This window comes from Antiquaquibacter soli (genome assembly GCF_030580675.1).
GTDB classification, from domain to species: Bacteria; Actinomycetota; Actinomycetes; order Actinomycetales; family Microbacteriaceae; genus Rhodoglobus; species Rhodoglobus soli.
This window is the reverse complement of record NZ_JAUQUB010000003.1, coordinates 1-111148: the sequence shown is the minus strand read 5'-3', so window position 1 is coordinate 111148 and position 111148 is coordinate 1. Positions and strand designations below refer to the sequence as shown.

The following is a 111148-nucleotide window of genomic DNA, read 5'->3' as shown; positions in this document are numbered from 1 at the left end:
CGAGCTCGGCCTTCAGTGCCTTGAGGGTGCGGGCCGCGTCATCCACCCGCTCGGCGATCGCGTCGCGCGCGCGGATCGCATCGGCGACCACGCGCTCCGCCTTCTCGTGCGCCGACTCCGCCGCCTCCAACGCACGCTGCGCCTCCGCGCGGCGCTCCTCGTCTTCGGCCCGCTTTCGCGCGCGCTTCGCCTCGAGCTCGTCGACCGGAGCGACCCGCGCCCGCTCGATCGGCGAGCCGGCGACCGCCCCCTCGAGGTCGACGGAGAGCCCGACGGCCTCGAGCGAGCGCACGAGTACGCCGCTGCGGACGGCGGCCGCGGCATCCGCGTCCGACATGCCGGCCTGCAGGGTCTGGGCGACCTCGTCCACGACGGCGTCCGAGACGGGCTTGCCCGCCACATCGGCGAGCGCCGCGCCGTTGCGGGCGAGCGCGCCCACAAGCTGGCGGCGCTGCCGAGTGAGCTCGGCGAGGGCATCCCGGTCGAGTTCCGACTGGGCCTCGCGCAGCTGCGCACCCAGCTCGAGCACCTGGTCGATCTGATCGGGCCGCTGACGCACGAGCAGGTTCACGACCCACGCAGCCACCGACGGCCGGGGGAACGCCATCACGACGGCGCGATCGGCGGGCTCGAGCGACTTCGCCGCCGCGTTGCGGGCCGCGGTGAACTCGGTCGGGATAAGCCCGTACAGCTCGGCGGCGATGGCGTCGGTCTCGCGCGTGGTCATGCATCCATCTTGACGCTCGCGGGATGATGGGGGGATGACCGACCTCGACCTCTCCGCGCTGCGGCGGTGGCCGGACGTCGAGTCGCCCGAGCTCGTCGCCGTGGATGCCACGGACCGGCTCATCCTCGACACCGCCGCCGAGGCCATCGCGGCGCACCCCGACGGCGTGCTCGTGATCGACGACAACTACGGGGCGCTTACCCTCGGCGCCATCGCGCTCGGTGCGCGCGGCGTGCGGGTGCACCAGGACTCGATCGTCGCCGAGCGGGCGCTCGCCGCGAACGCGGGGGAGCGCGCCCGCGAGTACCGCACGGTAGCGCTCGACGACGAGGGCTTCGCCGGAGCGCGTGTCGTGCTGTGGCAGCTGCCGCGCTCCCTCGACCGGCTCGACGACGTCGCCCACCTCATCTCGGACGCCGGTGGCCCGGAGACCACGGTGTACGCCGGCGGTCGCATCAAGCACATGACGCCGCGGATGAACGAGGTGCTGGGGCGCTACTTCGACCGGGTCGATGTGACGCACGCGCGGCAGAAGTCCCGCGTGCTCGTCGGGAGCGAGAACGCCATGGTGTCGTGCCGCGGCATGCTGCCCGACGTGCGGGACGAGGGCGCCGTGCGGTACCTGGCCGCCCCCGGAGTGTTCAACGGCGGCCGCCTCGACATCGGCACCCGGGCGCTCCTTGCCGTGCTCGACGAGCTGCCGGATGCCCGCACCGTCGTCGATCTGGGCTGCGGGTCGGGCATCCTCGCCGCGAGGCTCGCGCAGCGCTACCCCGATGCGGACGTCATCGCGACGGATGTCTCTGCGGCGGCGGTCGCGGCCGCGGCCCGCACCGCGGAGCTCAACGGCCTGCCGAACGTGCGGGTGCTGCGGGATGACGCGGGGCAGGGCATCCCGGACTCGAGCGTCGACCTCGTGCTGCTCAACCCGCCGTTCCACGACGGAGGGGCGGTGCACACCGGCATCGCGTCGAAGCTTTTCGCGTCGGCGGCCCGGATGCTGCGTCCCGGCGGCGAGCTCTGGACCGTGTACAACTCCGCCCTCGCGTACCGCGGGGAGCTGCAGCGCGTCGTGGGGCCGACCCGGCAGGTCTCGCGGACCCCCAAGTTCACGGTGACCTCTAGCACTCGCCAACCCTGAGTGCTAAAATTGAGCCAGAACGACTCAAGTTTTCAGATCGGCGCAACCGCGCTAGAAAGGGCCTCATGGCCAACATGCAGGGCGCTCCCGGCACTGACGAGGAGCAGAAGACCGCGCTCGAGCAGTACGGGGTCAACCTGACCGCCATCGCGCGCAGCGGCAAGCTCGACCCCGTGATCGGGCGTGACGCGGAGATCCGCCGAGTCAGCCAGGTGCTGACCCGGCGCACCAAGAACAACCCCGTGCTCATCGGCGAGCCGGGCGTCGGAAAGACCGCCGTCGTCGAGGGGCTCGCCCAGCGCATCGTCGCCGGCGACGTCGCCGACTCGCTCAAGGACAAGACCCTCATCGCGCTCGACCTCGCCGCCCTCGTCGCCGGCGCCAAGTACCGGGGCGAGTTCGAGGAGCGCCTCAAGGCCGTCCTCAAGGAGATCAACGAGTCCGACGGCCAGATCATCACGTTCATCGACGAGCTGCACACCCTCATGGGCGCCGGTGGAGGCGAGGGGTCCGTGGCTGCGGCCAACATGCTCAAGCCGATGCTCGCGCGCGGCGAGCTGCGGCTCATCGGCGCCACGACGCTCGACGAGTACCGCCAGTACATCGAGAAGGATGCTGCGCTCGAGCGCCGCTTCCAGCAGGTGTTCGTCGGCGAGCCCAACGTCGAAGACACCGTCGCGATCCTCCGCGGCCTCAAGGAGCGCTACGAGGCGCACCACAAGGTCGCGATCGCCGACTCCGCCCTCGTTGCGGCGGCCACGCTCTCCAACCGGTACATCTCCGGGCGCAAGCTCCCCGACAAGGCCATCGACCTCATCGACGAGGCCGCGTCGCGGCTCAAGATGGAGATCGACTCCTCGCCCGTCGAGATCGACCAGCTCAAGCGAGCGGTGGACCGGCTGCGGATCGAGGAGCTCGCGCTCAAGAAGGAGAAGGACGAGGCATCCAAGGCCCGGCTCGAGAAGCTGCGCGAGGACCTCGCCGAGCGCAGCAAGGAGCTCGAGGAGCTCGAGAAGCGGTGGAAGGCGGAGAAGTCGTCGCTCACCGGGGTCGGCGACCTCAAGACCCAGCTCAACGACGCCCGCATCCAGCTCGACCGCGCCATGCGCGAGGGCGACTACCAGAAGGCGTCGAAGCTCAACTACGAGACCATTCCCGGCATCGAGGCCGCCCTCGCGACCGCCGAGCAGTCGGAGCCGACCGGCCCGCGCATGGTCAACGACCAGGTGACGGAGGAGGACATCGCGGCGGTCGTCGCGGCGTGGACGGGCGTTCCCGTCGACAAGCTCACCCAGGGCGAGACCGAGAAGCTCCTGCACCTCGAGGCGGAGCTCGGCAAGCGGCTCATCGGGCAGAAGGATGCCGTGGCCGCCGTATCCGAGGCGGTACGCCGCACCCGCGCCGGCATCTCCGACCCCGATCGGCCGACGGGCTCGTTCCTGTTCCTCGGCCCGACCGGCGTCGGCAAGACCGAGCTCGCCAAGGCGCTCGCCGAGTACCTGTTCGACGACGAGAAGGCCCTCGTGCGCATCGACATGAGCGAGTACGGCGAGAAGTTCTCCGTCTCGCGGCTCGTCGGAGCCCCTCCCGGCTACGTCGGTTACGAGCAGGGCGGCCAGCTGACCGAGGCCGTGCGCCGTCGGCCCTACTCGGTGATCCTGCTCGACGAGGTCGAGAAGGCGCACCCCGAGGTGTTCGACGTGCTGCTGCAGGTGCTGGATGACGGCCGCCTGACCGATGGGCAGGGGCGCACGGTCGACTTCCGCAACGTCATCCTGATCCTCACGTCCAATCTCGGGAGCCAGTTCATCACCGACCAGTCGCTGCCCTGGGAGCAGCGCAAGGAGGCGGTCGGCGAGCTCGTGCGGCAGGCGTTCAAGCCGGAGTTCGTGAACCGCCTCGACGACATCGTCGTGTTCGCGCCGCTGTCGACCGACGACCTCTCGCAGATCGTCGAGCTGTACATCGATCGGCTATCGCGCCGGCTCGCGGCCCGCCGCCTCGAGCTCGCCGTAACCCCCGATGCCCGTTACTGGCTCGCGGAGCGCGGCTACGACCCGATCTACGGCGCCCGGCCGCTGCGGCGGCTCATGCAGCGCGAGATCGACGACAGGCTCGCGAAAGCGCTGCTCTCCGGCGAGATCCGCGACGGCGAGACGGTGTTCGTGACGGTCGCCGACGACGGCGACGGACTCTCGGTCACGCGGCTCGGGGAGTAACCCGCCAGCAACACGGGAGGCGTAGCCTGAAACCATGCTCGCCACCGTGATCTCCGCCGCCCGTGACATCCGCGTCGAGGAGGTCGCCGACCCGGCGGTCCTCGCGCCCACCGACGCCGTCGTCCGCGTCGTCGCCGCGTGCGTGTGCGGCTCCGACCTCTGGCCCTACCGCGGGGTCACCCCGACAACGAAGCCTCGGCGTATCGGCCACGAGTTCGTCGGGATCGTCGAGGAGGTCGGCTCCGACGTGTCGAAGGTCTCGGTCGGTGACTTCGTCATCGCCCCGTTCTACTGGTGCGACATGACGTGCGCGAACTGCGTCAACGGCGTCAGCACGAGCTGCCTCAACGGCGGCTGGTGGGGTGCCCCGGACCGCCACGGCGACTTCGTCGACGGCGGGCAGGGCGAGCGAGTGCGGGTGCCGCTCGCCGACGGCACCCTCTACCCGACGCCCGGGACGCCCGACCCGTCGCTCATCCCCTCTCTCCTCACTCTCTCCGACGTCATGGGCACGGGTCACCACGCTGCCGTGTCCGCCGGAGTCGGCCCCGGCAGCACGGTCGCCGTCGTGGGCGACGGGGCGGTCGGGCTGTGCGCGGTGCTCGCCGCGAAGCGGCTCGGGGCATCCCGCATCGTCGCGATGTCGCGGCACGCCGACCGCCAGGCGATCGCGCGTCAGTTCGGTGCGACGGACATCGTGGAGGAGCGCGGCGCCGAGGGCATCGCGCGCATCAAGGAGCTCTTCGACGGCATCGGCCCGGACTGCGTGCTCGAGTGCGTCGGCACCGCCGAGTCGATGGATCAGGCGCTGCGCTCCGCCCGCCCCGGCGGCATGGTGGGCTATGTGGGCGTGCCCAACGGAGGCGCCGAGCTGCCCATCCAGACGATGTTCGGCACCAACGTGGGCGCGAACGGCGGGGTCGCGCCGGTGCGCAACTACGTCGCCGAGCTGCTGCCGGAGGTGCTCGACGGCTCCCTCAACCCGGGGCTCGTGTTCGACCTCGAGCTGCCGCTCTCCGAGGCCGCCGAAGCCTACGCCGCGATGGACGAGCGTCGCGCGACGAAGGTGCTGCTGCGGCCCTAGCCGTTCGCGTGAGCCTGTCTTGCCCCCGCACGGGCTCGTCTCAATGGCAGGAGCGCGTCTACTTCGCCGCGCCCTAGCGACTGGGGTATGCCCTTGTCGCTGGGCGATCGACGTCCGGGCCTCCTTCGACGGGGTAAACCTACGCTGACAACTCGCGCGCGATCGCCGCCACGAACGCGTCGATGTCGCCCTCGGTGGTGTCGAACGCGGTCATCCAGCGCACCTCGCCGGTCGCGGGGTTCCAGTCGTAGAAGCGGAAACTCTCGCGCAAGCGGTCCGCGACGCCGGCGGGCAGGGTGGCGAACACGGCGTTGGCCTGCGTGGCCTGCGTGAAGCCGAGGCCGGGGAGCGCGGCATCCTCGAGGGCCGACCGCAGGCGCGCGGCCATCGCGTTCGCGTGACCCGCGGAGCGCCGCCACAGGTCGTCGGTGAGCAGCGCGATGAGCTGCGCCGACACGAACCGCATCTTCGACGCGAGTTGCATGTTCAGTTTGCGCAGGAAGACGAGGCCGTCGGATGCCTCGGGGTTAAGAACCACGATCGCCTCCCCGTACAGCAGTCCGTTCTTGGTGCCGCCGAAGCTCAGGATGTCGACGCCCGCGTCGGTCGTGAACTCGCGGAAGCCCGTGCCGAGCGCCGCCGCCGCGTTGGACAGCCGCGCTCCGTCCATGTGCAGCACCATGCCGCGCTCGTGCGCGTAGTCGGCGATCGCCCGAACCTCCTCGACCGAGTACAGCGTGCCGAGCTCGGTGGTCTGCGTGATGCTCACCGCGAGCGGCTGCGCGCGGTGCTCGTCGCCCCAGCCCCACGCCTCGGTTCCGATGAGCTCCGGGGTGAGCTTGCCGTCGGGGGTGTCGACGGTGAGGAGCTTGAGGCCGCTCACCCGCTCGGGGGCAGCGTTCTCGTCGGTGTGGATGTGCGCCGTCGAGGTCGCGATCACCGCTCCCCAGCGCGGCAGCACGCTCGTGAGCGCGGTCACGTTGGCGCCCGTGCCGTTGAACACGGGGAACGCCTCGGCCCGCTCGCCGAAGTGCGACTTCATCACGTCCTGGAGGCGCGCGGTGTACACGTCCTCCCCGTAGGCGATCTGGTGTCCGCCGTTCGCCTCCGCGATCGCGGCGATCACCTCCGGGTGCGCTCCCGCGTAGTTGTCGCTCGCGAATCCTCGGTACGTCGTGTCATGCAGCTGGGTCACGTGGTCAGTCTCTCAGGAGCGAGCGGGATGCGGGTGCCGTTGAGCACCGCGGCGGGGTCGTCCCACAGCGTGGAGATGCGATCGGCGAGAGCATCCACGCCCGTCGCGCCGTCTCCCTCGCCGAGCGAGCGGACCACGAGGATCACGGATGCCGCGGTCCCGCCCTTCGCGAACCCCGAGGCCGCGGCGCGCGCCCACGCCTCCGCCGCCGCCTTGGCCGCGGCGTAGTTCGCGTTCGACCACGTGGGCTTCTCGACGGTCGAGCTCGACACCATCACGAGTCGGCCCGCGGGGGCGGCGGCGAGGTCGGGGTGGAACTCGCGCGACACCAGCCGGAAGGTCTCGATCACCCGCGACTCGAGCCACGCCCAGTCGTCGTCGGCGCGACCCGCGCGCCAGCCGCCGACGAGGTGGACGAGGCCGTCGATCGTGCCGTGCTCGGCGCGCACTCGAGCGGCGAGGGTCTCGACGGCCGACGCGCTCGACAGGTCCGCCTCGTACCTCGCCGTCGCCGGGGTGTCGGCGAGCTGCCAGAGCCGGGAGCCGACCGCGAGGACGCGCGCGCCGTCATCCATGAGCCGGGCGCACACCGCGCGGCCGGAATCACTCCCGGCGCCGGCGACGAGGACGAGCCGGCTCACACCGCGCTGCCGACGATTCCGCGGGTGGACTCGATGACGTCGCCCATCTTCTTCGACAGCGCCTCGTAGAACATCGAGAGCGGGAACTCGTCGTCGAGCACCTCGTCGGTGTAGCCCTTCGGCGGACCGGCGAGCACCTCCTTCGGCAGCCCCGCGGCCCAGTTCGACGCCGGGTTCGGGGTGAGCGTCGAGGACACGAGCTCGTAGGCGGCGAGCCAGTGCGCGACCTTCGGGCGGTCGATCGACTTCCAGTACAGGTCGTTGATCGCGTCGGAGAGCGCGACGACGACGTCGGGCACCTCGGCCCAGTCGATCGCGAGCGACGTGTCCGTCCAGTGCAGCACGTGGTGCTGGTGCAGCCACGCGAACAGCAACTGGCCGCCGAGGCCGTCGTAGTTGCGCACTCGCGAGCCGGTGATCGCGAATCGGAAGATGCGGTCGAAGATCACGGCGTACTGCACGAGCTTCGCGTGCTCGCGGGTCGTGTCATCCGTGTCGTCCGCCCGCTCCAGCCGCACAGCCTCGCGGAAGGCGGTGAGGTCGCAACGCAGCTCCTCGAGGGAGTACAGGAAGTAGGGCATCCGCTGCTTGATCATGAATGGGTCGAACGGCAGGTCGCCGCGCATGTGCGTGCGGTCGTGGATGAGGTCCCACATCACGAAGGTCTCCTCGGTGAGCCGCTGGTCGTCGAGCATGCGCGCGGCGTCCTCCGGCAGGTCGAGGTGGGTGATCGCGGATGCCTCGCGCACGACCCGGCGGAAGCGCGCGGCCTCGCGGTCGGCGAAGATCGCGCCCCACGTGAACGTCGGGATGCTGCGCATCGCCACCGTCTCGGGGAAGAGCACCGCCGAGTTGGTGTCGTAGCCGGCCGTGAAGTCCAGGAAGCGGATCGGCACGAAGAGGGCGTTCGAGTACTCGCCCGCCTCGAGGGCCGCGACGAAGTCGGGCCAGACGACCTCGACGAGCACGGCCTCCACGCGGCGGTCGGTGCTGCCGTTCTGCGTGTACATCGGGAACACCACGAGGTGCCGGAGCCCGTCCACGCGGTCCCGCTGCGGCTGGAAGGCGACGAGCGAGTCGAGGAAGTCGGGCACGCCGAAGCCCTCGTCGGCCCAGCGCGCGAAGTCGGCGTCGAGGGCGCGGAGGTACTCGGCGTCGTGTGGCAGGAGCTCCGCGAACGCGGGCAGGGCAGCGCGGATGCGGTCGACCTGCTGCCGCGCGACACCGTGGCTCGCGGCATCCTCGATGCTGCCGTCGTGCGACTGCAGCGGCTGGAGCGCGGTCGCGGCCGCCTTGATCTCGAGCCAGTCCGGTCGGGTCTCGAGTGCCCGGTCCTCGAGGACCTCGGGTTCTCCAATGATGGCGCTCTGCGTTCGCGACATGGGTCACCTCCGTCCTCGAAATCGGTTGTCCATTCGAGGCTAACCGCGAGGTTGAGGCGTTTGGTTGCGATTCACGACGGAATCGTGCGTCACGCGGCGCAAGCGCGCGCTTTTGTTGAGTCGCGGCTCAGTTCTGCGGAATTCGGATGCTCCGCAGCACGCGCATCGCCTCGAGCGCGACACCGAGGTCGCGCGACTCGCACGCGGTGATGAGCAGCGACTGAGCCCGGCTGATCGACTCCACATCGACGTACTCCGGAAGGTGCAGGCTGCCGAGCCGAATGATGTGCACCACGGAGACGAGCGCGCGCTGCAGCACCGCATTGCGCGAGTGCTCCGCGATGTGCTGCACGAACAGGAAGTTCGCCGTCGCCATGTGCTGAGCCGAGTGGTCGGCGAGGCCCGCGAGGAAGTCCTCGTGCGCGGCACGCAGCGACTCCACCTGCTCCGGGACGAACCCGGGCACGACCTCCTCGAGCACCGCGGTGAAGAGCGCTTGCCACACGATGTACGCCTGCAGGGTCTGCTGCGGCGTGACGTCCGCGACGCGGGTGAAGCGGCTCGCGGATGCCTCGATCACCCCGATGTCGCGCAGCCGCTGGAGGGCCTCGCGGACAGGCGTGCGGGAGACGCCGAACCTCTGGGCGAGCTCGGCGTCGCTGATGCGCTGACCGGGCAGCAGGTCGCCCCGGTTGACGGCAGCGAGGATGTCGTCGAACACCTTCGTCACGACGGGGCTCGAGGAGATGCGGGGGTCGGTCCCCGCGTCCGGAACCGTGGTGTCGCTCATTACTCGATACTATGGTGCGGCGCTCCCGCGGTCGCTCGAGTTGCGCCTGTCGACACCGCGAGGGGAATCGTGATCGGGGTCCTCATCGGTTTCGCGGTCATCGCGACGATCATCCTCATCGGCTACATCGTCGGCCGCTCCGGCGTGCTGGGCGAGCACGCGCAGTTCGTCCTCGGGCGCTTCGCGTTCTACGTCGCGTCGCCGTGCCTGCTTTTCACCGTGCTCGCCGACGCCGACATCCACGTGCTGTTCTCCTCGCAGCTGCTCGTGTCCTTCGTCGCGGCGGTGGGCTCCGGGCTCGTGTTCTTCACGATCGCGAGACTGCTCTGGCGCCGCGAGCTCTCGGAGTCGATCATCGGCTCGCTCGGCTCGGGCTACGTCAATGCGAACAACATGGGCATCCCCGTCGCCGTATTCGTGCTCGGGGATGCCGCGTTCGCCGCCCCGGTCGTGCTCCTCCAGTTGCTCGTGTTCGCCCCCGTCGCGCTCACCGCCCTGGACGTGCAGCAGCACGGTGGAGGGTCCATCGGCCGCATCCTGCTCCGCCCGTTCCGCAATCCGATCATCGTGGGCTCCGCCCTCGGCGTGCTCGTATCGGCGCTGCAGTGGACGCCGCCCGACGAGGTCATGCAGCCGTTCCGCATCATCGGCGCCGCGGCCGTCCCGGTGATGCTCGTGTCGTTCGGGATGTCGCTGCACGGCCAGCGGCCCCTCGCGCCGGGCTCGTCCCGCCGCGACGTGCTGCTCGCGTCATCCCTCAAGCTCGCCCTCATGCCGACGATCGCGTGGGCGTTCGGCTACTTCGGGGTGGGCCTCACCGGGCTTCCGCTCTTCGCGGCGGTCGTGCTCGCGGCGCTGCCGGCCGCCCAGAACGTGTTCAACTACGCCCAGCGCTATGGCCGCGGCGTGATCATGGCGCGCGACATCGTGCTCATCACGACGGTGCTCTCGCTGCCCGCGCTCGTGGTGGTGGCGGCGCTGCTCGCCCCCTAGAGGAACATCGGGCGGTCGTCCTCGTCCTCGGTCTCGAGGTCGAGGTCGACGACGACGGGAACGTGGTCGCTCGGGGCGTCGCCCTTGCGCTCGTTGCGGTCGATGCGCGCCTCGAGCACGAGGTCGTCGAACGGCTTCGAGCCGAGGATGAAGTCGATGCGCATCCCCTCGTTCCGCGGGAACCGCAGCTGCTGGTAGTCCCAGTAGGTGTAGCCCTCGACACCGCGCTTGCGGACGACGTCGACGAGGCCGGCCGCTTCGAGCGCGGCGAACGCGTCCCGCTCGGGCTGGCTGACGTGCGTCTTGCCGGCGAAGACGCCGATGTCCCAGACGTCGTGGTCGAAGGGGGCGATGTTGAAGTCGCCCATGAGCGCGAGCGGGGTGTCCGGATGCTCGGCCAGCCAGTCCCTCGTGTCCGCTGCCAGACCGGCGAGCCACTCGAGCTTGTACGGGTAGTGGGGGTTGTCGAGCTCGCGCCCGTTGGGAACGTAGAGGCTCCACAGCCGCACTCCCGCGACGGTCACGCCGAGCGCTCGGGCCTCCTTCGGAAGGCTGCCGTCGTCGAGCGCCTTGCCGAAGCCGGGCGCGCGGTCGAAGCCGACCGTGACATCCTCGAAGCCCAGCCGGCTCGCGAAGGCGACGCCGTTCCACTGGTTGAGGCCGTGCAGCTCGACCTCGTAGCCCGCCTCCGCGAACGCGTCGAACGGGAACTGCGCCTCCGTGCACTTGATCTCCTGCATGGCGAGCACGTCGACGTCCTCGCGGCCGAGCCAGTCCACGACGCGGCCGACTCGGGTGCGGATCGAGTTCACGTTCCAGGTCGCAACACGCATGGGATCCACGCTACAAGCATCGACCGACGCGGGAACCACGGCCGGTCCTCCCCTCTACTGGGGCAGGACGATGTCGGTAGTGAGGTTTTATCCTTCGAGGGTGACGAAGTGGGACGAGCTGCTCGACGAGGATGTCGCGGCCAACCGCACGGACGCGAAGCGCGCCGTGGTGATCTCGATCGTCGCCTTCGCCGTGATGGTTGCTGCGAGCGCGCTCATCGTGCTCGCGGGCATCCCCTCGCCCTGACTCCTCAGTAGGCTGGCTGGGTGACCGACGCGAAGCAGCAGCTCATCGACTACATCTCCGCCGATGCCGTGTTCCACGGGGACTTCACGCTCACGAGCGGCAAGAAGGCGAGCTACTACGTCGACCTGCGCAAGGTCAGCCTCGACCACCGCGTCGCACCGCTCATCGGGCAGGTCATGCTCGATCTGATCGCCGGAGTTCCGGATGTCTCCGCCGTCGGCGGCATGACGATGGGGGCCGACCCGATCGCCTCCGCGATCCTCCACCAGGGCGCCGCGCGCGGACTCTCGTACGACGCGTTCGTCGTGCGCAAGGAGCCGAAGGACCACGGCCGCGGCAAGCAGGTCGAGGGCCCCGACCTCGCGGGCAAGCGCGTCATCGTGCTCGAGGACACCTCCACGACGGGCGGGTCGCCGCTCGCCGCGATCGAGGCGCTGAAGAAGGTCGGCGCGCAGATCGCCGCCGTCGCCGTCGTGGTCGACCGGGCCACGGGCGCCCGCGAGCGCATCGAGGCCGAGGGCTACCCGTACTTCGCCGCGATCGGCCTCGACGATCTGGGGCTCCCGCGGACATGAGCGAGAGGGACAAGGACGAGCTCGACGGCAGCGACTGGCTGTCGAGCCAGTTCGACACGGATGCGACGCCGGTGCAGTCCGAGCCCCCGGCTGCCCCCGTTCCGCCGGTGCCCCCGACCCCGCCCGCGCCTCCCGCAGCACCCGCGGCTCCGGTGCCCCCGGTCGTCCCTGAGCCGCCGGTCGCGCCGCCCGCTCCTCCCGTTCTGCCGCCGGTCGCCCCGCTCGTGGCTCCCTCTCCTTCTGCACCGAGCGCGGGTGCCCCGTTTCAGTGGGGACTGACTCCGGGCGACGCCGTCCCCGCGCCTCCGACCCCCGCCGCGCCGGAGCCGCCTGCGCCGCCCGTGCCGCCTGCGCCGCCCGTCACCCCGTCGGCGCCGCCCGCCGCGCCCGTGCCCCCCGTCGCGCCGCCGGTGCTCCCCGATCCTCCGGTGATCCCGCAGCCGACGCTGCCGTCGTACTCGCCGCCCGTCGCACCGCCGGAGCCGAGCATCCCGCCGCCCCCGCCGCCCACGCAGGCGTTTCCGACCGAGCCGCCGACGCAGGCGTTCCCGGTGGACGCGCCGACGCAGGCGTTCCCGGGCCAGGAGATGGAGCAGCGGCCCTGGGATCCGTGGCAGGCTCAGCCGGTCGACTCCTCGCTCGAGGGCGTCACCGAGGTCATCGAGGCCGAGATCGTGGGCCTCGAGCCTCCCGCGGGCGAGTCGAATCCGACCCCGACCCCGTCGTCGATCGACGACCTGTTCGGCGACTCGCAGTTCCGCGAGTACGACGGCGACCAGGTCTTCAGCGGTCCGCCGCCGACACCGCCGCAGCCCCCGGGGGAGAAGCCACCGAAGCGCGAGCGCGCGCCGATCTCGACAACGCAGAAGATCCTCATCGGTGTCGCGCTCGGCCTCGTCGCGGTGCTCGCGCTCGTCGCGCTGTTCCTCGTCGGCCAGCGGCTCGCCTCGACCGCGCCCGCGCCCGCCGTGACCGCGAGCCCGAGCCCCACACCGACCGCGACGGCCGGACCTCTCCCGGTCGGGCCCGTCGCCCCCGGGGAATACCAGTGGGACGAGCTGCTCGGCGGCGAGTGCCTCGACCCGTACGAGTCCGCGTGGCAGGACCGCTACACCGTCGTGGACTGCGCGACGCCCCACACGGCGCAGATGGTCTACCGCGGCACATTCCCGGATGACGCGACCGTCGCCTACCCCGGCGTCGAGGAGCTCACCAAGCGCATCAACCTGCTCTGCACCGCTCCGACGGTCATCAACTACCAGATCGCGGGTACGGCGGCCGACATCCAGGTGACGGCGAGCTTCGCGGCAACGGCCGCGGAGTGGGATGACGGCGATCGCACCTTCTACTGCTTCGTGAGCCGCGCATCCGGCGAGAGCCTCACCGCGTCGGTGGCGCAGCCGCAAGCGCCCGCGCAGTAGCGACGCGTCAGATCGCGTCGGTCTCGTACGGCTCGGTCGCGAGAAGGTCGGCGACGGAGTCGATGATCTCGTCGGGACGGAACGGGTAGCGCTCGATCTCCGCCTGGTCGCTGATGCCGGTGAGCACGAGGATGGTGTGCAGTCCCGCCTCGATGCCCGCGACGATGTCGGTGTCCATGCGGTCGCCGATCATGCCGGTGTTCTCGGAGTGCGCGCCGATCTTGTTCATCGCCGAGCGGAACATCATCGGGTTCGGCTTGCCGACGACGTACGGCTCCTTGCCGGTCGCCTTGGTGATGAGGGCGGCGACGGCGCCCGTGGCGGGGAGCGGTCCGTCGGCGCTCGGGCCCGTGGCATCCGGGTTGGTGACGATGAAGCGCGACCCGCCGCCGATCAGCCGGATGGCTTTCGTGATGGCCTCGAACGAGTAGTTGCGGGTCTCGCCGACGACGACGTAGTCGGGGTCGGACTCGGTCATCACGAAGCCGGCCTCGTGGAGCGCCGTCGTGATGCCGGCCTCGCCGATCACGAACGCGCTCCCGCCCGGCATCTGCGACGCGAGGAAGTCGGCGGTCGCGAGGGCAGAGGTCCAGATCGATTCTTCCGGCACGTACAGGCCGGACGCCTTGAGGCGAGCGCTCAGGTCGCGCGGCGTGAAGATCGAGTTGTTGGTGAGCACGAGGTAGGGGTTGCCCTGGTCGCGCCACTGCTGCAGCAGATCGGACGCACCCGGGATCGGGTGGTTCTCATGGACGAGCACGCCGTCCATGTCGGTCAGCCAGCACTCGATCTCGCCTCGGTTGCCCATGCGACCAGAGTACCGGGGTGCTGTTACGGGCCGGTCACGGCCTTGGTCACGGCCTTCGGCCGCCGCCGCCCGGTCCAGCGCTGCACTGCAAGGGTGAGGATGCCCGCCGTGACGATCGCCGCCAAGTTGATGCCGAGCTGACCGGCGGAGCCCCAGGCCTCCTCCGGCGCGCCGTAGGCGATCGCGACGGCGATGTTGCCGGCCGCCGGGACGGTGGTCACCGAGATGAGCACGCCGACCAGCGCGCCCGACTTGGCCGTCGTGAGCGACAAGATGCCCGCCACACCCGCGAGGAACCCGACGATCCACGACAGCGCGTCCGGTCGCCAGATGAAGTCGGTGAGGGGGCGGGGGTCGAGGAGCATCTGCCGGTCGATGAGGCCCAGAGCATCCAGCCCCAGGGTCGACAGGATGGTCACCGCGACGGCGACCGCGAACCCGACGACGAGCGCGATCACCGAGCGCAGGATGACGCGCGGCCGACGGCGGACGACGCCCACGCAGAACGCCGCGAGCGGTCCGAACTCCGGCCCCACGACCATCGCTCCCACGATGAGGATCGGCTGATCGAGCAGCACCCCGATTCCGGCGATGATCGTCGCGATGGTGAGGAAGAGGAGGAACGTCACCGAGAGTCGCGACTCCTCACCGGTGCGCTGCTCGATCTCGTCCCACACGACGGCGTCGCCGCCGTCGCCGGGGGCCGCGTGCTCCGCTTCTGCGCCGCGGTGCGACAGCGCCACGGCGACGGCGTCGAGGGCGATCGAGCCGCTCGAGGCGATGCCGAGGCGCTTGAGCGCGGTGACGACCTCGTCCGCGGACTCTCGAGCGACATCCCCGATGACGACGTCGCCAGCGGGGTCGATGGCCGCCCCGCGGTGCACCACGAGGTTCGCGACCGCCGGGTCGCGGGTCAGCAGATCGAGCACCTCATCCGTACGGTCTGCGGGCGATATGACCCTCAGGTGCATCATCCGAACACCACCTCCTCGCCCAGCCTGGCCCGCATGACCTCGACGGCGTCGGGGTTCTCGTCCACGAGCACGAAGCGCCGCCCGAGCGCGGCGGCGACGGCGCCGGTGGTGCCGCTGCCGGCGAAGAAGTCGAGTACCCAGTCATCCGGCGCGCTGGAGGCCTGGATGATGCGGCGCAGGATCCCCTCCGGCTTCTGCGTCGCGTACCCCGTCTTCTCGCGACCGGTCGGCGACACGATCGTGTGCCACCACACGTCCGTGGGGAGCTTGCCGAGCGCGACCTTCTCGGGGGTGACGAGCCCGGGCGCCATGTACGGCTCCCGATCGACGGACTCGCTGTCGAAGTAGTAGCGGGCCGGGTCCTTCACGTAGACGAGGATCGTGTCGTGCTTGGCCGGCCACCGGCTCCTCGTGCGGGCGCCGTAGTCGTAGGCCCAGATGATCTCGTTGAGGAAGTTCTCGCGACCGAAGAGCGCGTCGAGTGCGACCTTCGCGTAGTGGGCTTCCCGGTAGTCGAGGTGCAGGTAGAGGGTGCCCCGGTCGTCGAGCAGCCGCCACGCCTCGGCGAGCCTCGGCTCGAGGAACTCCCAGTAGTCCTCGAAGCGGTCGTCGTAGCGGTAGAGCGTGGTCTTGACGACGTCGTAGCGCTCGCCTTTGAAACCGCCGCGGGTGCCCTCCGGGTTGCGCGTGGTCGTGATCGTCTGGCGTCGCTGGGTGCGGCCCGTGTTGAACGGCGGGTCGAGGTAGACGAGTCGGAAGCTCGCGTCCGGCAGCGCGCGGATGACCTCGAGGTTGTCGCCCCGGATGACTCGGCTCGGGCCATCGGGCGACCAGGGCTCGTGCATCCCCCGACATTAACAGAGGGCTACCCTCGGAGTCGTGACCGACAACCCCAGCCACGAGCTCACGACACACGGCGTCGGACCGTGGCAGGGGCAGTGGCCGGACGACCCGCGCTACGACCCCGAGCTGCTCGAGAAGGGCGACACGCGTAACGTCGTCGACCGGTTCCGGTACTGGAGCGTGGAGGCGATCGTCGCCGACCTGGATGAGCGGCGGCATCCGTTCCACGTGGCGATCGAGAACTGGCAGCACGACCTCAACATCGGCTCGATCGTCCGCTCGGCCAACGCCTTCCTCGCCGAGGCGGTGCACATCGTGGGTCGCCGACGCTGGAACAAGCGCGGCGCGATGGTGACCGACCGGTACCAGCACGTGCTCCACCACCCGGACATCGCCGATCTCGTCGCGTGGGCGCGAGAGCACGAACTGCCTATCGTCGCGGTCGACAACGTCGAGGGGAGCGTGCCGATCGAGTCGACGGTGCTGCCGGAACGGTGCATCCTGCTCTTCGGCCAGGAGGGGCCGGGACTCTCCGCGGAGGCGCTCTCCGCGGCAGACATGGCAGTGGAGATCACCCAGTACGGGTCGACGCGCAGCATCAACGCGTCGGCCGCGGCGGCCATCGTGATGCACTCATGGGTGCGGGAGCACGCTCGGTAGGCTCGACGAACGGGCACGACGCGGTGCCCGACGTGCGAGAGGCTCCCGTGAGCGAACGAACCCCCGTCCTGGTCGACTGCGACACCGGCGTCGACGACGCCATGGCCCTGCTGTACCTCCTGCACCGCGATGACATCGACGTCGTCGGAATCACGAGCGTGTTCGGCAACAACACCGCCGCTCAGTGCGCGCACAACTCGATCCGCGTGCTCGAGCTGGTCGGCCGTGAGGACATCCCCGTCGCCATCGGGGCGGAGAACCCGCTCGTCGGCGAGGTCACCTACCTCGCCACGCACGTGCACGGCGGCGACGGGCTGGGCGACTCGGGGTTGCCCGTGGAGGTGTCGACGAGCGTGTCATCCCTGTCCGCGGTCGAACTCATCGACCAGCTGTCGGCGCGCTACCGCGGTCGGCTCCGGATGCTCGCAGTCGGCCCGCTCACGAACGTCGCGCACGCGCTCGACGCGATCGATGACCTCACCGAGCGCGTCGTCGACCTCGTCATCATGGGGGGAGCGGCGGATGTCGCGGGCAACCAGTCCCCCGCGGCGGAGGCGAACATCATCCACGACCCGGAGGCGGCGCGCCGCGTGCTCGGCGCCCCGTGGCCGACGACGCTCGTGCCCTTGGATGTGACGATGACGGAGATCGTCACCGAGGAGCACCGCGAGCGGCTCGTCGCCGCCAACACCCCCGTGACGCGGTTCGTTGCCGCGACGACGGACTTCTACTTCGGCGGATACGGTTTCGAGTCCTACGGACGGCGGTGCTCCCCCTGCCACGATGCGCTCGCGGCGGGCATCCTCACCGGGGAGATGGTGCCGAGCGTGTTCCCGCTCCTGCACGTCGAGGTCGACTGCAGCGACGGGCCGGGACGCGGTGCGACCATCGTCGACACGCGTGGTCGCTACCGGGGCTTCCCGGACCAGCCCGGGGCCACCTGCCGCGTCGCGCTCGTGACCGACGGGAGCTTCCCCGACAAGCTCGTCGCCGCGCTGGGAGCGTGAACGCTGAGCGCCGCTATCGGTGGGCGTCGACCCGCCGCTAGGCTCGGCTCGACCGCAGCACCCTTCGGACCCGAGAGGCCACCGTGCGCCGATTGATCGCTCTCAGCACCGCCGCCGTGATCGGCCTCGGCGGGGTCGTCCTCGCCGCGAGTCCCGCGTCGGCCGCGTGCACTCCCGCACTGCCCGACCCGTCGACGACGATGATCGAGGCCGCGGCCGGGGGTGAGGCGACGTTCGCAATCCCCGGGTTGTGCGTGGGGCCGAGCGGCTCGCTCGCGGTGACGAACAACCCTTCCGCCGCGGACGTCTCCTGGACGGAGACCGCGGGGTCGATCCCGAGCATCACGGTGACGGCAGCGAACGACACCCCCGCAGTCGCTCCCGTCACCCTCGTCGCCGACCTGGGCGACGGCACGCAGCGCTCCTACTACCTCGCCGCGTACTTCGGCGTCTCGTCGGAAGTCGTCTGGCCGGCCGCGGCCGTGCCCGCCCAGATCGCGATCCCCGCGGGCGGCGGCATGGGCGAGTTCGAGCTGCCGGGCCTCTACTGGCCGCGCTACTCCGAGTGCGAGATCCGCGTCACCTCGGTGCCGGAGAACGACGATTTCGTGGTCGGGCCGCCCAACGGCACCGGTGGTCCCATCCAGATCGGGTTGAAGGAGGGCACCGAGTTCGTCGGCGTCCTCGACGTCAGCTACGCCCTCGCGTGCACCCCGCCGGGCGGCGAGCGATCGGGCGCCACCTACCGCATCCTCCTCTACGTGGGCGTGCCCATCCCGGTCGCGCCCCAGCTCGCGGCGACCGGGTCGACTCCGTGGGCGCCCGCGGCGCCGATCGCCGCCCTGCTCGCACTCGGCGGCGTGCTCGTGCTCCTGCAGTCGCGTCGCACGGCCCGCCGGTAGACTGAGGCGTAATCCCCACCCGCATCGGCGTCGCCCGATGCCGCCGCGACCACCACCGCGGCCCGACTCAAGGGAGCCCCCGTGCCAGCAATCGTCATCATCGGCGCCCAGTGGGGCGACGAGGGCAAGGGCAAGGCCACCGACCTCCTCGCCGACCGCATCGACTACGTCGTCAAGTTCAACGGCGGTAACAACGCCGGGCACACCGTCGTCGTCGGCGACCAGAAGTACGCACTCCACCTGCTGCCGTCGGGCATCCTCACCCCCGGCGTCGTTCCGGTCATCGGCAACGGCGTCGTCGTCGACATCGAGGTGCTGTTTGACGAGCTCACCGCGCTCGCGAGCCGCGGAGTGGATGTCTCGAAGCTCGTCGTGAGCGCGAACGCCCACGTCATCACGCAGTACCACCGCACCCTCGACAAGGTCACGGAGCGCTTCCTCGGCAAGCGCCAGATCGGCACCACCGGCCGCGGCATCGGTCCGGCCTACGCGGACAAGATCAACCGGGTCGGCATCCGCATCCAGGACCTCTTCGACGAGAACATCCTGCGCCAGAAGGTCGAGGGCGCGCTCCACCAGAAGAACCACCTGCTGGTCAAGATCTACAACCGTCGAGCGATCTCCGTCGATGAGATCGTGGACGACCTGCTCTCCTACGCCGACCGCCTGCGCCCCATGGTCGCCGACACCGGGCTCCTGCTCAACCAGGCGCTCGACGCCGGCAAGACCGTGGTCTTCGAGGGCGGGCAGGCGACGATGCTCGATGTCGACCACGGCACCTACCCGTTCGTCACCTCGTCGAACTCGACCTCGGGCGGGGCATCCACCGGCTCGGGCGTTGCGCCGAACCGCATCGACCGCGTCATCGGCATCGCGAAGGCCTACATCACTCGCGTCGGGGCGGGCCCGTTCCCGACGGAGCTGCACGACGAGTCGGGCGACTGGCTGCGCACGCGCGGCTTCGAGTTCGGAACGACGACGGGTCGCCCGCGCCGCACCGGCTGGTACGACGCCCCGATCGCCCGGTACTCGGCGCGCATCAACGGCATCACCGACTACGTCATCACGAAGCTCGACATCCTTACCGGCCTCGAGACGATCCCCGTGTGCGTCGCCTACGACGTCAACGGTGAGCGCTTCGACGAGATGCCCGTCAACCAGTCCGACTTCCACCACGCGAAGCCCATCTACGAGGAGTTCCCCGGCTGGTCCGAGGACATCTCGGGCGCCCGCTCCTTCGAGGACCTCCCGAAGAACGCGCAGGACTACATCCTCGCCCTCGAGGCCATGAGCGGGGCGCGCATCTCGGCGATCGGCGTCGGGCCGTCGCGAGACGCGATCGTCGTGCGGCACGACCTGGTGTGACCGACCGGTTCGCCTATCCGCTGTTCGCAGCGGTACTCGTCGCGCTCGCGGTGTACGGGGTGGTGCGTGCCATCACCCACGCGCGCGGTCGTCGCCTCGCGTGGGCGGCAGTGGTCGTGTGGATGCTCGCCACCGTGTTCATGACGGTGCGCCCGGGCACCGGTCGCGGCGTGCGCCTCAACCTCGTGCCCTGGCCCGACGGTCGCGGATCGGCGTTCGACGCGATCCTCAACACCGGGGTCTTCGTGCCGCTGGGGCTGCTGCTCGCGACACTCGGGTGGCGGCTCGTGCTCGCGCTCGCCGCGGGACTCGCGGTCTCGCTCACGATCGAGGTCGTGCAGTACGTGTCCGATCTCGGGCGTACGGCCGACGTGAACGACCTCATCACGAACACCCTCGGCGCGGGGATCGGGTGGGGTGCGGCGTGGCTGCTGATGTCCTTGCGATCCCGCCCGCGCGGGGGCTAGTGCCGCGCGCTGGTGCCGCTGCTCCCGCGGTCGGCAGCACCTCCCGCGCGCGTCGAGCTCTGCGAGTCACCCCCGCCGGTTCGCCGCGCGCCACTGCGACGGCGTGACGCCCGCCACCCGCACGAACGTCTCGTGGTAGGCGCTCAGCGACTGGAAGCCCGCGCGCCCGGCGACCGCCGCCGACGTCAGGTCGGTGGTGAGCAGCAGCCGCTGCGCCTCCGCGACCCGGAACTGCCCGAGGTACGCCGTCACCGAGGTCCCGAAGACCGACCGGAACAGTGCGGATGCTCGGTTCTGGTGAAGCGGGATCGACGCCGCGATGTCGGCGAGCCGAATGTCCTCCCCGGCGTGCTCGGCGATGAACGACGCCATGCGGCTCGCGCGGTCGAGGTCGCGGGATGACCGATCCCCCGCCGGAACAGTCGATGCCCACGTGCCCCCGGCCATCCGGTAGAGCAGTGCCTCCACCTCGAGGGCGGCGGCGCGGTGCCCGAGCGCGGACGGCGAGCCGAGGTCGTGGGCCCAGCGTTCGAAGGAGTCGAGCAGCGGCATCCGGTCGTCTCCGATCAGGAGTGCGCCGTGCAGGAGGCCGTCCGCGATCGACTCGTGCACGCCCCACGACATGAACTGCGCGAGCGGCACGGTGACGAACGCGAAGTCGTCGCCCGCCTGGATGAGCTGGTGCGGTCGGGCGCCCCAGAACGCGCACGGCACCCCGGCAGGGAAGACGGTCGTGCGGCCACCGGACTCGTAGACGAGCTCGTCGGGGCACACGTTGATCTCGATGTCGTTGTGCGCGTGCGGCGCGGGCATCACCCACGGCCTCCCGCGCCACGCGGAGAACCCGAACGTGTCGCCGTGCTGGGCGGGTTCGACGAGATCAGGCACGGTGGTTTTCCGGAATCGTCGGGGCGGAAGCCGGATGCTCCGCGGGAATCCCAACCCTACTGTGGCTGCATGACGACCACCATCTCCCCGTCGACGCCGACGGTCACGCCCCGCGACTACCACCTCACCCCCGAGGAGATCGCCCACTTCGACGAGCACGGCTACGTGATCCTGCGCAACCGCATCCCCGCCGACCTCCTCGCCAAGCTGCAGGATGCGAGCACCCGCTGGATCGCCGACGGACACGCCCTCGAGAACGAGACCGACGGCGACGGCGACTACAACTTCGCGACCCGTCCCTCCGGCCGAGTGCTGTTCCGCATCAACTACCTGCACAACAAGCAGGAGGCCGCGTCGCTCGAACTGCTCGGCAGCCCCGAGATGCTCGGCATCGCGGAGAGCCTCGCCGGTCCCAACTTCGTGCCCACCTACGAGTCGCTCGTCTTCAAGAACACCGGCGATGGCGCCCCCATCGACTGGCACCAGGACGCGGTGCACCCCCGCAACTTCCGCATCTTCAACGTCGACGTGTACCTCGACGAGAGCCGCAAGGGGGCGGGATCGCTCCGCGTCGCCCCGGGGTCGCACAAGCAGATCGTGGACGTGTGCCAGCTGCAGGAGGAGTACGGGTGGGATGCGCCCGGTGTCATCCAGACCGAGCTCAACCCCGGCGACGTGCTCGTGCACGACGTCATGCTCGTGCACGGCTCGGAGGCGACGCTCGCCAACAAGCTGCGCCGCACCATCTACTACGAGTTCCGCTCGGCCGAGCAGATCCTCGCGGAGGGCCCGTGGGATGCCTCGTTCGTCGACCAGCGCCTGCGCCTCATCGCCCTCGGCCGCGCCGAGTGGCAGCGCCAGAACCCCGGCACCCCGGGCTTCGCGTGGAACGTCTCCGAGCGCTTCGAGCCCGAGCTGACCGACGACGCCGAATTCGAACTGCGCGTCGCCCACGGCGTGCACAGCCCCGGCTCGTACTGCAGCGCCGGCAACGTCGCGACGAAGCCGAACGGGCGCCCGGTCTGAGCGATCGGCTCGTCCTCGGCATCCACACCGACACCCTCGCGGACCTGCCCGAGCACTCGGAGCTCGGGCAGGTGCCGCCGTCGGAGCGCTATGCGGCGGCGCGGGCCGAGGGGTTCGTGCTTGCCCAAGGCGCGCTGGAGCTAGGAGCGAAGGCCATTTCTGGCCTTCGCCGCGACGCCAGCGCCGACGCCCGTCCCGGGCGGCGGTTACGCGGTACCGCTCAGCTCGCCACCGCTGCCGGCCTCGAGTACGCCGGGATGGGTCGCGTGGTCGCACCGGGCGACGCGACCCGGATCGCCGAGGCCCACGCCGAGCTCGGCGCGAGCCGCGTCTCCCTCCACGTGGGCACCGGCTTCGAGAGCGACCAGGACGCGGATGCCCTGCTCGACGAGATCGAGGCAGCGGGCATCCGCACCGGCGTCGCGATGCTCGTCGAGACCCACCGCGCCACGATCACGCAGGACCCGTGGCGCACCGTGCGCCTCATCGAGCGGCACCCCGGCCTGCGGCTCACGGGCGACTTCTCCCACTGGTACACCGGCGTCGAGATGGTCTACGGCGACTGGGACGCGAAGCTCGGGATGCTCGAGCCCGTGTTCGAGCGCGTCGAGCTGATCCACGGCCGCATCGGCTCGCCGGGGAGCATCCAGGTGGATGTCACGGCGTACCCCGACGCCCCGTTCGTGGAGCACTTCCGCGAGCTGTGGTCGCGCACGTTCTCCCGCGCCCGCGGCGAGGTCGTCTTCGTGCCGGAACTGCTCTCGCCGGTCAACTACTACGCGCCGGCCCGCGACGGCGTCGAGGAGGGCGACCGCTGGCTCCAGGCGCTCGCGCTGCGCGACCTCGCGGTCGAGCTCGCCGCCCTCAGCTCGCGCGGAACCAGCTGATCGCGAGGAGCACGCCGAGCGCGGCCGAGACCGCAGGCACGAGGAACCCTGCGAGCGCGTGACCCGCGTTCGGCGTGACGGTGCCCTCCGCCGGCGCGGTCATCGACATGAGGGAGCGGCGGTCGCCGTTCCTGAACGCGAAGGCCTCGCCGCCCGCGGTGCGCGAGCCGATGAACGCCCGCGCCGCATTCGCGCGCAACTCGAGCACGAGCGGCGCCGCGCCCATGAGCACGAACAATACGCACACGAACCAGTTGCTGACCCCGCCGCCGATCGCGAAGGGCACTGCGAGGCCGATGAACAGGATCGCCCACGCCCACGCCGTCAGCTGTGCGCCGAACCCGTTCGAGAAGAAGACGCCGATGCCGACGGCGATCAGCCCGCCGAAGATGCTGAGGGGCGCAAAGGCGACGACGTTCTCGGGGCACTCCACGGCGATCTCGTAGGGGCCGCCGCTCGCGCAGTACCCGCCGAGCGCGATGACCGCGAGCGCCACCTGGTAGAGGAGGCCGAACGCGAGGGCGAAACCGAACCAGGAGACCGCCGACGCCGCGACGCGCACGAGCGGAGTCCGAACCCAAGAGTTGTTCACGCTGCGAGGATAGTGGGATGGCAGCCACGAGACCCGCACCTCGCACGATCGAGGGCCGGTTCATCCGCCTCGAACCGCTGACGCGGGATGCGCTCCCCGAGCTTTTCGTGGCGATCGGCACCCCGGAGGTCTTCGCGGGCGGCTACGGCGGTGGTCCGGCCGGGTATCGCTCGACCCTCGAGGGCTTCCTCGAGTTCGCCGACGGCTACTACGCGCTCGAGCGCAACAACGTCTACGCCGCGCGGCTGCCCGACGGCCGGCTCGTCGGCACCTCGACCCTCGGCGACTTCGACGAGGCGCGCGAGCACGCGCACATCGGCTGGACGGCGTGGTCGCCGTCGGTGTGGGGCACGGCCGTGAACCCCGAGGCCAAGCTCCTCATGCTCGGCGAGGCCTTCGATGCCGGCTTCGGCCGCGTCAAGCTGCAGGCGGATGCCCTGAACTCCCGCTCCCGGGCGGCGATCCTCAAGCTCGGCGCCACTTTCGAGGGCATCGTGCGCCGCGACCAGTTGCGCGCGGACGGCTCGTGGCGGGACACCGCGGTGTACTCGATCCTCGTCGACGAGTGGCCCGAGGTGCGCGCCCGGCTCGAGGAGCGGCTCGCCGCGTTCGAGTAGGCGTGGCTGAGCATCCCGCCCACCCTGTTTCTCAGGAATATGCCGCCGCCGAGTGGATAGTGCACTCGGTACCCGGATATTCCTGAGAAACAGGGTTAGGAGGTGGGAGGGGCCGGCGCCGGCACCGGCTCGAGGTCGCGCAGCCCGCGCGCCCGCAGGGCGAGCACCACGATGACCGCCCACACCGCCGCCGTCGCCACCGCCCCGGCCTGCACCCCGCCCCAGCTCACGACGAGCCCGGCAAGCAGCACGCCCAGGGGGAACGCCGCGAGGTAGCCGGCGTTCTGCAGGCCCAGCACGCGACCGCGGGCGGACTCCGGGATGCGCTCCGCCACGAGCACCGGGAACATCGGGTTGAGCACCCCGAAGCCGAAGCCGACGCACACCGCCGCGCCGAAAGCGACGGCGGGGATCGGCGCGACCGCGAACGCCGCCACCCCGACGAGCGACACCGTGAGAGCCGTCACGAGCACCCGCCGCCGACCGATCCGCCCTGCGAGAGGGCCGTAGCCGAGCGACCCGCCGATGAGTCCGACCGCGAACGTCGCGAGGGTGAGGCCGAGCAGCCCCGGAGCATCGATCGCCTCGAACAGCACCGGGAGCACGACCCCCTGCAGCGGGCTGATCGCGAGCACCGAGCCGACCGCGAGGAGCGTCGTCGCCAGTGCGACGGGGCTGCCGCGCAGGGTGCCGAGTCCCTCTCGCAGGGCGGCCCAGCCCGCCTGCTTCGGTCGCTCGGCGGGGGTCGCCCCGACGGTGCGGGGGAGAGCGAGCGTCAGGAGCGCGGCGAGAGCGGAGCATCCGGCCGTCAGCCACAGCACGGTAGGCGCGGGCAGCACGGCGAGCCCGGCTCCCGCGAGCAGCGGCCCGGCGAGGAACGACGCCCCGAACAGCGACTCCCGGATGCCCGACACCCGGTCGATCGGCAGGCCCGAGGCGCGCGCGACGTCGGGGAGCAGCGCGTCGCGCGCGGTCATGCCCGGCACATCGAACAGAGCGCCCAGGATGCCCAGGCCCACGAACCACGCCACGGAGAGGCCGAGCGTCGCATCCACGACGGGCAGCAGCGCCACCGCGACGGCGCTCCCGACGTCGGCGAGGATCGTCACGCGCCGTCTCCCGAGCCGGTCGATGAGGGCGCCGCCGACGATCGCCGCGACGAAGCCGGGAGCGGCGGATGCTGCGGCCACGAGCCCCGCGGCCGCGGGGTCGCCCGTGCGCACCAGAACGAGCCACGGCAGCACGAGGCCGATGGCCGAGTTGCCGAGGAGCGAGGCGAAATCGGCGGCGAAGTACAGGACCGCGGAGCGCCTCATGACCCCAGCTTCGCAGGTAGATTGGGGGCATGAGCGAGACCACGCCCGCGGAGCTCCTGGCCCTGCGCCAGAGCATCGACAACATCGACGCCGCGCTCGTGCACCTGCTCGCCGAGCGCTTCAAGTTCACCCAGCAGGTCGGCGTGCTCAAGGCCCGTACGGGGCTGCCCGCCTCGGACCCCGATCGCGAGGCCGTTCAGGTCGCGCGATTGCGGGCGCTCGCGGAGGAGTCGCACCTCGACCCCGCGTTCGCGGAGAAGTTCCTGAACTTCATCGTGGCCGAGGTCATCCACCATCACGAGTCCCTCGCCACGGGCGCCGTTCCGGTCGCCGACAACTCGTAGGACTTTTTTTCCACGCTCGCGTCATGACTCGGGCCGACGCCCCTCTCACTAATCAGAAGAGGGGCAGAAGGCCCTGATGGAACCGCCGGGTGGCGCGACATCGGAGCCGGATCCCCTCGGCGCAAGCTCCCTCGCGCCGCCCGAAGCTCACGTCGTCCAGACGAGGGTTCACTGCAGTCGGTTCGTCCCCCCAGAACGTGGTCCGGCAAGAATGCAGAGTTCCCGTTGCGGACGTGGAAGACGACACCGAGCCCGGGTGGCGCGAGGGTCCTCCAAGCGCGGTGATCCACCGCGAGCCTGCGAAGGGCTGCAAGGGCCTCGATCGGGGTGGTGCCCTCGAGGTCAGGCGACGGTCGAGAGCCGAGCGAATCGCTCGGCCTCCTCGGCCGTCGCTTGCTGTCCGGTGCCACCCGCCGCGCGAGTCGAGAGCGTCCCGGCCGCGACGCCCCAGCGCAGCGCCTCCGTCGGTGGGAGGCCGCGGAGTATCGCCGCGAGGTATCCCGCGGCGAGGCTGTCACCCGCACCGACCGTGTCGACGAGAGGCCACTCGAGCGCCGGCGCGGTGGCGAGCGTGCGGGCATCCCCGCTCGCGAGCACCGCGCCCTCGGCCCCGCGCTTCGCGATCACCCGCGCATCCGCCGGCATCGCGGCCAGCAGCGCGTCGATGGCGGCATCGAGCGATTCCTCCCCCGTGATGCCCGTCGCCTCCTGCTCGTTGCAGAACAGCACATCGACGTGCTCGAGGAGCGGCAGAAGCCCGGAGTCCCACGTCTCGGCGGGGTCGAAGTTCGGGTCGAGCGAGGTGGGGATGCCGCGAGCGCGGGCCTCGGCGAAGAGACCGGGCAGTCCCGGCCACAGCGCGTGCTGCAGGAAGTAGCTCCCGACGTGAATCCGAGCGGCGCCCGCGAGGTCCACGTCCTCGGCCCTGACGGCCCCGATCGACCCCATCGCGGTGAGGATGGCGCGGTCGCCGTCGGGGCGGGTGAGGTGCGTGGACGAGCCGGTGGGGGTGGAGGCATCCACGCGCACCTGGCTCTGCTCCACGCCGAGCCGATCGAGCTCGCTCGCGAGGAAGCGGCCGAAGACGTCGTCGCCGCGCACGGAGACGAGCGACGTGGGCACGCCGAGGCGCGCGGCACCGCACGCCGTGATCGCCGAGGAGCTCCCCATCGCGAGAGTCGTCGAGGGAACGATCCGCTCGGCCTGCCCGAAGTCGATGGGCCCGTCGAGCTCGACGATGAGGTCGACGCACAGTTCTCCCACCACGAGAAGCCGACCCATGGCCGCCACTCTAGGCCCCGAGCCCGGGCTCGACCCACTCGGTCCAGACCCCGCCGGTCGGGATGCCCGCCTCTCGTGCCCACGAGCGCACCGCCGCCTCGGCTGCCGCCACTGCCCCCGCCTCGAGGTCGCCTCCGCGTCGCGACCCGTGGAACGCGACGATCGGCCACGAGTCCGAGCCGGCACCCGGGCCCCCACCCGACGCGACGGTCGCGGAGACGGGCACGAACGTCGCGATGACATCCCCGCCCCCGAGGCCTAACGCGTGAGCGACGCCGTCGGCGAGCTCGGCGAGCAGGGCGGCGACGTCGCCGGCCTCGGGGGCGAAGACCTGGACGACCGGCATCAGTCGACGGAGAGGACCGAGCGGTTCAGGAAGGGGGGAGTATCCGGGTTGCGACCGCGCAACGCCGCGAGCGCCACGGCGAGTCGGTGCGCCATGACGAGGCTCGCCTGCGGGTCGAGGGTGGCGCCGTGCAGCGTCGCTCCGGTCTCGAGCACGTCGGCGGCGACCGAGTCGGGGACCTCGCCGAGAACCCACACGAGGGAGCCGGGGCCCGCGCACGAGATGGGGCCGTGCTGGTACTCCCACACCGGGTAGGCCTCGGTCCAGAATCCGGCCGACTCGCGGATCTTGAGGGCGGCCTCCTGGGCGATGCCCGAGGTCCAGCGGTGGCCGAGGAACACGACGTGGCGCACGTCGGCGGGATCCATGGGCAGGTCCGCCGCGAGGGCGGCGACGGCGTCGTCGACGAGCGAGTCGGGGACTGCGCCGATGGATGCCCGCAGCGTCGTGAGCACGGTGCTCGCGAACCGCGTCTGCACGATGGACTTCTCGTCCGCGAACCCGAGGTGGACCCGGCGGGGCACGAGCTCGCCGAGCGGCGTGTCGAGATCGCCGATGATCGCGGTGATGCGGTGGGTCGACTGGTAGCGCTCGACGATGTCGATGACGTCGGCGGTCGTGCCGGAGCGCGAGATGACGACGATGTGCTCGTCGTCGTCGACCCAGTTCAGCTCGGTGGGGATGGCGGCGCGGGTGCGGCCGACTCCCGCGTCGTTGCGGAGGTAGGCGTAGGAGTCGCCGATGTAGTACGAGGTTCCGCAGCCGACGACGAGCACCTTCTCGCCCGCCTGGGGGAGCAGCCCGAGCACGTCGGAGGGCAGGCTGAGCGCCTGTCGCCACATCTCGGGCTGGCTGGTCAGCTCGGCGGTGGTGATCGCGCCCGGGAGCGCGGCTGTGTCGGTCATCGGCACGTCCTCACGTTGTTGCAGGCATCGCTCGTCCGACTGCCGGACGCAGCGATATGAGCAGATTCAATCAGAAACGCGCAGAGTTTGGAAGTTATTGACTATTTCGTCGCCGGTCAGTCATACTTCCGAGAACCACGGGCGCGACGCGGCACCTCTTCCGCGGCGGGTCGACTGATCTCTCGAAGGGAACAACGTGCACCACAGCAAAAAGCTCCTGGGCACCGCCAGCGTCCTCGCTGCGGGCGGGCTCCTCCTGTCCAGCTGTGCCGGCTTCGGCGGCGGCGGCGGCAACTCCGGCGAGGGCGAGCCCCAGACCCTGACCTTCACCACCTGGGCGAGCGAGACCGAGCAGGCCGCGTTCGAGCAGCTCATCGCCCAGTTCGAGGACGAGAATGAGGGGGTGACCATCGACCTGAACGTGGTTCCCTACGACCAGATGTTCAGCAACATCGACGCGCAGCTCGCCTCCGGCGACGCCCCCGACATCTTCCGTGTCGACTACGGCAACCTCGGCGTCTACTCGAGCCAGGAGCAGCTGCTCGACATCACCGACTACTTCACGCAGGAGGAGGCCGACGCGTTCGTGCCCGCCCTGTGGGAGGCCGTCTCCTATGACGGCGCACAGTACGGAGTGCCCCACCAGACGGATGTCTCGGCCCTCCTGCTCAACACCGCCCTCCTCGAGGCGGCCGGCATCACCGACATCCCGACGACCCTCGAGGACGCCTGGACGTGGGACGAGTTCGCCGACGTGGCGGAGAAGCTCCGGGCATCCCTGCCGGCGGAGCAGTACCCGTTCGTCTACAACTGGCAGCTCGGCGGCACGCCGCGCTGGCTCAGCTGGCTGTTCGAGGCCGACGGCGCGCTCCTCGAGGAGGACGGCGTGACGCCCGCGATCGACTCCGCCGCCGGCGAGAAGGCCCTCGACTTCACGAAGAGCTTCTTCGAGAAGAACTGGGTGCCGCCGACGAGCTCGGTGAAGTCCTCCGGCTACGCCGACTCGGTGTTCGCCGAGCAGACCGCCGCCATGGCGTTCGTGGGCTCGTTCCTCGTTCCCGACATGGAGTACTTCAACGAGTTCGAGTGGACCGCGACGTTCATGCCGGTCGACGAGCGCGGCGCGACCGACCTCGGCGGCAACGCCCTCGTCGCGACGGCCGGCACCGACAGCCCCGACCTCGCCGCCAAGTTCCTGAAGTTCATGGTGCAGGAGGACTCGATGGAGACGTTCTGCGCCCAGACCATGGAGCTGCCGACGCTGCTCTCGCTCGCCGACAAGGACATCGCCTACACGACCCGTCCCGACCTGATGCCGATCTTCGTGCAGCAGGCGACGACGATCGAGCCGAGCGACGTCAAGCAGCTCACCTCCCCGTACATGGCCGAGATCGCCGTGGTCCTGCAGGACCAGCTCGAGCTCGCCTTCGTCGGCGGTCAGTCCACCGCCGACACGCTGGCCAACATCTCGGCCGGCATCACGGAGATCACCCAGTAGTGACCAGCACGACGGCGACCGGCCGGGGCGGGGTTCGCACCTCGCCCCGGCCGGGCGCGCCTCGCATCACCTCCCGGCTGAGGGAGGCGGCGGTCGGCTACGGCTTCCTCGCCCCCAACCTCATCCTCATGGCCGTGTTCCTCTTCTGGCCGATCCTCTGGGCCATTGGCCTGAGCTTCCAGGAGACGAAGGGCTTCGGCGACCCGGAGTGGGTCGGCCTCGACAACTACGCCAAGCTCGTCGGCGACCCGGTGTTCTGGCAGAGCCTGTGGAACACCGTCGTGTTGACCGTCTTCACGGTGCCGATCGACATGATCGGCGGGCTCGGTCTCGCCGTGCTTCTCAACTCGGTGCTTCCGGGCCGCGGCGTCTTCCGCACGATCATCGTGCTCCCCATGGTCATCTCGGGCGTGGCATCCGGCATGATCGCGGTCATCATCTTCTACCAGTCGACGGGCATCATCAATAAGACCCTCCTCGCGCTGGGCCTGCCGGCCGTCGAGTGGCAGTCGGGCAGCATCCCCGCGATGCTCTCGGTCATCATCGCCTCGATCTGGCTGCGCATCGGGTTCAACATGATCATCTACCTGGCGGGATTGCAGGGCATCTCGCCCGAGCTCTACGAGGCCGCGCGCATCGACGGCGCGAGCCGCTGGCAGCAGTTCCGCTCCATCACGGTGCCGCTCGTCGGGCCGTCGACGTTCTTCCTGCTGATCATGAACGTCATCGCCTCCTTCCAGGCCTTCGACCTCATATTCGTGATGACGGGCGGCGGCCCCGGCTACTCCACGTCCGTGCTCGGGACCTACGCCTACCGCAACGGGTTCCAGATCCGTGAGCAGGGGTACGGGGCGGCCATCGGTGTCGTCCTGCTCGTCATCACGCTCGCATTCACATACATCCAGTGGCGCACGAGCCGCACCCGGGACCTGGTGGAGTAGGCATGGCGATCGATTCCCCGCTGGCGCTCGACCAGCCGATACAGAAGAGGCGCCGCGGCCGCCGGGACGGGCATCCGCTCGCCCTCGCCGGTCGCGTGGCGATCGCGGTCGTCGTGTCGGCGATCGTCATCTTCCCGCTGTACTGGATGCTCGTCGTCGCGTTCTCCCCCCGCGGCGAGCTCTTCACCCAGGAACTGCGCTATTGGCCGAGCACGCTCACCCTCGAGAACTTCGAGACGGTGTTCAGCCGCTTCCCGGTCGCGGACTGGTTCGTGAACTCGGTCGTGATCGGGCTCTTCGTCACGGCGTTCACGGTCGTCGTGAACATGCTCGCGGGCTACGCGTTCGCCCGGCTGAAGTTCCCCGGCAACACCGCGATCTTCCTGCTCGTGCTCTCGACGATGATGATCCCGGTGCAGGTGATCATGGTCGCCCAGTTCAAGCTCGTGTCGGGCCTCGGCATTGCGGGAACGTACTGGTCGGTCATCCTGCCGTCGGCGGCCGCGGCGTTCGGCATCTTCCTCGCGCGGCAGTTCATCATCAGCATCCCGAACGAGCTCATCGAGGCCGCGCGCATCGACGGCGCCGGCCACGTGCGCATCTTCGTGCAGATCGTGCTGCCGCTGTGCAAGCCGCTGCTGGCGGTGCTCACCCTGCTCACGCTCATGGGCACGTGGAACGACTTCGCGTGGCCCCTCATCGCGCTCAAGGACCCCGACCTGTTCACCCTGCCGATCGGCTTGCTCTACCTCAAGGGCCAGACCACGCCGGACTACAACGCGATCATGGCGCTCGCGCTCATCTCGGTCATCCCGATCGTCATCCTGTTCCTGGTCTTCCAGCGCTACTTCGTGCAGGGCTTCGCGAGGAGCGGCATCCGCTAGATGGCACCTCTGACCTACCTCTGCACGCTGCCCCTGCCGGACAGCTGGTTCGCGGAGCTCGCCTCCCGACTGCCGCACGTCGACATCCACCGCGTGGAGGCCGGCGCGCCCGTCGACCCCGAGCTTCTCGCCCGGGTCGACCTGCTCCACACGAGCGCGTGGTTCCCGGCGGCGTCGCTCGTTCCGGCGCTGCGCTGCGTGCAGCTCGACACGTCGGGCGTCGACCACGTGCGCGTCACCGACCTGTGGGGAACGGGCATCCCGATCGCCACCCTCGGCGGCATCGCCCCCGTGCCGATGGCGGAGTACGCGATGATGTCGATCCTGCAGCTCGCTCACCGCGGACCTCTCATCGCCCAGTACGTGGAGCAGCGGCAGTGGCCGTCGAACGCGGAGCGGCTCGAGCGCCTCACGCCGTACCCGCTGCCCGGGTCCACGGTGACGATCGTCGGCTACGGGCGCATCGGGCGCGAGATCTCCCGGCTGGCGACGGCGTTCGGGATGCACGTCATCGGCGTCTCCCGCTCGGGTGCGCCCGCGGCATCCGACCACAAATTCGACACCGGCCGGCTCGCGCACGGCGAGGACCGCGCCGAGATCGTCGGCAGGGACGGACTGACGGATGCCCTCCGCCGAGCCGACTTCGTCGTCGTGGTCGTTCCCCTCACGGCCGAGACCGCGGGCCTCATCGGGCCCGCCGAGCTCGACCTGCTGAAGCCGGGCGCCTTCCTCGTGAACATCGCCCGGGGCGGCATCGTCGACGAGGCGGCCGCGCTGGAGCGACTGCGCGACGGGCGCATCGGCGGCATTGCGGTCGACGTGTTCGACGAGGAGCCGCTGCCCGCCGACTCCGTGTGGTGGACGGAGCCCGGGGTCGTCATGACGCCGCACGTCGCCGGACTGGCTCCGCAGTATCATGCACAAACGCTCGACCTCGTGGTCGAGAACCTGCGTCGGCTCGAGGACGGCCGACCCCTACTGAACGAGGTGGACCGTGACGCCGGCTACTGAACCCCTGCTCGGACCGAAGCGCCAGCGCGAGCTGCTCAACTACATCCGCGCCTACGGCACCGGGCACGTCACGGAGCTCGCTCGTGTGCTCGGGGTGAGCGCGTCGACGGTGCGCCGCGACCTCAACGAGCTGCAGGAAAAGGGACTGCTCGAGCGAGTGCACGGCGGTGCCGCGCCGCTCTCCGACGACGTCGAGCCGATCCGCCCGCTGCGCGAGGTGTCGTACCCGGCCGAGAAGCAGCGCATCGGCGAGCGCGCCGCGACGCTCGTCGACGACCACTCCACGGTCCTCATCCTCGGCGGAACGACGACCGAGGCGATGCTGCCGTACCTCGGGCTCAAGCACGGCCTCACGGTGCTCACGAACAGCCTCATGGTCGTCAACCGCCTCTCCCAGTACCCGGAGATCGACCTCGTCGTGCTCGGCGGGGTGCTGCGCCGCACCGAGATGTCGCTCCTCGGCCACCTGACCATCGCCGGCCTGTCCGAGTTCGGCGTCGACAAGGTGTTCTCGGGAGCGTTCGGCGTCGACCCGGAGATCGGCGTCACCGGAACCAACCTCAACGAGACGCAGACCGACCGCTCGCTCGCCTCGAGCGCCGCCGAGCTCATCCTGCTCGCCGACCACAGCAAGTTCGCCCAGCGCGGCCCCGCGAAGCTCGTGCCCATCTCGGCCGTGACGACGCTCATCACCGATACGGGCGCCGACGAGGACACGCTCGAGCGGTTCCGAGCGCTGTCCATCGACGTCATCACATGCTGAGCACCGCCGCCGAGATCCTCGCGGGCGGCCGTGCGGTCGCCGCGTTCAACGTCATCACGCTCGAGTACGCGCAGGGCATCGTCGCGGGGGCGGTCGCGCGCCGCTCGCCGGTGCTGCTCTCCGTCTCGCACAACGCCGTGCGCTACCACGGCTCGCTCGCGCCGATCGCGGCGGCGTGCCTCGCGCTCGCCGACGCCGCCGATGTGCCGGTCGGCCTGCACCTCGACCACTGCGAGGACCCGGCGCTCATCGAGCACGCCATCGACCTCGGCTTCGGCTCCGTCATGATCGACGCGTCCACGCTCCCCTACGACGACAACGTGGAGCTCACCGCTCGGGTTGCCGAGCTCGGCCGCTCGCGCGGCGTGTGGGTGGAGGCGGAGCTCGGCGAGATCGGCGGCAAGGACGGCGCCCACGCGCCCGGAGTGCGCACCGACCCCGCCGAGGCCGCCGAGTTCGTCGCCGCCACCGGCGTCGACGGGCTGGCCGTCGCGGTCGGCACGTCGCACGCGATGACCGCGCGGGATGCCCGCCCCGATGTCGCGCTCATCGAGTCGCTCGCGACCGCCGTGCCCGTTCCCCTCGTGCTGCACGGCTCGTCGGGGGTGCCGGATGCCGCGCTCGCCGAGGCCGTGGCGGCGGGCATCCGCAAGGTCAACGTCGGCACGCAGCTGTCCGTCGACTACTCCGACGCGCTGCGGGCGGGGCTCGCCGACGGCAAGGCCGACCCGCGGGCCGCCCTCACCGCGGCGCGGGCATCCATCCAGTCCACGGTGGAGCGCCTCGTCGGCGTGATCACCTCCGTCTCCTGAAAGGACCTCTCGTGTCTGTCACGACCCCGCCCACTCTCGACGAGCTGCTCGCCGCCGGCGACATCCAGGGGGTGCTCCGCGCCGGCCACGAGCGGCGGCTCGAGCGGGAGGGCATCCCGATGATCCTGGGCCTCGCCGACGAGCGGGGCACGATTCCGCCGAGCACGGATGCCTCGGCTCTCGCGACCGGCGCCGCCCTCGTCGAGGTCGTCGACGAGTACACCGCCGCGCTCGTGCCGTGGGCGCGACCCGACGACGAGGGAGCGGTCATCACCGTGATGCAGGTGCTCGCTATGACGCACTTCGCGCCGGGCTCGACCGAGGGGGCAGCCCAGTGACCAAGCCGAGCCTCGACACCACGCGCGCGCAGTTCGCGGCGGGCCACTTCATCCGCGTCGTCAACTACCACTCGACGCCCCGCAGCGACGCCGCCGAGCTCGAGCGCGAGCTCGAGGGCTTCGCGCGCGACTACGCCCCCGTGACGCTCGACGACCTGGACCGGCTGTTCGAGACGGGCACGTGGCACAAGGACAAGCCGGGGCTCATCCCCGTGTTCTACGAGGGCTACCGCAACTCGGCGACGGTCGCCGCTCCCCTGTGCGAGAAGTTCGGACTCACCGGGTGGTTCCCCATCGCGACGTCGTTCGTCGACTGCGACCCGGAGTTCCAGGAGGCGTTCGCGCGCTCGCACTGGATCTCGCTCGTCGAGGAGGACAAGCAGGGCGGTCGGATCGCGATGAGCTGGGACGAGGTCGCCGACCTCTCCACGCGGCACGTGGTCTTCCCGCACACCGCCCACCACGAGGGCTTCGACACGGTGCTCGACGAGGCGGACATCCGGCGCGAGGTCGTCGAGTCGAAGGCCGCGCTCGAGGCGGTCACCGGTCAGCCGGCGCCCGCTTTCGTGTGGCTGCACGGCTCGTCGTACGGGCAGAGCCCGCTGCACGACCGCGCGGTGAAGGACGCGGGCTACCGCTACCAGTTCGCGAACACGATGATCCACCGCGTGAACTGACGCGCGGACTCAGGCGAGGGGCACGGCGTCGTGGTGGAGGGCGCCGTCGCGGCGGTACGCGAGCTCGAGCATCCCGCCGTCGCGCGTCGAGACCGCGATCCGCAGCGTGCCGGGGTCCGCGTCGGTCGGAGTGACCTCGTGCCAGGGCAGAGCCGGGTAGTCGCGCGCGCTCGCCGCGAAGACCCGCTCCCCGAGCTGGAGGAGGAACCCGCGCTCGTGCTCCGACAGCACGGCGGCCCCGCTCCCGGGCAGCATGCCGTCGCGTCGTTGGAACCCGGGCCCGGGCGACCAGTACCAGGACTCCGCGCCGCCGTCCGCGCGCACCGCGATCACCTCGAGGTAGTCGGGTCCGCGTCGGGACTGGTGGATGACCGCGCTCTCGTACGCGGTGCCCTCGGCGAACAGCATCCCGCCGCTCCACTGGCCCGGCTCCACCCCGGAGACCGGCTGCGTGCCGAGCGGGTCGGCGTTGAACCAGTGCACCCACAGGCCGTCGACGGCGTCGGCGACGATGAGCTCGAGGTTTCCCGCGGCGCCGTACACACCCTGGGCGATCGAGGCGGGGCCGCGCGTCGGCCGGGGCGTCGTGATCTGCATCTGCTCATTCTTGCTCATTTCTGCGCACTTGTGACAGGATGATTCCGTTCGAAGGAGATCCGCAATGAGAGTCGCCCGTGCGCTCGTCGAGGGCGCCCCGCGCCTGATCCTCACCGACGGAGTCACCGCCGTCGTCGCGCCCGAGGAGCGCGACGACCCGCTCGAACTCCTGGGCGCCGAGAGCGCCGACGTCGCCGAGTGGTCCTCCGTCGACCTCGACACCGTCGAGTTCCTCGCCCCGATCGCCCGCCCCGGCAAGATCATCGCCGTCGGCCTCAACTACGTCGACCACACCCTCGAGACCGGCTTCACCGCCCCGACGGCGCCGCTCACGTTCGCGAAGTACCCGAGTTCGCTCACCGGCCACGGCAGCGACATCCTCGTCCCCGACGCGATCGCGACGCAGGTCGATTACGAGGTCGAGCTCGCCGTGGTCGTCGGCCGGCGCTGCGGCGGCGCCGAGCCCGCCACGATCGACGACATCGCCGCCTACACCGTCTCCAACGACGTGTCCGCCCGTGACGTGCAGTTCTCCGACGGCCAGTGGACGCGGGCTAAGTCGTTCGACGGGTTCACGCCCCTCGGCCCGTGGCTCGTCCCCGCCGCGGAGGTCGCCGACCCGCACGCGCTGCGGCTCTGGACCACCGTCAACGGCGAAGTGCTCCAGGATGACTCGACCGCCTCCCTCGTCTTCGACCTCCCCGCGCTGCTCGCCTACATCGGCCGCGGCACCACGCTCGAGCCGGGCGACATCATCCTCACCGGGACGCCCGCCGGCGCGGGCGGCTTCCGCACGCCGCCGCGGTACCTCCAGCACGGCGACGTCGTGGAGGTCGGCGTCGACGGCATCGGTCGCCTCAGGAACCGCATCCTCTACCGCAGCCTCGCAGAACAGGAGACCGCATGACCGACCGCCGCACCCTCGTCCTCATCGGCGCCGGGTCCGCCGTCTTCACCCGCGGGCTCCTCGCCGACCTCATCGGCGCGACCGACCTCGGCGCCTGGGAGATCCGACTCGTCGACGTCGACGAGGAGAACCTGAGCGTCGCCACCCGGCTCGCCGAGGCGATGGTCGCCTCCCGCGGCGTGGGCGACAGCATCCGGGTCACCTCGAGCCTCGACCGCCGCGCGGTGCTGCCCGGCGCGGACTTCGTCGTCACGTGCGTCGGCGTCGGCGGGCGGCCCGCGTGGCAGGCCGACTGGGAGACGTGCATGAGGCACGGCGTCTTCCAGCCCGTCGGCGACTCGATCATGCCCGGCGGAATCTCGCGACTGCTGCGCACGACTCCCGTGATCGTCGACATCGCACGCGACATCGCCGAGCTCGCGCCGGACGCCTTCTACTTCAACTACTCCAACCCGATGACTGCGAACATCCAGGCGATCACGCAGTATGCGGGCGTCGAGGCGGTCGGCCTCTGCCACGGGATGCACCACATCCAGCGAGAGCTCGCCCAGCTGATCGACGTTCCGTTCGAGCGCACCTCCACGCTCTACGCCGGCATCAACCACCTGACGTTCATCTACGACTTCCGCGTCGACGGCCAGGACGCGTGGCCGATCATCCGCGAGCGCGTCCACCGTGAACTCGCCGAGACCCCCGACCCGGCGGTCATCGGCAACATCTTCTACGACACCCCGAGCGCGTGGCACAACCCGTTCGCGTGGGAGCTCTTCGACCGATACGGCGCGTTCGCCGCCGCCGGCGACCGGCACGTCGTCGAGTTCTTCCCCGAGCGCTTCCTCACCGGGGACTACTACGGCAAGAAGCTCGGGCTGGACGCGTTCTCCCTCGAGGAGATCCTGGAGTGGGGAGAGAACCGCTACCAGGGGATGCGCCGGCAGGCGATCGGCGAGGAGCCCCTCGACGAGTCGATCTTCGACCGCTCCGGAGGCGAGCAGGAGCAGCTCATCGCCATCATCCGCTCCATCACGAACGACTCGCGCGAGATGTTCTCGTGCAACGTCATCAACAACGGCCTCGTGCCGGGACTGCCCGACGGCGCCGCCGTCGAGATCCCCGGCGTGGCGACGGCTCGGGGCATCCGGCCGATCTCGGTCCCCGACCTGTCGGCGCCGCTCACCGCCATCCTCCAGCGGCGGCTCGCGTCGGTCGGCATCGCGGTCGAGGCCGCCATGACGGGCGACCGCGACCTCGTCGTCGAGGCGATGCTCGCCGACGGCGCCGTCTTCGACCCGGATGCCGCGGCCGCCCTCACCGACGACCTCATCGCCGAGCAGCTCCGCTTCCTCCCGCAGTTCCAGTAAGGGGAACCATGACGATCACCAACGGCGAAGCAGCGTCGCTTCGCAGCCAGCAGTGGTTCGGCGCCGAAGGCAAGACCGGGTTCATGCACCGGTCGTGGATGCGCTCCGAGGGCCTCCCGGATGACACGTTCCGCGGGCGGCCCGTGATCGGAATCGCCTCCAGCTGGAGCGAGCTCACGAGCTGCAACATCCACCTCCGTGCGCTCGCGGAGCACGTCAAGCGCGGCATCTGGCAGGCGGGAGGCGTGCCGTTCGAGTTCCCGACGACCTCGGCGGGCGAACCGCTCGTGCGCCCCACCGCGATGCTGCTGCGCAACCTCATCGCGATGGACCTCGAGGAGACGCTCCGCGCCAACCCGCTCGACGGGGTGGTGCTGCTCGCGGGGTGCGACAAGACCACTCCGGCGTACCTGATGGGCGCGGCATCCGTCGATATCCCCGCCCTGCTGCTCACCGGCGGGCCGATGCTGAACGGGCGCTACCGCGGCACCGACATCGGGTCGGGCACCTCGGTGTGGCGCTTCACCGAGGAGTACCGCGCGGGCCGCATCGGCGCCGAGGAGGTCGCCGAGGCGGAGGCCGGGATGTCCCGCAGCCAGGGCCACTGCATGACGATGGGCACCGCGTCGTCGATGGCGTCCGTCGCCGAGGTCATGGGCATGCAGCTCCCCGGCAGCGCCGCCCTGCCCGCCGCCGACTCGCGCCGCGCGACCCTCGCCCACGTCGCCGGCCGCCGCATCGTCGAGATGGTCGCCGAAGACCTGCGCCCCTCGAAGGTGCTCACCCGCGAGGCGTTCGAAAACGGGGTGCGCGCGAATGCGGCGCTCGGCGGGTCCACCAACGTCGTCATCCACCTCCTCGCGCTCGCGCGGCGGGTGGGTGTGCCGCTCGAGCTCGACGACTTCGACACCCTCGTGCGAGACATCCCGACAATCGTCGACCTCATGCCCTCGGGCCGCTTCCTCATGGAGGAGTTCGAGCGGGCGGGCGGTGTCGGCGCGTTCGTCTCCACGCTCGGGCCGCTGCTGCACGAGAGCGCGTTCACCGTCACCGGGTCGACGCTCGGAGAGAACTACGCCGACGCGCAAGCGTGGGATCGCGAGGTCATCCGCACCCTCGACAACCCCGTGAAGCCGGCCGGCAGCGGCATCGCCGTGCTGCGCGGCAACCTCGCCCCGCGCGGCGCCGTCATCAAGCAGGCCGCCGCCGCCCCCGAGCTCATGACCCATCGCGGCCGCGCGCTCGTGTGGGACTCGCTGCAGGACTACCTGCGCGACGCCGACGACCTGTCTCTGGATGTCACGCCCGACGACATCCTCGTCGTGCGCAACGTCGGCCCGCGCGGCTACCCCGGCATGCCCGAGGTCGGGAACCTGCCTCTGCCGCGCAGCATCCTGCAGGCCGGCGTCACCGACATGGTGCGGATCTCGGATGCGCGCATGTCCGGCACCTCGTACGGCACGGTCATCCTGCACGTCGTGCCCGAGGCCGCCGCCGGGGGCCCGCTTGCGTTCGTGCGCACCGGCGACATCATCGAGGTGGACGTGCCGAACCGCCGACTGCACCTCGAGGTCTCCGACGAGGAGCTCGCCGCACGGGCCGTCGGCTGGTCGCCCGTCGTCGTGCCGGGCAGCGACCGCGGCTGGACGAAGCTCTACGTCGAGCACGTCGTACAGGCCGACGAGGGCTGCGACCTCGACTTCCTGCAGGGCGCCTCTGGCGCGGCGGTCGGTCCGCAGGCATTCTGATTCCCATGCGAGTGCTCGTCGTCGGCGCCACCGGTATTCTCCGGCCGGCCGCGGCGACGCTCGCCGCGGAGGGCCACCGCGTCACCGGGGTCGCGCGGGATGCGTCATCCGTGCCCACCGGCGTCGTGCCGCTCTCGGCGGACGCGACGGTGCCCGGCTTCATCGGTGACGGATCGTGGGATGCCGCACTCGTGTACGACCCGGCGGTGAGTCCCGCGTCGCTCGAGGCGATCCGCACCGCCGTCACGGGCCCCGTCGTGCGGGTGCTGACGAGCGCCGCGGCGGCCCCCGACCTCCCCTCCGCCCTGTCCGAGCCGCTCGTGCTGCAGCTCGGGTGGGTGCCCGTCACTCGGCGCTGGCACACCCCCGCCGAGGTGTCGTCGGCTGCACTGCAGGTGCTCGAGGACGGCGACTCGCGCGGCCTCGGGGTCGTGCGGCCGTGGGAGGACCGGCCGTGATCCTGTGCCTGGCCCTCTCGCCGAGCGTCGACGTCACCTACCTCGTTCCGGGGTTCGCGATCGGCGAGGTCAACCGCACCGAGTCCGTTGTGCGCGTGCCGGGCGGCAAGGGGCTCAACGTGGCGCGCGCGGCGCTTCAGCTCGGCGCTGACGTGGCGGCGGTCGCGCCGCTCGGCGGCTCGTCGGGCGAGTGGATCGCGTCATCCGTACCCGGACTTGACCTGCGCGTGGTGCCCGTCGACGCGCCCACTCGCTCGTGCCACATCATCGTCGACCCGCTCGGTTCGTCGCCGGTGTCCACCGACCTATACGAGCCGGCCGCGGAGCTGTCCTCGGCCGAGCTCGCCGCGGTCGGGGCGGCCGCGCTCGCCGTGACCGGATCCGGATGGCTCGCGCTCTCCGGCTCGGTGCGCGCCCCGCTCGACGAGCTCGCGTCCCTCCTCGAGCAGCTGCGGTCCCGCGGGTGGCAGCTTGCTCTCGACACCCACGGCGACGCGCTCGCGCGGCTGCTGCCCCTCGCCGACCTCGTGAAGGTCAACGTCGCGGAGGCGTCGGCCCTCGTCGGCGGCGGAACGGATGCCGCGGCTCTCGCCGCCACGCTCGCGGGGTACGGCGGCTCGCGCCGTAGCGCCGTCGTCACCGACGGGGTGCGCGGAGCGGCGGCCGTGTCATCCGACGGCTCCGTGCACTCCTCCGCCCCCGCCCGCCGCGGCATCCACCCCGTCGGCAGCGGCGACGCGTTCTTCGCCGGCCTGCTCACGTCCCTCGACGCGGCGCCGCCCCCGGCCACGCTCGTGACGGCGCTCCGCGCCGCCACGGCCGCCGCCGAGCGCAACGCCCTCACCCCCGGCCCGGGGATACTCGCCCCGGAGTAGCACCCCGCCCGATCATCGAGGTGAGGGAAGGTGGGCGTCGCCTGCCCCGGCGGACCCCGACTGCTCTCACCTCGGTCTGGTGAGAGCGGCGCGCAGGCGGGAGAGAAGGCGGTGTTTGTCGGCGAAGAGCACTCGGTCGACACGCATGACCCGCCAGCTCTCCGCCATGATCACGTCGAGGCGCTCGATGTCGATGGCGAACTGCCGAGGATCGGTGTGCTGGCGCCCTTCGTACTCCAGGAGCACCCGTTCGCGCCGGAACACGAGATCCCCATGGCCGAGCAGCACGCCGAACTCGTTGCGGATCTCCCCGTTGACCTCGGGCTCCGGCAGGCCCGCTCGCACAACGAGCAGGCGCAGTTCGGTCTCTCTCGCAGAGTCGGTCCCCGGGCGGATGTGCGCGAGCGCTTTCTCGAGACTGCGGAAACCTCGACGACCGCGATGCCCCTCGACGGCCGCCGAAAGGAGGGGCATCGTGGCCTGCGGTCTTCGCCGCCGGACGAGCCCATCGCCCATCACGATGAGATCGTCGAGAGCGAGGATGCTCGAGCACTCCACCCACGCGACCACGGGCGACGACGCGGGGAGGTCGTCCACCGTGACCGTTTCGGTTACCGACGACCGGTGCCCGGCCACTCCCGCGATCTGTGGCGCTCGCGGGCGCTGGGTCGAGGTGAGGTGCATGGCTACCTCCCGATGCCCGGACGGCAGCCGCATCCCGTGCAGCAGGGCGGCAGTGGTGTGGGAGAAGCGGTCGCCGACGGTCAGGAGAGGAGCGAGAGCGTGCGCGCGCTCCTCGACGGACGAGGGCGCCGCGGTCGACCGGGTGCCCCGGTGCGGGGCCACGAGGCGACGTGCGCGCAACTGATCGGGGGTCAGTCCGGCGCGGAGGCCGTCGCGAACGGAGAATCCGCGGGGGTCAAGTTCGTCGGGTAGGGGCATCCCGTCACTGTGGCTCCCTCGCGCCACTTACGCCGTCTGCTATCCCCAGCACGTGCCGAGGTGAGAGAAACCGGGGTTTCGGTGGCCTCCTGAACCCCGATAAGTCTCACCTCGACCGGCGGCGCGCCGCCCTAGTACCCGACGACGGGGCCGAAGGCCTCGGCGAGGGTGGAACGGGATGCCCCCCGCAGCTCGTCGATCGAGAGCGTGAAGTGATCCTGCAGCTCGAGCTGTCCCGAGTTCTCGGTGACGCCGATGCGGAGCACGGGGTACCCGCGTCCCTCGCACAGTCCGCGGAACTTCACGTCGTCCTCGCGCGGCACCGACACGAGCATCCGGCCCGTCGACTCGCTGAACAGAGCCGCCGTCGCATCCACGCCGTCGCGCTCCATGATCTCCGAGATCCAGACGCGGGCACCGACGCCGAAGCGCAGCACGCTGTCGACGAGCGCGGTCGCGAGGCCGCCGTCGGCGAGGTCGTGCGCGGACGCGATGAGGCTCTCCTGCGCGCCGCCCGAGATGAGACCCGCGAGGGACGCCTCGCCGGCGAGGTCGACGAGCGGCGGCACGCCGCCGAGGTGGTCGTGGATGACTCCCGCCCACGCCGAGCCGTCGAGCTCGTCGCGCGTGGTGCCCAGCAGGTAGATGTTGTCGCCCTCGTCCTGCCAGCCGGACGGGATGCGGCGCGCCACGTCGTCGATCGTGCCGAGCACCGCGACCACCGGGGTCGGGTGGATCGGCACATCCCCGGTCTGGTTGTAGAACGACACGTTGCCGCCCGTGACCGGGATCTCGAGCTCGAGGCATCCGTCGGCGAGCCCCTCCACCGCGCGGGAGAACTGCCACATCACCTCGGGGTTCTCCGGCGAGCCGAAGTTGAGGCAGTCGGACACCGCGACCGGCGTCGCGCCGGTGGCGGCGACGTTGCGGTACGCCTCCGCGAGAGCGAGTTGCGCGCCGCGGTACGGGTCGAGCTGGCAGTAGCGGCCATTGGCGTCGGTGGCGACCGCGAAGCCGAGACCCGACTCTTCGTCGACGCGCACCATGCCGCCGTCGTCCGGGAAGGACAGCGCCGTGTTGCCCATGACGTAGCGGTCGTACTGGTTGGTGATCCAGGCCTTGTCGGCGAGGTTCGGGCTGCCGACGAGTCGCAGCGTGTCGGCGCGCAGGTCGGTGGAGCGCGGCAGGCTCGCCGTGGTGTCGGCCTGCAGGGCATCCAGCCACGCCGGGTAGGCGACCGGGCGGTCGTAGACGGGGCCGTCGACGGCGACGGTGCGCGGGTCGACGTTGACGATCTCTTCGCCGTGCCAGTTGATGATGAGGCGGCCGGTGTCGGTGACCTCGCCGAGCACGCTCGTCTCGACATCCCACTTGGCGGTGACCGCGAGGAAGCCCTCGAGCTTCTCCGGCGTGACGATCGCCATCATGCGCTCCTGGCTCTCCGACATGAGGATCTCCTCGGCCGTGAGGGTCGGGTCGCGCAGCAGCACCTTCTCCAGCTCGATGAACATGCCGCCGTCGCCGTTGGAGGCGAGCTCGCTCGTCGCGCACGAGATGCCGGCGGCGCCGAGATCCTGGATGCCCTCCACGAGGTCGCCCGCGAAGAGTTCCAGGCAGCACTCGATGAGCACCTTCTCGGCGAACGGGTCGCCCACCTGGACCGCGGGGCGCTTCGTCGGCCCGCCCTCGGAGAAGCTGTCGGACGCGAGGATGCTCGCGCCCCCGATGCCGTCCCCACCGGTTCGGGCGCCGAACAGCACGACCTTGTTGCCCACGCCGCGCGCGTTCGCGAGGTGCAGGTCCTCGTGACGGAGGACGCCGACCGCGAGCGCGTTGACGAGCGGGTTCGCCTGGTACACCGGGTCGAACCAGGTCTCCCCGCCGATGTTCGGCAGGCCGAGGCAGTTGCCGTAGAACGAGATGCCCGACACGACTCCGTGCACGACGCGCGCGGTGTCGGGGTCGTCGATCTGACCGAAGCGGAGGGCATCCATCACCGCAACCGGGCGAGCGCCCATGGAGATGATGTCGCGCACGATGCCGCCCACGCCGGTGGCGGCGCCCTGGAACGGCTCGATGTAGCTCGGGTGGTTGTGCGACTCGATCTTGAACGTGACCGCCCAGCCCTCGCCGACGTCGATGACGCCCGCGTTCTCGCCCATGCCGACCATGAGATTCTTCTTCATGTTCTCGGAGACCTTCTGGCCGAACTGGCGCAGGTACTTCTTCGAGCTCTTGTAGGAGCAGTGCTCGCTCCACATCACCGAGTACATGGCGAGCTCACCGCTCGTCGGGCGTCGGCCGAGGATGCTCTTGATGAGCTCGTACTCGTCGGGCTTCAACCCGAGGGCCGCGAACGGCTGCTCCTTCTCGGGGGTCGCAGCGGCATTCGAAACGGTGTCGGCACCGGAGGTGGGGGTCACGAGGCTCCAGGGGAGAGGGCGGCCGGATGCCTCGATTCTACCCGGGCGCATAGGCTGGTCCCGTGCCCGCCGACGCCGCGATCGACGACCCGAAGCCCGCACTGTCGTGGGCGCTGCTGCCGGGCATCCTGCTGTCCGGGTCGGCGCTGTTCCTGTTCGCGTGGCGGCACGCGTCGGTCCCCGTCATCGTGACGGGCTACGGGATGCTCGCCGCCGCGCTCGTGACCGCGTTCCTGTTCGACCGCCGCCGCCTCACGCGCGAGCTGTCGCGCGACCTGCTCCTCATCGCGATCGGCATGGTCATCGTGTCGACCGTCTCGGTGGAGGCGGACATCTCGTGGGGCAACTTCTTCCTGTTGGGCTTCGTGCTCGCCGCCGCTGTCGCGGTGCCGTACCTGGTGTCGAGGTTCGTGTTCCGCGACTACCGCATCCGCTTCCGCTGGCGAGGGGGATGGCCTTGGACGCGCGTGCAGTGGGGGTACCTCGCGGTCGTGCTGCTGCTGGGCTGGCTCATCCTGCCGTTCTACTTCATCAGCTCCGGCGTCTACCTCAACTGGCCGGCGGTCACCGAGCCGAGCGAGATCGCCCGTCTCTTCGTGGGCGTGAACGCCGTCGGCACGTGGGACGAGCTGTTCTTCATCCTCACCGTATTCGTGCTGTTCAAGCGGCACTTCGCGACGTGGCAGGCGAACATCCTGCAGACCGTGATCTTCGTGTCGTTCCTGTGGGAGCTGGGCTACCAGGCGTGGGGGCCGCTGTTGACGATCCCGTTCGCGCTGCTGCAGGGCTGGATCTACTCGCAGACGAAGTCGCTGCCGTACGTGCTCACCGTGCACCTGCTGTTCGATGCGATCGTGTTCCTCGTGATCGTGCACGCCCGCAACCCGGGCAGCATCCCGATCTTCCTGCTGTAGCGCCTTTTCCGCGGGAATGCGGGCGCGGTACCCTCGCCGCATGGCGACCGAACCGAAGACCCGCCCCACCGACGCGGACGTGACCGCGTTCCTCGAGTCGGTTCCGGATGCCCGCCGCCGAGCCGAGGGGCACCGGGTCCGCGAGCTCATGGAGCGGGTCACCGGGGAGCCGGCGGTGATGTGGGGTCCGTCGATCGTCGGCTTCGGGTCCACGCCGTACACGAACACCACCGGGACGTACGACTTGCCGGTCGTCGGCTTCTCGCCGCGCAAGGCCGCGCTCACCTTCTACGGTCTGCACGAGTCATCCGGCGACGCGCTCCTGGAGCAGCTCGGCCCGCACACGACGAGCGTCGCGTGCCTCTACGTGAAGAGGCTCGACGCGCTCGACGAGAGCGTGCTCGAGCAGCTCGTCGCGAAGGCGTGGCAGCGGGCGTAGCGGCGGATCCGCGAGTTCCGGCGCGATCCGAACGCCGCGGCGTCCGGATTCCGCCGGAAAGGGCGGATGCGGCGGCTAGCGCGAGACGAGTGCCGAGATCGCACTCGTGAAGAACGTCAGGCCGTCGACGCCCGAGCGCATCGCGGCGGGGGTGTCCGGGCCGAAGCCGGGCTCCGTCGCGTGCTCCGGGTGCGGCATGAGTCCGACGACGTTGCCGCGCTCGTTGGTGATGCCGGCGATGTCGTCGATCGAGCCGTTCGGGTTGACGTCGAGGTAGCGGAACACGACGCGCCCCTCGCCCTCGAGCCGGGCGATCGTCTCCGCGTCGGCGATGAAGCCGCCCTCGCCGTTCTTCAGGGGGATCGTGATCTCCTGGCCGGCCGTGAAGCCGTTGGTCCAGTCGGTGGAGGTGTTCTCGACGCGCAGGCGCTGGTCGCGGCAGATGAAGTCGCCGTGGTCGTTGCGGATGAGGCCGCCCGGCAGCAGGTGCGCCTCGACGAGGATCTGGAAGCCGTTGCAGATGCCGAGCACGGGCATCCCCGAGTTCGCGGCGGACACGACCTCGGTCATGATGGGCGACACGGCGGCGATCGCGCCGCACCGCAGGTAGTCGCCGTAGCTGAACCCGCCGGGGAGGACGATCGCGTCGACGCCCTGGAGGTCGTGGTCGCCGTGCCAGAGGGCGACGGGCTCGGCGCCCGCGAGCCGCACGGCGCGCTGCGCGTCGCGGTCGTCGAGCGAGCCGGGGAAGGTGACGACGCCGATGCGCACTAGTGGGTCTCCCCCGCGGCGACGGTCTCGACATCGGCCTGGTGCACACTCACCACGTCCTCGATGACGGTGTTCGCGAGCAGGTCCTCGGCGATCTCGCGCACCTCGGCGAGGAGCGCCTCGTCCACGGGGCCGTCGACGGTGAGCTCGAAGCGCTTGCCGATGCGCACACCGGTGAACTCGCTCTTGCCGAGTCGCGCGAGGGCGCCGGCCACGGCCTTGCCCTGGGGGTCGAGCAGCTCCGCCTTGGGCATGACCTCGACGACGATGGTGGGCACGGTGGTCTCCCCGATTTCGACGGTGGGTGGGATGGCCCCAGTCTACCGTCCGGCGTCCAGCGCGATCACGTGGTCGGCGCGGCTCGCGGTGGCGGCGATGAGGCGGGCGTTGGACTCGTCGGGTCCGAGGGCCCAGGCACGGGCATCCGGCTCGCTCTTGCCGAAGCGGATGTGGCGCGCGACGAGCCGTTCGATGCGCACGGCGTCGTCGACCTCGATCACGAACGACTCGTCGAGCAGCGGCGCGACGCGCTCCCAGCCGCCGGAGTCGAGCAGCAGGTAGTTGCCTTCGACGATGACGGTGCACTTCTCCGGGGCGATCGTGATCGCGTCGGGCACGGGCTCCTCGATGGTGCGGTCGAACCCGCGGGCGAGCACGGCGACGTCGGAGACGCGAACGCTCTCGAGCGTCGCGACGAACGCGTCGACGTCGAACGTGTCGGGCGCCCCCATCCGGTCGCGGCGGCCGAGGTCGCGCAGCACCGATTGGGGGTAGTGGTAGCCGTCCATCGGCAGGAGCGCGGCGGTCGGGATGCTCCGCGCCACCGCTTCGGCGATGGTCGACTTGCCCGCCCCGGGTGCCCCCGCGATCCCCACCACGCGGCGCCGCTCGAGCGGCCTCGAGAGGTGGGTGACGAGCTCCTCGACCGACTCGAACCGCGACACGCCACCAGCCTAGGCAGCTAGCGCACGTAGGCGTCGAGCAGGGCCGCGTAGCCGATGTCCGCCGAGCCGCACGGGGTGCTCGTGATGGCGGACACGGACACCGACCACACGCCGGTGACATCCACGGTCTGCCGTTCGAGCGGCTGGCCGCGCGTGATGCTCCAGCGACCGATTTCCCCCGAGTAGTTCTCGGGCAGCACAAGTCGGCTGTCCTCCTCGGCGACGGCGCGCATCTCGATGTCCGCCGTCATCCCTTCGGGCGCGTGCGCCTGCAGTCCCAGGCCGAAGCTCAGCTCGGTGTAGTCCCCGTCGAGGTAGAAGATGATCTTGTGGGCCTTGCCTTCGCAGCCCACCCACACGCTCGAGCTGTGCTGGAACACGACGGTCCCGTCACCGACCGGAACCGGGGCGGCGACCTCTTCGGCGGGGTCGGCGACGATCTCCTGCGGCAGCTCGTACAGCCACGACGCCCCGGCGGGCTTGTCGTCGAGTTGCGTGGGGTCGCTGTAGCCGAGGGTGAATTGCACCGTGTTGGTCTGGCTGAGCTCGCGGCTGAGCCCGTCCATCTGCGTCGCGAAGAGTCCGGGCCCGGTGGTGAGAATGCTCAGCAGTGCGCCGCCGGCACCGGTGAGGATGCTCGCCGCGCACCCCCAGACGGTGCGCCAGGTCTCCCCGCTGGGCGACGAGGTCGCCGACTTCACGACGTCGACCAGGCACTCGGCTTTCGAGATGAGGTCGAGCCACTTCGACGGGAACATCATGCTCAGGCCGAAGAGGAGCGTGGTGACTTGCGACAGACCGGGCTCGACCTGGAGCGCGATCGTGTAGGGAGCCTCCCCGAGCTCGAACGATCCCTTCACGGTCTCGAGCGGCAGGAGCACGGTGTCGCCCTGGAGGCCCGCCGCGACGGTCTTGGCGAGCTCGATCGTGGCAATGCCGGAGAGCGTGAGGGCGGTGAGCGGCTCGTAGTCGGCCTGGGGTTCGGTGAGCACCTCCCACACGAGCCCGGAGTTCGACTGGAGGCTGAACTCCACCGAGTCGCCCTGCTCCGTCGCGCACGGCCAGACGATGTTGTCCGGGATGCTCGAGAACGTGAGTTCCTCGTCGGCGCCGACGCAGTCCGGGCGCGCGGTGTTCACTCCGGCGGACTGCTCGATCCAGTCCGCGACGGTGTCGCTGAACTTCTTCTCGTCGACGGCCACGGGGGAGAACCAGGAGAGGTGGTCGACGGTCGCCGTGACGACCCCGCGCTCGGCATCCCACTGAGAGTCGACGAACGCGGTGCCGGTGCCGGTGCTCGCGTCCTCGCCGAGGACGAAGACCGGGTCGTCCGATTCGGGCACGCTGAACTCGACCTCGAGCGGCTCGGCGGGCTGGAGCTTTCCGCCATCCAGGGTGAGGGAGACGGCGGTGCCCGTCGCGGCGGCGAAGGAGCTGACGTCGCCCGGGAGGGGCGCGTCGATCGCCTCCAGTCGCACCTCGGTGCCCTCGGGGGCGACACCAGCGGGACCCGAGACCGTCACGCCCGCGATTCGCGCGATGAAGCCCTCGCCGCCGACGACGACCCGGCTGGAGTCGCCGGGCAGGCACGCGGTCAGGGCGGTGGCGGTGAGGAGGGCGGCGAGCGCGGCGGCGACGACTCGGCGGACGATCATGAGGCTCCTGTCGAGTCCCGGGCAGTGAGGCGCGATCAGGATATCGGAGCCGCGGGTGCCGCATCGCCGGGTCCCCGGCAGGGCGTCGCAGGGCAGACTAGGCGGGTGAGCACCACCGTCCAATCGCGCATCGTCGGAACCCTCGTCGCGGGGCAGATCCTCCAGGGGCTCGGGCAGGGCGCGACGCTCGCGATGGGCGCCGTGATCGCCAACGAGATGGCCGGGCCGAGCTTCTCCGGCGCCGCGGCCACGGGGTCGACGCTGGGGGCGGCAGCAGCATCCATCCCGCTCGCGCGCTTCGCCCGCCGTATGGGGCGTCGGCCGGCGCTCGCGCTCGGGGCAGGGCTGTCGGGTGTCGGCTCGGTGCTCACGGTCGTCGCGACGGGCATCCAGGTGTTCCCGCTGCTCGTGCTCGGGTTCGCCCTGCTCGGCGTCGGCACCGCGGTGGGGCTCCAGGCGCGCTTCGCCGCGACGGACAATGCCGAGCCGGAGCGCCGCGGTCGCGACCTGTCGCTCGTGGTGTGGTCGACGACGATCGGCGCGGTCGCCGGGCCCAACCTGTTCGGCCCGGGGGAGGGCATCCAGCTCGCCCTCGGCCTGCCGGAGCACACCGGCTCCTTCGTCATCGCGATCGCCGCGCAATTCGTCGCGGTGCTGCTCTACCTCGTCGCGCTCCGGCCCGACCCGCTCGACCTCGCGCGCGGTCGCGTCGTCGAGCTCGCTCCGGCCGACGAGGGGATCGTTCGGGGCCGCACCGCTCTCGTGTTCGCAATCGCCGCGATCGCTGCGAGCCATGCCGTGATGGTGTCGATCATGTCGATGACGCCCGTCCACCTCACCACGCACGGCGCGAGCCTCACCGTGGTGGGCTTCACGATCAGCCTCCATGTCGCGGGGATGTTCGCGCTCTCGCCGCTCTTCGGCTGGCTCAGCGACCGCTGGGGCCGCATCCCGCTCATCCTTCTCGGACAGCTGCTGCTCGGTCTCGCCGTGCTGACCATCGGCTTCGGGGCGGAGAACGAGCTCGCCGTCGTCGTCGCACTCATCCTGCTCGGACTGGGCTGGAGCTCCGCGACGGTGGCGGGGTCGGCTCTCGTGTCCGACCTCGTGACGGGCGAGGCGCGGCTCAAGGTGCAGGGCCGCACCGACACGATCATGAGCCTCGCCGGGGCGAGCGGTGGTGCGCTCGCCGGACCGGTGCTCGCCCTCGTCGGCTACGCCGGGCTCGCGTGGGTCGCGGGGGTGCTCGTCGTCGCCGTAGTGCTCGCGGCTAGCATCGTGGGGCGGCGGGTAGCGCTCCCCCGCTGACCGGGTCGGCGACCGCCCACCCGCTCCTAGCGCGGGAGCTGGTGCCGAGCGCGGGAGGTGTGACTCCCGCGCGAAGCAGCACCTCCCGCGCGTGCGGTTGGGTGCGCCGGGTCGACGCCACGAGCGCCTCAGCCGCGCAGCATCCCCGCGCTGACCGCGTCCTCCACCGCGAACCGCGCCCAGTCGCGGTAGCCGATCGGGCCCGGGTGGAACAGGTCGCTCGCGAAGAACCCCTCCGTGTACGGCGGGGGCGGCGGCGACATGTGCGCCCCGGGAAACGCCTCGACCACGGCCCGCGCGCCGTCCTCGAGACTGCGGGAGTGCAGGTACAGGTGCCACTTGAGGGGTTGCGGCAGCAGCTCGAAGCGGAAGAACGCCGGCAGGCTCGACATGAGGATGGCGGCATCCGGCGACGCCTCCCGCAGCCGATCGAGCAGAACCCGGATGTCGCGCACGAACGCACCCCGCGAGCGCAGCCCGAGGGCGTCGTTCGCCCCGATGCTCAGGAACACCACGTCCTGCGGCCCGAGTGCGCACGCCTCGTCGAGGTAGCGCTCGATCAACTCGCGGGCGTCGGCGCCGTTCTCGCCGATCGCGCGCCAGCTCACCCCGCGGCCGGTGAGCGCGGACAGCTCGCGGCCGAGCTGACCGGGGAGGGCCTCGTCCTGGGTGTCGGCACCGACTCCCGCGGCGGTCGAGTCGCCGAGCACGAGCAGTCGGAGCGGGTCGGGGCCGGGGAGCTCCCCGTGCCAGGGGAGCGCGGCATCCGGCAATCGCGGGACGTCGCGGCGCAACCGTCGGCCCTGCAGGTAGACGACCGCACCGGTCGGGATGACGGCCACTCGGCTGAGTCGGCGAAGGGCGTTCACGGGGCCATGCTAGCTACGCTGGAGGCCATGGACACCTCCGGACTCGACGCCTTCCTCGCCGACCACGACTTCAGCGGGGCGGTGGTCGTTCGCCGCGGCCCGACGACGCTGTTCGAGCAGGCGACGGGGCTCGCGAGCCAGCGCTGGGGAGTGCCGAACACGCTCGACACGCGCTTCGACACCGCGTCGATCACGAAGCTGTTCACCGCGGTCGGCGTGCTGCAGCTCGTCGGCAAGGGCGAGCTCGACCTCGAGACGAGCATCCACCACTACGTCGACCTGGCGGGCACGACCATCAGCCCGGCCGTCACGCTGCTGCACCTGCTCACCCACACGAGCGGCATCGCGGATGACGCGGACGAGGAGGCCGGCGAGAGCTACGAGGCCCTCTTCACCGACATCCCGAACTACTCGATCATTCAGACGAAGGACTTCCTCCCGCAGTTCGTGCACAAGGAGCCGCTCGCGGAGCCGGGCACGGTGTGCCGCTACTGCAACGTGGGCTACGTGCTCGCCGGGCTGGCCATCGAGAAGGTCACGGGCGTGCCGTATCGGCAGTACGTGTTCGACGAGGTGTTCACGAGGGCCGGGATGCTCGACTCCGGTTTCTACGACCGCCGGGACGCCGCCCCCCGCGTCGCGGAGGGCTGGGACCTCGTCGACGGGGTGTGGCGCTCGAACATCTACTCCTACCCGCCCATCGGGTCGCCGGATGCCGGGGCGCAGGTCACCGCGGCCGATCTGCTGCGCTTCCTCGACGCCGTCCGCGACGGCACCCTCCTCGACGCGGAGCACACTGAGGAGTTCTTCACTCCCCAGGTGGAGCACGACGAGTCGACGATGTTCGGTTTCGGTCTCGAGTTCGACATGAACGAGGACGGCACGGTGCGCTCCTACTACAAGGAGGGCGTGAACCCCGGGGTGTCCGGGATCGTCCGCCACTACCTCGAGGACGGCGTCGACCTCGTCGTCCTCTCGAACTCGGAGGAGGGCGCGTGGCCGGTCATCCGCGAGCTCGACGAGCGGCTCGGCGGCTGACCGGCCACGCGAAGCCCTAGCTCGCCGCGACCACCCGAATGAGGTTCGCCCAGGGGTCGTCGAAGCTCACCGACCTACCGTCGTCTCGGGTCTCGACGCCGTAGTGCCTCATGCGCTCGACGAGCGCGCCGACGTCGTCCGTCGACGGCACCTCGATGTCGACCCGGCCGAGGCCGAGCGCGAGGCCGCGCTTGCCCGCGCCCTGGCTGTTCCACGTGTTCATCGCCATGTGGTGGTGGTACCCGCCCGCGCTCACGAAGAGCGCTTGCGGTCCGTAAGCGGCGGTCTCGTCGAAGCCGAGGCGCGACACGTAGAACTCGCGGGCGGACGGGATGTCCCCCACCTGAAGGTGCACGTGCCCGACACGGGCCCCGCCGATCGCGGGTGCCTCCACGGCCGCCTCGGTGAGGTGCTCCTGCAGGAACCGGTTCGGGTCGAGGAACACCGTCCCCATCTCGATCGTGCCGTGCGCCCAGCTCCACTGGGTGCGGTCGCGGTCCCAGTACAGCTCGACGCCGTTGCCCTCGGGGTCGGTGAAGTAGAACGCCTTGCTCACGAGGTGGTCGGAGCTGCCGGTGAACGTGTTCGGGTACTGGCGGGCGACCGAGTACACCGCGGCGGCGAGGGCCTCTTCGGTGTCGAACAGGATCGCGGTGTGGAAGAGCCCGGCATCTCGGGGGCTCGCGTGCTTGAGCTCCGGGGCGTGCTCGAGCACGATCGACGGGACGGCGCCGCGGCCGAGGACGACCGAGGAGGGGGTCTCCTCGAGGATGCTCAGGGCCACAGCATCCCGGTAATAGCGGGTCATCGCGTCCAGATCGCCGACGCGCAGTGTCACCGGGCCCATGGCGGTGTCGGCGGCGAGGAGGGGTTCGTTCGTGCTCATGTCGAACCCAACTTAGTTGAGAGTTCAAATATTCCGATAGCCTGGGGCGGTGGATGCCCGGCAGCAGGAGGCCTGGCGAGCGCTCGTGATGCTCGCCCACTCGCTCGATGAAGCGCTCGACCGGCAGTCGCGCCGGGACGGCGGCATCCCGCACGCGTACTACAAGCTGCTCGTCTTCCTGTACGAGGCGGGCGAGCACCGACTCACGATGTCCGAGCTCGCGGCAGAACTCGGGTACTCCACGAGCCGCCTCACCCACGCGGTCGCGAGCCTCGAGCGGTCCGGTTGGGTGCGCCGCTCCAAGTCGGCGAGCGATCGCCGCGTCACGCACCTGGAGCTGACCGGCGCGGGAGAGGGCGTTGTGCGCGCCGTCACCCCGGGACAGGTCGCGGAGGTGCGTCTCCCCGCCCTCCACGGGCTCGCGGATGCCGAACTCGAGACCCTCGCGGCGCTCGCCACCGGCATCAGCGCGCGACTGCGCTAGCGGTACTCCACGCTCTCGAAGACGGCCGTGCCCGACTCGTCGATCGAGCTGATCGCCCCCGACTGCTCGAACCCGTCGATCACGCTCTGCGCGGTGCCGCGCTCCGTCGCGGTCTCGTAGTCCGCATCCAGGCGCAGGGTGCCGGGGGAGGCGGGGATGACCGCCCACCCGTCCCCGGCGGAGTACTCGCCGAAGGTCACGGCGGGGCGGGTGACGAGGGTCCAGCGGACGTTCGAGTAGGTCGCGTCATCCTGGGCGACGGAGAATCCGCAGTTCGGCTGGGGCGCGAGGACCGGTTGGGCGAGGCACGCGTCGAGAGTCGCATCCACGGCGGAGGTGGCGGCGGCGACTCCCGCGTCGGTGAGTCGCACCGGGAGCGCGACGGTGGCCGGGTCATCCGTGTCGTCGAAGCGCAGCGAGACTGTGACCGGCTCGGCGCCGTAGTAGTCGGTGCCGCCGATCGGCTCGAAGTCGTACGTGCCGGGGAAGGCTGGGACATCGAGATCGAAGGCGCCCTCGAGCCCGCCGAACTCGGTGCCGTTGACCTCGAGCCCCATGCTGTCGGGCCGCGCGAACGTCACGTACACGGAGGGGAGGGCGTCGCTCGAGATGCGCCACACGTCGAAGAGCCCGAGATCCTTGCGCACGAGCACGAGAGGCAGCTCCTGCGTGTACCGCTCGCCCGCCTGCTCGAACTCGACCTCCGCCGTGGCGCTCGATCCGTCCACCGCGGTGGAGAGCACCGTGTAGCCGTCGAGGCGGTCGGAGGTCGCCGCGTACGTGTCCGGCTGGAGGAGCACGGGATTGCCGCTCGGGATGCTCGCCAGGAGCGACTGGGCGCCCGCGGCATCCCCGGCCACGAGCTCGTCGAGGAACGCCGACGCCGCGGCCTGCGGCGTGCGTTGGGCGGACACGATCGCGACGGCGACCGCCGCGCCGCCGAGGAGGGCGAGCAGCGCGCCCCCGGCGAGCACGACCGGGACCCACCGCCGACGACGGCCGGGGACGGCCGGGATCTCCGTGTGAACGACCGGCGCGGCGGGCTCGAGGGGAGCGGGGCCGGGCGGCGGCAAGACGGTCATGCGATTAGCATGCCCGACGCGGGGGGCGCTGGGTGAGCTTTACACACCACCGGTGAGGCGCTCGAGGAGCTCCCGGTAGCGCGCGGCGGTCTGCTCCACGATCTCGTGCGGGAGAGTCGGCGGGGTTCCTGTCTTGTCCCAGTTCGCCGCGAGCCAGTCGCGCACGATCTGCTTGTCGAAGCTCGAGAGCCGATCGGCGCCACCGGCGGCGTAGAGCTCGGCGTCCCAGTACCGGCTGCTGTCGGAGGTGAGCACCTCGTCGGCAAGGGTCAGCTCGCCGGTCTCCGGGTCGGCGCCGAACTCGAACTTCGTGTCGGCGAGGATGACACCGCGTTCCTCCGCGATCGCCGAGGCCGCCGCGAAGATCGCGAGCGAGGCATCCCGCAACGCCGTCGCGGCGTCGAGGCCGACGAGCTCGACGCTGCGCTCGAAGCTGATGTTCTCGTCGTGCTCGCCCATCGGTGCCTTGAACGCGGGAGTGTAGATCGGCTCCGGCAGGCGGTCGCCCTCGCCGAGGCCGGCGGGAAGCGGGATGCCGCACACCGACTGCGACTGGCGATACTCGGCCCACCCGCTGCCGACGAGGTAGCCGCGCACGACGCACTCGATCGGGTACATGTCGAGGGTGCGGACGAGCATGGCGCGGCTCGTGACCTCCGCCGGGATCGCCGACTCGTCCGCGGCCAGATGGTTCGGAACATCCAGGTGCGCGAACCACCAGCGGCTGAGCCGCGTCAACAGCTCCCCCTTGCCCGGGATGCCCGGCTCGAGCACGTGGTCGAACGCGCTCACCCGGTCGCTCGCGACCATGAGCACGAGGCCCGGATGCTCGGCCGACCGGTACAGGTCGCGCACCTTGCCCGAGTAGACGTGCTCCCAGCCGTCGAGCACCTGCCCGGCCCCCTTCGTCGCGTCGTCGCTCACTGCGCGACCCGCTGGGCGATGTCGGTGCGGTAGTGGGCACCCTCGAGGGAGATCGACTCGAGGGCGGTGTAGACCTTGCGCCGGGCATCCGCGAAATCTGCACCGAGGCCGACGACGCTGAGGACGCGACCGCCGGTGGCGACGTACTGGCCGTCGACGAGAGCGGTCGCGGCGTGAGCGATCGAGACGTCGTGGACGATGTCGAGGCCGGTGATCGGGCGGCCGGTGATCGGGTCCTCCGGGTAGCCCTCGCTCGCGAGCACGACCGTGACCGCGACGTCGTCCGAGAACTCGGGGCGTGGGTGCGACGCGAGCTCGCCCGTCGCCGCCGCGAACAGCAGCCCGGAGAGGGGGGTGCGCAGCCGGGGCAGCACGACCTGAGTCTCGGGGTCGCCGAAGCGCGCGTTGAACTCGATGACGCGGATGCCCTTGCTCGTGACGATGAGCCCGCAGTAGAGCAGACCGATGAACGGGGTGCGCTCGCTCGCGAGCTGGCGGATCGTCGGGACCGCGATCGTGTCGATGACCTCGTCGACGAAGCCCTCCGGCAGCCACGGCAGCGGGCTGTACGCGCCCATGCCGCCGGTGTTGGGGCCCTCGTCGCCGTCGAAGACGCGCTTGTAGTCCTGCGCGGGCGACAGCGGAAGCACGGTGTGGCCGTCGCTCAGCAGGAAGAGCGAGACCTCCTGGCCGGCGAGGTACTCCTCGACGAGCACCGCTCCCTGGGCGAGCCAGTAGTCCGCGTGGGCGACGGCGGCGTCGCGGTCCGGGGTGACGAGCACCCCCTTGCCGGCGGCGAGTCCGTCGGCCTTGATGACGTAGGGGGCGCCGTACTCGTCGATGGCCTCGAGCGCTTCGTCGATCGTGCCCGCGCGGGTTGCACGGCCGGTGGGGACGCCCGCGTCATCCATGATCCGCTTCGCGAACGTCTTCGAGCCCTCGAGCGCGGCGGCGGCCTTGCCGGGACCGAAGACGGCGATGCCGCGCTGGCGGAGGGCGTCCGCGACACCCGCGACGAGCGGTGCCTCCGGGCCGATGACGACGAGCTCGATGTCGTTGTCGAGGGCGTAGGCGCTCACGACGTCGCCTCGCGTCGGGTCGAGGGCGACCGTGTCGACGACCGCCGCGATGCCCGCGTTGCCCGGTGCTGCGATGATCTCGTGGCCCGCGTTCTCGCTGAGCAGGGAGGTGATGATGGCGTGCTCACGCGCACCGGAGCCGAGGACGAGGATTCGCACGCCTCAACCCTACCTAGCGCGTGGATGCACGGAACCGACACAATAGGGCCGCCGCCGCATCCCACCGCATCCTGCCGCATCCCACCGCAAGGGAGAGACCATGACCGACGCCGAGCACGTGCGCCCGAAGGCGCCCCTCACCCAGCGAGTGTGGCTCGCCGTCTACTGGGCGGCGGCCGTCATCAACACGTGGCTGCTCGTGATCGGTCTCGCGAGCGCCGCCGAGTTCGAGCTGCCGTCGCTCGTCGCCGTCGCGCTCGCCTTCGTCTCGACCCTCATCGGGGCACTCTTCGCGACCTTCATCCTGCGCCACGGCGTCACCACGACCGTGTTCGTGAGGTCAACGACGACGGTGCGCGTCATCGCCGTCGCGTGGGTGCTGCTGGAGCTCGCGATCGTCTCGACCGGCGTGCTCTCGGTGGTCACCGGGATCGACACGCGCGACCTCGACTGGTCGGCAGGGTTCGCGGGCGCGGTCGGGTCGATCTCGATCCTCGCGGTGCTCGGCCCGGGCTACAAGGAGTACCGCGAGGCGGTTGCGCCGTAGGGCCGTAGCGTGGGCGGTGGTCGCGCGTAGCGTAGGGGTATGCCTCCGAAACGGATTCCTGCCGAGATCGGCGTCGCGGCGGTCGAGGCGGCGCTCGCCGGTTCCGCGCCCGACCGGGCGACCGCTGTGCGCTACCTGCTGCAGGTGCTCGCCGAGTCGGCCGAAGGCAATTCGGTCGAGGTGCGTGTGCCTCCGTTCGGTGCGGTGCAGGCCATCGAAGGGCCGCGCCACACGCGAGGCACGCCCCCGAACGTGATCGAGATGGATGCCGCGACCTGGCTCGCCCTCGCGACGGGGTCGCAGCCCTGGGCGGAGGCCGTCGCATCCGGGTCCGTGCACGCCTCAGGCTCCCGAGCCGACCTGTCCGGCTATGTCCCCGTCCGGTGGGTGGGAGAATAGTTCCGTGACCGATCAGCCCACCGAAGTCCGCGTGCGCCGCGCGCCCAAGTTCGGCGCGTTCATGGTCGTGGGCGGCGGGCTCGCGCTCATCGCGACGCTCATCGTCACCTCTCTCTTCCCGTCGGATCCGGCGGTCGGCTTCGCGGCGCTGTTCGCGTACTTCTCGCTCTACACCGTGCCGTTCGGTGTTGCGGTGGGGGCTCTCGTCGCGCTCGTGCTCGACCGCCGCTCGTCGAAGCGGGCGCGCGTCGTCGCGGCGGAGGTGGAGTCGGTGGAGGCGCCGGCCTTGGAGGCCGAGGTTGTCGACGAGGACGACTCTCCTCAGAAGTAGTTCTCCACAGATTCTGATTCAGTCGAACATAGGTTCGATAGTCCGGGCAAAATGGGGGTATGACTTCTCCTGCCCTGACCGCTCTGCGTGAGCTGCTCGACGCCCTGCCGTCGGGTGTGGACGGGGTGGTGGCGGTGGAGGAGATCGGTCGGGTCGTGGATGCCGCGCGGGTGCGGGTCGCGGGTTCGGTGGATACGGGGGCGGCGGAGGCTTTGGGGTTCGCCTCGCCGGTGGCGGCGGTCGCGACTCTGGCGCGGGTGTCAGAGAAGACGGCCCGGGCCCGGTTGGCGGTCGCGGCGGTCACACGGGTGGACCGGTCGTTGACGGGGGCGGAGGTGCCGGCACGGTTGCCGGTGCTGGCTGCCTCGTTGGAGCGGGTGGGGTTGGATGCTGCTGAGCTCATCACTCGACAGCTCGGTGCCGTGCAGGCGCACGTGGAGCCGGGGTTGCTGGGGGCGACCGAGCAGGTCTTGGTGAACTTGGCCTCCGGGTCGGATGCTTCTGGTTCGCACCCGGTGGTGCCGCAGTCGGTGACGTCGCTGGCGGGACAGTTCTCGCTGATCACCGCCGCGATCGACCCGGACGGGGCCAGGCCGCGGGAGGAACGCGCGAGGCGGCGCCGGTCGTTTCGAGCCGGCAGCCCGGATGCGGATGGTCTTGTCCCGGTGTCAGGGCTATTGATGCCTGAAGTGGGGTCGCTGCTGCTGGGGTTGATGGAGGCCCACCGCCGCACCCCCCGGTTCACTGAGGAACCCGACCTCGCGCTCTACGAGCCAACTGATACCCGCACCCCGGAGCAGCGCCGCCACGACACCCTCGCGACCATCCTCATCGCCGCCGCCCGCGCCAAAGACGCCCCCGTGTTGGATGGGATGCCCGTGACGGTGGTGGTCACCACCACCCTGGAGGATCTCGCCCACGAGGACGGCCGCGCGGGTGACCCGATCGGTGTCATGGCCGGATCGAATGTCCCCGTCTCCCGGGCCAGTATCGAGCGCTTCATCGACGCGAACGGGTTCCGCATCGTCACCCTCACCGCCGCCGGCGCCGCGTTCGGGATCAGCACACCCCAACGCTGCTTCACCCCCACCCAACGCCTCACCATCGCCGCCCGTGACGGCAACCGCTGCTCCACCCCCGGCTGCACCAGCCCCCACTACGCCTTACAGGTACACCACGTCACCCCCTGGAGGGACGGCGGACCCACCCACGTCGACAACGGCATCCTGCTCTGCTACTGGCACCACCACACCGTCGACACCGGACCCTGGCACTGGCGCATCACAGACGGACTCCCCGAAATCCGAGGACCCGGCATCCCCCACTGGACACCCACCAGATCAACCACACCACGCGTCGCCGCCGCGTAGCCGCACGCCCGGGGGCGGTTACGCGCGCCGGTAGCCCGAACCGTCGGCGGCGCGGTGCAGGAGTCCGGCATCCACGAGATATCGGCGCAGCGTCGCGACGTCACCCGTCACGAGGGACAGGTGCTCGCCGACCTCCGCCTCGGTGAGCTCCCGCTCGGGCAAGCGGGCAGCGACCCACCGCAGCAACTCGAGGCGGTCCTTGGGCCGGGCCGGGAACGAGTCGATGCGTCCGTCTCGCAGCCAACGGTCGACCCCCTCGCGCGTGACCGCCGGGTTCTCGGCGAGAAGCCGCGCGAAAGCATCCGTCGCCCGCCCGTCGGCATCGACGAGACCCGCCGCCGCCAGCTCGTCGAGAGCCTTGCGAGTGCGCTTGTCGTCAGGCTGCTCCTGGCCGAGCAACGCCCGCGCCCACGTCTCGGCGCGGTGCGGGTCGGCCAGAGCGGCCGCGAGTCGACGCCACTGGTTCATGCGGGTCATCCTGCCAGGCTCACCGGTCAGTACGAGTACGCCGACGTGATGCCGAAGTACTCCTCGACAGTCAGGCCGGTCGTGACCAGCTCGGTCGCGAGCGGCACGCCCACGAAGCGGAGGTGCCAGGGCTCCCAGATGTAGCCCGTGATCGCCTCCTTACCGGGCGGGTAGCGAACGATGAAGCCGAAGCGGTGGGCGTTGTCGCGCACCCAGATGCCCTCCGGTGTGGAGCCGAACGCCTCAGTGATCGAGTTGAGGTCGAACGTCAGACCCGTCTGGTGCTCGCTGTGACCGGGTCGAGCCGAGTGCGTGTCGGCCTCCGCCTGACCCTGCGTCGCCACATAGTTTCCGTAGATCGCCTCCTGCGACGCGAACGACCGGAACCCGCTCGAGATGTAGAGGTCCAGACCCAGACTCGCCGCCTCCGCCTGCATCGCGGCGAACGCCGCCTCCGTCTCCGGCGTCAGCCCCGCACCATAGCTGCTCGGGATCCGAAACGTCTTGTTCGCGATGAGGGTGCCGTTGATGATCGTCGGCTGCACCGACGCAGCGTCCAGCGAGCGCGACGCGACCTCATGCGCGGCGAGGGCCGTCGTGAACGCGGTGCGGAACGCGGTCACGAGACCGACGAGGTCCGCATCATCCGCGGGCTCCGCCAGCGCGTCGAGCGCGGTCGTGTACGCGGCAGCCGCATCGGCGGGAGCGTGCGGCGGGGTGGGCGTGTTCAGCCCCCACGCGTGCACGGACGCCACCACCGAGCGGGATGCCCCGGCCACAGCATCCCGGTCCGCGGCAAGCGACGCGACCCGGTCCTCGAGCACCGCCGTTTCCCCCTCGACACGGGCGGTGACCGCATCGATCGCGGCAGCGTCGCCGGGGCTCGCGGGCACTGCGGCGGTCACGGGCGGCTCGCCGGCATCGACGGTGACGGCGGCGAGGGCATCCAGCGTCGCGGGGTCCGCGACCGCACCCCGCCCGACGACCGCCACGAGCCCGGATGCCTCGTCCCCCGCCGCGAGCAACGCCGCCCGGGCCTCCTCGACCGCCGCCGCAGCGGCATCCCGTTCGCCGACGGCGGCAGCGAGCCGCGCGGTCGCCGCGTCGAGCTCCGCCCGCTGCGGCACGACCACCGCGACGACGACGATCGCGGCCGCCACGAGAACGGCGACGATCCCGACGATCGGAAACAGGAAACGGCGCCGATCGACCTGCATCAGCTCAGCTGGGTCGCCTCGACCCACGCGAGGTACTCGGGGGTGACCGACCCGGTGACGTAGTCGCCCGTGAAGCAGCTCATCTCGAGGGCCGTGACATCCGAACCCTCGATGATGGCGGCCTGCATGTCGGCGACCTCCTGGTAGATCAGGTAGTCGGCACCGAGCTCGGTCGCGATCTCCGGGTAGGTGCGCCCGTGCGCGATGAGCTCGTGGCGCGACGGCATGTTGATGCCGTAGACGTGCGGGAAGCGCACGGGCGGCGCCGCCGACGTGAAGGTGACCTTGTTCGCGCCGGCCTCGCGCGCCATCTGCACGATCTCCTTGGAGGTGGTGCCGCGCACGATCGAGTCGTCGACGATGAGCACGTTCTTGCCCTTGAACTCCGTCGACATCGCGTTGAGCTTCTGCTTCACCGACTTCTTGCGCTGCTCCTGGCCGGGCATGATGAACGTCCGGCCGACGTAGCGGTTCTTGTAGAAGCCCTCGCGGTACTCGACCCCGAGCTTCTGTGCCACCTGCATGGCGGCCGGCCGCGACGAGTCAGGAATGGGCATGACGACGTCGATGTCGCCCATCGGCGTGTACTTCGCGATCGTGTCGGCGAGCCGGTTGCCCAGCCGCAGCCGCGCCTCGTACACCGAGATGCCGTTCATCACCGAGTCGGGTCGAGCGAGGTACACGTACTCGAACGAGCAGGGGATGAGCCGGGGGTTCGCCGCGCACTGCCGGCTCGTCATCTCGCCGTCCGGGGTGATGAAGACCGCCTCACCGGGAGCGATGTCGCGCACGAGTTCGTAGCCACCCGACTCCAGGACGAGGGACTCGGATGCCACGACCCACTCCGCTCCGACGAATCCTGTGCTGCGCTTACCGAGCACCAACGGGCGGATGCCGAACGGGTCGCGGAACGCTAGGAGTCCCTTGCCGGCGATGAGGGCGATGGCCGCGTAGGAGCCCTCGACGCGCTCGTGCAGTCGGGTGATCGCGCCGAAGACCTGATCGGGGTCGAGGTCGTTGCCCGAGATCTGCGCCTGCAGCTCGTTCGCGAGCACGTTGACGAGCAGCTCGGTGTCGCTCGACGTGTTGAGGTGGCGCCGATCGATGTGGAAGAGCTCCTCGGTGAGCTCTCGCGTGTTCGTGAGGTTGCCGTTGTGCACAAGGGTGATGCCGTACGGCGCGTTCACGTAGAACGGCTGCGCCTCCTCCTCGCGGTTGGCGTTGCCCTTCGTCGCGTAGCGCACGTGGCCGAGACCCATCGTGCCCAGGAGGCTGCGCATGTCGCGCGTGCGGTACGCCTCGCGCACCTGCCCCTTCGCCTTGAACATGTGCAGCGTGCTGCCCTCGGAGGTTGCGATGCCGGTGGAGTCCTGGCCGCGGTGCTGGAGCAGCGAGAGCGCGTCATAGACCTGCTGGTTGACGGGATGCGTGGAGACGATGCCGACGATGCCGCACATGAGCTGCGGGGACTCCCTGGTGCTCGGAGGGGTGTCGTACCAGAGGCGGTACATCTAAGTTTCGCATACAGTTCGCCGGGAACCGCCTGTCATCACTTCGGATGAAAGCTCGCCTTCATGCTGGAATCCGGGGATGACGCGGCCTACCGTTGCGGCATGGAGAAGCTCAAGCCCGCGGTACGCCTGCTGCTCAAGCACTTCCGCTGGATCCCCGTCGCCGGGGCCGTCGCCTACCTCGTGCTCTGGATCATCGCCGAGGCCGGTCGCGCGAGTCTCGACGGGAAGACCGTCGTCTTCGCGCTCTTCGCTGTCGCAATCGGCCTGTCGGGGTTCCTGCCTCTCGTCTCGCTCGGCCTCATCACGGTCATCCCGATCCTGCAACTCGTGGGGGTGCTGTATCCCGTCGCGGCGCAGACCTGGCCCATGTACGAGGCGGCGGGATTCGTCGCCCTGGTCGTCGCCTTCACCGGAGAGGGGCTCGCGCGCAAGGTCGTTCTGCCGGTCGGAGTGGTGACCGCGCTGCTGTTCGCGTCGAGGATGATGATTCCGAGCATCCAGGAGGGCTACTGGACCAGCTGGGTCGGCGGGGTCAACTACTCCGGCTCCTACCCCCACCGCGAGCACTTCATCACGCTGACCGTGGTCGCCCTCGTCTTCTACATCTCGCTCTGGTCGATCGGGATCGCCGGTCGCAGCCTGCTGCGCGAGCGCCGCATCGGCCGGGAGCTCTCGACCGCCGAGGTCCGACTCGTCGAGACCGACCTCGAGCTGCGCCTCGCCGAGGACCGCGCGCGCATCTCCCGCGACGTGCACGACGCCCTCGCCCACTCCCTCGCCGTCATCGTGTCGCAAGCGGAGGGCGCGCTCGCGCTCCAGTCGAAGAAACCCCGGGTCGCCGGCGACGCGCTGTCCACGATCGCGGAGGTGGGTCGCGGAGCGCTCACCGATGTGCGGACACTCGTGGAACGCATCCACGACGACGACCTCACGGCTGTCACCCCGGGCATCCAGGACCTCGACGACGTCATCAAGCGCATGCGCGGAGTGGGGATGGATGCGACCCTCCAGATCCTCGGGGAGCCCCGCGAGCTCGCTCCCGCCAAGCAGCTCGCCGTATTCCGGATCGTGCAGGAGAGCCTCACGAACGCCCTCAAGCACGCGGGCCCCTCGTCGACGGCCCGCGTCACCCTCGACTGGCAGGGACCGGGCCTCGCGGTGCTCGTGGTCTCGAGACCGGGCGGCGACGCGCCCGCGACGTCGGCCTCGCGCGGCGTGGGCATCGCGGGGATGAAGGAGCGCGCCCGACTCGCGGGCGGCTGGTTGAGCGCCGCGCCCGACGGCGAGGGGTTCCTCGTGACGGCGCTCATCCCCACTCGGCCCGTGCCGGCATCGGAGGATCTCGTCGATGCCTGAGCGGGTTGTGAAGTCTGAGCAGGCGCCCACCCGCGTCCTCGTCGTCGACGACCAGCCGCTCTTCGCGTCGGGCATCGCGATGCTCATCGACGCGCAGGACGACATGGAGTGCGTGGGCACGGCGGACGACGGTACCGAGGCGGTCGCGCTCGCGGCTGCGGCGCATCCCGACATCGTGCTCATGGATCTGCGGATGCCCGGAAGCAACGGCATCGACGCGACCCGATCCCTCCTCGCCACCGCGGACGCCGACGGCCGCCCGCGCGTGATCGTCCTCACGACCCTGCGGCGCGACGATGTCGTGGTGCAGGCGCTCGACGCGGGGGCGAGCGCGTTCCTCACGAAGGACGCCCGCCCCGCGCAAGTGCTGTCGAGCATCCGCACCGTCCACGCGGGCGACGCGATCCCGGACCTCGCCGAGACCCTCGAGCTCGTCGCACAGATGGGCGGGCCGACTTCGTCGTCACGGCGGCAGGCGGCGCTGGATGCCCTGAGCCCGCGGGAGCGCGAGATCTTCCTGCTCGTCGCGCGAGGTCTCTCGAACGCCGAGATCGCGACCGCGGCCTACGTGAGCGAAGCCACCGTCAAGACCCATGTCGCGGCGATCCTCCGCAAGCTCGACCTGCGCAGCCGAGTGCAGGCTGTCGTGTTCGCGCACCGGCACGACCTCGTGATCGCGTGATCGCGTGACGGCGAGGCGCGATCACGTGACCGGTACGCTGGTCGGGTGAGCGGCAACTCCTCCAGCTACGCCCGCGCCGGTGTCGACACCGAGGCCGGCGACCTCGCCGTCGAACTCATGAAGTCCGCGGTCTCGCGCACGCACGGCCCGAACGTCTTCGGCGGCGTCGGCGGCTTCGCGGGCATGTTCGACGTGTCGTTCCTCAAGGCCTTCGACCGCCCCATCCTCGCCACCTCGACCGACGGCGTCGGCACGAAGGTCGCGATCGCCCAAGCGATCGACAAGCACGACACGATCGGCCAGGACCTCGTCGGCATGGTCGTCGACGACATCATCGTGGTCGGCGCGACTCCCCTCTTCATGACGGACTACATCGCGTGCGGCAAGGTGTACCCGCAGCGCATCGCCGACATCGTCCGCGGAATCGCCGAAGCGTGCGAGGCGACCGGCACCGCTCTCGTCGGAGGAGAGACGGCCGAGCATCCCGGACTCCTCGGCCCCGACGACTACGACGTCGCGGGCGCGGCGGTCGGCGCTGTCGAAGCGGATGCCCTGCTCGGCCCCCACCGCGTCGCCGACGGCGACGTCGTGATCGCGATCGCCTCGTCCGGGCTGCACAGCAACGGCTTCTCGCTCGTGCGCCACATCCTCCGCGAGCGCGGCATCGGCTTCACCGATACCTCGGCGGAACTCGGCGGTCTCGTGGGAGAGGTGCTGCTCGAGCCGACGCGCCTGTACACGACGCCGCTCGTGGGGCTGCTGGGCGAGCATCCCGGAGCCGTCCACTCGCTCAGCCACGTCACCGGGGGCGGCATCGCCGCGAACCTCGCGCGCGTGCTGCCCGCGGGCACGTGGGCCGAGCTGGAGCGCTCGACGTGGTCGCCGCCGGAGGTGTTCCGCGCGCTGTCGACCATGGCGGGCGCGACCCTCGAATCGAGTGAGGGCACCTGGAACCTCGGCATCGGAATGATCGCCGTGGTGGACCCGGATGCTGCGGACGCGGTCATCGCGTCGCTCGCCAGCTCGGGGCTCCCGGCGTGGGTCGCCGGTCGGGTGAGCTCGGGGGCCTTGGCGCCGAGCGACGACTGGGTGCAGGGTGCCAAGGGAGTCGACGGCGGCGCCGTACGACTCACCGGGGAGTACCGCCCGTAGCGGAGTCCGCGCTAGGCGGTCTTCGACTCCTCGTCGGAGTCCTCGAGGTCGTCCTCGTAATCATCGGCGTACGTGTCGACGTACTCCGGCCACTTCTCCAGGTCCTCGGACAGGCGCGCATCGCCGGAACCGGCGAGCTCGCGCTCGAGAGCGTTGTAGTTCGTGTCCGGGCTGAAGTACTTGAGGTCTCGAGCGACCTTGGTGTGCTTTGCCTTTTGACGGCCGCGCCCCATGCGAGACCCCCTCTTGTGTCTGCGAACAGGGTGAATGAAAACTAGCGACGATCTTATCACGCAGGCCCGAGCCCGGGCCGCTATCCACTACGCTCTCGGCGCACTCCGGGTAACGTTATGCCAGTGACCGATGAGCGCGCCGACACCTCCGTCGTCGTCATCGGTGCTGGACAGGCGGGGCTGTCCGTCGGCTACTACCTCCGGCGACTCGGACTGGACCCGGGCAACGATTTCGTGCTGCTCGATCGCGGCCCCGGAACCGGCGGCGCGTGGCAGTTCCGCTGGGAGTCGCTGCGCATCGGATCGGCGCACAAGATCAACGACCTCCCGGGCATGGAGGAGCTCGGCCTCAGCTTCGAGACGGCCGACCGCCACGCCCCGGCCAAAGACATCGTGGCCGAGTACTACCGGCAGTATGAGCAGCACTTCGGGCTGCAGGTCGTGCGCCCCGCCGACGTCACATCCGTCGAGAACTGGGGGACCGACCTCAAGGTCAACTTCACCCTCGACGGTGACGACGAGAAAGAGGTGACCACGGTGACGATCGTCAATGCGACCGGCACGTGGGGCGCCCCGTTCATCCCGTGGTACCCGGGTCTCAAGTCCTTCGAGGGCCGCCACCTCCACACCGGCGAGTACCGCTCGGCCGAGGACTTCCGCGGCCAGAGCGTCGTGGTCGTCGGCGGGGGCACGTCGGCGATCGGCTTCCTGCTCGAGCTCGAGGGCGTGGCATCCGACCTCACCTGGGTGAGCCGGCGTCCGATCGACTTCCTCGAGGACGGCGACCTCAACCTCGAGGCCCGCATCGAGGCGGTGCGGATGCAGGACGAGGCGGCCCGCGCGGGTCGGGCGCTCCCCTCGATCGTCAGCGGCACGGGAGTGCCGCGCACGCGCCGCATCCAGGCGGGAATCGACCGGGGTGTGCTCACCCCCCGCCCCATGTTCGCCTCGATCGAGCCCGACGGCGTGCGCTGGGCCGACGGCGCGTTCAAGAAAGCCGACGCGATCATCTGGTCCACCGGGTTCCGGCCCGAGCTGCGCCACCTCGCCCCGCTCAAGCTGCGGGAGAAGGAGGGCGGCGTCGTCGTCGCTCAGGGCGCATCCTGGAAGGACCCCCGCATCTTCTTCGCAGGCTACGGCCCGCAGGCGTCCACCATCGGCGCGAACCGGGCGGGCAGGATGATCGCCCGCCAGGTCATCGCGACTCTCTCCAAGCTCCAGGCATCGAGGTAATCCATGACCGAATCCCCGACCGTTCCCGCCGCCCGAGCGTCGCACCGCTGGTTCTGGCTGACCCTCGCGATCGCCGTCGTGATCGTCGCCGTCGACCAGCTCACGAAGTGGTGGGCGGAGGAGAACCTCTCCGACGGGCAGGTCATCCCGGTGATCGGCGACTGGATCCGCTTCGTGCTCGTCTACAACCCGGGGGCCGCGTTCGGCCTCGGCACCGGCTACACCTGGATCCTCGCCCTCGTCGCCGTCGCGGCAGCCGTCGCGGTGGGCTGGTACGCGTGGAAGGTGCGCTCGCTCGCGTGGGCGATCGTGCTCGGGATGATCCTCGGCGGGGCCATCACGCATGCCGGCGACCGGCTCTTCCGCGAGCCCGGCTTCGCGCGCGGCCACGTCGTCGACTTCATCGGCTATTTCGACTGGTTCGTCGGCAACGTCGCGGACATCATGATCGTGCTCGGCGCAGCCCTCGCGGTCATCCTCGTGCTGTTCAAGGTCGACACCGGGCGCGTGCCAGCCGAGACGGCGGCGTCGGAATCCGCGACGGACACCGCAGCGAGCGACGCCGACTAGCGCAGAGCGAGCGTTCTGGCAACGGGTTGACGGCCCCCGAACGGGGGGCGCACGGTGGATCGCAGGGTTTGAACGATCAAACCCACCGCCGGCCGAAGGAGACCCGTGGCGCGATTCCCCACGATCGAGGACGTCGCGCGCGAGGCATCCGTCTCCCGCCAGACGGTGTCGAACGTGCTCAACGCGCCCGACATCGTGCGCGAGGAGACCCGCGAGCGAGTCCGCGACGTCATCGACCGGCTCGGCTACCACCCGCACGCGTCCGCCCGACGACTGCGCTCGCAGTACTCGTCGACGATCGCGATCCGCATGGACCCCATCACCAACGGCATCTCCGGGTCCATCCTCGACCGCTTCCTCCACGACCTCACCGCTCGCGCCGCCGAGCGGGGGATGCGCGTGCTCCTGTTCACGGCGACCGACCCCGCCGACGAGCTCGCGCAGCTCCGCGCCCTCCGCGACGGCGCCGACGTCGACGCCGTCGTCATCACCTCCACCTACTACGGCGACCCGCGCATCCCCTGGCTCATCGACGCCGGGATGCCGTTCGTAAGCTTCGGCCGACCCTGGGGCGAGGAGCACGCCGAGTCCCCCGACCACCGGTGGGTCGACGTCGACGGCTTCGCGGGAGTGCTGGATGCCACGCGCCACCTCATCGGGCGGGGCATCCGTCGCATCGGGTTCCTCGGCTGGCCCGCCGGCTCCGCCACCGGCGACGACCGCCGCCGCGGCTGGACGACGGCGATGCGCGAGCAGTTCGACCTGACCGACCACGAGCTCGAGCTGCTCACCGTGCGCGTCGAGGAGAGCGTGCCCGGGGCACGTATGGCCGTCGAGAAGCTGCTGCCGCTCCGGCTCGTCGACGCGCTCGTCTGCGTCAGCGACTCCGTCGCCCTCGGCGCCATGATGGCGGTCACCGAGGCCGGCCGCCGCGGCTTCCCCGTCATCGGCTTCGACAACACCCCCGTCGCGAAGGCGGTCGGCCTCTCCAGCGTCGACCAGCGCACCGACGAGATCGCCGCGACCGCCCTCGACCTGCTCATGGGCGAGCAGGGTCACCGCGTCCTGACAGCCGACGAGGTCACGGAGCGCTCGGCGCACCGGCTCGTCGCCCCCAAGCTCATCGTCCGCCGGTCGAGTCACCTGACGGTCGTGGAGGAGGCCGGGAGCGATCCCGGCGGCAACTGAGAGGAACAGGCAATGAGAAACACGACACGGAGCGCCCTCGCGCTCGGGATCGGCCTCGCGGTCGTCCTGGGCGGGTGCGCGGCAGGGGGCGGTGACTCGTCCGACGGGGGCAACGAGCTGGAGATCCTGATCGGGTCGAGCGGCGACGCCGAGACGGAGGCCGTCCAGGCCACAGCGGACTCGTGGGCGGCCGACAACGACGCGACCGTCACGGTCGTCGCGGCAAGCGACCTGACCCAGCAGCTCAGCCAAGGATTCGCGGGCGATGACGCGCCCGACCTCTTCTACATGAGCTGGGACCAGTTCGCGACGTACGCGAGCAACGGCTACCTCGACCCCTATGCGGAGGAGCTCCCGAACGCGGGCGACTTCTACCAGGGGCTCGTCGACACCTACACCTACGACGGCACGTTCACGTGCGCACCGAAGGACTTCTCCACCCTCGGCCTCATCATCAATACCGATCTGTGGGCGGCGGCGGGACTGACGGATGCCGATATCCCCACCGATTGGGCCGGCCTCGAAGCCGCGGCGCGCACCCTCACCTCCGCGGGCACCGTGGGACTGTCGTTCGGTCTCGAGTACGCGCGAGTGGGCGTCTTCATGAACCAGGCGGGCGGACAGCTCGTCGACGGCGACACCGTCACCGCCGACAGCCCCGAGAACCTCGAGGGCCTGCAGTTCGTTCAGAAGCTGCACGACGAGGGAGTGCTGAAGTTCCCGTCCGAGCTCTCCGCCGGCTGGGCCGGTGAGGCACTCGGCGCCGGCAAGGCCGCGATGGTCATCGAGGGACCGTGGATCAAGGGCATCCAGGGCGACTTCCCCGACACGAACTACCAGGCGGTCGAACTCCCGGCGGGACCGGGCGGGAAGTCCACCTTCACGTTCAGCAACTGCTGGGGCATCCCCGCGAACTCCGACACCCGCGACGCCGCCGTCTCGCTCGTCGAGTACCTCACCTCGGACGAGCAGCAGCTCGCCTTCGCGGACGCGTTCGGCGTCATCCCGTCGACCCAGTCGGCTGCGGCGACCTACAGCGAGAACTACCCCGAGAACGCGTCGTTCGTCGCTGGCAGCGACTACGCCGTCAGCCCCGTGAACTTCGCCGGGTCGGCGACCGTGATCGGCGACTTCAACGCGCAGCTCGAGGGGCTCGTCGGAGGGGATGCTGCGGCAATGCTGGCTGCGCTGCAGTCGAACTTGCAGGCGGCGCTCGACGAGGCGGAGTAGCTCGTCCCCGCTGCGGCGGGTCGATCGGACGGCTCCGCCCGTAGAGGCCCGGCCCACCCGAGCCATCCGATCGACCCGCCGCAGCTTCCGTATACATCCAGCTCCCCGTGGTGGGGATGGGCCTAGGAGTAACTCGTGTCGAAGCTTCGTCGGAGTGACAGGTACTACGGGTGGGCGTTCGTCGCGCCCGCGATCGTCATCATCGGGTTGTTCCTCGTGGTGCCGATCGGGCTCGCGCTGTACGTGAGCTTCAGCAATTGGAACGGGCTCGGGTCGCCGCTCGGCAACTCGTCGCTCGTCGGCGCCGAGAACTATGCGGCGGTGCTCACCGACCCGGGACTCGCGCAGAAGGACTTCGGCACGTCCATCCGCAACAACGCGTACTACGTGCTCGCGGTCGTGCCGCTGCAGACCGCGCTCGCCCTGTTCCTCGCCGTGCAGGTGAACCGCCGGGTGCTGCGCGGGCGCGGCTTCTTCCGCACCGCGTTCTACTTCCCCTCGGTGACGAGCTCGGTCGCGATCACCACGATCTTCATCTTCCTGTTCACCGCCTCCGGCGCGGTCAACGCGCTGCTCGGGTGGTTCGGCGTGAACGGCCCCAACTGGTTCGCCGACCCGCGCGGAGTCATCCACATCCTCCTCGCCGGCGTCGGGGTGACCTCGCCCCCCGAGGCGCTCGCCGCGCCCGGCTTCCTCGGGGTGAGCGGCTGGGAGTGGCTCAGCGGGCCCTCGGTGGCGATGTGCGTGCTCATCACCCTCGCCGTCTTCACGACGTCGGGCACGTTCATGCTCATCTTCCTCGCCGCGCTCCAGAACGTCGGCGAGGAGATCGACGAGGCCGCCATGGTCGACGGCGCGGGAGCCGTGCGCACCTTCTTCTCGGTGACGTTGCCCATGCTCAAGCCCGCCCTCTTCACCGTGCTCACCCTCGGCCTCATCGGCACGTGGCAGGTGTTCGACCAGATCTACCTCACCGGTCGGGGGGCTCCCGGCAAGACCCTGCTGACCCCCGCGTTCCTCGCGTACGACACGTCGTTCAGCGAACTGAACTGGGGCGAGGGGGCGGCGATCTCGTTCATCCTCTTCCTCATCATCGTCGCGCTCACCCTGCTGCAGCGGTGGGTGCTGAGGGATCGCGATCTGGGGCGGTCGGGCATCCGGCGCGCCCGCAAGGCGGACGCGCGGCTGCACGCCCTCGCGCAGCAGGGGGCGGCGAACACTGCCGTCGGGGCCGCGGGCGCCGAGGGGGTGGTGCGGCGATGACCGCTACCGCGCTGCCGAAGCGGCGGGCACGGATGACTCCGCGCGCGAGAACCTCGCTGCTGATCGGCTACCTCCTGCTCGTGCTGCTCGCGCTCGTCTACATCTACCCGTTCCTCATCTCGGTCGCGGGGAGCTTCAAGACAGACGCGGATGCGACGCAGAACCCGCTCTCGCTCGTGCCGCAGATCTGGACCGCCGCCGCCTACGAGCGGCTCTTCACCACGGTGCCGCTGCTGCAGTGGACCGCGAACTCCGCGATCATCACGGTGATCGTGACCGTGTGCCGCGTGTTCTTCGACTCGCTCGCCGGCTACGCGCTGTCGCGGCTGCAGTTCCGCGGGCGCGGGATCGTCTTCGCCGGCCTCATCGCGGTGATGGCGGTGCCGAACGTGGTGCTGCTCATCCCCCGGTTCCTCATCCTCAAGGAGCTCGGCCTCTACAACACCTTCGGCGGGATGATCCTCCCGCTCATCATCGACGCGGGCGGCATCTTCATCATGAAGCAGTTCTTCGAGTCCGTTCCGGCGAGCATCGAGGAGGCCGCGCGAATCGACGGGGCCGGAGTGTTCCGCACGTACTGGTCGGTCGTGCTGCCGATGGCGCGGCCCGCGCTCATCACCCTGTTCATCCTGAGCTTCCAGGGGTCGTGGAACGAGTTCTCGCACTTCGTGATCTCGCGGCAGAGCGCCGACCTCAACACGCTCACCACCGGTGTCGCGTCGCTCACGTCCGGCGAGCTCGGCTCCGGCAACCAGTACCCGCTTCAGCTCGCGGCGGCGGTGCTCATGTCGATCCCGGTCGCCGTGCTGTTCTTCATCTTCCAGCGCCGCATCATGAACACCACCTCGGGGGCGGAGAAGGGGTAGCTACAGCAGGCTGAAGCGCTCCGCGATCTCGTCGCCAAAGCGGGCGATCGAGCCGGCGGGGTCGGGTCCGAGCACCCCGAAGTGGAGGTGCTGGATGCCCGCCGCGGCGAAGGCGGCAGCATCCCGCAGCACCTCGTCCGGATCGAAGTCGGGCAGCAGCCGGAACTGGGCGGTGCGCTCGATCGAGTCGTAGTCGCGCCCGACCGCGTCGCAGTGCTCGCGCAGGATCTCGAGCTTGCGGGTGACGGTCTCGGCGTCGGGGGCGATGAGGTTCGTGGCATCCGCGTACTGGGCGACGAGGCGCAGCGTCTTCTTCTCGCCGCTGCCGCCGATGACGATCGACGGGCGCGGCGACTGCACGGGCTTCGGCACGGAGATCGTCTCGGCGAGGTGGTAGTGCTGCCCGACGAAGGGGCCCTCGTCGTCGCTCCACATCTGCAGCACGATCTGCAGGGTCTCCTCGAGCCGCTCGAAGCGCTCCTTGAGCGGCGGGTACGGCACACCGAGGGCGAGGTGCTCGCGCTCGTACCAGGCCGCGCCGATCCCGAGGAACGCGCGGCCCTCGCTCAGCACGTCGAGCGTCGTGACCGTCTTCGACAGGATGCCCGGATGCCGGTACGTGACGCCCGTGACGACGGTGCCGAGCTTCACGCGCTCGGTCACGCCGGCCGCGAAACCGAGGGTCGTGTAGCCCTCGAGCATCGGGTCGTGGGCGGTTCGGAACTGCTCCATCTGGAAGAAGTGGTCCATCACGGTGAACCAGCTCGCCCCGATCTCGTCGGAGGTGCGGGCGGCCGAGCGGATCGCCGGCGCGAGGCCCGCGGGGCCGCCGGGGAGGGTCATGTCGAAGAGGTGGAATCCGAAGCGCATGAGCCCACGCTACGCCTGTCGGCGCGCGCGGTTAGCCTGGCGGGATGCTGCGCACCCTCGCCGTCGAGAACTACCGCTCGCTGCGTCGCCTGGTGGTGCCGCTGTCGGGCCTCACCGTCGTGACGGGCGCCAACGGCACCGGCAAGTCGAGCGTGTACCGCTCGCTGCGGCTACTGGCCGAGGCATCCCTCGGCGGCGCGATCGGGGCGCTCGCTCGCGAGGGCGGCCTCTCGAGCACGCTGTGGGCGGGCCCGGAGACGGTGAGCCGCGGGATGCGCTCGGGCGAGGTGCCCGTGCAGGGCACGCGCCGCACGGGCCCGGTCGCGCTGCGCCTCGGCTTCGCCGCGGACGAGCTCAGCTACTCGATCGAGTTCGGGCTGCCGGTGCCGTCGGAGCGCACGATGTTCGCCCTCGACCCGGAGATCAAGGTCGAGTCGGTGTGGAGCGGGCCGGTGCTGCGCCCGGGCACGGTGCTCACCGAGCGCCGCGGTGCCGACGTGCGGTGGCGCGACGGCTCGGGCGAGTGGGCGCACCACCCCCACCGAGTGCGGGCGTACGACAGCATCCTCAGCGAGTTCGCGGATCCGGATGCCGCTCCCGAGCTGATGGCGCTGCGCGAGCAGCTGAGATCCTGGCGCTTCTACGACCACGTGCGCACCGACGCCGAGGCGCCGGCCCGTCGGCTCGCGCCGGGAACCCGCACTCCCGTGCTCCCCGCGGACGGGTCATCCCTTGCGGCGGCGCTGCAGACGGTGCGCGAGCTCGGCACCGGTCTCGACACGGCGATCGACCGCGCCTTCCCCGGCAGTCGGCTCGAGGTGGACGACCGGGACGGCTGGTTCGGCTTCGCCCTGCGCCAACCCGGGATGCTCCGGCCGCTCGCGGCCGCCGAGCTCTCCGACGGCACGGTCCGCTACCTGCTCTGGGTGGCCGCGCTCCTCAGCCCGCGCCCGCCCGGGCTGCTCGTGCTCAACGAGCCCGAGACGAGCTTGCACCCCGACCTCACCGAGCCTCTCGCCGAGCTCATCGCGGATGCCGCGACCCGGTCGCAAGTCGTCGTCGTCACCCACTCGTCGCGACTGGCGGCGGCGCTCGCCGACGCCTCCCGCATCGACTTGGAGAAGCACACGGGCGAGACCGTCGTCGCGGGACGCGGGATGCTCGAGGAGCCGCCCTGGAGCTGGCCGAAGCGCTAGCCCGCGCTGCTGTCGGTGAGCTGCGCCGGGCAACCGGACTCCGCATCCACTCCGGGCACGTGCTCGAAGTGCCACAGTTCGTTCGCGTAGATCTGGCAGAGGCCGAACTCGGCACCGAACCGGTTGAGCCAGTCCATGGCGTCGGACGTGGCGACGTCCACCGCGCCGCCGGTGACGTGCCGGGACTCGTCGGCGCGCTTGACCCAGCGGCTCGCCTCCTCCTCGCTGCCGTACTCCTCGACGGCCCGATCGAAGAGGTACTGCTGGTAGGCGGCGCTGCGCCAGCCGTTCGTGAACGAGAACTCGACACCTCGTTCCCGGGCGGAGAGGGCCGCCGCATCGAGGGCAGCGCGGAGGTCGTCCTCGAGGTTGGTGATCGCCGGCACGTCGTCGTCGAGTGTGAGCCACACCCCTGGGGCGACATAGCCGTCCGCCTCGGTGAGCCCCGCACTGCCCAGGTCGGGAGGGGCGGGGATGCTCGACCCGGGCTCACTCGATTCCATGCTGCGGTCGGCGGCCGGGGTCGCGCACCCGGCCAGCACGCCGATGAACGCGACGGCCAGGGCGAGGCGGGCGAGGGGACGGAGGAGGGGCTGACGCACGGGATGTCCTTTCGACTCCCCTAGCCTCCGGCGCGAGGCGGCCGCGCCGGATCATCCGCGGGGACCGGTCCCCTGGTCCTCAGGTACCGGCTATCGCGCGATCAGGTAGCCGATCGCCGCCGCCGCGATCCCGAGCACGAGGTTCGCGCCGACGCTGACGATCGCTGCGCGCCCGCGGCCGTCGAGCACGAGCTGCACCGTCTCCACGCTGAAAGTCGAGAACGTCGTGAGCCCTCCGCAGAATCCGGTGAGCAGGATGAGCCGCCACTCCGGCGAGACCGCGCCCGCCTCCGCGAGCCCGAGCACGATGCCGCCGATGGCCGACCCCACGACGTTGACGAGCAGCACCGCCCACGGGAACCTCGGGCGGGTGGCGAGGGCGCGCGAGACGCCGTAGCGGGCGAGTGCGCCGAGGGCTCCCGCGAGGAGGACGGTGACGATGACGGCGGGAGTCACTCGTCCACCAGATCGAGGGGGGCCGTCGCGCGCGGGCGACCGATGCGCAAGCCGAGCCAGGCGGCGCCGAGCCCGAGGGCCATCGTGGCGACGAGGTAGGCGAGGGCGGGCATCCAGTCCCCCGCCGCGCCGAGCGAGACGAGCGCCACCGCGAGGGCCGAGAACGTCGTGAAGCTGCCGAGGAGTCCCGCACCGAGTCCGGCGCGGAGCCAGGAGGGTACACGGTCCCACAGGCGGGCGACGAGCATCCCGAGCGCCAACGCTCCGACCGTGTTGGCGACGAGCGTCGACACGGCGAAGCCTTCGTGGGGCAGCACCGAGTCCAGTCCCAGGCGCAGCCCGGTGCCGACGAGCCCGCCCGCGAGCACTGCGAGCACGTCGCGCACGGACTACTTGCCCTTGGCCTTGCCGGCCGGCTTGGGCGCCGGGGGAGCCGGCGGCATCGGCTTGCGCTGCACCGGGCGGCGCGGCTCGCCGCGGCGGTCCTGGCCGGGCACGGGGCGCGACCGGCGGCCGTAGATGAGGTCCGACGAGTCGAGCAGCCACGGCACGATCGCGATCACGACGCCGTGCACGAGCGAGAGCTTCTGACGGATGCGACGGGCCTTGTGGTTGTGGAGGAGGTTCTCCCACCAGTGCCCGACGATGAACTGCGGCGTGTACACCGTCACGACCTCGGCCCCGTGCTCCGCGCGGCGGGACTTGATGTACTTCGCGAGCGGCGCGCTGATGTCGCGGTAGGGCGACTCGATGATCGTCAGCGGCACCTTGATGTTCTGGGCGACCCAGTCCTTCTCGAGCTGCTCGCTCGCGTGGTCGTCGATGGAGACGTGCACGGCCTCGATCGAGTCGTGGCGCGCGGCGATCGCGTAGTCGAGAGCCTTGAGAACCGGCTTCTGCATGCGGCCGACGAGCACGATCGCGTGGTCGCCCGTCGCCCCGAAGCGGGTCGTCGGGTCGGCCTCGATCTCCTTGTCGACATCGCGGTAGTACCGGTTCACGCCGAGCATGAGCAGGAACAGGATCGGCATGATGATGAAGACGATCCAGGCGCCGTGGGTGAACTTCGTGATCGTCACGATGATGAGCACGCTCGCCGTCATGATCGCGCCGATGAAGTTGATGACGAGGCCGCGCCAGACGGATGCCCGGTCGGAGCAGCCGTTCTTGAGCATCCGCCACCAGTGCCGCACCATGCCGGTCTGGCCGAGCGTGAACGAGACGAACACGCCGATGATGTAGAGCTGGATGAGGGTGGTGACGTCCGCCTGGAACAGCACCAGGAGCACGGTCGCCGCGATCGACAGGGCGATGACGCCGTTCGAGAAGATGAGCCGGTCGCCGCGGGTCGCGAGCGACTTCGGTGCGTAGCGGTCGGTCGCGAGCACCGACCCGAGGAGCGGGAACCCGTTGAACGCGGTGTTCGCGGCGAGGAGGAGCACCGCCGCCGTCGCGGCCTGGATCACGAAGAAGAACACGGTGTTGTTGCCGAACGTCGCCGCGGCCATCTGGGCGATGAGGCTGCGCTGCGGGTCGTCGCCGGGTGCGCACCCGGCGAAGTCGACGAGCTCCGTGCAGTCGATGTAGTGCACGCCGGCGATGAGGGCGACCGTGACGAGACCGACGAAGAGCGAGATGGCGATGGCGCCCATCGCGACGAGCGTGCGCTGCGCGTTCTTGATCTTCGGGCGGCGGAAGGCCGGCACGCCGTTGGAGATGGCCTCCACGCCCGTGAGGGCGGCGCATCCGCTCGCGAAGGCGCGCAGCAGCAGGAGGATGAACGCCGCCTGACCGAGGTGCTCCGCCTCGACGACGAGGTCGGCGCTCTCCGCGACGGGCGGGTCGCCGAGGAGGGTGCGGACGAGACCGGTGACGACCATGACCGCGATCGACCCGATGAAGAGGTACGTGGGGATCGCGAACGCCTTGCTCGACTCGCGCACCCCGCGCAGGTTGACGGCGGCGAGCACGACGACGAAGAAGACCGCGATCTCGACGCGGAACGGGTTGAGCTGCGGGAAGGCGGAGATGATGTTGTCGACGCCGGAGGCCACCGACACCGCGACGGTGAGGATGTAGTCGACGAGGAGCGCGGATGCCACGACCAGCCCGGCCTTCTCGCCCAGGTTCTTCGACGCGACCTCGTAGTCGCCGCCGCCGCTCGGGTACGCCTTGATGAGCTGGCGGTAGCTCATCACGACGACGATGAGCAGGATGACGACGGCCGCCGCGACGGGCGGCGCGAAGGAGAGGAACGCGAGCCCGCCGAGCAGCAGGATCATGAGGAGCTCCTGCGGCGCGTAGGCCACGGAGGAGAGGGGGTCGCTCGCGAAGATGGGGAGCGCCAAGTGCTTGGGGAGGAGCTGGCCCTCGAGCTTGTCGCTCGCCAGGGGCTCCCCGATCAGCCACCGTTTGGGTGACCGGGTTTCGTCTGTCACGGAGGGCTAGCGTACTCCTGCCGAAACCCAAGTCAACTCGCGACCGCGCCCTAGAATTCCCCCATGTCCTCCCCTCGCGTCCGGCGCCGCCGGTGGCCGTGGATCGTGCTCGCGGCGGTCGTCGTGCTGCTCGTGCCGGTCGCGATCCTCGCCGTACCGATCCTCACCCACCAGAATCAGGGGTCGGCCAACCAGGAGGCGCCCGTCGACGAGTTCCCCCTCGAGGTGTCGGCGACGGGGGATGACGGTCGCACCCGCGACATGATGGTGCTGTCGCCCGAGGCCGGCGGCACGATCGACACGTCCGCCCTCGAGGTGGGGCAGCGGCTCATCGTGAGCGGGAGCGGGTACGACTCGTCGCGCGGGATCTACGTCGCGATCTGCGTCATCCCCGACGACCCGTCGGTCAAGCCGGGTCCGTGCGTCGGCGGTGTTCCCGACCAGGAGCAGACGGATGTCGCGGCCGGCACCGTGCAGTACGCGCCGAGCAACTGGATCAACGACGACTGGGCGTGGAAGCTCTTCGGCGCCCGCAGCTACGACGACCTCGCCGCGGGAACCTTCACCGCGTACCTCGAGGTGGGCGACCCCGCGGGCGACGGCTTCGACTGCCGAGTCGACCGGTGCGCGATCTACTCGCGCAACGACCACACCGCACTGAACGACCGGGTGCAGGACCTGTACATCCCGATCCGCTACGCGGACTGAGTCGCCGCGCTCCCGCTCGTAAGGGCTCGCGCAACTCGCACGGGCGCCGCTAATTCGCCGCGCCGCTGCGAGCGAGGTGTGCCCGTGCGGGGAAGTCGAGGGGCTAGAGCTGCTTGCGGAGGGCGTCGAGCCCCGAGCGCAAGCGCTCCACGACCTCGGCAGGGAGGTCGGCGCGAGCGGCCCGCATCCTCAGTTCCGTCCGGACGTCGGCACGGAAGGCCGCGAGCAGCGACTCCGCCTGCTGCAGCTGGATGCGCGACTGGACGTGGTCGGGCGTCTGCTCAGCCTTCTGCGACCGTCCCTCGCTGCGGGCCTCGGTGCGAGCCTCCCGAGCGGCGGCGGCGAGCTCGGCCCGCAGGGACCGCATCGCGTCGTTGACGGACGAGCGCACCTCGTCGGCGAGCCGGCGCACCGAGTCGGTGAGGTCGTTCTCGATGCCGTCGAGCTCCGACTGGCGGGCGGCGAGCTCGGCTCGACCCGCGTCGGTGATCTCGTAGACGGTCTTGCGGCCGTCGGCCACCTTCGTCACGAGCCCCTCCTCCTCGAGCTTCGCGAGTCGGGGGTAGATCGTGCCGGCGCTCGGCACGTAGGTGCCTCCGAAGCGGTCGCCGAGTGCCTGGATGAGCTCGTAGCCGTGCATCCCGCGACCCGACTCGGCGAGCAGGCTCAGCAGGTACAGCCTCAGGTGTCCGTGGGCGAAGACCGGCGGGGTCATGCCGTCACCGCGTGGAGCACCGAGATGTCGCCGGAGACGGTGTTGGCCTTGAACTCGAGCCAGCGCTGCTCGAGCTGACCGTAGCGCCCGGTGTAGGCACCGCGCACCCCGCGGATCTCGGAGTTGTCGAGCTGCAGCCGACCGCTCACGGTGTTGATGCGGTACTGGGCGGGCACGTCGGCTTCGAGCCGAGTGGTGATGCTGCCGCTGATGGTGTTGACCTTGATCTCGTCGGGGATGCCCGCGACGTCGAGGAACACGTCGCCCGAGACGCTGTCCGACGAGTAGCGGAGGATCTCCCCGGATGCGGTGATGTCGCCGCTCACGGTGTGCGCGGTGATCGAGCCGTAGTGGTTGCGCACCGAGATCTCGCCGCTGACGGCGTTGAGCTGCAGGTGGCCGGAGACGTCGTCGATAACGAGGTCGCCGTTGACGGTGGAGATCGATGCATCCTCGTGGATGCCCGTGATGAGGCCGCTCGCCGACACGACCCCGAACTTGAGCGCGACGTCGCGCGGCACGGTGATGCTGATGTCGGCGCGGGCGGCCCCGCCGCGCCACTGGGAGAACACCTCGATGAAGTTGTCCCAGCGCAGCTGGGGGTGGTCGACCTCGAGGGTGTCGCCGTCGACGGTGACTTTGAGCTCGCGACCGCTGACGGAGTGCACCTCGACGCGGGCACCGGGCTCGTCGTGGCCGATGATGTTGACCTGCCCGGCGATGAGCCCGACCTTGAGCTTGCGGATCATCTCGATGTCGATGGTCTTCTCGCCATCGATCATCCACTTCTCCTGGGCCATCGGGCCCTCCCTTCTCGCGCTATATCGCGTGTTGTGCTATTCACGTTATATCGCGAGTTGGCGGGTGTCAAGCTATATCGCGTTTCGATCGATCCCGCGCCGCACCCGCAGCACCGAGTCGACGAGAGTCACCGGATGCCCGTCCCGCCCGGTCGCGACGCGGTCGCGCTGCTCGCACGTCTCGACCCGCCACCCGTCGGGCAGCTCCAGGGCGGCGAGCACCTCCTCCGCCGAGGGGAGGGGCGGAGCATCGCCGTGCCCGTGCGCGGACCCGGGAGGGAAAGCGGCGTGCCCGACCACGAGCAGGGTGCCGCCCGGGGCGACGGCTGCCGCCGCTCGGCGCAGGATCCGCTCGCGATCAAGCTCCACGGGGGAGTGCAGGAACGACGCGGTGACCAGGTCGAACTCGCCCTCCGGCCGCCAGTCCGCGAGGTCGGTGCGCACCCACTCGACACGGTCCGTCACGCCGGCCTCCGCGGCAGCAGCCTCGGCGACCGAGAGCGCCGTCGCCGAGATGTCGACGCCCGTCACCCGCCAGCCGCGCTCGGCGAGCCACACGGCGTCGGCGCCCTCGCCGCAGCCGAGGTCGAGCGCTCGGCCCGCCGGGAGGCCGTCGACCTCCTGGGCGACGGCGGCGTTGACGCGTCCACTCCACACCCGGCCGGCCTCCCGGCGCTCGGTGCGGTAGCGGTGCTCCCAGAAGTCGGCAGGCTCGGCCAGGCGCGCCCGCTCTGCGGCCGCCGCCACCTCCTCGGCGACGAGCTCGCCGTTGATCGCGAGCGCGGCCGCCGCCCCCGCGCCCATGGCCACGGGGACCAGGGCGCCCGGGTTCGCGACGTTGCCGACGGCCCACACGCCGTCGATGCTCGTGCGCCCGGTCGTATCGACGGCGACCCAGCCTCCAAACGGCGACTCGGTCGTCTCCGCACCGAGGTCGCGCAGCGGACCGTCCAGGGCGACCGGCAGGGGCTCGGCGAACACCACGTCGAGGCCGACGACCGAGCCGTCGGCGAGGCGCAGGCCGGAGAGGGCGCCGTCACTCGCGACGACGTCCGTGACTGCCCGCTCCTCGACCCGGATGCCCCGTTCCCCGAGCACGCGGTGCTCCTCGGACGGCAGTTCCCCGGCGAGAGCGGAGAAGACCGTGACCTCCGGCGAGTACGGCGCGAGCAGGTGCGCCTTGTGGATGCCCGCCGCGGATCCGAGCAGCACGCCGATCCGGCGACCGCGCGACTCGAAGCCGTCGCAGTACGGGCACGCCACCACTCCCCGGCCCCACTGCTCGGCGAGCCCCGGGATCGCGGGGAGCTCGTCGCGCAACCCGGTCGCGACGACGAGCCGGCGGGCGGTGTAGCGGGTGCCGCCCTGCGTCTCCACGGCAAACCCGCTGCCCGTCGCGGTCGTGCGGATGACCCGGTCGTCGAGCACGACGCCTCCCGCGGCGCGCACCTCCCGTCGGCCGTCGGCGACGAGGTCGAGCGGGGAGTAGCCGTCGCGGCCGAGCACCCCGTGCATGTGCGGTGCGAAGCGGTTGCGCGGCTCCGCGGAGTCGATGACGAGCACCCGGCGCCGGGCGCGGGACAGGATGAGGGCGGCGCTGAGCCCGGCGGCTCCGCCGCCGACGACGATGACGTCCCAGGGGTTCTCGGGGGAGGGCTGCGGATGCGGGTGTGAGCTGTGCATGGTGCCAGGATGGGCGGGCTCGGGCATCCTCGGCAAACTATGATGCCGAATCGGCAAGAATGGGATCATGCCCGACGACTCGCTCTCCCTCATCGGCCCGCGGCTCAAGGCCTGGCGCGAGAAGCGCGGGATGACTCTCGCCGAGCTGTCGGCGGCGACGGGCATCTCCTCGAGCACACTCTCGCGACTCGAGGCGGGCAAGCGCGCGCCCAACCTCGAGCTCGTCGTGCCGATCGCCCGATCGCTTCGGCTCGAGCTCGACGACATCGTTCCGCGGGCCGCTCCGGACCCGCGGGTGCGGCGCACGACGAGCCGCATAGGGCACACGCAGTACGAGTCGCTGTCGCCGGAGTCGAGCGCGGTGCAGACCTACAAGGTGACGTTCCCGGCGAACGAGCCCGGCGTCGTCGCGGTCCCCGAGCCCAAGGTCCACGACGGGCAGGAGTGGCTCTACGTGCTCTCCGGCCGGCTGCGGCTCGTGCTCGGCGACCAGGACCTCACGCTCGGGCCCGGTGAGGCGGCCGAGTTCGACACGCGCATCCCCCACTGGCTCGCGGCGACCGGTCGCGGCCCGGCCGAGGTGCTCTCGATCTTCAGCAAGGAGGGCAAGCGCATCCACCTCCGGGCTCGACCGACGCCCTGAGGAGTCGCTTGACATTGACGCTGCGTCAACCTCTACCGTGAATCAGCGAAGGAGGTGATGGTTGATGGACTGGTCCATCCAGGACATTGCGAAGTTCGCGGGAACCACATCCCGCACGCTCCGGCACTACGACGACGTCGGACTGCTCCCGCCCTCGCGGGTCGGCAGCAACGGGTACCGCTACTACGACGAGCTCGCGCTCGTGCGGCTGCAGCGCATCCTCATGCTGCGCGACCTCGGGCTCGGCATCCCGGCGATCGCCGACGTGCTCGCGGGAGAACGCGACGACGGCCACGCCCTCCGCGCGCACCTGGCCTGGCTGCAGCAGGAGAGGCAGCGCATCGACCGTCAGATCTCGGCGGTCGAATCGACGATCGACAGCATTGAAGGAGGTGAACAACTGATGGCAGAGAAGATGTTCGACGGCTTCGACCACACCCAGTACAAGGAGGAGGTCGAGGCGCGGTGGGGGAAGAAGTCCTACGCGGACAGCGACGCCTGGTGGCGGGCGAAGTCCGACGCCGAGAAGGCGGAGTTCAGGACCTTCGCCGCGGAGCTCGGCTTCGACTGGATGGTCGCCGCGGGCGACGGCGTCGCTCCCGACAGCGAGACGGCGCAGGCCCTCGCGAAGCGCCAGGCCGACTGGCTGAGCACCATCCCCGGCGCCCCCGGCTACGGCACGGGGGCCCCGACGAAGGAGTACTTCACGGGGCTCGCCGAGATGTACGTCGCCGACGAGCGGTTCGCCGCGAACTACGGCGGCATCGAGAACGCGCGGTTCGTGCGCGACTCGATGCTCGAGTACGCGGAGCGCCAGCTGTAGCGCCACGAACGGCCCGCCTCCCCGCGGGGCGGGCCGTTAGCGGCTAGACGATCGGGTAGTAGTAGCGCGTCGGGATGCGGCCGTAGCCGTCGCGGGCGACGAGCTCGATCGTGCCGAGCATCCCCCACAGGGCGATCGCGGCGAGGCCGATGAGCAGTGCGGTCACGTGGTCACCTCCTCGCGCGGCGTCGGTTCGTCGGATGCCGGTTCCGGCACCCTCAGCAGGGGCATGGTCACCCCGACCATGGGTCCGATGAGCAGGGCGAAGGCGAGGGTGCCGATGCCGACGTTGCCGCCGAGCAGCCAGCCGATCGCGAGCACGGTCACCTCGATCGCGGTACGGACGATCCAGATCCGCCACCCCCAGCGGCGGTGGATGCCCGTCATGAGCCCGTCCCGCGGCCCGGGTCCGAACCGCGCCCCGATGTAGAGTCCGGTCGCGACGGCGACGAGCGCGAGCCCGCCGGCGAACAGGACGACTCGCGTGACGAGGTCGTCGACTTCGGGGATCACCCACAAGCCGACCTGCGCGCTCGGGCCGACGAGCAGCACGTTGAGGATGGTGCCGATGCCGGGCTTCTGGCGGATCGGGATCCACAGCAGGAGCACGGCGACGCCGATGAGGTTGGTGACGAACCCGAACGGCAGGCCGGTCTGCAGGGAGATGCCCTGGCTGAGCACGTCCCACGGCGCGACGCCGATGGCCCCGCGCACCATGAGCGCGATGCCGAAGCCGTAGCAGAACAGCCCGACGAGCAGTTGGGCGATGCGGCGGGCCATGAGAAGACGTGGACTGGTCACCTGAGTATCCAATTACCGGATTGGACTGGACTCAAGAGGCCAATCCTGTAATCTGGCCCCATGAGTACGCTGTCAGCTCGCGCATTGGCCACCCTTCTCGCCGGGTGGCGTGATGCCGGGGTCGCCTACGCCGCGCTCGCCGACCGCATCCGGCTGCTCATCCTCGACGGTCGCATCCCCACCGGCACGCGACTGCCCGCCGAGCGCGAGCTCGCCGCTCAGCTCGGCGTCAGCCGCACCACCGTCACCGCCGCGTACGCCGAGCTCCGCGCGACGTCGCACCTGCACAGCACCCGCGGCTCCGGGAGCGTTGCGCAGCTGCCGTTGCGGCCCCCCGTGAGCATCGAGGGCGGGCATCCCGACCTCCTCGACTTCAGCAAGGCGACGATGCCGGCGATCCCCCAGGTCGCGGAGGCGGCGCGCGTCGCGGCCGAGCAGCTGCCCACCGTGCTCGGGGAGTCCGGCTTCGACCCGTACGGCCTCACCGAGCTGCGCGAGGCGATCGCCGATCGCTACACCCTGCGCGGGCTGCCGACGACGCCCGACCAGGTCATGGTGACGATCGGCGCGCAGCACGCCATCGCGCTCATCGCCCGCACCGTTATGGGCCGCGGCGACCGCGCCCTCATCGAGCACCCCACCTACCCGCACGCCCTCGACGCGCTGCGCACCGCCGGCGCCCGGGTGCTGCCGGTGAGCGTGACCACCGACGAGGGGTGGGATGCACTCGCCCTCGAACAGGCCATCCAGCGCTCGAGCCCCGCGCTCGGCTACCTCATGCCCGACAACCACAACCCCACAGGCCGCACCATGCCCGACGAGCAGCGCGAGTGGCTGCTGTCGCTCGCCGCGCGCCACGGCACGACGATCGTCGCCGACGAGACCATGGCCGAGCTCGGCCTCGACGGGCAGCCCTCGCCGCCGCCGATGGCGGTGCACGGCTCGGCGATCCTCGTCGGCTCCGTCGGCAAGACCGTGTGGGGCGGCCTGCGCATCGGCTGGATCCGCGCCGACCGCACGCTCATCCAGCGACTCGTGCGCTCCAGGGCGTCGGGCGACCTCGGCACCCCGATGCTCGAGCAGCTCATCGTCGCCCACCTGCTCCGCGACTTCGACGCCGTGCTCGCCCAGCGGCGCGCCCTCCTGCGCGAGGGCCGCGACCGGCTCGCCCGCCTGCTGCACGACCGGCTGCCCGAGTGGCGCGTGCCGCACACCGGCGGTGGCCTCACCTCGTGGGTGAACCTCGGCGAGCCGGTGAGCTCCCAGCTCGCGATCGCCGCCCGCAACGAAGGGCTCGTCATCGCCGCCGGCCCGCGCTTCGGGGTCGACGGGGCGTTCGAGCGGTTCATCCGCATCCCCTTCTCCTACTCCGCCGAGGAGACGGAGCGGGCGGTGGACGCCCTCGCCGCCGCGTGGGCGCACGTGATGCGCTACCCCGTGCCGACCCCGGCGGACGACCTCGCCGCCGTCGTGTAGCGCGCACACTTACTCCCTGTGGAGTACGCCCGCTCCCAGCCCAGCGAGCGATAATCACGTGTGCATCTTTTGTCGGTCTTCAGCCTGCGCAACCGCGCGCTCATCGCCCTCGTCACGATCGTCGTCGGCATCTTCGGCGGTCTCTCGCTGACGACCCTCAAGCAGGAGCTCATCCCGTCGCTCTCGCTGCCGCAGGTCTTCATCGTGAGCACGTACCCGGGGGCGAGCCCCGCCGTCGTCGACAAGGATGTCTCGACCCCGCTCGAGGCGGCCATCCAGGGTGTCGCCGGCCTCGACTCGACCACCGCTACCTCGAGCGCGAACGTGTCGAGCATCACGGCCGCGTTCACGTACGGCACGAACATCGCGACCGCCGAGCAGAAGATCCAGTCGGCGATCAACCGCATCTCCAACCAGCTGCCGGACTCCGTCGACACCCAGGTGCTGACGTTCAACTTCTCCGATCTGCCCGTCATCCAGCTCGCCGTGACGAGCGACCTCGACCCGGTCGACCTCGCAGCTCGGCTGGAGTCATCCACCCTCGTCGACCTCGAGAAGCTCGACGGCGTGAGCGACGCCTCCCTCCTGGGCGCGACCACCCAGCGCGTCGTCATCACGCCCGACCCGCTCAAGCTCTTCGCGAGCGGCTTGACGACCCAGTCGATCCAGAACGCGCTCGACGCCAACGGCGTGCTCCTGCCGGCGGGCCAGATCACCGAGGACGGGCAGACGCTCACCGTGCAGGCGGGCACCCGGCTGTCGAGCGCCGACGACATCGCCGCGCTCCCCCTGCTCGGCACGGCCGGTCTCACGACGATCGCGGACGTGGCGACCGTCGAGATCGTGGACGACCCCGTCACGGGCATCTCCCGCGTCAACGGGGAGCCGTCGGTGACGGTCGCGATCTCCAAGGAGCCGTCCGGCAACACCGTCTCGGTGTCGCGCGAGGTCGTCGCCGCGCTGCCCGGACTCGAGGAGGCGCTCGGCGGCAACACGAAGTTCACCGTCGTCTTCGACCAGGCGCCGTTCATCGAGGAGTCCATCAACTCGCTCGCCACCGAGGGACTCCTGGGTCTCGCGTTCGCGGTCGTCGTGATCTTCCTGTTCCTCTGGTCGTTCCGCTCGACGGTCGTCGCCGCGATCTCGATCCCGGTGTCGGTGCTCATCACCTTCATCGGCATGCAGACGGCCGGATACACCCTCAACGTCATCACCCTCGGCGCCCTCACGATCGCGATCGGTCGAGTGGTGGATGACTCGATCGTCGTCATCGAGAACATCAAGAGGCACCTCTCGCTCGGCGAGGAGAAGCTGCCCGCCATCCTCTCGGCCGTCCGCGAGGTCGCCGGTGCGGTGACGGCCTCCACCGTGACGACGGTCGCGGTGTTCCTCCCCCTCGCCCTCGTCGGGGACATCACCGGGGAGCTGTTCCGGCCCTTCGCGCTCACGGTGACGATCGCGCTCGCGGCATCCCTCTTCGTCTCGCTCACGATCGTGCCCGTGCTCGCGTACTGGTTCCTGGGCAATCGCAAGCACAAGCACGCGGAGGCCCCGCTCGAGGAGGGCCACGACGAGCTCGAGAAGCCGACGCGCCTCCAGAAGGCCTACCTGCCGATCATCGAGTGGACTCTCTCGAAGACGTGGAAGGGTGCCGTGGTGCTCGTCGCGTCGGTGCTCATCCTCGGAGCATCCGGGGCGGCGGCGACCCTGCTGCCGACCAACTTCATCGGCGACTCCGGCCAGAACACGGTCACCGTCACCCAGAAGCTCCCGCTCGGCGCGAGCCTCGAGGCCAAGGACGACGCCGCCAAGAAGGTCGAGGATGCCCTGCTCGACATCCCCGGCGTCGACACCGTCCAGCTCTCCATCGGAACCGGTGGCAGCTCCCTCCGCGCCGCGTTCAGCGGCTCCAGCGGAGCGACGTTCTCGCTCACGACCGACCCCGACGCCGACCAGCTCGAGCTGCAGGCCGACATCCGCGATCGGCTCGAGAAGCTCGACGACGTGGGCGAGGTGTCGCTCTCGGCGGCCCAGGGCGGGTTCGGGTCATCCACGATCAACATCACCGTGACCGCGACGACCGAGGCGGAGCTGACGCAAGCGGCCGACGACATCCAGCAGGCGATGCAGAAGCTCGACGTGGTCGCGCAGGCGACGAGCAACCTCTCGGCGGAGCAGCCGTTCATCGAGGTCGCGGTCGACCGCGACACCGCCGCGCAGTACGGGCTCACCGAGATCGCGGTCGGCGGCATCGTCACCGCGGCGATGAACCCGAGCGCCGTCGGGTCCGTGGTCATCGACGAGAACACGATGTCGATCTACATCCTCAACGAGGACGCGCCGACGACGATCGAGGAGTTGCGGGAGTTCGGCATCCCGACCGCGCTCGGTGTCGTGCCGCTCAGCACCCTCGCCACCGTCGAGCAGACCGACGGGCCGTCGAGCATCACGACCATCAAGGGGGTGCGCAGCGCGACCATCGCGGTGACGCCGAGCAGTGAGGACGTCGGAACGGCGTCGCAGGTGGTGTCGGCGGAGTTGAAGTCGCTCGACCTGCCGGCCGGGGTGACCGCCGAGATCGGCGGAGTCACGGCGCAACAGGCGGACGCCTTCTCGCAGCTCGGGCTCGCGCTGCTCGTCGCGATCCTCATCGTCTACGTCGTCATGGTCGCCACGTTCAAGAGCCTCCGCCAGCCGCTGCTGCTGCTCGTCTCGGTGCCGTTCGCGGCGACCGGCGCGATCCTCCTGCAGCTCGCGTCGGGCATCCCGCTCGGTGTCGCGTCGATCATCGGCGTGCTCATGCTCATCGGCATCGTCGTGACGAACGCGATCGTGCTCGTCGACCTCGTCAACCAGTACCGGGAGCGCGGCATGACCGTGCGGGATGCGGTGATCCACGGGTCATCCCGACGACTGCGGCCCATCCTCATGACGGCGGCGGCGACGATCTTCGCGCTCATCCCGCTCGCGATGGGGCTCACCGGTCACGGCGGGTTCATCTCGCAGCCGCTCGGCATCATCGTGATCGGCGGACTCATCTCGTCGACGTTGCTCACTCTCGTGGTGCTGCCGGTGCTGTACTACCTCGTCGAGGGGGCGAAGGAGCGGCGCGAGGCGAAGCGTGCGGCGAAGGCGGCTGCGGTCGCGGGCTAGGCTCGCGGGGTGGCCACCCCTGAGTTCGTGCTCGCCCTGCGCGAGAAGATCGGCACCGACTGGTTGTGGCTCACCGGTGTGACCGCGGTCGTGCTGCGCGGCGACGAGGTACTGCTCGTCAAGCGCGCCGACAACGGCCAGTGGACCGCCGTGACCGGCATCGTGGACCCCGCCGAGGAGCCCGCGATCGCGGCGGAACGGGAGACGCTCGAGGAGGCCGGAGTCGTCGTTCGCGCCGAGGCGATTACGTGGGTTCACGTGCTGCCGCCGCACGTCTACGAGAACGGCGACCAGTCGCAGTTCCTCGATATCGCGTTCCGGTGCTCGTGGGTCTCAGGGGATCCGTACCCCGCCGACGGCGAGAACACGGAGGCGCGGTGGTTCCCTCTGGACGCGCTGCCGCCGATGTCGGATGACATGAGCCGACGCATCCGGCTCGCCGTCGAGTTCGACGGCACCACCCGCTTCGAGCGCTAGCTCGGCGCAGCTACAGGGGCTTCTCCATGCAGTAGCTGTGCTCGTCGCCCACGTAGGGCCCGAAGTTGGGGATGCGCTCGTAGCCGTGCTTGCCGTAGAGCGCGATCGCGGCGACCGAGAGCGGGCCCGTCTCGAGCCGCAGCACCGGCAAGCCGCGCTCGCGGGCGCGGTCCTCGACGGCGGCGAGCAGCTGGCCGGCGAGACCCTGGCCTCGGGCGCGGTCGTCGACGAACAGTCGCTTGAGCTCGCCGTAGCCGTCGTAGGGCACGAGCGCGGCCATCCCGAGGGCGACGTCGTCGACCCGGGCGACGAAGACCTCGACGCCCGGGGCCTCGAGCTCGGAGACGTCGAGGAGGTAGCAGCTGTCCGGCGGGTAGAGCGAAAGCGCGAACTGCTCGCTGCCGTCGAGGAGCGCCTCGACGTCCCTCTGGCGGGCGGGTTCGATGGCGACGGGCACGGGCCGAGTCTACTGAGAGGCCTCGTCGGCGTCGGCGTCGGCGTCGGCGTCCGGCGGCGTCACGCGGGTGACGGCGTTCAACGACAGGGTGTCGCGGAAGAACGCCACGATGCGCTGCTGCATGGCGGCGTCGAGCATTCCGATCGAATGCAGGCTCCCCTCGACCGTCACGTACGTGACGGGCACGCCCACGCTGCGCAACTCGGTCACGAAGTCGTCGGACTGCGACAGCGGGATGAACTCGTCGACGGAGTGCCCGACGAAGAACGGCGGGTCGGAGTCATCCACCGAGGTGATCGGGGATGCCGCGGCGGCCGCCGCGCACCCCGCGAGCTCGGCGCACCCCGTGTAGGCGAGCTGCACGTCGCCGAAGTCCTGGTTGTAGCTGTCGGTGGTCGGGATGCGCTCGCGCAAGTCCGTCGGACCGCTGAGCTCGGCGACCGCGGCGACGCGCGAGCCGCTCGTCCAGTCGCCGGTTCCCGCGGTGCCGAGGAGCGCCGCGAGGTTGCCGCCCGCCGAGCCCCCGAACGCGCCGATGCGGTCGGGGTCGAGGTTGTAGCGTTCCACGGTGACCGGGTCGCGCAGCCACCCGACGGCCTGACTGACGTCGTCGAGCTGCGCCGGGAACACGGATGCGGGGGCGAGCCGGTAGTTCACCGAGACGACGACGAACCCCTCCGACGCGAGCCACTGGCACACCGCCCGCCAGTTGAGGTTGGCCTTGTCGCCGCGCATCCAGCTGCCGCCGTGGATCGACACGATCGCCGGTCGGGGCTCCGACTCGAGGTCATCGATGCCGTTGTCCGTCGGGAAGCACGCGTCGAGCAGCAGGGGCTGCCCGTCGTCGGCGACGCCGTACTCGATGTCCTCGATCACGGGGACTTCGGGGTAGGTGCGCAGCACCGGGTACACGGGCTGAGCGGTGGGTTCGACGCGCTCGGAATCGTCGCCGGTGGGGGAGCATCCCGCCATCAGCAGCGCGAGAGCGCAGGCCGACGCGAGAAGGGTCGGGGCCGTGCGCATCCGCATACCCTAGCTGCCGAAGCTGGGATGGTGTAACGTGGGTCGGTCGGCTCAAGACAGCGCACTAGTGCGCGCAGTGGGTTTGTGAGTCTTGCGGGCCGGTTCGACAGCTAATCCTGCTGTCGACAATCACACGAATGTATGTGACGGCCTCGGTCAACGACTGCCCGGGTTCTGCATCGCCATGGCGTTTCGCCGTGGTGTGCCATGCGTTGAGAAAAACAACCCGGAGAGAACATCACCATGCCCCAGTTCAAGAAGCCTGCCGCCGGAGCCAAGCGAGGCGCCCCCCAGTCCGGATCGGCCAAGGCCGGTTCGCGCAGCGCCGGTCACCGCGGCTACCGCGCGGACCAGGCCCCCGCTCCCAAGAAGCGTTGGAACGCCGACGAGCGCGCCGCCCGCGCTGCCGACCGCGCCGCCGGCGACGGCCGCCCCGACTGGACGCCGCGCGAGAAGCCGGCGCGTGGCGAGCGTCCCGCATACGGCGACCGCAAGCCCGCCTACGGTGCGCGCACCGAGCGACCGTCGTACGGCGACCGCTCCGAGCGTCCCGCTTACGGTGACCGCAAGCCCGCGTACGGCGACCGCAAGCCCGCCTACGGCGACCGCCCGCAGCGGGATGACCGTCCCGCCCGCGACGACCGCGCCCCGCGCCGCGAGTACGGCGACCGTGCCGAGCGCGCCCCCTACGGCGAGCGCCGCGAGCGTCGCGCGTACGGCGACCGCGCCCCGCGCACCGAGCGCCCCGCCTACGGCGAGCGTCCGTCGTACGGTGACCGCCCGCAGCGGGATGACCGCGCGCCGCGCCGCGAGTACGATGACCGGCCGCGCCGCGACTACGGCGACCGCCCGCAGCGCGACGACCGCGCCCCGCGCCGCGACTACGACGACCGCGCTCCCCGCCGCGAGTTCAGCGACCGCGCCCCGCGTCGCAGCTACGACGAGCGCCCCGCCCGCCGCTACGACGAGCGCCCGGCTCGCACCGAGCGCCCCGAGCGCGCCGAGCGCGCGAGCGACCTCTACCCGAGCCGCGACTCGCAGAAGTTCTCCGCGCAGGACGACGTCGTGCTCGAGCGCCTCGAGGCATCCGCGGTGACCGCATCCGACGTCGAGGGCATCACGTTCGCCGACCTCGGACTGGGTGGCAACATCGTTCGTCAGCTCGCGTCGATGGGCGCCGAGGCGCCGTTCCCGATCCAGGCCGCGACGATCCCCGTCGTGCTGACCGGCCGTGACGTGCTCGGCCGCGGCAAGACCGGTTCCGGCAAGACGATCGCGTTCGGTGCTCCCGTGGTGGAGCGTCTCATGGAGAACAACGGCGGCAAGGACCGCAAGTTCGGTCGTGCCCCGCGCGCCCTCATCCTGGCCCCCACCCGCGAGCTCGCGCAGCAGATCGACCGCACCGTGCAGCCGATCGCGCGCAGCGTCGGCCTCTTCACGACGACCATCGTCGGCGGAGTCCCCCAGCACAAGCAGGTCGGTGCGCTCCAGCGCGGCGTCGACATCGTCATCGCGACCCCGGGCCGCGTCGAGGACCTCGTCGAGCAGGGACGCCTCGACCTCAGCAACGTCATGATCACCGTGCTCGACGAGGCCGACCACATGTGCGACCTCGGGTTCCTCGAGCCGGTGCAGCGCATCCTCCGCGAGTGCGGGGTGGCGTACGTGAAGCGCGGCGGCGCTGACGGCGCGCGGAGCGAGTCGGCCGCAGGGGCGGCGGCCGGCCAGAGAGTACAGAAGCTGCTGTTCTCCGCGACCCTCGACAAGGGCGTCGCGACGCTCGTCGAGGAGTTCCTCGTCGAGCCCAGCGTTCACGAGGTCGCCGGCGAGGACCAGGCGTCGTCGACGATCGACCACCGCGTGTTCCTCATCGAGCAGCGCGACAAGCGCCAGATCATCGAGCAGCTCGCCGGCGGCGAGGGCAAGACGCTCGTCTTCACCCGCACGCGCGCGTTCGCCGAGGAGCTCAGCGACTACCTCGAGGACGCGGGCATCCCGTCCACGAGCCTGCACGGCGACCTCAACCAGAACCGCCGCACCCGCAACCTGAGCCTGCTCACCAACGGTCGCGTGAACGTGCTGGTGGCGACGGATGTCGCGGCTCGCGGCATCCACGTCGACGACATCTCGCTCGTCATCCAGGCCGACGCTCCCGAGGAGTACAAGACGTACCTGCACCGCGCCGGGCGCACCGGTCGCGCGGGCAAGCAGGGCACCGTCGTGACGCTCGTCAACCGCAACCGCCGCCGGAAGATGGACGAGCTGCTCGGCCGCGCCGAGATCGATGCGACCGTCGACCACGTGGCGCCGGGCGACGAGCTGCTCTCGGAGCTCGCGGCGCTGTAACTACCCGCCCGAAAGCTACTTCGGAAACCGACCGCCGGGACGGCGGTCGGCGCTGGCGTCGCGGCGAAGGCCAGAAATGGCCTTCGCCCATAGCTCCAGCGCGCCCCAGCCCGTCACCTTGAGCATCGCCTCCACCACGATCGCGCCCGACATCTTCGACTCGCCGAGCTCCCGGTCGCGGAACACGATCGGTACCTCCACGAGCCGGTAGCCCGCACCCGCGATGCGCCGGGTCATGTCGATCTGGAAGCAGTAGCCGTGCGACTCGACGTCCTCGAGGTGCACGGCGCGCAGCACGGAGGCGCGGTAGGCGCGGAAACCCGCCGTCACGTCGCGGACCCCCAGCCCGAGCATTCCGCGCGCGTACCAACTGCCGCCTCGGCTGATCAGCCGGCGGTACAGCGGCCAGCCGACCACCCGACCGCCGGGCACCCAGCGCGACCCGATGACACCGCCGACCGCGGGGTCGGCGAGCTCGGCGAGCAGCCTCGGGATGTCCTCGGGCGGGTGCGAGCCGTCGGCGTCGAGCTCGACGAGCACGTCGTAGCCGCGCTCGAGACCCCACGCGAAGCCGGCGAGGTACGCGGGCCCGATGCCGTCCTTCGATGTGCGGGTGAGCAGCGAGAGCCGCGGCTCGGAGGCGGCCAACGAGGCGACGACAGCGCCCGTGCCGTCGGGGCTCGAGTCGTCGACGACGAGCACGTCGACCCCGGTCGCGAGCACTCGCGGGAGGATGACCTGGATGCTCTCGCGCTCGTCGAACGTCGGGACGATCACGAGCGTTCTCCCAGAGGCCACCGGGTTAGGGTAGCCCAGTGAAAGCGCGCGCGGTGACCGTCGTCCGCTACGTGCTCCTCGTGGTCGTCGTCGGTTTCGCGGTGGCGTTCTTCGCCCGGCAGTGGAGTGACATCGCCGAGGTCATCCGGGCGATCCCGGTCGGCGCGATCGTGCTGTCGAGCGTCGCGCTGCTGCTGGGGATGCTCGCCAACGTGCTCAGCTGGGTGACGTTGCTGAACGGGCTCGGGCACGTGGTGCCCCTGCCGCGCGGCGCGCAGATCATGCTCGTGGGTCAGCTCGGCAAGTACGTGCCCGGGTCGGTGTGGGCGTACGTCATGCAGATGGAGCTCGGGCGCCAGTACGGGGTCGCGAGGGCTCGAGTGCTCGTGACTGCGCTGTATGCGGCGGGCATCGGGGTCGTGGCATCCCTCGTCCTCGGCCTGTCGATCGTTCCGGAGCTGGCGGCGCAGCACGCGGCGTTCGGCTGGCTGTACCTGCTGCTGCCGATCGGGCTCGTGTGCCTGCATCCGCGCGTGATGACGTGGCTGTCGAACCTCGTGCTCAAGGTGTTCCGGCGACCCGCCCTCGAGCACCGGGTGCGGTTCCGCACGATCCTCGTCGCGGTCGCCTGGTCGCTCGTCTCGTACGTGCTCTACGGGGTGCACCTTCAGTTGCTCGCGGTCGAGTTCGCCCCCGCCACCCCGCTCAGCGTCATCATGCTCGGCGCGGCGCTGAGCCTCGGGTTCACGGCGAGCCTCATCGCGTTCGTGCTGCCGTCGGGGGTGGGGGTGCGCGAGTTCGTGGTGATCGCCGTGCTCGTGTCGATCGTGCCCCTCGCGGATGCCTCGGCCCTCGCTCTCGTGTCGCGCGCGATGTTCACCGCGGGCGACCTCCTGCTCGCGGGGATCGCCGTCGTCGTGGTGCTCCTGATGCGGCGTCGGTTGCGCGCGCGTGACGAGGCGACGAGCGAGTACGAGTGACGCGCCTGCCCGCAACTCGCGGATCAGGCGAGGGCGAGGAGCGCGGCCGCGCCGATGGCTAACGCGAGCCCGACGTACTGCAGCACCGCGATGCGCTCCTTGAGCACGACCGCGGCGAGGATGATCGTGCCCGCCGGGTACAGCGCGGTGAGCACGGCGACGATGGACAGGTCGCCGAGCCGGACGCCGAGGAGCACTCCCGCGTTGGCGGTGACGTCGAGCACGCCGCAGACGACGGCGATGAGGATGCCCGCGCGCGTGGCCCGCGTACTCGCGGCAGCCCCCGTGCCGCGCCGCCAGGCGGCGATGGCCACGACGGCGACGGCGGCGAACATGAGCACCGAGCTCGTGGCCCGGTTGAACACGAGCGGGAGCATCCCCGAGTCATCGGGTGTCGCGTCGATGATGATGAGGAACGCCCCGATCGCGGCACCGGATGCGACGGCCATGAGCAGCGCGCGCAGGCTCGGCCGCACCGCCCCCCGCACGAGATCCCCCGACCCGGGCGGTGTGTAGCCGACGAGCACGATCGCGACGAGAGCGAGGGCGAGGGCGACGTAGCCGAGGGGGCCGAGGCGCTCGCCGCCGATCAGGCCGACGGTGAGCGGCACGATCGCGCTGACGACGGCGGTGAGCGGCGAGAGGATGCTCATCGGCCCGATCGCGAGGCACGCGTACAGCAACGCGATCGCGGTGGCCCCGACCACGCCGGACAGGATGCCGAGCCACACCGCCTCGGTCGACCATGCGCCGCCGAGCAGCGGCAGCCCGATGAGCGCCACCGCCACGAGCCCGGCGAGAGCCGACACGGCTGTGGTGAGCAGCGCGCTCATGCGCTTGGCGGCGAGACCGCCGAAGAAGTCGGCAGCACCGAAGACGAGGGCTGTACCCAGCCCCAGGAGCACGGTGAGCACGCCGCTAGTCCGTCGGCAGTGCTTCGGCAGGCAGTTTGCGCACCTTCGCCCGCCGCCGGCGCCGCTCCGGGATCATGGAGCGCATCTCCTCGAGCTTTCCGAAGCACAGCAGTCGGTCGCCCGCCTCGAGCACGGTGCTGCGCTTCGGGTTCGGGATGACGGTGGCACCGCGGTGGACGGTGAGCACGGTGATGTCGCGCTCGGCGAGGTTCGTGTCGCCGAGCTTCTGGCCGACGAAGTCGCCGTTGTTGTGCACGAGGAGCTCGGCGACGCCGTAGCCGGTCGAGACGCTGAGGCGCTGGCGCACGTCGATCTCGGGGAACGCGACCTGCCCGGCGATGTAGTCGACGATCGCACCGGCGACGTCGAGCTGGGTAGCCGTCTCGATGCCCTCGAGCCCGGGCGAGGAGTTGACTTCCATCACGAGCGGGCCGTCCGCGCCCTCGAGCATGTCGACGCCCGCGACCCGCAGGCCCATGATCTGCGCCGAGCGCACGGCGGCCTGCTCGTACTCGGCGGGCAGTGCCACGGCTTCGACGGAGCCGCCGCGGTGCACGTTCGACCGGAACTCGTCGCCCTTCGCGGTGCGGCGCATCGCGGCGACGACGCGGTCGCCCACGACGAGGGCACGGATGTCCCGGCCGCGGCTCTCACTGACGAAGCGCTGGATGAGCACGTTCTGGTTCGTCGACTGCAGTGTCTCGATGATCGCCTCGGCGACCTTCACCTCGGGGGCGAGGATGACTCCGATCCCCTGGGTGCCCTCGAGCAGCTTGATGACGACGGGGGCGCCACCGACCCGCTCGATGGCGGGTCGGACGTCGGCCCGGTTGCGCACGAACGTCGTGGCGGGCATCCCGATGTTGTGCCGCGAGAGGATCTGGGTGGCGCGCAGCTTGTCGCGAGCATTGGAGATGCCGTTGGCGGTGTTGGGCGTGTACACGTCCATCTGCTCGAACTGGCGGACGACGGCGGTGCCGAAGTAGGTGATCGAGTTGCCGATGCGCGGGAGGATCGCGTCGTAGTCGCTGAGGCGCTTGCCGCGGTACTGCAGGTCCGGCTCATCCCCCGTCAGGTCGATGCCGAAGCGCAGGGTGTTGAGGACGCGGACGAGGTGTCCGCGCTGCTCGGCCGCCGCGCGCAGGCGCAGCGTCGAGTAGGCGCGAGGCGCGCGCGACAGGATCGCGAGTTTCATGGGGGAGGCCCTGCCAAGATGGAGCGGTGAGTAGGACACCCCATTCAAACACCCTCGCGGGCTGGCGAGAATGGGTGCAGCTGCCGGATGTCGGCATCCCCTGGATCAAGGCGAAGCTCGACACCGGGGCGCGCACGTCGTCGCTGCACGCCTACAAGATCAAGCAGTTCGATCGCGAGGGCGAGGACTGGGTGCGCTTCCGGGTGCGCCCGTGGCAGGAGTCGTACGAGGACGAGGTCGTCGTCGAGCTCCCGATCCACGATCGGCGGCGGGTGCGCAGCTCGTCGGGGCACGTGCAGGAGCGCTTCGTGGTGCTCATGCGGGTCATCCTCGTCGACCGCGAGCTCACGGCGGAGGTGACGCTCACGAACCGCGACGCGATGGGCTTCCGCATGCTCATCGGTCGTGAGGCGCTGCGGCACGGCTTCGTGGTGGCCTCGGGTCGGTCGTTCCTCGGTGAGCGGGCGCCGAAGGAGATGAGGCGGCGGAACCGGGGCAAGCCGTCCCTGTAGCGCTCGACATGTAAACGCTGTCCACATAGAGTGGATTCACGATGACGACCGATGACGCCACCCCTGCCACCACCGCCCCCGAAAGCCCCGCCCACACCCCTCCCGCCGACGGCATGCGCACCTTCCTGCAGGTGCTCGTCAACACGGCGCTCGCGAACATCACGACGAGCTACCTGTGGTGGGCACTGACCTTCTGGGTGTACCTCGAGACCCGCTCGGTACTCGCGACGGGCATCATCGGCGGCGCGTACATGCTGTTCGTCGCGCTCTTCTCGATGGTCTTCGGCACGATCGTCGACCGGCACCGCAAGCACGCGGCGATGCTGTTCGCCGGCACCGTCACCCTCGTCGCATTCTCGATCGCGGGCGGGCTGTACCTGGTGTTCCCGGAGGAGGCGCTGCTCGACCTCGGGGGTCCGTGGTTCTGGCTGTTCTCGGGCATCATCCTGTTCGGCGGCGTCATCGAGAACATGCGCAACATCGCGCTCTCGACGACGGTCACGCTGCTCGTGCCGGTCGAGCGCCACGCGAACGCGAACGGCCTCGTCGGCACCGTGCAGGGCATCGCGTTCCTCGTGACAAGCATCTTCTCGGGACTCTCCGTCGGACTGCTCGGGATGGGCTGGACCCTCCTCATCGCGATCGTCCTGACCGCACTCGCCCTCGTGCACCTTCTGTTCCTGCGCATCCCCGAGGAGAAGCCGCACGTCGCCGAGCGAGCGCCCTTCCTCGACCTGCGCGGCAGCATCACCGCGGTGCGCGCAGTCACCGGGCTCTTCGCCCTCATCGTCTTCTCGACGTTCAACAACCTCATCGGCGGCGTCTACATGGCGCTCATGGACCCGTACGGACTCGAGCTGTTCCCGGTGGAGATCTGGGGAGTCGTGCTCGGCATCTCGTCGACCGGCTTCATCGTGGGCGGCCTGCTCATCGCGAAGTTCGGCCTCGGCCGCAACCCGATCCGCACCATGCTGCTGCTCGTCATGGTGATGGGATTCCTCGGGGCGATGTTCACGATCCGCGAGTGGTGGCTGCTCTACGTGGTCGGCATCTTCCTGTACATGACCATCATCCCGGCGGTCGAGGCGGCCGAGCAGACAGTCATCCAGAAGGTCGTGCCGTTCCGTACGCAGGGCCGCGTCTTCGGGTTCGCGCAGGCGTTCGAGTCGGCGGCGGCACCCATCACCGCGTTCCTCATCGCCCCGATCGCGGAGTTCGTGATCATCCCCTACATGAACTCCGACGCGGGCCAGCAGTCGTGGGGCTGGCTGCTCGGGGAGGGGCAGGCGCGCGGGATCGCGCTCGTCTTCCTCGTCGGCGGGCTCGTCATGGTCGTCGCGGCGGCTCTCGCGTTCCTCACGAAGTCGTACCGGCGCATCTCGGCGCAGTACGCCGATAACGAGGAGTCGGTGAAGCCCGTCGAGGAGGTGGCCGCGTGAGGCTCGTCACGACGACGATGGTCTCGCTCGACGGGGTCATGCAGGGTCCGGGAGGCGCCGCCGAGGACACGCGCGGCGGGTTCACCCGGGGCGGATGGTCGCTTCCGATCGGCGACGAGGAGTCGGGCGAGTACATCGTGCGCACCTACTCGGAGGCCGCCGCGTTCCTCCTCGGCCGCGTGACCTACGACATCTGGGCGGACTACTGGCCGCACCAGGAGGGCCCCATCGCCGACGCCCTCCGCGCGGCTCCGCGCTACGTCGCCTCGACGACGCTCACGGAACCGTCGTGGACCGGTACCACCGTGCTCGATGGGGACGTGGCATCCCGGATCCAGTGGCTGAAGGCGAAGGGCGACGGCGACCTCGTCGTGCCCGGCAGCGGGATGCTCGTGCGCTGGCTCCTCGCCCACCGCCTCGTCGACCAGCTCGAGCTCATGACGCTCCCCGTGGTCGTGGGGCAGGGCGAGCGGCTCTTCCCGCCGGCAGGACCGGATGCCGCACTCGACCTGCACTCGTCGCGAGTCACTCCGAGCGGGATCGTGCTGTCGGTCTACCGGCCGACGGGGCGCCCGCCGCAGTACGCGCGCTAGTTCATCGCGGCGATCTGGATGAGATTGCCGACGGTGTCGTCGAAGACGGCCGTCGTCACCGGCCCCATGGTCGTCGGCGCCTGGGTGAAGACGACCCCCGAGCTCACGAGCCGGTCGTACTCGGCCTGCACGTCGTCGACGCCGAACGATGTCCAGGGGATGCCGTCGCCGACGAGCGCCTCGGTGAACGGGCGCACCGCGGGGTGGTCCTTCGGCTCGAGGGAGATCTGGGTGCCCTCGGGCGCCTCCGGCGAGGCGACGGTGATCCAGCTGTGCTCGCCGAGCGGCATGTTCGCGATCGGCACGAAGCCGAGCACGTCGGTGTAGAAGGCGAGGGCCTTCTGCTGGTCATCGACGAAGATCGACATTGCCGAGATCTTCATGGGGTCTCCTTCGGAAGGGGCCAGCGCTCGGCGATCTGCGCGAGCGGTGCGGGGTCGAACGTGTGGAACTTGTAGCGACCGCGCTTCTCCGTCACCACGAGGCCGGCCCGCTCGAGCACGTCGAGGTGCTGCGAGATGGCTTGGCGGCTCGAGGTGAGCCCGTGCTTCATCGCCAGCCGGGTACAGATCTCGAAGAGGGTCTGCTCGTCGCGATCGACGAGTTCGTCGAGGATCGCGCGGCGGGTGCTGTCGCTCAGGGCGTGGAAGACGTCGACCACGAGTCGACAATAGGCAAGTCATTACTTGCCTGTCAAGGCCCCCCGCACGTCATCGGCGACGCGGTAGTCCCACAGCCACGCGGTATCGGTGGCCGGGCGCGGCTTGCCGAAGTACCAGCGCAGCATCGCATCCCGCAGCGGTCGGAAGGGCCCCGGCGCCTTCCCCGCGCTGCTCGCCTTGCCTTGCGCGATGACCCGGTCGACGCGCGGGCGGCGGAGTGCCTCGAAACGGGCGAGAGCGGTGGGAGCATCCGGCGTGCCGGCGACGAGCATCCCGAGGGCGAGCCCGTCCTCGAGAGCCATCGACGCCCCCTGGCCGGACGACGGGGATGCCGCGTGCGCGGCGTCGCCGACGACCACCGCCGACCCGCGGTGCCAGACCGGGACGTCGGGGAAGTCGTGCATCGCCCACGCCGGAGTGATTTCGTCGCTGGCTTCGAGCACGCGAGTGGCGACCGGGTCGTCGCGGTGCACGAGATCGAGCAGTCGCGAGCGCCAGTACTCGCTCGTCATCTCCGCGAGCCTCGCGCGGTCGGGCTCGTGCCGCTCGGCGGGGTTCGCGAACCACCACACCTCGCCGTCGCCCGAGGCGAGCCACGAGAAGAACGTGTCCCGGCCGAACATCATGTGCATGACCCCGGGCTCCGTCGGCACCTCGACACCGCTCGAGAAGCCGCCGGTGTTGAGGAGGCCGAGGTAGCGGGCGCGCGGCGCTCGCGGATCGAGGAGCGACCGCACGCGAGATCCGATGCCGTCGGCTCCCACGAGCAGCGACCCGCTCGCGCTCGTGCCGTCCGCGAAGTGCGCGGTGCTCCGGGTGGGCGACGTCTCGAGGTCCACGATCTGCTTCGAGTAGTGCACCGGGATGCCGGCATCCGCGACGGCCTCGAGCAGCGCGTCGTACAGTTCGGAGCGCCGCACCGAGAGGGTGCCCTCGCCCATCGGGAACTCGGTGAGCACGTCGCCGTTGCCGAGCGCGAGCCGCATGCGCGGGGTCGGGATGCTCGCGAGCGGCCGCACTCCGAGCTCGTCGAGCACGGCGACGCCGTTCACGGCGAGGGTGAGGAACGACCCGACGCCGGTGGAGGCGGTCGGTCGGGACTCGTAGATCGCCGATTCGATTCCGGCGCGGTGCAGGGCGAGGGCGGTCGCCGTGCCCGCGATTCCGCCGCCGATGATGATCGCGGTCATGGTTGCTCCTTCGTTGCTCTTGGTCAATGAGCGATTAGTAAAACATCAACTAATGCCGCATGCAACTATCCTGGCCTCATGGCCGCCGACCGACGCTCCCCCCTCGCGTTCGTCGTGCTCGCCACCCTCGCCGAGCGGCCTCTTCACGTGTATGCGCTCTTCCGCGTGCTGCAGGAGCGCGGCAAGACCGAGATCGTCGCGGTTCCCACCCGCGCATCGCTCTACCCCGTGCTCGAGAGGCTCGGCCGCGCCGGCTTCGTCGAGGTGCACGCCACCGAGCGAGACAGTCGGCGCCCCGAGCGCACGGTGTACCGGGTGACGGCGGCGGGGGAGGCCGAGGCCCGGGCCGCGCTGCTGCACTACCTCGCGTCATCCGAGCGCATCGGCTTCACCGCGGCCCTCTCGTTCGCCATGCTCGCGACGCCGTCGGAGGTCGCGGATGCCCTTGCCGCCCGTCGCGCACTGCTCGAGTCCGAGCGCGCCGCCCTACTCGACGGCCTCGCCGCGGGCCAGGAGATCGGGCTGCCCGACCTGTTCCAACTCGACGAGCGCTACCGCGTCGCGCTCCTCGACGCCGACCTCGACCAGGTCGACGGTCTGCTCGCGCGGGTGCGCTCCGGGGAGCTCACCTGGAGCCGCGAGTGGATCGAGCAGATCGCCGCAGAACTCGAGGGCGCAGCCGAGTAGCGTTCCCGCTAATCTCTCGGCATGAGCACGCCCGAGTCCCCGTCGTCGCAGGTTCGCCCCGGCCTCTTCAGCAGCACCGAAGTGGAGCTGCCCGCCTACCGGATCGCCTGGTTGGCGCGCATCCTGTACGGCAACGCCTTCGAGATCGTCGTCATCGCGGTCATCCTCGCCAATGCCGTCTCGCTCGCGATGCTGACCTTCGCCGACCTCGACCCGGGGGCGGCTCGCGTCGCCCAGATCATCGACCAGGTCGCGATCATCTTCTACACCGCCGAGCTCGTGCTGCGCATCGTCTCGTACGGCACGAAGCCGTGGATGTTCTTCCGCAACCCGTGGAACGTGTTCGACTTCGTGGTGGTCGTGGCGATCCCGTTCCTCAACAACGGCACCGTGATCTTCCGGCTCGTGCGGCTGCTGCGCATCCTGCGCATCTTCCGCTTCCTGCCGGAGGCGCGCATCCTCATGCTCTCGATGATCAAGTCGGTCGCGCCGCTCGCGAACCTCGCCGTGCTCATCGGCTTCCTCATGTTCATCTACGGGATGGCGGGCGTGTACCTGTTCGGTGCGGCCGACCCCGAGCGGTGGGGCAACATCGGCACGGCGATGCTCACGCTCACGGTCATGCTCACGCTCGAGAACTTCCCCGACACCTTCCTCAGCGGGCTCGACGTGACGCCGTTCGCGCTGCTGTACTTCCTCACCTACATGTTCTTCATCGTCTTCACCGTGCTCAACGTGCTCATCGGCATCGTGCTCACCGCGATGGATCAGGCTCGCGAGGAGGTCGGCAAGGATGCGGCCCGGGATGCCGCGCCCACCGAGCACGAGGCCGAGCTCGAGGCGCTCCGCACCCGCATCGCCGAGCTCGAGGCCGGGTACAAGGTGTCGCCCGACCACTTGCGGCGGATCCGGGAGGAGCTCGATCGGCTCACCGCGGGGTAGCCCGCGAGCCTCAGGCCGCGTCGCGGACCCGGTGCGAGCGCCGGTAGGTGGTGGGGGAGACCCCGAGGTGGGTGGCGAGGTGGCGGCGTAGCGAGGTCGCCGTCGCGTAGCCGACCTCCGCGGCGACCGAGTCGATGCCCAGCTCGGTGGTCTCGAGGAGACGCCGGGCGGCGACGAGCCGCTGCTGCGTCAGCCACTCGCGCACGGCGAGGCCCGTGTCGGCGCGGAAGCGACGCACGAACGTCCGCTCGCTCATGTGGGCGTGCTGGGCGAGCCGCGGGATGGTGAGGTCGTCGGCGAGGCGCTCGAGCGCCCAGGCCCGAGTGGCCGAGGTCGACAGGTCCGGGGCATCCGGGATCGGTCGCTCGATGAACTGGGCCTGACCGCCCTCGCGGTGCGGGGCGACGACGCAGCGGCGGGCGGCGAGCGTCGCGAGCTCGACGCCGTGGTCCTCGCGGATGAGGTGCAGGCACAAGTCGATGCCGGATGCCGCGCCGGCGGAGGTGACGAGCGAGCTGTCGCCGCTGAACAGCACGTTCTCGTCGAGCTCCACGTCGGGGTACCAGTCGCGGAACAGGGGCGCGCACTGCCAGTGGGTGGCGGCGGTGCGTCCGACGAGGAGTCCCGCCGCGGCGAGCGTGAAGCTCCCGGTGCAGATGGACACGAGCCGGGCATCCGGTCGCACGAGCGCGAGTGCGGCCTCCATCTCGGCGGTCAGCGACGGCCGCAGCTGGTACGGGTCGACGGGGGCGACGATGACGGTGTCCGCGGTGCGGAGCACGTCGGGGCCGACCGCCGGAACCACCGAGAAGCCCGCGTTCGTCGTGATCGCGCCGCCGGTCGGGGTCGTCAACTGAACGTCGTAGGCGCCGTCCGTGGCACCGAAGATCCGAGCAGGGATGCCGAGCTCGAACGGGTAGGCGCCCTCCTGGGCGAGCACGACGACGCGGTGAGCAGTCATGGCGCAATTGTATCGAAAGGTGACGAACGAGTCATTGGCCCGTCGTGCGGTGCTGCCTAGCGTGGAACCGTGAGCGAGACGATGACGGCTGTCGTGCAGGATTCGGTGGGCGGGCCCGAGCTGCTGCACCTCGGCACCGTGCCGCGGCCCACTCCTGGGATCGGCGAAGTGCTCGTGCGGGTCCACGCTGCCGGGGTCAACCCCGCCGACCACATGAACCGTCAGCGCGGCGTCTTCAGCGGACAGCCCCCGTTCGTGCTCGGGTGGGATGTCTCTGGCGAGATCGCCGCCGTCGGCCCGGGGGTCACCGTGCACCGTCCCGGTGACGAGGTGTTCGGGCTGCTCCCCTTCCCGCGCGGCGCCGGCGCGTACGCCGAGTTCGTCGTCGCCCCCGCCCGCGCTCTCGTGCCCAAGCCGGCCGTGCTCGACCACGTGCGGGCCGCCGCGCTGCCGCTCGCCGGACTCACCGCGTGGCAGGCGCTCGTCGACACCGCCCACGTCGGGCCGGGCGACCGCGTCGTCATCACCGGAGCCGCGGGCGGCGTCGGCCACCTCGCCGTGCAGATCGCCGCGCACCTCGGCGCCGAGGTGACTGCTGTCACCTCCGCGGCGACGATCGACCACGTGCTCGCGCTCGGCGCCCACCGCGCCGTCGACTACCGGTCCGCGGACTTCGCAACGCAGATCTCCGACGCGGACGTGGTGCTCGAGGTCGTCGGCGAGGAGAACTCGCTCCGGGCGCTGCGCGTGCTGCGGCCGGGGGGCATCCTCGTCGTCACGCTGCCGCAATCGCTGCCCGCGCTCGCGCCCGTCGCCGCCGAGCTCGGCGTCCGCGTCGCCGGGCTCTTCGTCGAAGCGGACCGGCTCGGGATGACCGCGCTCGCCGACCTCGCCGCCGCTCGCGCACTGCGCCCCACGATCTCCGCAACATACCCCCTCGCCGACGCGGCGCAGGCCCACACCGGGCCGCACGCCCCCGGCAAAGTCGTGCTCACCGTCGCGTGAGCCCCGCGAAAGGAACACCCATGACCACCGCTCAGCAGACCGTCGTCGCCGCCGTCACTCGGCTCTTCGGGGAGAAGGATCCCTCGGCCATCGACGACTTCTTCGGGCCCGTGTACGTGCAGCACTCCGCCCTCGGGGTGGATGGGCTCGACGGCATCCGGGGACTCATGGCGAACCTGCCGGAGGCCTTCCGCTACGAGCTCGTGCGGTCGATCGCCGACGGCGACCTCGTCGTCACCCACGGGCTCTACTACGGGTACGGGCCGGGGCCGGTCGTCGGATTCGACGTCTGGCGGGTCGCCGACGGCCGCATCGTCGAGCACTGGGATGCGCTCGCCCCCTCCTCGAGCGCCGACCCGCGCGCGGCCGTCGATGGACCGACCGCCGCTGCCACGGACGTCGACGCCGAGGAGAGCCGCCGCGTCGCGCTCGCCGGGCCGACGGGCGACCTCGTCGAGCACGCACCGGCGCTCGGTGCCGCCGGCCCCTACTCGCGCGGAACCGTGCACCAGGTCGTCGCGGACGGCGATCTCGTGTTCACGCGCGGCGAAGGAACGGCCGGGGATGCCCCCGCCATCGTCAACGACCTGTGGCGGGTCTCCGACGGGCGCATCGCCGAGCACTGGACGCTCATCTCGCTCATCCCCGCCGAGCTCCCGCACGGCAACGGGGTGTTCTGACCCGTGGTCCGGGTCGATGTCGCGGTGCTCGGTGCCGGCCCCGGCGGCTACGTCGCGGCCGTCCGGGCCGCGCAGCTGGGCAAGTCCGTCGCCGTCATCGAGAGGCAGTACTGGGGCGGGGTGTGCCTGAATGTCGGGTGCATCCCGTCGAAGGCGCTGCTGCGCAACGCGGAGATCGCGCACCTGCTCACCTCGGAGCGGGGGAAGTACGGCATCTCCGGCGAGGTGGCGCTGGACTACGGGGTGGCCGTCGATCGCAGCCGTGAGGTCGCCGAGGGCCGGGCCAAAGGCGTGCACTACCTGATGCGCAAGAACGGCATCACCGAGTTCGACGGCACGGGCCGCTTCCTCGACGACCATCGGCTGGAGGTCGAGCTCACCGCGGGCGGAACCGAGGTCGTCGAGTTCGACAACGCCATCATCGCGACCGGCTCCACCGTGCGGCTGCCGCCCAGGGTGGAGCTCAGCGAGAACGTCGTCACCTACGAGACGCAGATCCTCGAGCGGGAGCTGCCCCGCTCGATCGTGATCATCGGCGGTGGCGCCATCGGTGTCGAGTTCGCGTACGTGCTGCGCGCGTACGGGGTGGAGGTGACCATCGTCGAGTACCTCGACCGCGTGCTGCCGCAGGAGGACCCGGATGTCTCCGCGGAGCTCGCCCGCCGCTACCGGAGGCTCGGGGTTCAGCTGCTCACCTCGACGAGGGTCGAGTCGGTGACGGACTCGGGGAACGCGGTGACCGTAGCGGTCACGGGAGCGGACGGTGCAGCATCCCAGCTCACCGCCGACCGGGTGCTCGTCTGCGTCGGCTTCGCCCCCCGGGTCACCGGGTTCGGCCTCGAGCGGACCGGTGTCGCCCTCACCGAGCGTGGGGCGATCGAGATCGACGAGACCATGCGCACGTCCGTGCCGCACCTGTTCGCCATCGGCGACGTCACGGCGAAGCTGCAGCTCGCCCACGTCGCCGAGGCTCAGGGCGTTGTCGCGGCGGAGACGATCGCGGGCGTCGAGACGATGACGCTCGGCGACTACCGGATGATGCCCCGGGTCACCTTCGCGCAGCCGCAGGTCGCGTCGTTCGGTCTGACCGAGCGGCAGGCGGTCGACGAGGGGCACGAGGTGCGGGTGGCGGTGTTCCCGTTCCAGGCCAACGGCAAGGCGCAAGGGATCGGCGATGCCGGCGGCTTCGTCAAGCTCGTCGCGGATGCCCGCTTCGGCGAGCTCCTCGGTGGACACCTCATCGGCGCCGACGTCTCCGAGCTCTTGCCCGAACTCACCCTCGCGCAGAAGTGGGACCTGACCGCGGCGGAGCTCGCGCGGAACATCCACACGCACCCGACGCTCGGCGAGGCGCTCCAGGAAGCGTTCCACGGGCTGTCGGGCGAGATGATCAACCTGTGATCGCCGGGCGCACTCTGCGCGGTATCGCTCCAGCGGGCGACGGCCACCGCGTCACCCAGTTCGAGCTGTTCTTCGACCTCGTGTTCGTATTCGCCTTCACGCGGGTCACGGAGCTCATGCTCCACGAGCGCGGGGTGTGGGGAGTCGCGCACGGACTCACGGTGCTCGGCATCCTCTGGCTCTCGTGGTCGACGTACACGTGGCTCGCGAACCAGGTGCGGATGGACCGGGGAGTGATGCGGCTCGGGCTCGCGGTTGCGACCGCGGCTGTGTTCGTCGTCGCGGTGAGCATCCCCGACGCCTTCGGGGCCGAGGTCGCGCCCCGAGTGCTGCTCGTCAGCGCGTACCTCGTGGTGCGGCTCGTGCACGTCGTGCTCTTCATGCTCGCCGCTCACGGCCAGCCGGAACTGCGCCGCCAGGTTTTGCGGACCAATGCGGCTTCCCTGCCGCCCGCGTTCGTGCTGCTCTTCGCCGGTGCTGTGCTCGGAGGGACTGCGCAGTCGTGGCTGTGGATCGCCGCGTGGGTGGTCGACGCGGCGCTCATCATCCTCAGTTCGCGACGCGGCGGGGCGTGGCGGCTCGGCTCGGCGGTGCACTGGGCGGAGCGCTACTCGCTCATCGTCATCCTCGCGATCGGCGAGTCCATCATCTCCATCGGCGCCGGACTGCGGGAGGCCGGGCCAGCGGGACTCGTCGCCGCGCTCGTCGCGATCGGTGGTGCCGTTCTCGTCTGGTGGCTGTACTTCGACGGGTTCGTTCCGGGGGTCGAGAGGGTTCTCGCGTCGCGGGACGGGGCGCGCCGGGTGCGACTCGGCAACCTCGCCTACACCGATCTGCACCTCCCGATCGTCGCGGGCATTGTGCTCATCGCGCTGGGGATCGAGATCGTGCTGGGGCACATCACCGAGCACGAGCCGCTGGGTCTTCGTGGCGCTGCGGCGCTCTGGGGCGGACTCGCCGTGTTCCTCACCGCGACGGTCGTGATCTGGCGGATCGCGACCGGGCGGTGGCTGCTCGCGAGGGTCCTCACAGTCGCAACGGTTGTGCCCGTGGTGGTGCTGTGCGCGGGGCAGCCGCCGGTCGTCACCCTCGCGCTCGCCGTCGGGCTCGGCGTGCTGATCGTCGCCGTCGAAGCGCTCGTGCCGTCGATCGGGCCGCGGGAGTCGAGCAAGTCGAGCTAGACGAGTCCGTGCTCGTAGGCGAACACGACGACCTGCACGCGGTCGCGAAGCCCGAGCTTGCGCAGGATGCTGCCCACGTGGGTCTTGATCGTGGACTCGCTGAGGTACAGCTTCGCTGCGAGCTCCGCGTTGCTCAGGCCACCCGCGATCTCGAGCAGCACCTCGCGCTCCTTCTCCGTGAGAAGGCCGAACTGGGCGGGCGGCGGGGTGCTCTCGCGGAGCGTCGAGCCGAGCAGTACCGACAGGTCGTCGGGCGCGAGCACGGCGGTGCCGGAGTGGACGGTGCGGATGGCGGCGGTCAGCAGCTCCGGGGCGGCATCCTTCAGCAGGAACCCGCTCGCGCCGTAGCGGATTGCTGTCGCGGCGCGGTCGTCGAGGGTGAAGGTCGTGAGCACGATGACCCGCACCGGGGACGTGCGGCGGGCGGCGGCATCCGGGGCGAAGATCTGGCGGGTGGCTTCGACTCCGTCGAGCTCGGGCATCCGGATGTCCATGAGGACGACGTCGGGTCGGGTCTCGGCGACGAGGCGCACGGCTTCGCGACCGTTAGCGGCCTGACCGACGACCTCCAGGTCGGATTCGTGGCCGAGGGTCACGGCGACGCCGGAGCGGAACAGTTCCTGGTCGTCGACGAGCAGCACTCTGATCACGCGGTCGCCCCCTCCGGCCGGACCGGCACGTGTGCGGTCGCCACCCAATCCTCCCCGTCGGAGCGGGTCTCGAGGGTGCCGCCGACTGCGGCGAGTCGGTCGCGGACGCCGTCGAGCCCGCTGCCACCGCCGGGGCCCGGTTCGGGGGCGGCGGTGTTGCGCACGACGATCGCGAGGTCGTCGCGCCAGTCGAGGGCGACGCCGATGCCGTCGGCGGGGACGCCGTGCTTGAGGGCGTTCGTGAGCAGCTCCTGAAGGGTGCGGTAGGCGACGACCGCGAGCTCGGGTGGCAGGGGCCGGGGCATCCCGAGTTCCTCGACCGCGACGTCGGTGCCGCCGCTGCGGACGCCGGCGATGAGGGAGGCGAGGTCGTCGGTCGCGGTGGTGCCCGCTCGGCCGGCGTCGTCGGACAGCACGGTGCGCACGTCGCGCAGGGACCGTCGTGCGGTGTCGGCGATGTTCGCCATGGCGGTGCGGATGCCCGCGATCTCGTCATCAGGGAGTGCGCGGGCGGAGTCGGCCTGGGCGACGATGACGGCGAGGGAGTGGCCGACGACGTCGTGGACGTCTCGGGCCAGCCGCGCCTGCTCGGCGCGCACCGTGGCGAGCTGCTGGGCTTGCGCCGTCTCCTCCTCGGCGACTTCGAGCTCGCGTTCGGCGGCGCGGCTCCGTTCGCGGAGACGCAGCACCAGGCCGAGTGACCACGGTGCACCGAGGAGGGCGGCGACGAGCACGAAGCCGACGGCGAGTCCGGCGAGAGGGTTGTCGTAGAAGGCGATGTCGGAGCCCGACGTCAGGAAGCGCAGCAGATCGGCGAGCCCGGAGTCCTGGATGATCGACGGCCCCCAGAACGCGGCGTAGAGCACGGCGGCGACTCCGCCGACGGGGATGGATGCGACGCTCGCGATGAGCGTGGGGGTGCTGCCGTAGCGGCTCGTGCCGTAGGCGACGATGACGGCGGCGAGCTGGACGAGTGCGATGTCGCGACCGTCGACGACCTGCAGGATCGCGGTGGCCCAGACGAGCGCGAGGGCGACGGCGGGTGCGCGTCGGTGGAGGGTGACGGCCACCGCCATGCCGAGTGCGATGAGGAACGGCACGACGGGGGAGAAGTACAGGGTCATCGCGATCCGGGCGATGCCGATCACGAGGACCGCGGCGCCGAGGACCAGGTCGAGGGGGCGCAGGCCGGTCCGGCCGATCATGGCGAGACCTCGGTGAGCACGGGTCCATTCTCCCTGCGGCTGTGGGGTTGCTCCCTGTGGGGTTGCCCCCTGCGGGTGTGCGGCGATCATGCCTCAACGGTAGGGAGGCTGAGCGTTGCGGGCATCCGGCGGGGGTGCCGGTGCCCTGGTACTCGAGGATGATCCGAGCGAGGGAGCGGGCGAGTCTCTACTGCGTGAATGGGCTTTTGGGTCGGAGGGGTACTTCGTCTCCGGTGGGGGAGATGGCGGTGAGTCCGTGGGGTTGTTGGTGGATGTGCCAGTGGTTGTTGTGGAGTTGCATGTGGTGGAAGCGGCAGAGGGGGATGCCGTTGTCGAGGGTGGTGTTGGTGCCATCCCAGGCTTCGATGTGGTGCATTTCGGTCATGGTGGGTGGTCGGTCGCAGTCGCCCCAGGGGCAGCCGTTCCAGTGTGAGGTGGCGGCGATGCGTTGTCGGGGGGTGTGAAGTCTCTGGGTGTTGCCGACGTCGATGGGGGTGGTGCCGTTGACGAGGACGGGCAGCCAGCCGGTGTCGCAGGCGAGGCGCTGCGCGGTGGCGGTGGACAGGAACGCGGTCTGTCCTTCGAGGTAGGAGAACCCGGTGCCGTGCTTGAGGTCGGCGGCTTG

The 111148-nt window shown here is 70.5% G+C and carries 118 protein-coding genes (1 of these 118 cut by a window edge); 65 read left to right on the top strand and 53 right to left on the bottom strand.

What is annotated here, in order from left to right; genetic code table 11:
• Window positions 1-727 carry the 5' portion of a transposase gene (locus Q5716_RS12555; protein WP_305003491.1) on the bottom strand. 89 nt of this gene lie to the left of the window's left edge, so 727 of the gene's 816 nt are visible here — the first part of the coding sequence; the start codon lies at window positions 725-727; the stop codon falls past the left edge of the window.
• A 34-nt stretch (window positions 728-761) separates the two neighbouring features.
• Between Q5716_RS12555 and Q5716_RS12550 the strand changes: the two genes are divergently transcribed.
• The 3 genes from Q5716_RS12550 (at window position 762) to Q5716_RS12540 (ending at window position 5171) form a co-directional block, all read left to right on the top strand.
• Window positions 762-1868: a class I SAM-dependent methyltransferase gene (locus Q5716_RS12550; RefSeq protein WP_305003490.1), complete on the top strand. Its 1107-nt coding sequence runs from the start codon at window positions 762-764 to the stop codon at window positions 1866-1868.
• 65 nt (window positions 1869-1933) lie between these two features.
• Window positions 1934-4087: an ATP-dependent Clp protease ATP-binding subunit gene (locus Q5716_RS12545; RefSeq protein WP_305003489.1), complete on the top strand. Its 2154-nt coding sequence runs from the start codon at window positions 1934-1936 to the stop codon at window positions 4085-4087.
• Between the two features lie 34 nt (window positions 4088-4121).
• Complete coding sequence (locus Q5716_RS12540; RefSeq protein WP_305003488.1) at window positions 4122-5171, top strand: zinc-dependent alcohol dehydrogenase family protein; 1050 nt, start codon at window positions 4122-4124, stop codon at window positions 5169-5171.
• A 139-nt stretch (window positions 5172-5310) separates the two neighbouring features.
• Here Q5716_RS12540 and Q5716_RS12535 read toward each other — a convergent pair whose 3' ends face one another.
• From Q5716_RS12535 to Q5716_RS12520, 4 genes are all read right to left on the bottom strand, one after another.
• Window positions 5311-6366 (bottom strand): threonine aldolase family protein, encoded by a 1056-nt coding sequence (locus tag Q5716_RS12535; protein WP_305003487.1) that lies wholly within the window; start codon window positions 6364-6366, stop codon window positions 5311-5313.
• A complete protein-coding gene (locus Q5716_RS12530) occupies window positions 6363-7007 on the bottom strand; it encodes an SDR family NAD(P)-dependent oxidoreductase (RefSeq protein ID WP_305003486.1) in 645 nt (214 codons plus the stop codon). The genes Q5716_RS12535 and Q5716_RS12530 overlap by 4 nt, the downstream gene beginning before the upstream one ends.
• A complete protein-coding gene (locus tag Q5716_RS12525) occupies window positions 7004-8389 on the bottom strand; it encodes a DUF6421 family protein (protein WP_305003485.1) in 1386 nt (461 codons plus the stop codon). The genes Q5716_RS12530 and Q5716_RS12525 overlap by 4 nt, the downstream gene beginning before the upstream one ends.
• Before the next feature lie 127 nt (window positions 8390-8516).
• On the bottom strand, window positions 8517-9179 hold the full coding sequence (locus Q5716_RS12520) for a GntR family transcriptional regulator (RefSeq protein WP_305003484.1): 663 nt from the start codon (window positions 9177-9179) through the stop codon (window positions 8517-8519).
• 69 nt (window positions 9180-9248) lie between these two features.
• Here Q5716_RS12520 and Q5716_RS12515 point away from each other — a divergent pair, with 69 nt between their 5' ends.
• Window positions 9249-10172, top strand: coding sequence for an AEC family transporter (locus Q5716_RS12515; protein ID WP_305003483.1), 924 nt, complete (start codon window positions 9249-9251; stop codon window positions 10170-10172).
• On the opposite strand, the gene Q5716_RS12510 is transcribed toward Q5716_RS12515, so the two are convergent.
• Window positions 10169-11005, bottom strand: coding sequence for an exodeoxyribonuclease III (locus tag Q5716_RS12510; protein WP_305003482.1), 837 nt, complete (start codon window positions 11003-11005; stop codon window positions 10169-10171). The two genes, Q5716_RS12515 and Q5716_RS12510, sit on opposite strands and share 4 nt — an antisense overlap.
• A 100-nt stretch (window positions 11006-11105) precedes the next feature.
• On the opposite strand from Q5716_RS12510, the gene Q5716_RS12505 reads away from it, so the two are divergent.
• From Q5716_RS12505 to Q5716_RS12495, 3 genes are read left to right on the top strand one after another with little or no spacing between them, the layout of a single operon-like run.
• Window positions 11106-11252, top strand: coding sequence for a hypothetical protein (locus tag Q5716_RS12505; RefSeq protein WP_305003481.1), 147 nt, complete (start codon window positions 11106-11108; stop codon window positions 11250-11252).
• 20 nt (window positions 11253-11272) lie between these two features.
• A complete protein-coding gene (gene pyrE, locus Q5716_RS12500; RefSeq protein ID WP_305003480.1) occupies window positions 11273-11827 on the top strand; it encodes an orotate phosphoribosyltransferase in 555 nt (184 codons plus the stop codon).
• Window positions 11824-13248: a septum formation family protein gene (locus tag Q5716_RS12495; RefSeq protein ID WP_305003479.1), complete on the top strand. Its 1425-nt coding sequence runs from the start codon at window positions 11824-11826 to the stop codon at window positions 13246-13248. The genes pyrE and Q5716_RS12495 overlap by 4 nt, the downstream gene beginning before the upstream one ends.
• A 7-nt stretch (window positions 13249-13255) precedes the next feature.
• Here Q5716_RS12495 and Q5716_RS12490 read toward each other — a convergent pair whose 3' ends face one another.
• Genes Q5716_RS12490 through Q5716_RS12480 form a run of 3 tightly spaced genes read right to left on the bottom strand, consistent with a single transcriptional unit; the run spans window position 13256 to window position 15875 of the window.
• On the bottom strand, window positions 13256-14056 hold the full coding sequence (locus tag Q5716_RS12490; RefSeq protein WP_305003478.1) for an HAD-IIA family hydrolase: 801 nt from the start codon (window positions 14054-14056) through the stop codon (window positions 13256-13258).
• A 23-nt stretch (window positions 14057-14079) separates the two neighbouring features.
• Complete coding sequence (locus tag Q5716_RS12485; protein WP_305003477.1) at window positions 14080-15030, bottom strand: DUF389 domain-containing protein; 951 nt, start codon at window positions 15028-15030, stop codon at window positions 14080-14082.
• A complete protein-coding gene (locus tag Q5716_RS12480; RefSeq protein ID WP_305003476.1) occupies window positions 15027-15875 on the bottom strand; it encodes a DNA-methyltransferase in 849 nt (282 codons plus the stop codon). The genes Q5716_RS12485 and Q5716_RS12480 overlap by 4 nt, the downstream gene beginning before the upstream one ends.
• Before the next feature lie 34 nt (window positions 15876-15909).
• Here Q5716_RS12480 and Q5716_RS12475 point away from each other — a divergent pair, with 34 nt between their 5' ends.
• The 5 genes from Q5716_RS12475 to Q5716_RS12455 all read left to right on the top strand — a co-directional run bounded on the left by Q5716_RS12475 (window position 15910) and on the right by Q5716_RS12455 (window position 20274).
• Window positions 15910-16533 (top strand): TrmH family RNA methyltransferase, encoded by a 624-nt coding sequence (locus Q5716_RS12475; RefSeq protein ID WP_305003475.1) that lies wholly within the window; start codon window positions 15910-15912, stop codon window positions 16531-16533.
• 47 nt (window positions 16534-16580) lie between these two features.
• Window positions 16581-17540 (top strand): nucleoside hydrolase, encoded by a 960-nt coding sequence (locus Q5716_RS12470; RefSeq protein ID WP_305003474.1) that lies wholly within the window; start codon window positions 16581-16583, stop codon window positions 17538-17540.
• Window positions 17541-17623: 83 nt separating this feature from the next.
• On the top strand, window positions 17624-18442 hold the full coding sequence (locus Q5716_RS12465) for a hypothetical protein (protein ID WP_305003473.1): 819 nt from the start codon (window positions 17624-17626) through the stop codon (window positions 18440-18442).
• A gap of 81 nt (window positions 18443-18523) precedes the next feature.
• Window positions 18524-19807, top strand: coding sequence for an adenylosuccinate synthase (locus tag Q5716_RS12460; RefSeq protein ID WP_305003472.1), 1284 nt, complete (start codon window positions 18524-18526; stop codon window positions 19805-19807).
• Window positions 19804-20274: a VanZ family protein gene (locus Q5716_RS12455; RefSeq protein ID WP_305003471.1), complete on the top strand. Its 471-nt coding sequence runs from the start codon at window positions 19804-19806 to the stop codon at window positions 20272-20274. Before Q5716_RS12460 ends, Q5716_RS12455 begins: the two co-directional genes overlap by 4 nt.
• 66 nt (window positions 20275-20340) lie before the next feature.
• Here Q5716_RS12455 and Q5716_RS12450 read toward each other — a convergent pair whose 3' ends face one another.
• Complete coding sequence (locus tag Q5716_RS12450) at window positions 20341-21162, bottom strand: helix-turn-helix domain-containing protein (RefSeq protein WP_305003470.1); 822 nt, start codon at window positions 21160-21162, stop codon at window positions 20341-20343.
• Window positions 21163-21231: 69 nt separating this feature from the next.
• On the opposite strand from Q5716_RS12450, the gene Q5716_RS12445 reads away from it, so the two are divergent.
• Both Q5716_RS12445 and Q5716_RS12440 read left to right on the top strand, forming a co-directional pair.
• Complete coding sequence (locus Q5716_RS12445; protein WP_305003469.1) at window positions 21232-22188, top strand: phytanoyl-CoA dioxygenase family protein; 957 nt, start codon at window positions 21232-21234, stop codon at window positions 22186-22188.
• A 71-nt stretch (window positions 22189-22259) separates the two neighbouring features.
• Complete coding sequence (locus tag Q5716_RS12440; RefSeq protein ID WP_305003468.1) at window positions 22260-23075, top strand: beta/alpha barrel domain-containing protein; 816 nt, start codon at window positions 22260-22262, stop codon at window positions 23073-23075.
• Here the strand turns inward: Q5716_RS12440 and Q5716_RS12435 are convergent.
• Window positions 23053-23667: a hypothetical protein gene (locus Q5716_RS12435; RefSeq protein ID WP_305003467.1), complete on the bottom strand. Its 615-nt coding sequence runs from the start codon at window positions 23665-23667 to the stop codon at window positions 23053-23055. The two genes, Q5716_RS12440 and Q5716_RS12435, sit on opposite strands and share 23 nt — an antisense overlap.
• Before the next feature lie 17 nt (window positions 23668-23684).
• On the opposite strand from Q5716_RS12435, the gene Q5716_RS12430 reads away from it, so the two are divergent.
• Window positions 23685-24284, top strand: a complete 600-nt coding sequence (locus tag Q5716_RS12430) for a GNAT family N-acetyltransferase (protein ID WP_305003466.1) — start codon at window positions 23685-23687, stop codon at window positions 24282-24284.
• Between the two features lie 95 nt (window positions 24285-24379).
• Here the strand turns inward: Q5716_RS12430 and Q5716_RS12425 are convergent, their stop codons facing one another.
• Window positions 24380-25600: an MFS transporter gene (locus Q5716_RS12425; protein WP_305003465.1), complete on the bottom strand. Its 1221-nt coding sequence runs from the start codon at window positions 25598-25600 to the stop codon at window positions 24380-24382.
• Window positions 25601-25629: 29 nt separating this feature from the next.
• Here Q5716_RS12425 and Q5716_RS12420 point away from each other — a divergent pair, with 29 nt between their 5' ends.
• Window positions 25630-25944 (top strand): chorismate mutase, encoded by a 315-nt coding sequence (locus Q5716_RS12420; protein WP_305003464.1) that lies wholly within the window; start codon window positions 25630-25632, stop codon window positions 25942-25944.
• A gap of 342 nt (window positions 25945-26286) precedes the next feature.
• Here the strand turns inward: Q5716_RS12420 and Q5716_RS12415 are convergent, their stop codons facing one another.
• Genes Q5716_RS12415 through Q5716_RS12405 form a run of 3 tightly spaced genes read right to left on the bottom strand, consistent with a single transcriptional unit; the run spans window position 26287 to window position 28476 of the window.
• On the bottom strand, window positions 26287-27225 hold the full coding sequence (locus Q5716_RS12415; protein ID WP_305003463.1) for a carbohydrate kinase family protein: 939 nt from the start codon (window positions 27223-27225) through the stop codon (window positions 26287-26289).
• A 10-nt stretch (window positions 27226-27235) separates the two neighbouring features.
• Window positions 27236-27571, bottom strand: a complete 336-nt coding sequence (locus tag Q5716_RS12410; protein ID WP_305003462.1) for a hypothetical protein — start codon at window positions 27569-27571, stop codon at window positions 27236-27238.
• Complete coding sequence (locus Q5716_RS12405) at window positions 27571-28476, bottom strand: SIS domain-containing protein (protein WP_305003461.1); 906 nt, start codon at window positions 28474-28476, stop codon at window positions 27571-27573. Before Q5716_RS12405 ends, Q5716_RS12410 begins: the two co-directional genes overlap by 1 nt.
• Before the next feature lie 196 nt (window positions 28477-28672).
• On the opposite strand from Q5716_RS12405, the gene Q5716_RS12400 reads away from it, so the two are divergent.
• The 8 genes from Q5716_RS12400 to Q5716_RS12365 are packed head-to-tail and all read left to right on the top strand — an operon-like array spanning window position 28673 to window position 35400.
• Window positions 28673-29974 carry an ABC transporter substrate-binding protein gene (locus Q5716_RS12400; RefSeq protein ID WP_305003460.1) on the top strand — a complete coding sequence of 434 codons (1302 nt, stop codon included), beginning with the start codon at window positions 28673-28675 and terminating at the stop codon, window positions 29972-29974.
• Window positions 29974-30915, top strand: a complete 942-nt coding sequence (locus tag Q5716_RS12395) for a carbohydrate ABC transporter permease (protein ID WP_305003459.1) — start codon at window positions 29974-29976, stop codon at window positions 30913-30915. Before Q5716_RS12400 ends, Q5716_RS12395 begins: the two co-directional genes overlap by 1 nt.
• A gap of 2 nt (window positions 30916-30917) precedes the next feature.
• A complete protein-coding gene (locus Q5716_RS12390) occupies window positions 30918-31799 on the top strand; it encodes a carbohydrate ABC transporter permease (protein WP_305003458.1) in 882 nt (293 codons plus the stop codon).
• Window positions 31800-32810 (top strand): D-2-hydroxyacid dehydrogenase, encoded by a 1011-nt coding sequence (locus tag Q5716_RS12385; RefSeq protein WP_305003457.1) that lies wholly within the window; start codon window positions 31800-31802, stop codon window positions 32808-32810.
• Window positions 32794-33573 carry a DeoR/GlpR family DNA-binding transcription regulator gene (locus tag Q5716_RS12380; protein WP_305003456.1) on the top strand — a complete coding sequence of 260 codons (780 nt, stop codon included), beginning with the start codon at window positions 32794-32796 and terminating at the stop codon, window positions 33571-33573. The genes Q5716_RS12385 and Q5716_RS12380 overlap by 17 nt, the downstream gene beginning before the upstream one ends.
• Complete coding sequence (locus Q5716_RS12375) at window positions 33567-34385, top strand: class II fructose-bisphosphate aldolase (protein ID WP_305003455.1); 819 nt, start codon at window positions 33567-33569, stop codon at window positions 34383-34385. Before Q5716_RS12380 ends, Q5716_RS12375 begins: the two co-directional genes overlap by 7 nt.
• Before the next feature lie 11 nt (window positions 34386-34396).
• Window positions 34397-34723 carry a hypothetical protein gene (locus Q5716_RS12370; RefSeq protein WP_305003454.1) on the top strand — a complete coding sequence of 109 codons (327 nt, stop codon included), beginning with the start codon at window positions 34397-34399 and terminating at the stop codon, window positions 34721-34723.
• Window positions 34720-35400, top strand: a complete 681-nt coding sequence (locus tag Q5716_RS12365; RefSeq protein ID WP_305003453.1) for a polysaccharide deacetylase family protein — start codon at window positions 34720-34722, stop codon at window positions 35398-35400. The genes Q5716_RS12370 and Q5716_RS12365 overlap by 4 nt, the downstream gene beginning before the upstream one ends.
• 9 nt (window positions 35401-35409) lie before the next feature.
• Here Q5716_RS12365 and Q5716_RS12360 read toward each other — a convergent pair whose 3' ends face one another.
• Window positions 35410-35997, bottom strand: coding sequence for a hypothetical protein (locus tag Q5716_RS12360; protein ID WP_305003452.1), 588 nt, complete (start codon window positions 35995-35997; stop codon window positions 35410-35412).
• Window positions 35998-36061: 64 nt separating this feature from the next.
• Between Q5716_RS12360 and Q5716_RS12355 the strand changes: the two genes are divergently transcribed.
• The 5 genes from Q5716_RS12355 to Q5716_RS12335 are packed head-to-tail and all read left to right on the top strand — an operon-like array spanning window position 36062 to window position 41346.
• Window positions 36062-36904: a fumarylacetoacetate hydrolase family protein gene (locus Q5716_RS12355; protein WP_305003451.1), complete on the top strand. Its 843-nt coding sequence runs from the start codon at window positions 36062-36064 to the stop codon at window positions 36902-36904.
• Window positions 36901-38265: a family 4 glycosyl hydrolase gene (locus Q5716_RS12350; protein WP_305003450.1), complete on the top strand. Its 1365-nt coding sequence runs from the start codon at window positions 36901-36903 to the stop codon at window positions 38263-38265. Before Q5716_RS12355 ends, Q5716_RS12350 begins: the two co-directional genes overlap by 4 nt.
• Window positions 38266-38273: 8 nt before the next feature.
• On the top strand, window positions 38274-40013 hold the full coding sequence (locus tag Q5716_RS12345; protein ID WP_305003449.1) for an IlvD/Edd family dehydratase: 1740 nt from the start codon (window positions 38274-38276) through the stop codon (window positions 40011-40013).
• Between the two features lie 5 nt (window positions 40014-40018).
• Window positions 40019-40471 carry a Rossmann-fold NAD(P)-binding domain-containing protein gene (locus Q5716_RS12340; RefSeq protein WP_305003448.1) on the top strand — a complete coding sequence of 151 codons (453 nt, stop codon included), beginning with the start codon at window positions 40019-40021 and terminating at the stop codon, window positions 40469-40471.
• Window positions 40468-41346 carry a 1-phosphofructokinase family hexose kinase gene (locus Q5716_RS12335; RefSeq protein WP_305003447.1) on the top strand — a complete coding sequence of 293 codons (879 nt, stop codon included), beginning with the start codon at window positions 40468-40470 and terminating at the stop codon, window positions 41344-41346. Before Q5716_RS12340 ends, Q5716_RS12335 begins: the two co-directional genes overlap by 4 nt.
• Before the next feature lie 66 nt (window positions 41347-41412).
• On the opposite strand, the gene Q5716_RS12330 is transcribed toward Q5716_RS12335, so the two are convergent.
• Complete coding sequence (locus tag Q5716_RS12330; protein ID WP_305003446.1) at window positions 41413-42288, bottom strand: hypothetical protein; 876 nt, start codon at window positions 42286-42288, stop codon at window positions 41413-41415.
• A 131-nt stretch (window positions 42289-42419) separates the two neighbouring features.
• Window positions 42420-44762, bottom strand: a complete 2343-nt coding sequence (gene purL, locus Q5716_RS12325) for a phosphoribosylformylglycinamidine synthase subunit PurL (protein ID WP_305003445.1) — start codon at window positions 44760-44762, stop codon at window positions 42420-42422.
• Window positions 44763-44773: 11 nt separating this feature from the next.
• On the opposite strand from purL, the gene Q5716_RS12320 reads away from it, so the two are divergent.
• Both Q5716_RS12320 and Q5716_RS12315 read left to right on the top strand, forming a co-directional pair.
• Window positions 44774-45625: a CPBP family glutamic-type intramembrane protease gene (locus Q5716_RS12320; RefSeq protein ID WP_305003444.1), complete on the top strand. Its 852-nt coding sequence runs from the start codon at window positions 44774-44776 to the stop codon at window positions 45623-45625.
• A gap of 40 nt (window positions 45626-45665) precedes the next feature.
• A complete protein-coding gene (locus Q5716_RS12315) occupies window positions 45666-46064 on the top strand; it encodes a DUF1801 domain-containing protein (RefSeq protein WP_305003443.1) in 399 nt (132 codons plus the stop codon).
• 75 nt (window positions 46065-46139) lie between these two features.
• Here the strand turns inward: Q5716_RS12315 and purQ are convergent, their stop codons facing one another.
• The 4 genes from purQ to Q5716_RS12295 are packed head-to-tail and all read right to left on the bottom strand — an operon-like array spanning window position 46140 to window position 49434.
• Complete coding sequence (purQ, locus tag Q5716_RS12310; RefSeq protein WP_305003442.1) at window positions 46140-46835, bottom strand: phosphoribosylformylglycinamidine synthase subunit PurQ; 696 nt, start codon at window positions 46833-46835, stop codon at window positions 46140-46142.
• A complete protein-coding gene (purS, locus tag Q5716_RS12305; protein ID WP_305003441.1) occupies window positions 46835-47113 on the bottom strand; it encodes a phosphoribosylformylglycinamidine synthase subunit PurS in 279 nt (92 codons plus the stop codon). The genes purQ and purS overlap by 1 nt, the downstream gene beginning before the upstream one ends.
• 42 nt (window positions 47114-47155) lie before the next feature.
• Window positions 47156-47779, bottom strand: coding sequence for a nucleoside/nucleotide kinase family protein (locus Q5716_RS12300; protein WP_305003440.1), 624 nt, complete (start codon window positions 47777-47779; stop codon window positions 47156-47158).
• Between the two features lie 17 nt (window positions 47780-47796).
• Window positions 47797-49434: a hypothetical protein gene (locus Q5716_RS12295; RefSeq protein WP_305003439.1), complete on the bottom strand. Its 1638-nt coding sequence runs from the start codon at window positions 49432-49434 to the stop codon at window positions 47797-47799.
• 105 nt (window positions 49435-49539) lie between these two features.
• On the opposite strand from Q5716_RS12295, the gene Q5716_RS12290 reads away from it, so the two are divergent.
• Window positions 49540-50742: an MFS transporter gene (locus tag Q5716_RS12290; RefSeq protein WP_305003438.1), complete on the top strand. Its 1203-nt coding sequence runs from the start codon at window positions 49540-49542 to the stop codon at window positions 50740-50742.
• A 128-nt stretch (window positions 50743-50870) separates the two neighbouring features.
• Here Q5716_RS12290 and Q5716_RS12285 read toward each other — a convergent pair whose 3' ends face one another.
• On the bottom strand, window positions 50871-51611 hold the full coding sequence (locus Q5716_RS12285; RefSeq protein ID WP_305003437.1) for an SGNH/GDSL hydrolase family protein: 741 nt from the start codon (window positions 51609-51611) through the stop codon (window positions 50871-50873).
• A 27-nt stretch (window positions 51612-51638) separates the two neighbouring features.
• Between Q5716_RS12285 and Q5716_RS12280 the strand changes: the two genes are divergently transcribed.
• Window positions 51639-52649, top strand: coding sequence for a serine hydrolase domain-containing protein (locus Q5716_RS12280; protein ID WP_305003436.1), 1011 nt, complete (start codon window positions 51639-51641; stop codon window positions 52647-52649).
• Between the two features lie 16 nt (window positions 52650-52665).
• Here the strand turns inward: Q5716_RS12280 and Q5716_RS12275 are convergent, their stop codons facing one another.
• A complete protein-coding gene (locus Q5716_RS12275; RefSeq protein WP_305003435.1) occupies window positions 52666-53535 on the bottom strand; it encodes a VOC family protein in 870 nt (289 codons plus the stop codon).
• 49 nt (window positions 53536-53584) lie between these two features.
• Between Q5716_RS12275 and Q5716_RS12270 the strand changes: the two genes are divergently transcribed.
• A complete protein-coding gene (locus Q5716_RS12270; RefSeq protein WP_305003434.1) occupies window positions 53585-54019 on the top strand; it encodes a MarR family winged helix-turn-helix transcriptional regulator in 435 nt (144 codons plus the stop codon).
• Here the strand turns inward: Q5716_RS12270 and Q5716_RS12265 are convergent.
• Genes Q5716_RS12265 through purD form a run of 3 tightly spaced genes read right to left on the bottom strand, consistent with a single transcriptional unit; the run spans window position 54016 to window position 57263 of the window.
• Complete coding sequence (locus Q5716_RS12265; RefSeq protein WP_305003433.1) at window positions 54016-55101, bottom strand: hypothetical protein; 1086 nt, start codon at window positions 55099-55101, stop codon at window positions 54016-54018. The two genes, Q5716_RS12270 and Q5716_RS12265, sit on opposite strands and share 4 nt — an antisense overlap.
• A gap of 39 nt (window positions 55102-55140) precedes the next feature.
• Window positions 55141-56025, bottom strand: a complete 885-nt coding sequence (locus Q5716_RS12260; RefSeq protein WP_305003432.1) for a phosphoribosylaminoimidazolesuccinocarboxamide synthase — start codon at window positions 56023-56025, stop codon at window positions 55141-55143.
• Window positions 56022-57263 carry a phosphoribosylamine--glycine ligase gene (purD, locus tag Q5716_RS12255; protein ID WP_305003431.1) on the bottom strand — a complete coding sequence of 414 codons (1242 nt, stop codon included), beginning with the start codon at window positions 57261-57263 and terminating at the stop codon, window positions 56022-56024. The genes Q5716_RS12260 and purD overlap by 4 nt, the downstream gene beginning before the upstream one ends.
• A 100-nt stretch (window positions 57264-57363) precedes the next feature.
• Here purD and Q5716_RS12250 point away from each other — a divergent pair, with 100 nt between their 5' ends.
• Genes Q5716_RS12250 through Q5716_RS12235 form a run of 4 tightly spaced genes read left to right on the top strand, consistent with a single transcriptional unit; the run spans window position 57364 to window position 59910 of the window.
• Entirely contained in the window at window positions 57364-57810 is a 447-nt protein-coding gene (locus tag Q5716_RS12250; RefSeq protein WP_305003430.1) for a hypothetical protein, read from the top strand.
• A 39-nt stretch (window positions 57811-57849) separates the two neighbouring features.
• Window positions 57850-58209 (top strand): sterol carrier family protein, encoded by a 360-nt coding sequence (locus tag Q5716_RS12245; protein WP_305003429.1) that lies wholly within the window; start codon window positions 57850-57852, stop codon window positions 58207-58209.
• A gap of 4 nt (window positions 58210-58213) precedes the next feature.
• Complete coding sequence (locus Q5716_RS12240) at window positions 58214-58540, top strand: hypothetical protein (RefSeq protein WP_305003428.1); 327 nt, start codon at window positions 58214-58216, stop codon at window positions 58538-58540.
• A 59-nt stretch (window positions 58541-58599) separates the two neighbouring features.
• Window positions 58600-59910 carry an HNH endonuclease signature motif containing protein gene (locus Q5716_RS12235; RefSeq protein ID WP_305003427.1) on the top strand — a complete coding sequence of 437 codons (1311 nt, stop codon included), beginning with the start codon at window positions 58600-58602 and terminating at the stop codon, window positions 59908-59910.
• Between the two features lie 18 nt (window positions 59911-59928).
• Here the strand turns inward: Q5716_RS12235 and Q5716_RS12230 are convergent, their stop codons facing one another.
• The 3 genes from Q5716_RS12230 to purF are packed head-to-tail and all read right to left on the bottom strand — an operon-like array spanning window position 59929 to window position 63052.
• Window positions 59929-60387, bottom strand: coding sequence for a DUF2087 domain-containing protein (locus Q5716_RS12230; RefSeq protein ID WP_305003426.1), 459 nt, complete (start codon window positions 60385-60387; stop codon window positions 59929-59931).
• 17 nt (window positions 60388-60404) lie between these two features.
• Window positions 60405-61595: a M15 family metallopeptidase gene (locus Q5716_RS12225; RefSeq protein ID WP_305003425.1), complete on the bottom strand. Its 1191-nt coding sequence runs from the start codon at window positions 61593-61595 to the stop codon at window positions 60405-60407.
• Window positions 61595-63052: an amidophosphoribosyltransferase gene (purF, locus tag Q5716_RS12220; RefSeq protein ID WP_305003635.1), complete on the bottom strand. Its 1458-nt coding sequence runs from the start codon at window positions 63050-63052 to the stop codon at window positions 61595-61597. The genes Q5716_RS12225 and purF overlap by 1 nt, the downstream gene beginning before the upstream one ends.
• 117 nt (window positions 63053-63169) lie before the next feature.
• Here purF and Q5716_RS12215 point away from each other — a divergent pair, with 117 nt between their 5' ends.
• Genes Q5716_RS12215 through purM form a run of 3 tightly spaced genes read left to right on the top strand, consistent with a single transcriptional unit; the run spans window position 63170 to window position 66299 of the window.
• Window positions 63170-64465 (top strand): sensor histidine kinase, encoded by a 1296-nt coding sequence (locus tag Q5716_RS12215; protein ID WP_305003424.1) that lies wholly within the window; start codon window positions 63170-63172, stop codon window positions 64463-64465.
• Window positions 64458-65147 carry a response regulator gene (locus tag Q5716_RS12210; protein WP_305003423.1) on the top strand — a complete coding sequence of 230 codons (690 nt, stop codon included), beginning with the start codon at window positions 64458-64460 and terminating at the stop codon, window positions 65145-65147. The genes Q5716_RS12215 and Q5716_RS12210 overlap by 8 nt, the downstream gene beginning before the upstream one ends.
• 45 nt (window positions 65148-65192) lie before the next feature.
• Complete coding sequence (gene purM / locus Q5716_RS12205) at window positions 65193-66299, top strand: phosphoribosylformylglycinamidine cyclo-ligase (protein WP_305003422.1); 1107 nt, start codon at window positions 65193-65195, stop codon at window positions 66297-66299.
• A gap of 11 nt (window positions 66300-66310) precedes the next feature.
• Here the strand turns inward: purM and Q5716_RS12200 are convergent, their stop codons facing one another.
• Complete coding sequence (locus Q5716_RS12200; protein ID WP_305003421.1) at window positions 66311-66532, bottom strand: DUF3073 domain-containing protein; 222 nt, start codon at window positions 66530-66532, stop codon at window positions 66311-66313.
• 123 nt (window positions 66533-66655) lie between these two features.
• Here Q5716_RS12200 and Q5716_RS12195 point away from each other — a divergent pair, with 123 nt between their 5' ends.
• The 6 genes from Q5716_RS12195 (at window position 66656) to Q5716_RS12170 (ending at window position 72882) form a co-directional block, all read left to right on the top strand.
• Entirely contained in the window at window positions 66656-67765 is a 1110-nt protein-coding gene (locus tag Q5716_RS12195; protein ID WP_434056615.1) for an NAD(P)-binding domain-containing protein, read from the top strand.
• A 3-nt stretch (window positions 67766-67768) separates the two neighbouring features.
• Window positions 67769-68335 (top strand): signal peptidase II, encoded by a 567-nt coding sequence (gene lspA / locus Q5716_RS12190; protein ID WP_305003419.1) that lies wholly within the window; start codon window positions 67769-67771, stop codon window positions 68333-68335.
• A gap of 105 nt (window positions 68336-68440) precedes the next feature.
• A complete protein-coding gene (locus tag Q5716_RS12185) occupies window positions 68441-69523 on the top strand; it encodes a LacI family DNA-binding transcriptional regulator (RefSeq protein WP_305003418.1) in 1083 nt (360 codons plus the stop codon).
• 12 nt (window positions 69524-69535) lie between these two features.
• Window positions 69536-70753, top strand: a complete 1218-nt coding sequence (locus tag Q5716_RS12180; RefSeq protein WP_305003417.1) for a sugar ABC transporter substrate-binding protein — start codon at window positions 69536-69538, stop codon at window positions 70751-70753.
• A 135-nt stretch (window positions 70754-70888) separates the two neighbouring features.
• Window positions 70889-72016 carry a carbohydrate ABC transporter permease gene (locus tag Q5716_RS12175; protein ID WP_305003416.1) on the top strand — a complete coding sequence of 376 codons (1128 nt, stop codon included), beginning with the start codon at window positions 70889-70891 and terminating at the stop codon, window positions 72014-72016.
• Entirely contained in the window at window positions 72013-72882 is an 870-nt protein-coding gene (locus Q5716_RS12170; protein WP_305003415.1) for a carbohydrate ABC transporter permease, read from the top strand. The genes Q5716_RS12175 and Q5716_RS12170 overlap by 4 nt, the downstream gene beginning before the upstream one ends.
• On the opposite strand, the gene Q5716_RS12165 is transcribed toward Q5716_RS12170, so the two are convergent.
• Window positions 72883-73752, bottom strand: coding sequence for an LLM class F420-dependent oxidoreductase (locus Q5716_RS12165; protein WP_305003414.1), 870 nt, complete (start codon window positions 73750-73752; stop codon window positions 72883-72885).
• Between the two features lie 44 nt (window positions 73753-73796).
• Here Q5716_RS12165 and Q5716_RS12160 point away from each other — a divergent pair, with 44 nt between their 5' ends.
• Window positions 73797-74948 (top strand): AAA family ATPase, encoded by a 1152-nt coding sequence (locus Q5716_RS12160; protein ID WP_305003413.1) that lies wholly within the window; start codon window positions 73797-73799, stop codon window positions 74946-74948.
• On the opposite strand, the gene Q5716_RS12155 is transcribed toward Q5716_RS12160, so the two are convergent.
• The 4 genes from Q5716_RS12155 to Q5716_RS12140 all read right to left on the bottom strand — a co-directional run bounded on the left by Q5716_RS12155 (window position 74945) and on the right by Q5716_RS12140 (window position 78444).
• Window positions 74945-75550 (bottom strand): M15 family metallopeptidase, encoded by a 606-nt coding sequence (locus Q5716_RS12155; protein ID WP_305003412.1) that lies wholly within the window; start codon window positions 75548-75550, stop codon window positions 74945-74947. The two genes, Q5716_RS12160 and Q5716_RS12155, sit on opposite strands and share 4 nt — an antisense overlap.
• 90 nt (window positions 75551-75640) lie before the next feature.
• A complete protein-coding gene (crcB, locus tag Q5716_RS12150) occupies window positions 75641-76006 on the bottom strand; it encodes a fluoride efflux transporter CrcB (protein ID WP_305003411.1) in 366 nt (121 codons plus the stop codon).
• Entirely contained in the window at window positions 76003-76392 is a 390-nt protein-coding gene (locus Q5716_RS12145; protein WP_305003410.1) for a fluoride efflux transporter FluC, read from the bottom strand. The genes crcB and Q5716_RS12145 overlap by 4 nt, the downstream gene beginning before the upstream one ends.
• Before the next feature lie 3 nt (window positions 76393-76395).
• A complete protein-coding gene (locus Q5716_RS12140) occupies window positions 76396-78444 on the bottom strand; it encodes an APC family permease (RefSeq protein ID WP_305003409.1) in 2049 nt (682 codons plus the stop codon).
• Window positions 78445-78507: 63 nt separating this feature from the next.
• On the opposite strand from Q5716_RS12140, the gene Q5716_RS12135 reads away from it, so the two are divergent.
• A complete protein-coding gene (locus Q5716_RS12135; protein WP_305003408.1) occupies window positions 78508-79152 on the top strand; it encodes a hypothetical protein in 645 nt (214 codons plus the stop codon).
• A gap of 103 nt (window positions 79153-79255) precedes the next feature.
• Here Q5716_RS12135 and Q5716_RS12130 read toward each other — a convergent pair whose 3' ends face one another.
• The 3 genes from Q5716_RS12130 to Q5716_RS12120 all read right to left on the bottom strand — a co-directional run bounded on the left by Q5716_RS12130 (window position 79256) and on the right by Q5716_RS12120 (window position 82350).
• Window positions 79256-79867 carry a PadR family transcriptional regulator gene (locus tag Q5716_RS12130; RefSeq protein WP_305003407.1) on the bottom strand — a complete coding sequence of 204 codons (612 nt, stop codon included), beginning with the start codon at window positions 79865-79867 and terminating at the stop codon, window positions 79256-79258.
• A complete protein-coding gene (locus tag Q5716_RS12125; RefSeq protein ID WP_305003406.1) occupies window positions 79864-80667 on the bottom strand; it encodes a DUF4097 family beta strand repeat-containing protein in 804 nt (267 codons plus the stop codon). Before Q5716_RS12125 ends, Q5716_RS12130 begins: the two co-directional genes overlap by 4 nt.
• A 72-nt stretch (window positions 80668-80739) precedes the next feature.
• Window positions 80740-82350, bottom strand: coding sequence for an FAD-dependent oxidoreductase (locus Q5716_RS12120; protein WP_305003405.1), 1611 nt, complete (start codon window positions 82348-82350; stop codon window positions 80740-80742).
• Between the two features lie 67 nt (window positions 82351-82417).
• Between Q5716_RS12120 and Q5716_RS12115 the strand changes: the two genes are divergently transcribed.
• Both Q5716_RS12115 and Q5716_RS12110 read left to right on the top strand, forming a co-directional pair.
• Complete coding sequence (locus tag Q5716_RS12115) at window positions 82418-82993, top strand: helix-turn-helix domain-containing protein (RefSeq protein WP_305003404.1); 576 nt, start codon at window positions 82418-82420, stop codon at window positions 82991-82993.
• 64 nt (window positions 82994-83057) lie between these two features.
• Entirely contained in the window at window positions 83058-83816 is a 759-nt protein-coding gene (locus Q5716_RS12110) for a MerR family transcriptional regulator (RefSeq protein ID WP_305003403.1), read from the top strand.
• Window positions 83817-83859: 43 nt separating this feature from the next.
• Here the strand turns inward: Q5716_RS12110 and Q5716_RS12105 are convergent, their stop codons facing one another.
• Together Q5716_RS12105 and yczE are read right to left on the bottom strand one after the other, a co-directional pair.
• On the bottom strand, window positions 83860-83982 hold the full coding sequence (locus Q5716_RS12105) for a hypothetical protein (RefSeq protein WP_305003402.1): 123 nt from the start codon (window positions 83980-83982) through the stop codon (window positions 83860-83862).
• Window positions 83979-84596, bottom strand: coding sequence for a membrane protein YczE (gene yczE, locus Q5716_RS12100; protein WP_305003401.1), 618 nt, complete (start codon window positions 84594-84596; stop codon window positions 83979-83981). The genes Q5716_RS12105 and yczE overlap by 4 nt, the downstream gene beginning before the upstream one ends.
• 81 nt (window positions 84597-84677) lie before the next feature.
• Here yczE and yczR point away from each other — a divergent pair, with 81 nt between their 5' ends.
• The 3 genes from yczR to Q5716_RS12085 are packed head-to-tail and all read left to right on the top strand — an operon-like array spanning window position 84678 to window position 89723.
• Window positions 84678-86093, top strand: coding sequence for a MocR-like transcription factor YczR (gene yczR / locus Q5716_RS12095; protein ID WP_305003400.1), 1416 nt, complete (start codon window positions 84678-84680; stop codon window positions 86091-86093).
• A 60-nt stretch (window positions 86094-86153) separates the two neighbouring features.
• A complete protein-coding gene (locus Q5716_RS12090; RefSeq protein ID WP_305003399.1) occupies window positions 86154-89246 on the top strand; it encodes an efflux RND transporter permease subunit in 3093 nt (1030 codons plus the stop codon).
• Between the two features lie 9 nt (window positions 89247-89255).
• On the top strand, window positions 89256-89723 hold the full coding sequence (locus tag Q5716_RS12085; RefSeq protein ID WP_305003398.1) for an NUDIX hydrolase: 468 nt from the start codon (window positions 89256-89258) through the stop codon (window positions 89721-89723).
• 10 nt (window positions 89724-89733) lie between these two features.
• Here the strand turns inward: Q5716_RS12085 and Q5716_RS12080 are convergent, their stop codons facing one another.
• Together Q5716_RS12080 and Q5716_RS12075 are read right to left on the bottom strand one after the other, a co-directional pair.
• Window positions 89734-90180, bottom strand: a complete 447-nt coding sequence (locus Q5716_RS12080; protein WP_305003397.1) for a GNAT family N-acetyltransferase — start codon at window positions 90178-90180, stop codon at window positions 89734-89736.
• Between the two features lie 9 nt (window positions 90181-90189).
• Window positions 90190-91203, bottom strand: a complete 1014-nt coding sequence (locus tag Q5716_RS12075; RefSeq protein ID WP_305003396.1) for an alpha/beta hydrolase — start codon at window positions 91201-91203, stop codon at window positions 90190-90192.
• 243 nt (window positions 91204-91446) lie between these two features.
• Here Q5716_RS12075 and Q5716_RS12070 point away from each other — a divergent pair, with 243 nt between their 5' ends.
• Window positions 91447-93549, top strand: a complete 2103-nt coding sequence (locus Q5716_RS12070) for a DEAD/DEAH box helicase (RefSeq protein ID WP_305003395.1) — start codon at window positions 91447-91449, stop codon at window positions 93547-93549.
• Window positions 93550-93564: 15 nt separating this feature from the next.
• Here the strand turns inward: Q5716_RS12070 and Q5716_RS12065 are convergent, their stop codons facing one another.
• A complete protein-coding gene (locus Q5716_RS12065) occupies window positions 93565-94347 on the bottom strand; it encodes a polyprenol monophosphomannose synthase (protein WP_305003394.1) in 783 nt (260 codons plus the stop codon).
• Window positions 94348-94364: 17 nt separating this feature from the next.
• On the opposite strand from Q5716_RS12065, the gene Q5716_RS12060 reads away from it, so the two are divergent.
• Window positions 94365-95306 (top strand): lysylphosphatidylglycerol synthase domain-containing protein, encoded by a 942-nt coding sequence (locus Q5716_RS12060; RefSeq protein ID WP_305003393.1) that lies wholly within the window; start codon window positions 94365-94367, stop codon window positions 95304-95306.
• Window positions 95307-95329: 23 nt separating this feature from the next.
• On the opposite strand, the gene Q5716_RS12055 is transcribed toward Q5716_RS12060, so the two are convergent.
• The gene (locus Q5716_RS12055) at window positions 95330-96220 is read right to left on the bottom strand and encodes a DMT family transporter (RefSeq protein WP_305003392.1); all 891 of its coding nucleotides are present in this window, start codon (window positions 96218-96220) and stop codon (window positions 95330-95332) included.
• Between the two features lie 4 nt (window positions 96221-96224).
• Entirely contained in the window at window positions 96225-97415 is a 1191-nt protein-coding gene (locus Q5716_RS12050) for a RimK family alpha-L-glutamate ligase (RefSeq protein ID WP_305003391.1), read from the bottom strand.
• A gap of 26 nt (window positions 97416-97441) precedes the next feature.
• On the opposite strand from Q5716_RS12050, the gene Q5716_RS12045 reads away from it, so the two are divergent.
• Genes Q5716_RS12045 through Q5716_RS12035 form a run of 3 tightly spaced genes read left to right on the top strand, consistent with a single transcriptional unit; the run spans window position 97442 to window position 99959 of the window.
• The gene (locus Q5716_RS12045; protein ID WP_305003390.1) at window positions 97442-97927 is read left to right on the top strand and encodes an ATP-dependent zinc protease family protein; all 486 of its coding nucleotides are present in this window, start codon (window positions 97442-97444) and stop codon (window positions 97925-97927) included.
• Between the two features lie 41 nt (window positions 97928-97968).
• Window positions 97969-99366, top strand: a complete 1398-nt coding sequence (locus tag Q5716_RS12040; RefSeq protein ID WP_434056614.1) for an MFS transporter — start codon at window positions 97969-97971, stop codon at window positions 99364-99366.
• The gene (locus Q5716_RS12035; RefSeq protein WP_305003389.1) at window positions 99363-99959 is read left to right on the top strand and encodes a dihydrofolate reductase family protein; all 597 of its coding nucleotides are present in this window, start codon (window positions 99363-99365) and stop codon (window positions 99957-99959) included. Before Q5716_RS12040 ends, Q5716_RS12035 begins: the two co-directional genes overlap by 4 nt.
• Here Q5716_RS12035 and Q5716_RS12030 read toward each other — a convergent pair.
• The 3 genes from Q5716_RS12030 to Q5716_RS12020 are packed head-to-tail and all read right to left on the bottom strand — an operon-like array spanning window position 99956 to window position 101811.
• Window positions 99956-100342, bottom strand: coding sequence for a VOC family protein (locus Q5716_RS12030; RefSeq protein WP_305003388.1), 387 nt, complete (start codon window positions 100340-100342; stop codon window positions 99956-99958). The genes Q5716_RS12035 and Q5716_RS12030 overlap by 4 nt on opposite strands.
• Complete coding sequence (locus Q5716_RS12025) at window positions 100339-100620, bottom strand: ArsR/SmtB family transcription factor (protein WP_305003387.1); 282 nt, start codon at window positions 100618-100620, stop codon at window positions 100339-100341. The genes Q5716_RS12030 and Q5716_RS12025 overlap by 4 nt, the downstream gene beginning before the upstream one ends.
• A 21-nt stretch (window positions 100621-100641) precedes the next feature.
• A complete protein-coding gene (locus Q5716_RS12020) occupies window positions 100642-101811 on the bottom strand; it encodes an FAD-dependent oxidoreductase (RefSeq protein ID WP_305003386.1) in 1170 nt (389 codons plus the stop codon).
• A 78-nt stretch (window positions 101812-101889) separates the two neighbouring features.
• Between Q5716_RS12020 and Q5716_RS12015 the strand changes: the two genes are divergently transcribed.
• Together Q5716_RS12015 and Q5716_RS12010 are read left to right on the top strand one after the other, a co-directional pair.
• On the top strand, window positions 101890-102498 hold the full coding sequence (locus Q5716_RS12015; protein ID WP_305003385.1) for a PadR family transcriptional regulator: 609 nt from the start codon (window positions 101890-101892) through the stop codon (window positions 102496-102498).
• 21 nt (window positions 102499-102519) lie between these two features.
• Window positions 102520-103440: an ion transporter gene (locus Q5716_RS12010; RefSeq protein WP_305003384.1), complete on the top strand. Its 921-nt coding sequence runs from the start codon at window positions 102520-102522 to the stop codon at window positions 103438-103440.
• A 10-nt stretch (window positions 103441-103450) separates the two neighbouring features.
• Here the strand turns inward: Q5716_RS12010 and Q5716_RS12005 are convergent, their stop codons facing one another.
• Window positions 103451-104401: a GlxA family transcriptional regulator gene (locus Q5716_RS12005; RefSeq protein ID WP_305003383.1), complete on the bottom strand. Its 951-nt coding sequence runs from the start codon at window positions 104399-104401 to the stop codon at window positions 103451-103453.
• 69 nt (window positions 104402-104470) lie between these two features.
• Here Q5716_RS12005 and Q5716_RS12000 point away from each other — a divergent pair, with 69 nt between their 5' ends.
• The 4 genes from Q5716_RS12000 to Q5716_RS11985 are packed head-to-tail and all read left to right on the top strand — an operon-like array spanning window position 104471 to window position 108668.
• A complete protein-coding gene (locus Q5716_RS12000; protein ID WP_305003382.1) occupies window positions 104471-105406 on the top strand; it encodes an NADP-dependent oxidoreductase in 936 nt (311 codons plus the stop codon).
• Window positions 105407-105426: 20 nt separating this feature from the next.
• A complete protein-coding gene (locus Q5716_RS11995) occupies window positions 105427-106086 on the top strand; it encodes a nuclear transport factor 2 family protein (RefSeq protein ID WP_305003381.1) in 660 nt (219 codons plus the stop codon).
• A 3-nt stretch (window positions 106087-106089) separates the two neighbouring features.
• Window positions 106090-107487 carry a dihydrolipoyl dehydrogenase gene (lpdA, locus tag Q5716_RS11990; RefSeq protein WP_305003380.1) on the top strand — a complete coding sequence of 466 codons (1398 nt, stop codon included), beginning with the start codon at window positions 106090-106092 and terminating at the stop codon, window positions 107485-107487.
• On the top strand, window positions 107484-108668 hold the full coding sequence (locus Q5716_RS11985; RefSeq protein ID WP_305003379.1) for a low temperature requirement protein A: 1185 nt from the start codon (window positions 107484-107486) through the stop codon (window positions 108666-108668). Before lpdA ends, Q5716_RS11985 begins: the two co-directional genes overlap by 4 nt.
• Here the strand turns inward: Q5716_RS11985 and Q5716_RS11980 are convergent.
• From Q5716_RS11980 to Q5716_RS11970, 3 genes are all read right to left on the bottom strand, one after another.
• Complete coding sequence (locus tag Q5716_RS11980) at window positions 108665-109318, bottom strand: response regulator (protein ID WP_305003378.1); 654 nt, start codon at window positions 109316-109318, stop codon at window positions 108665-108667. The genes Q5716_RS11985 and Q5716_RS11980 overlap by 4 nt on opposite strands.
• On the bottom strand, window positions 109315-110523 hold the full coding sequence (locus tag Q5716_RS11975; RefSeq protein ID WP_305003377.1) for a sensor histidine kinase: 1209 nt from the start codon (window positions 110521-110523) through the stop codon (window positions 109315-109317). The genes Q5716_RS11980 and Q5716_RS11975 overlap by 4 nt, the downstream gene beginning before the upstream one ends.
• Window positions 110524-110710: 187 nt before the next feature.
• Window positions 110711-111148, bottom strand: a 438-nt coding sequence (locus tag Q5716_RS11970) for an HNH endonuclease signature motif containing protein (protein ID WP_305003376.1), incomplete at its 5' end; no start/stop codon positions are given.

What these genes read in the sequence shown, in the direction of transcription:
- Q5716_RS12110 (WP_305003403.1), top strand. Translation starts at nt 83,058, where the DNA reads ATGGACTGGTCCATCCAGGACATTGCGAAGTTCGCGGGAACCACATCC.
- Q5716_RS12420 (WP_305003464.1), top strand. Translation starts at nt 25,630, where the DNA reads ATGAGCGAGACCACGCCCGCGGAGCTCCTGGCCCTGCGCCAGAGCATC.
- Q5716_RS12210 (WP_305003423.1), top strand. Translation starts at nt 64,458, where the DNA reads ATGCCTGAGCGGGTTGTGAAGTCTGAGCAGGCGCCCACCCGCGTCCTC.
- Q5716_RS12250 (WP_305003430.1), top strand. Translation starts at nt 57,364, where the DNA reads ATGACCGACGCCGAGCACGTGCGCCCGAAGGCGCCCCTCACCCAGCGA.
- Q5716_RS12030 (WP_305003388.1), bottom strand. Translation starts at nt 100,342, where the DNA reads ATGAAGATCTCGGCAATGTCGATCTTCGTCGATGACCAGCAGAAGGCC.
- Q5716_RS11995 (WP_305003381.1), top strand. Translation starts at nt 105,427, where the DNA reads ATGACCACCGCTCAGCAGACCGTCGTCGCCGCCGTCACTCGGCTCTTC.
- Q5716_RS12075 (WP_305003396.1), bottom strand. Translation starts at nt 91,203, where the DNA reads ATGCGCACGGCCCCGACCCTTCTCGCGTCGGCCTGCGCTCTCGCGCTG.
- Q5716_RS12355 (WP_305003451.1), top strand. Translation starts at nt 36,062, where the DNA reads ATGAGAGTCGCCCGTGCGCTCGTCGAGGGCGCCCCGCGCCTGATCCTC.
- Q5716_RS12330 (WP_305003446.1), bottom strand. Translation starts at nt 42,288, where the DNA reads ATGCCCCTACCCGACGAACTTGACCCCCGCGGATTCTCCGTTCGCGAC.
- Q5716_RS12135 (WP_305003408.1), top strand. Translation starts at nt 78,508, where the DNA reads ATGTCCTCCCCTCGCGTCCGGCGCCGCCGGTGGCCGTGGATCGTGCTC.
- Q5716_RS12225 (WP_305003425.1), bottom strand. Translation starts at nt 61,595, where the DNA reads ATGCAGGTCGATCGGCGCCGTTTCCTGTTTCCGATCGTCGGGATCGTC.
- Q5716_RS12415 (WP_305003463.1), bottom strand. Translation starts at nt 27,225, where the DNA reads ATGGGTCGGCTTCTCGTGGTGGGAGAACTGTGCGTCGACCTCATCGTC.
- Q5716_RS12200 (WP_305003421.1), bottom strand. Translation starts at nt 66,532, where the DNA reads ATGGGGCGCGGCCGTCAAAAGGCAAAGCACACCAAGGTCGCTCGAGAC.
- Q5716_RS12170 (WP_305003415.1), top strand. Translation starts at nt 72,013, where the DNA reads ATGACCGCTACCGCGCTGCCGAAGCGGCGGGCACGGATGACTCCGCGC.
- Q5716_RS12165 (WP_305003414.1), bottom strand. Translation starts at nt 73,752, where the DNA reads ATGCGCTTCGGATTCCACCTCTTCGACATGACCCTCCCCGGCGGCCCC.
- Q5716_RS12490 (WP_305003478.1), bottom strand. Translation starts at nt 14,056, where the DNA reads ATGGGCAACCGAGGCGAGATCGAGTGCTGGCTGACCGACATGGACGGC.
- Q5716_RS12315 (WP_305003443.1), top strand. Translation starts at nt 45,666, where the DNA reads ATGGCGACCGAACCGAAGACCCGCCCCACCGACGCGGACGTGACCGCG.
- Q5716_RS12345 (WP_305003449.1), top strand. Translation starts at nt 38,274, where the DNA reads ATGACGATCACCAACGGCGAAGCAGCGTCGCTTCGCAGCCAGCAGTGG.
- purF (WP_305003635.1), bottom strand. Translation starts at nt 63,052, where the DNA reads ATGTGCGGCATCGTCGGCATCGTCTCCACGCATCCCGTCAACCAGCAG.
- Q5716_RS11975 (WP_305003377.1), bottom strand. Translation starts at nt 110,523, where the DNA reads ATGATCGGCCGGACCGGCCTGCGCCCCCTCGACCTGGTCCTCGGCGCC.
- Q5716_RS12160 (WP_305003413.1), top strand. Translation starts at nt 73,797, where the DNA reads ATGCTGCGCACCCTCGCCGTCGAGAACTACCGCTCGCTGCGTCGCCTG.
- Q5716_RS12230 (WP_305003426.1), bottom strand. Translation starts at nt 60,387, where the DNA reads ATGACCCGCATGAACCAGTGGCGTCGACTCGCGGCCGCTCTGGCCGAC.
- Q5716_RS12525 (WP_305003485.1), bottom strand. Translation starts at nt 8,389, where the DNA reads ATGTCGCGAACGCAGAGCGCCATCATTGGAGAACCCGAGGTCCTCGAG.
- Q5716_RS12120 (WP_305003405.1), bottom strand. Translation starts at nt 82,350, where the DNA reads ATGCACAGCTCACACCCGCATCCGCAGCCCTCCCCCGAGAACCCCTGG.
- Q5716_RS12235 (WP_305003427.1), top strand. Translation starts at nt 58,600, where the DNA reads ATGACTTCTCCTGCCCTGACCGCTCTGCGTGAGCTGCTCGACGCCCTG.
- Q5716_RS12040 (WP_434056614.1), top strand. Translation starts at nt 97,969, where the DNA reads ATGACGACCGATGACGCCACCCCTGCCACCACCGCCCCCGAAAGCCCC.
- Q5716_RS12405 (WP_305003461.1), bottom strand. Translation starts at nt 28,476, where the DNA reads ATGACCGACACAGCCGCGCTCCCGGGCGCGATCACCACCGCCGAGCTG.
- Q5716_RS12550 (WP_305003490.1), top strand. Translation starts at nt 762, where the DNA reads ATGACCGACCTCGACCTCTCCGCGCTGCGGCGGTGGCCGGACGTCGAG.
- Q5716_RS12245 (WP_305003429.1), top strand. Translation starts at nt 57,850, where the DNA reads ATGCCTCCGAAACGGATTCCTGCCGAGATCGGCGTCGCGGCGGTCGAG.
- yczE (WP_305003401.1), bottom strand. Translation starts at nt 84,596, where the DNA reads ATGGCCCGCCGCATCGCCCAACTGCTCGTCGGGCTGTTCTGCTACGGC.
- Q5716_RS12295 (WP_305003439.1), bottom strand. Translation starts at nt 49,434, where the DNA reads ATGATCGTCCGCCGAGTCGTCGCCGCCGCGCTCGCCGCCCTCCTCACC.
- Q5716_RS12280 (WP_305003436.1), top strand. Translation starts at nt 51,639, where the DNA reads ATGGACACCTCCGGACTCGACGCCTTCCTCGCCGACCACGACTTCAGC.
- Q5716_RS12495 (WP_305003479.1), top strand. Translation starts at nt 11,824, where the DNA reads ATGAGCGAGAGGGACAAGGACGAGCTCGACGGCAGCGACTGGCTGTCG.
- Q5716_RS12520 (WP_305003484.1), bottom strand. Translation starts at nt 9,179, where the DNA reads ATGAGCGACACCACGGTTCCGGACGCGGGGACCGACCCCCGCATCTCC.
- Q5716_RS12020 (WP_305003386.1), bottom strand. Translation starts at nt 101,811, where the DNA reads ATGACCGCGATCATCATCGGCGGCGGAATCGCGGGCACGGCGACCGCC.
- Q5716_RS12350 (WP_305003450.1), top strand. Translation starts at nt 36,901, where the DNA reads ATGACCGACCGCCGCACCCTCGTCCTCATCGGCGCCGGGTCCGCCGTC.
- purL (WP_305003445.1), bottom strand. Translation starts at nt 44,762, where the DNA reads ATGCGCCCGGGTAGAATCGAGGCATCCGGCCGCCCTCTCCCCTGGAGC.
- Q5716_RS12375 (WP_305003455.1), top strand. Translation starts at nt 33,567, where the DNA reads ATGCTGAGCACCGCCGCCGAGATCCTCGCGGGCGGCCGTGCGGTCGCC.
- Q5716_RS12015 (WP_305003385.1), top strand. Translation starts at nt 101,890, where the DNA reads ATGGCCGCCGACCGACGCTCCCCCCTCGCGTTCGTCGTGCTCGCCACC.
- Q5716_RS12385 (WP_305003457.1), top strand. Translation starts at nt 31,800, where the DNA reads ATGGCACCTCTGACCTACCTCTGCACGCTGCCCCTGCCGGACAGCTGG.
- Q5716_RS12485 (WP_305003477.1), bottom strand. Translation starts at nt 15,030, where the DNA reads ATGATGCACCTGAGGGTCATATCGCCCGCAGACCGTACGGATGAGGTG.
- Q5716_RS12540 (WP_305003488.1), top strand. Translation starts at nt 4,122, where the DNA reads ATGCTCGCCACCGTGATCTCCGCCGCCCGTGACATCCGCGTCGAGGAG.
- Q5716_RS12265 (WP_305003433.1), bottom strand. Translation starts at nt 55,101, where the DNA reads ATGACCGTCTTGCCGCCGCCCGGCCCCGCTCCCCTCGAGCCCGCCGCG.
- Q5716_RS12070 (WP_305003395.1), top strand. Translation starts at nt 91,447, where the DNA reads ATGCCCCAGTTCAAGAAGCCTGCCGCCGGAGCCAAGCGAGGCGCCCCC.
- Q5716_RS12010 (WP_305003384.1), top strand. Translation starts at nt 102,520, where the DNA reads ATGAGCACGCCCGAGTCCCCGTCGTCGCAGGTTCGCCCCGGCCTCTTC.
- Q5716_RS12215 (WP_305003424.1), top strand. Translation starts at nt 63,170, where the DNA reads ATGCTGGAATCCGGGGATGACGCGGCCTACCGTTGCGGCATGGAGAAG.
- Q5716_RS12430 (WP_305003466.1), top strand. Translation starts at nt 23,685, where the DNA reads ATGGCAGCCACGAGACCCGCACCTCGCACGATCGAGGGCCGGTTCATC.
- Q5716_RS12050 (WP_305003391.1), bottom strand. Translation starts at nt 97,415, where the DNA reads ATGAAACTCGCGATCCTGTCGCGCGCGCCTCGCGCCTACTCGACGCTG.
- Q5716_RS12005 (WP_305003383.1), bottom strand. Translation starts at nt 104,401, where the DNA reads ATGACTGCTCACCGCGTCGTCGTGCTCGCCCAGGAGGGCGCCTACCCG.
- Q5716_RS12410 (WP_305003462.1), bottom strand. Translation starts at nt 27,571, where the DNA reads ATGCCGGTCGTCCAGGTCTTCGCCCCCGAGGCCGGCGACGTCGCCGCC.
- Q5716_RS12340 (WP_305003448.1), top strand. Translation starts at nt 40,019, where the DNA reads ATGCGAGTGCTCGTCGTCGGCGCCACCGGTATTCTCCGGCCGGCCGCG.
- Q5716_RS12510 (WP_305003482.1), bottom strand. Translation starts at nt 11,005, where the DNA reads ATGCGTGTTGCGACCTGGAACGTGAACTCGATCCGCACCCGAGTCGGC.
- Q5716_RS12390 (WP_305003458.1), top strand. Translation starts at nt 30,918, where the DNA reads ATGGCGATCGATTCCCCGCTGGCGCTCGACCAGCCGATACAGAAGAGG.
- yczR (WP_305003400.1), top strand. Translation starts at nt 84,678, where the DNA reads ATGAGTACGCTGTCAGCTCGCGCATTGGCCACCCTTCTCGCCGGGTGG.
- Q5716_RS12545 (WP_305003489.1), top strand. Translation starts at nt 1,934, where the DNA reads ATGGCCAACATGCAGGGCGCTCCCGGCACTGACGAGGAGCAGAAGACC.
- Q5716_RS12130 (WP_305003407.1), bottom strand. Translation starts at nt 79,867, where the DNA reads ATGACCCCGCCGGTCTTCGCCCACGGACACCTGAGGCTGTACCTGCTG.
- Q5716_RS12425 (WP_305003465.1), bottom strand. Translation starts at nt 25,600, where the DNA reads ATGAGGCGCTCCGCGGTCCTGTACTTCGCCGCCGATTTCGCCTCGCTC.
- Q5716_RS12115 (WP_305003404.1), top strand. Translation starts at nt 82,418, where the DNA reads ATGCCCGACGACTCGCTCTCCCTCATCGGCCCGCGGCTCAAGGCCTGG.
- lspA (WP_305003419.1), top strand. Translation starts at nt 67,769, where the DNA reads ATGACCGAATCCCCGACCGTTCCCGCCGCCCGAGCGTCGCACCGCTGG.
- Q5716_RS12360 (WP_305003452.1), bottom strand. Translation starts at nt 35,997, where the DNA reads ATGCAGATCACGACGCCCCGGCCGACGCGCGGCCCCGCCTCGATCGCC.
- Q5716_RS12445 (WP_305003469.1), top strand. Translation starts at nt 21,232, where the DNA reads ATGACGACCACCATCTCCCCGTCGACGCCGACGGTCACGCCCCGCGAC.
- Q5716_RS12125 (WP_305003406.1), bottom strand. Translation starts at nt 80,667, where the DNA reads ATGGCCCAGGAGAAGTGGATGATCGATGGCGAGAAGACCATCGACATC.
- Q5716_RS12180 (WP_305003417.1), top strand. Translation starts at nt 69,536, where the DNA reads ATGAGAAACACGACACGGAGCGCCCTCGCGCTCGGGATCGGCCTCGCG.
- Q5716_RS12275 (WP_305003435.1), bottom strand. Translation starts at nt 53,535, where the DNA reads ATGAGCACGAACGAACCCCTCCTCGCCGCCGACACCGCCATGGGCCCG.
- Q5716_RS12480 (WP_305003476.1), bottom strand. Translation starts at nt 15,875, where the DNA reads ATGCACGAGCCCTGGTCGCCCGATGGCCCGAGCCGAGTCATCCGGGGC.